At 58.6% G+C, this 113,028-nt stretch carries 103 protein-coding genes and 2 pseudogenes (1 of these 105 cut by a window edge); 70 read left to right on the top strand and 35 right to left on the bottom strand.

Translation table 11 applies throughout. The features are described 5' to 3' along the window. Positions 1-276: 276 nt before the first annotated feature. Complete coding sequence (locus AC3WQN_RS01915; RefSeq protein WP_103399147.1) at positions 277-1,671, bottom strand: class II fumarate hydratase; 1,395 nt, start codon at positions 1,669-1,671, stop codon at positions 277-279. Between the two features lie 193 nt (positions 1,672-1,864). Between AC3WQN_RS01915 and AC3WQN_RS01910 the strand changes: the two genes are divergently transcribed. The 7 genes from AC3WQN_RS01910 to AC3WQN_RS01880 all read left to right on the top strand — a co-directional run bounded on the left by AC3WQN_RS01910 (position 1,865) and on the right by AC3WQN_RS01880 (position 10,059). After that, entirely contained in the window at positions 1,865-2,386 is a 522-nt protein-coding gene (locus AC3WQN_RS01910) for a DUF2059 domain-containing protein (RefSeq protein ID WP_095078320.1), read from the top strand. 13 nt (positions 2,387-2,399) lie between these two features. Then, positions 2,400-2,699, top strand: coding sequence for a BolA family protein (locus AC3WQN_RS01905; protein WP_095078319.1), 300 nt, complete (start codon positions 2,400-2,402; stop codon positions 2,697-2,699). Between the two features lie 182 nt (positions 2,700-2,881). After that, on the top strand, positions 2,882-3,823 hold the full coding sequence (gene trhO, locus AC3WQN_RS01900; RefSeq protein WP_095143930.1) for an oxygen-dependent tRNA uridine(34) hydroxylase TrhO: 942 nt from the start codon (positions 2,882-2,884) through the stop codon (positions 3,821-3,823). Between the two features lie 36 nt (positions 3,824-3,859). Further along, positions 3,860-4,462, top strand: coding sequence for a DsbA family protein (locus AC3WQN_RS01895; protein WP_172736438.1), 603 nt, complete (start codon positions 3,860-3,862; stop codon positions 4,460-4,462). Beyond that, the gene (locus AC3WQN_RS01890; RefSeq protein WP_103399146.1) at positions 4,455-6,272 is read left to right on the top strand and encodes an ABC transporter ATP-binding protein; all 1,818 of its coding nucleotides are present in this window, start codon (positions 4,455-4,457) and stop codon (positions 6,270-6,272) included. The genes AC3WQN_RS01895 and AC3WQN_RS01890 overlap by 8 nt, the downstream gene beginning before the upstream one ends. A 487-nt stretch (positions 6,273-6,759) precedes the next feature. Beyond that, complete coding sequence (locus AC3WQN_RS01885) at positions 6,760-9,219, top strand: EAL domain-containing protein (protein ID WP_492589504.1); 2,460 nt, start codon at positions 6,760-6,762, stop codon at positions 9,217-9,219. A 45-nt stretch (positions 9,220-9,264) separates the two neighbouring features. Continuing rightward, positions 9,265-10,059: an iron-containing redox enzyme family protein gene (locus AC3WQN_RS01880; RefSeq protein WP_103399144.1), complete on the top strand. Its 795-nt coding sequence runs from the start codon at positions 9,265-9,267 to the stop codon at positions 10,057-10,059. A gap of 68 nt (positions 10,060-10,127) precedes the next feature. Here AC3WQN_RS01880 and AC3WQN_RS01875 read toward each other — a convergent pair whose 3' ends face one another. From AC3WQN_RS01875 to AC3WQN_RS01855, 5 genes are all read right to left on the bottom strand, one after another. Continuing rightward, positions 10,128-11,054, bottom strand: coding sequence for a GGDEF domain-containing protein (locus tag AC3WQN_RS01875; protein WP_103399143.1), 927 nt, complete (start codon positions 11,052-11,054; stop codon positions 10,128-10,130). Between the two features lie 360 nt (positions 11,055-11,414). Further along, positions 11,415-12,155, bottom strand: coding sequence for a YciK family oxidoreductase (locus AC3WQN_RS01870; protein WP_103399142.1), 741 nt, complete (start codon positions 12,153-12,155; stop codon positions 11,415-11,417). A 201-nt stretch (positions 12,156-12,356) separates the two neighbouring features. Continuing rightward, positions 12,357-13,028: an N-acetylmuramic acid 6-phosphate phosphatase MupP gene (gene mupP, locus AC3WQN_RS01865; protein ID WP_103399141.1), complete on the bottom strand. Its 672-nt coding sequence runs from the start codon at positions 13,026-13,028 to the stop codon at positions 12,357-12,359. Between the two features lie 4 nt (positions 13,029-13,032). After that, positions 13,033-13,731 (bottom strand): bifunctional 2-polyprenyl-6-hydroxyphenol methylase/3-demethylubiquinol 3-O-methyltransferase UbiG, encoded by a 699-nt coding sequence (ubiG, locus tag AC3WQN_RS01860; protein WP_103399140.1) that lies wholly within the window; start codon positions 13,729-13,731, stop codon positions 13,033-13,035. Between the two features lie 63 nt (positions 13,732-13,794). Then, the gene (locus AC3WQN_RS01855) at positions 13,795-15,126 is read right to left on the bottom strand and encodes a TRZ/ATZ family hydrolase (protein WP_103399139.1); all 1,332 of its coding nucleotides are present in this window, start codon (positions 15,124-15,126) and stop codon (positions 13,795-13,797) included. A 108-nt stretch (positions 15,127-15,234) separates the two neighbouring features. Here AC3WQN_RS01855 and mtnA point away from each other — a divergent pair, with 108 nt between their 5' ends. From mtnA to AC3WQN_RS01745, 22 genes are all read left to right on the top strand, one after another. Further along, entirely contained in the window at positions 15,235-16,311 is a 1,077-nt protein-coding gene (gene mtnA, locus AC3WQN_RS01850; RefSeq protein WP_103399138.1) for an S-methyl-5-thioribose-1-phosphate isomerase, read from the top strand. Between the two features lie 424 nt (positions 16,312-16,735). Continuing rightward, positions 16,736-19,405, top strand: coding sequence for a DNA gyrase subunit A (gene gyrA, locus AC3WQN_RS01845; protein WP_103399137.1), 2,670 nt, complete (start codon positions 16,736-16,738; stop codon positions 19,403-19,405). Between the two features lie 64 nt (positions 19,406-19,469). Then, on the top strand, positions 19,470-20,555 hold the full coding sequence (gene serC, locus AC3WQN_RS01840; protein WP_103399136.1) for a 3-phosphoserine/phosphohydroxythreonine transaminase: 1,086 nt from the start codon (positions 19,470-19,472) through the stop codon (positions 20,553-20,555). Beyond that, positions 20,555-21,649: a prephenate dehydratase gene (gene pheA / locus AC3WQN_RS01835; protein ID WP_007939916.1), complete on the top strand. Its 1,095-nt coding sequence runs from the start codon at positions 20,555-20,557 to the stop codon at positions 21,647-21,649. Before serC ends, pheA begins: the two co-directional genes overlap by 1 nt. An 11-nt stretch (positions 21,650-21,660) precedes the next feature. Then, positions 21,661-22,773 (top strand): histidinol-phosphate transaminase, encoded by a 1,113-nt coding sequence (gene hisC, locus AC3WQN_RS01830; RefSeq protein WP_103399135.1) that lies wholly within the window; start codon positions 21,661-21,663, stop codon positions 22,771-22,773. Positions 22,774-22,801: 28 nt separating this feature from the next. Then, positions 22,802-25,009, top strand: a complete 2,208-nt coding sequence (locus tag AC3WQN_RS01825; protein ID WP_103399158.1) for a bifunctional prephenate dehydrogenase/3-phosphoshikimate 1-carboxyvinyltransferase — start codon at positions 22,802-22,804, stop codon at positions 25,007-25,009. Beyond that, the gene (gene cmk / locus AC3WQN_RS01820) at positions 25,006-25,695 is read left to right on the top strand and encodes a (d)CMP kinase (RefSeq protein WP_095078304.1); all 690 of its coding nucleotides are present in this window, start codon (positions 25,006-25,008) and stop codon (positions 25,693-25,695) included. The genes AC3WQN_RS01825 and cmk overlap by 4 nt, the downstream gene beginning before the upstream one ends. A gap of 119 nt (positions 25,696-25,814) precedes the next feature. Then, positions 25,815-27,509 carry a 30S ribosomal protein S1 gene (gene rpsA, locus AC3WQN_RS01815; protein WP_095078303.1) on the top strand — a complete coding sequence of 565 codons (1,695 nt, stop codon included), beginning with the start codon at positions 25,815-25,817 and terminating at the stop codon, positions 27,507-27,509. A 200-nt stretch (positions 27,510-27,709) separates the two neighbouring features. Further along, positions 27,710-27,991 (top strand): hypothetical protein, encoded by a 282-nt coding sequence (locus tag AC3WQN_RS01810; protein ID WP_103399134.1) that lies wholly within the window; start codon positions 27,710-27,712, stop codon positions 27,989-27,991. A 171-nt stretch (positions 27,992-28,162) separates the two neighbouring features. Further along, positions 28,163-28,459, top strand: coding sequence for an integration host factor subunit beta (gene ihfB, locus AC3WQN_RS01805; protein WP_007899751.1), 297 nt, complete (start codon positions 28,163-28,165; stop codon positions 28,457-28,459). 24 nt (positions 28,460-28,483) lie between these two features. Further along, positions 28,484-28,714 (top strand): lipopolysaccharide assembly protein LapA domain-containing protein, encoded by a 231-nt coding sequence (locus AC3WQN_RS01800; protein ID WP_103399133.1) that lies wholly within the window; start codon positions 28,484-28,486, stop codon positions 28,712-28,714. Positions 28,715-28,942: 228 nt separating this feature from the next. After that, positions 28,943-30,019, top strand: coding sequence for a dTDP-glucose 4,6-dehydratase (gene rfbB, locus AC3WQN_RS01795; RefSeq protein WP_103399132.1), 1,077 nt, complete (start codon positions 28,943-28,945; stop codon positions 30,017-30,019). Then, the gene (gene rfbD, locus AC3WQN_RS01790) at positions 30,016-30,909 is read left to right on the top strand and encodes a dTDP-4-dehydrorhamnose reductase (protein WP_103399131.1); all 894 of its coding nucleotides are present in this window, start codon (positions 30,016-30,018) and stop codon (positions 30,907-30,909) included. Before rfbB ends, rfbD begins: the two co-directional genes overlap by 4 nt. Then, a complete protein-coding gene (gene rfbA, locus AC3WQN_RS01785) occupies positions 30,906-31,796 on the top strand; it encodes a glucose-1-phosphate thymidylyltransferase RfbA (RefSeq protein WP_103399130.1) in 891 nt (296 codons plus the stop codon). The genes rfbD and rfbA overlap by 4 nt, the downstream gene beginning before the upstream one ends. 55 nt (positions 31,797-31,851) lie before the next feature. Then, entirely contained in the window at positions 31,852-32,775 is a 924-nt protein-coding gene (locus tag AC3WQN_RS01780; RefSeq protein ID WP_103399129.1) for a glycosyltransferase, read from the top strand. Beyond that, complete coding sequence (locus AC3WQN_RS01775) at positions 32,772-33,734, top strand: UDP-glucose 4-epimerase family protein (RefSeq protein ID WP_103399128.1); 963 nt, start codon at positions 32,772-32,774, stop codon at positions 33,732-33,734. Before AC3WQN_RS01780 ends, AC3WQN_RS01775 begins: the two co-directional genes overlap by 4 nt. Then, positions 33,731-34,750: an MraY family glycosyltransferase gene (locus tag AC3WQN_RS01770; RefSeq protein WP_103399127.1), complete on the top strand. Its 1,020-nt coding sequence runs from the start codon at positions 33,731-33,733 to the stop codon at positions 34,748-34,750. Before AC3WQN_RS01775 ends, AC3WQN_RS01770 begins: the two co-directional genes overlap by 4 nt. Before the next feature lie 296 nt (positions 34,751-35,046). Next, complete coding sequence (locus AC3WQN_RS01765; protein WP_158248597.1) at positions 35,047-36,936, top strand: glycosyltransferase family 2 protein; 1,890 nt, start codon at positions 35,047-35,049, stop codon at positions 36,934-36,936. Positions 36,937-37,695: 759 nt separating this feature from the next. Further along, a complete protein-coding gene (locus tag AC3WQN_RS01760) occupies positions 37,696-38,514 on the top strand; it encodes an ABC transporter permease (RefSeq protein WP_103399125.1) in 819 nt (272 codons plus the stop codon). Further along, positions 38,504-39,859: an ABC transporter ATP-binding protein gene (locus AC3WQN_RS01755; protein WP_103399124.1), complete on the top strand. Its 1,356-nt coding sequence runs from the start codon at positions 38,504-38,506 to the stop codon at positions 39,857-39,859. Before AC3WQN_RS01760 ends, AC3WQN_RS01755 begins: the two co-directional genes overlap by 11 nt. Positions 39,860-40,024: 165 nt before the next feature. Then, entirely contained in the window at positions 40,025-45,337 is a 5,313-nt protein-coding gene (locus AC3WQN_RS01750) for a glycoside hydrolase family 99-like domain-containing protein (protein WP_103399123.1), read from the top strand. A 367-nt stretch (positions 45,338-45,704) separates the two neighbouring features. Beyond that, entirely contained in the window at positions 45,705-46,649 is a 945-nt protein-coding gene (locus AC3WQN_RS01745; protein ID WP_103399122.1) for an NAD-dependent epimerase/dehydratase family protein, read from the top strand. A gap of 183 nt (positions 46,650-46,832) precedes the next feature. On the opposite strand, the gene AC3WQN_RS01740 is transcribed toward AC3WQN_RS01745, so the two are convergent. From AC3WQN_RS01740 to cysC, 3 genes are all read right to left on the bottom strand, one after another. Then, positions 46,833-47,582, bottom strand: a complete 750-nt coding sequence (locus AC3WQN_RS01740) for an SGNH/GDSL hydrolase family protein (RefSeq protein ID WP_103399121.1) — start codon at positions 47,580-47,582, stop codon at positions 46,833-46,835. A 227-nt stretch (positions 47,583-47,809) separates the two neighbouring features. Beyond that, positions 47,810-49,192: an FAD/NAD(P)-binding protein gene (locus AC3WQN_RS01735; protein WP_103399120.1), complete on the bottom strand. Its 1,383-nt coding sequence runs from the start codon at positions 49,190-49,192 to the stop codon at positions 47,810-47,812. Next, positions 49,189-49,782, bottom strand: coding sequence for an adenylyl-sulfate kinase (gene cysC / locus AC3WQN_RS01730; protein ID WP_103399119.1), 594 nt, complete (start codon positions 49,780-49,782; stop codon positions 49,189-49,191). The genes AC3WQN_RS01735 and cysC overlap by 4 nt, the downstream gene beginning before the upstream one ends. Before the next feature lie 370 nt (positions 49,783-50,152). Here cysC and AC3WQN_RS01725 point away from each other — a divergent pair, with 370 nt between their 5' ends. From AC3WQN_RS01725 to AC3WQN_RS01715, 3 genes are all read left to right on the top strand, one after another. Continuing rightward, positions 50,153-52,147, top strand: coding sequence for a polysaccharide biosynthesis protein (locus AC3WQN_RS01725; RefSeq protein ID WP_103399118.1), 1,995 nt, complete (start codon positions 50,153-50,155; stop codon positions 52,145-52,147). Positions 52,148-52,261: 114 nt separating this feature from the next. Next, positions 52,262-52,597, top strand: a complete 336-nt coding sequence (locus tag AC3WQN_RS01720) for a ComEA family DNA-binding protein (protein WP_103399117.1) — start codon at positions 52,262-52,264, stop codon at positions 52,595-52,597. 218 nt (positions 52,598-52,815) lie between these two features. Beyond that, positions 52,816-53,610, top strand: a complete 795-nt coding sequence (locus tag AC3WQN_RS01715; RefSeq protein WP_103399116.1) for an SDR family NAD(P)-dependent oxidoreductase — start codon at positions 52,816-52,818, stop codon at positions 53,608-53,610. 9 nt (positions 53,611-53,619) lie between these two features. On the opposite strand, the gene AC3WQN_RS01710 is transcribed toward AC3WQN_RS01715, so the two are convergent. Together AC3WQN_RS01710 and AC3WQN_RS01705 are read right to left on the bottom strand one after the other, a co-directional pair. After that, complete coding sequence (locus AC3WQN_RS01710) at positions 53,620-54,177, bottom strand: TetR/AcrR family transcriptional regulator (protein WP_103399115.1); 558 nt, start codon at positions 54,175-54,177, stop codon at positions 53,620-53,622. A gap of 440 nt (positions 54,178-54,617) precedes the next feature. After that, positions 54,618-54,785: a DUF2897 family protein gene (locus AC3WQN_RS01705; protein ID WP_095078634.1), complete on the bottom strand. Its 168-nt coding sequence runs from the start codon at positions 54,783-54,785 to the stop codon at positions 54,618-54,620. Between the two features lie 283 nt (positions 54,786-55,068). Here AC3WQN_RS01705 and kdpF point away from each other — a divergent pair, with 283 nt between their 5' ends. The 6 genes from kdpF (at position 55,069) to AC3WQN_RS01675 (ending at position 63,036) form a co-directional block, all read left to right on the top strand. Then, positions 55,069-55,158 carry a K(+)-transporting ATPase subunit F gene (gene kdpF / locus AC3WQN_RS01700; RefSeq protein ID WP_019692955.1) on the top strand — a complete coding sequence of 30 codons (90 nt, stop codon included), beginning with the start codon at positions 55,069-55,071 and terminating at the stop codon, positions 55,156-55,158. Between the two features lie 8 nt (positions 55,159-55,166). After that, the gene (gene kdpA / locus AC3WQN_RS01695) at positions 55,167-56,861 is read left to right on the top strand and encodes a potassium-transporting ATPase subunit KdpA (protein WP_103399114.1); all 1,695 of its coding nucleotides are present in this window, start codon (positions 55,167-55,169) and stop codon (positions 56,859-56,861) included. Positions 56,862-56,871: 10 nt separating this feature from the next. After that, positions 56,872-58,938 carry a potassium-transporting ATPase subunit KdpB gene (gene kdpB / locus AC3WQN_RS01690; RefSeq protein WP_103399113.1) on the top strand — a complete coding sequence of 689 codons (2,067 nt, stop codon included), beginning with the start codon at positions 56,872-56,874 and terminating at the stop codon, positions 58,936-58,938. Positions 58,939-58,992: 54 nt separating this feature from the next. Then, a complete protein-coding gene (gene kdpC / locus AC3WQN_RS01685; protein ID WP_103399112.1) occupies positions 58,993-59,538 on the top strand; it encodes a potassium-transporting ATPase subunit KdpC in 546 nt (181 codons plus the stop codon). An 87-nt stretch (positions 59,539-59,625) separates the two neighbouring features. Beyond that, positions 59,626-62,277 (top strand): DUF4118 domain-containing protein, encoded by a 2,652-nt coding sequence (locus tag AC3WQN_RS01680; protein WP_103399111.1) that lies wholly within the window; start codon positions 59,626-59,628, stop codon positions 62,275-62,277. Between the two features lie 60 nt (positions 62,278-62,337). Next, a complete protein-coding gene (locus AC3WQN_RS01675; protein ID WP_095143897.1) occupies positions 62,338-63,036 on the top strand; it encodes a response regulator in 699 nt (232 codons plus the stop codon). Between the two features lie 22 nt (positions 63,037-63,058). Here AC3WQN_RS01675 and AC3WQN_RS01670 read toward each other — a convergent pair whose 3' ends face one another. After that, complete coding sequence (locus AC3WQN_RS01670; RefSeq protein ID WP_095078640.1) at positions 63,059-64,096, bottom strand: patatin-like phospholipase family protein; 1,038 nt, start codon at positions 64,094-64,096, stop codon at positions 63,059-63,061. Between the two features lie 224 nt (positions 64,097-64,320). On the opposite strand from AC3WQN_RS01670, the gene AC3WQN_RS01665 reads away from it, so the two are divergent. The 3 genes from AC3WQN_RS01665 to AC3WQN_RS01655 all read left to right on the top strand — a co-directional run bounded on the left by AC3WQN_RS01665 (position 64,321) and on the right by AC3WQN_RS01655 (position 66,381). After that, a complete protein-coding gene (locus tag AC3WQN_RS01665) occupies positions 64,321-64,599 on the top strand; it encodes a hypothetical protein (protein ID WP_095078641.1) in 279 nt (92 codons plus the stop codon). Positions 64,600-64,696: 97 nt separating this feature from the next. Next, a complete protein-coding gene (locus AC3WQN_RS01660; protein WP_103399110.1) occupies positions 64,697-65,464 on the top strand; it encodes a CHAD domain-containing protein in 768 nt (255 codons plus the stop codon). A gap of 119 nt (positions 65,465-65,583) precedes the next feature. After that, a complete protein-coding gene (locus tag AC3WQN_RS01655) occupies positions 65,584-66,381 on the top strand; it encodes an acyl-CoA thioesterase (RefSeq protein WP_103399109.1) in 798 nt (265 codons plus the stop codon). On the opposite strand, the gene AC3WQN_RS01650 is transcribed toward AC3WQN_RS01655, so the two are convergent. From AC3WQN_RS01650 to AC3WQN_RS01640, 3 genes are all read right to left on the bottom strand, one after another. Continuing rightward, complete coding sequence (locus tag AC3WQN_RS01650) at positions 66,378-66,749, bottom strand: Mpo1-like protein (RefSeq protein WP_095143893.1); 372 nt, start codon at positions 66,747-66,749, stop codon at positions 66,378-66,380. The two genes, AC3WQN_RS01655 and AC3WQN_RS01650, sit on opposite strands and share 4 nt — an antisense overlap. Before the next feature lie 121 nt (positions 66,750-66,870). Beyond that, positions 66,871-68,352, bottom strand: coding sequence for a methyl-accepting chemotaxis protein (locus AC3WQN_RS01645; RefSeq protein ID WP_103399108.1), 1,482 nt, complete (start codon positions 68,350-68,352; stop codon positions 66,871-66,873). A gap of 118 nt (positions 68,353-68,470) precedes the next feature. Further along, positions 68,471-69,277 (bottom strand): TatD family hydrolase, encoded by an 807-nt coding sequence (locus tag AC3WQN_RS01640; RefSeq protein WP_103399107.1) that lies wholly within the window; start codon positions 69,275-69,277, stop codon positions 68,471-68,473. Positions 69,278-69,508: 231 nt separating this feature from the next. Between AC3WQN_RS01640 and AC3WQN_RS01635 the strand changes: the two genes are divergently transcribed. The 3 genes from AC3WQN_RS01635 (at position 69,509) to AC3WQN_RS01625 (ending at position 72,024) form a co-directional block, all read left to right on the top strand. Then, entirely contained in the window at positions 69,509-70,930 is a 1,422-nt protein-coding gene (locus AC3WQN_RS01635; RefSeq protein WP_103399106.1) for an MltF family protein, read from the top strand. 103 nt (positions 70,931-71,033) lie between these two features. After that, positions 71,034-71,468 carry a DoxX family protein gene (locus AC3WQN_RS01630; protein WP_103399105.1) on the top strand — a complete coding sequence of 145 codons (435 nt, stop codon included), beginning with the start codon at positions 71,034-71,036 and terminating at the stop codon, positions 71,466-71,468. 247 nt (positions 71,469-71,715) lie between these two features. Further along, positions 71,716-72,024, top strand: coding sequence for a hypothetical protein (locus tag AC3WQN_RS01625; RefSeq protein ID WP_103399104.1), 309 nt, complete (start codon positions 71,716-71,718; stop codon positions 72,022-72,024). A gap of 1 nt (position 72,025) precedes the next feature. Here AC3WQN_RS01625 and greB (AC3WQN_RS01620) read toward each other — a convergent pair. Continuing rightward, positions 72,026-72,358, bottom strand: a pseudogene (greB, locus tag AC3WQN_RS01620) (transcription elongation factor GreB); the annotation flags it as partial. 206 nt (positions 72,359-72,564) lie between these two features. Here greB (AC3WQN_RS01620) and AC3WQN_RS01615 point away from each other — a divergent pair. From AC3WQN_RS01615 to greB (AC3WQN_RS01605), 3 genes are read left to right on the top strand one after another with little or no spacing between them, the layout of a single operon-like run. After that, positions 72,565-72,861 carry a helix-turn-helix domain-containing protein gene (locus AC3WQN_RS01615; protein WP_103399103.1) on the top strand — a complete coding sequence of 99 codons (297 nt, stop codon included), beginning with the start codon at positions 72,565-72,567 and terminating at the stop codon, positions 72,859-72,861. After that, on the top strand, positions 72,858-74,171 hold the full coding sequence (locus AC3WQN_RS01610; RefSeq protein WP_103399102.1) for a type II toxin-antitoxin system HipA family toxin: 1,314 nt from the start codon (positions 72,858-72,860) through the stop codon (positions 74,169-74,171). Before AC3WQN_RS01615 ends, AC3WQN_RS01610 begins: the two co-directional genes overlap by 4 nt. Beyond that, positions 74,168-74,641: a transcription elongation factor GreB gene (greB, locus tag AC3WQN_RS01605; protein WP_103399101.1), complete on the top strand. Its 474-nt coding sequence runs from the start codon at positions 74,168-74,170 to the stop codon at positions 74,639-74,641. The genes AC3WQN_RS01610 and greB (AC3WQN_RS01605) overlap by 4 nt, the downstream gene beginning before the upstream one ends. A 20-nt stretch (positions 74,642-74,661) precedes the next feature. Here greB (AC3WQN_RS01605) and AC3WQN_RS01600 read toward each other — a convergent pair. The 3 genes and pseudogenes from AC3WQN_RS01600 to AC3WQN_RS01590 all read right to left on the bottom strand — a co-directional run. Continuing rightward, positions 74,662-74,835: pseudogene (locus AC3WQN_RS01600) on the bottom strand (transcription elongation factor GreB); the annotation flags it as partial. A gap of 34 nt (positions 74,836-74,869) precedes the next feature. Continuing rightward, on the bottom strand, positions 74,870-77,374 hold the full coding sequence (locus tag AC3WQN_RS01595; RefSeq protein ID WP_103399100.1) for an ABC transporter permease: 2,505 nt from the start codon (positions 77,372-77,374) through the stop codon (positions 74,870-74,872). Next, the gene (locus tag AC3WQN_RS01590) at positions 77,374-78,057 is read right to left on the bottom strand and encodes an ABC transporter ATP-binding protein (RefSeq protein ID WP_095143885.1); all 684 of its coding nucleotides are present in this window, start codon (positions 78,055-78,057) and stop codon (positions 77,374-77,376) included. Before AC3WQN_RS01590 ends, AC3WQN_RS01595 begins: the two co-directional genes overlap by 1 nt. Before the next feature lie 10 nt (positions 78,058-78,067). Between AC3WQN_RS01590 and AC3WQN_RS01585 the strand changes: the two genes are divergently transcribed. The 3 genes from AC3WQN_RS01585 (at position 78,068) to AC3WQN_RS01575 (ending at position 80,098) form a co-directional block, all read left to right on the top strand. Next, on the top strand, positions 78,068-78,673 hold the full coding sequence (locus AC3WQN_RS01585; RefSeq protein WP_103399099.1) for an arylesterase: 606 nt from the start codon (positions 78,068-78,070) through the stop codon (positions 78,671-78,673). A 58-nt stretch (positions 78,674-78,731) separates the two neighbouring features. Continuing rightward, positions 78,732-79,025, top strand: coding sequence for a hypothetical protein (locus AC3WQN_RS01580; RefSeq protein WP_095078654.1), 294 nt, complete (start codon positions 78,732-78,734; stop codon positions 79,023-79,025). 104 nt (positions 79,026-79,129) lie between these two features. After that, positions 79,130-80,098 (top strand): L,D-transpeptidase family protein, encoded by a 969-nt coding sequence (locus AC3WQN_RS01575; protein WP_103399098.1) that lies wholly within the window; start codon positions 79,130-79,132, stop codon positions 80,096-80,098. A 124-nt stretch (positions 80,099-80,222) separates the two neighbouring features. Here AC3WQN_RS01575 and oprI read toward each other — a convergent pair whose 3' ends face one another. Further along, positions 80,223-80,474 carry an outer membrane lipoprotei OprI gene (gene oprI / locus AC3WQN_RS01570; RefSeq protein WP_003172710.1) on the bottom strand — a complete coding sequence of 84 codons (252 nt, stop codon included), beginning with the start codon at positions 80,472-80,474 and terminating at the stop codon, positions 80,223-80,225. 635 nt (positions 80,475-81,109) lie between these two features. Here oprI and AC3WQN_RS01565 point away from each other — a divergent pair. Further along, on the top strand, positions 81,110-81,391 hold the full coding sequence (locus AC3WQN_RS01565) for a GNAT family N-acetyltransferase (protein ID WP_095143882.1): 282 nt from the start codon (positions 81,110-81,112) through the stop codon (positions 81,389-81,391). Between the two features lie 61 nt (positions 81,392-81,452). On the opposite strand, the gene AC3WQN_RS01560 is transcribed toward AC3WQN_RS01565, so the two are convergent. Together AC3WQN_RS01560 and AC3WQN_RS01555 are read right to left on the bottom strand one after the other, a co-directional pair. Further along, positions 81,453-82,529, bottom strand: a complete 1,077-nt coding sequence (locus tag AC3WQN_RS01560) for a 3-deoxy-7-phosphoheptulonate synthase (protein ID WP_095078944.1) — start codon at positions 82,527-82,529, stop codon at positions 81,453-81,455. 132 nt (positions 82,530-82,661) lie between these two features. Next, positions 82,662-83,105: a PilZ domain-containing protein gene (locus tag AC3WQN_RS01555; RefSeq protein WP_103399097.1), complete on the bottom strand. Its 444-nt coding sequence runs from the start codon at positions 83,103-83,105 to the stop codon at positions 82,662-82,664. On the opposite strand from AC3WQN_RS01555, the gene AC3WQN_RS01550 reads away from it, so the two are divergent. The 5 genes from AC3WQN_RS01550 to cysB all read left to right on the top strand — a co-directional run bounded on the left by AC3WQN_RS01550 (position 83,104) and on the right by cysB (position 87,063). Beyond that, positions 83,104-83,490, top strand: a complete 387-nt coding sequence (locus AC3WQN_RS01550; RefSeq protein WP_095148823.1) for a YbbN family protein — start codon at positions 83,104-83,106, stop codon at positions 83,488-83,490. The genes AC3WQN_RS01555 and AC3WQN_RS01550 overlap by 2 nt on opposite strands. After that, entirely contained in the window at positions 83,490-84,449 is a 960-nt protein-coding gene (locus AC3WQN_RS01545) for a putative 2-dehydropantoate 2-reductase (protein WP_103399096.1), read from the top strand. Before AC3WQN_RS01550 ends, AC3WQN_RS01545 begins: the two co-directional genes overlap by 1 nt. Positions 84,450-84,474: 25 nt before the next feature. Next, positions 84,475-85,380, top strand: a complete 906-nt coding sequence (locus AC3WQN_RS01540; protein ID WP_095078660.1) for a 5'-nucleotidase — start codon at positions 84,475-84,477, stop codon at positions 85,378-85,380. Between the two features lie 94 nt (positions 85,381-85,474). After that, positions 85,475-85,975, top strand: coding sequence for a universal stress protein (locus AC3WQN_RS01535; protein ID WP_095078661.1), 501 nt, complete (start codon positions 85,475-85,477; stop codon positions 85,973-85,975). Positions 85,976-86,088: 113 nt separating this feature from the next. Further along, the gene (gene cysB / locus AC3WQN_RS01530; protein WP_103399095.1) at positions 86,089-87,063 is read left to right on the top strand and encodes an HTH-type transcriptional regulator CysB; all 975 of its coding nucleotides are present in this window, start codon (positions 86,089-86,091) and stop codon (positions 87,061-87,063) included. Here the strand turns inward: cysB and AC3WQN_RS01525 are convergent. Beyond that, positions 87,060-87,542, bottom strand: a complete 483-nt coding sequence (locus AC3WQN_RS01525) for a GreA/GreB family elongation factor (RefSeq protein WP_103399094.1) — start codon at positions 87,540-87,542, stop codon at positions 87,060-87,062. The genes cysB and AC3WQN_RS01525 overlap by 4 nt on opposite strands. 2 nt (positions 87,543-87,544) lie before the next feature. Next, positions 87,545-87,940, bottom strand: a complete 396-nt coding sequence (locus tag AC3WQN_RS01520; RefSeq protein ID WP_103399093.1) for a hypothetical protein — start codon at positions 87,938-87,940, stop codon at positions 87,545-87,547. A gap of 123 nt (positions 87,941-88,063) precedes the next feature. On the opposite strand from AC3WQN_RS01520, the gene earP reads away from it, so the two are divergent. Both earP and AC3WQN_RS01510 read left to right on the top strand, forming a co-directional pair. Next, positions 88,064-89,197, top strand: coding sequence for an elongation factor P maturation arginine rhamnosyltransferase EarP (earP, locus tag AC3WQN_RS01515; protein ID WP_103399092.1), 1,134 nt, complete (start codon positions 88,064-88,066; stop codon positions 89,195-89,197). Between the two features lie 48 nt (positions 89,198-89,245). Then, positions 89,246-89,815, top strand: coding sequence for an elongation factor P (locus AC3WQN_RS01510; protein ID WP_002554550.1), 570 nt, complete (start codon positions 89,246-89,248; stop codon positions 89,813-89,815). A gap of 76 nt (positions 89,816-89,891) precedes the next feature. On the opposite strand, the gene AC3WQN_RS01505 is transcribed toward AC3WQN_RS01510, so the two are convergent. From AC3WQN_RS01505 to AC3WQN_RS01495, 3 genes are all read right to left on the bottom strand, one after another. Next, positions 89,892-90,311: an organic hydroperoxide resistance protein gene (locus tag AC3WQN_RS01505; protein WP_103399091.1), complete on the bottom strand. Its 420-nt coding sequence runs from the start codon at positions 90,309-90,311 to the stop codon at positions 89,892-89,894. A gap of 243 nt (positions 90,312-90,554) precedes the next feature. Further along, a complete protein-coding gene (locus tag AC3WQN_RS01500; protein WP_095144067.1) occupies positions 90,555-91,016 on the bottom strand; it encodes a MarR family winged helix-turn-helix transcriptional regulator in 462 nt (153 codons plus the stop codon). Between the two features lie 69 nt (positions 91,017-91,085). Further along, a complete protein-coding gene (locus AC3WQN_RS01495; RefSeq protein ID WP_103399090.1) occupies positions 91,086-92,042 on the bottom strand; it encodes a LysR family transcriptional regulator in 957 nt (318 codons plus the stop codon). A gap of 107 nt (positions 92,043-92,149) precedes the next feature. Here AC3WQN_RS01495 and AC3WQN_RS01490 point away from each other — a divergent pair, with 107 nt between their 5' ends. Then, complete coding sequence (locus AC3WQN_RS01490) at positions 92,150-92,899, top strand: sulfite exporter TauE/SafE family protein (protein ID WP_103399089.1); 750 nt, start codon at positions 92,150-92,152, stop codon at positions 92,897-92,899. On the opposite strand, the gene AC3WQN_RS01485 is transcribed toward AC3WQN_RS01490, so the two are convergent. Further along, positions 92,889-93,767: a LysR substrate-binding domain-containing protein gene (locus tag AC3WQN_RS01485; protein ID WP_178081882.1), complete on the bottom strand. Its 879-nt coding sequence runs from the start codon at positions 93,765-93,767 to the stop codon at positions 92,889-92,891. The two genes, AC3WQN_RS01490 and AC3WQN_RS01485, sit on opposite strands and share 11 nt — an antisense overlap. Before the next feature lie 70 nt (positions 93,768-93,837). Here AC3WQN_RS01485 and AC3WQN_RS01480 point away from each other — a divergent pair, with 70 nt between their 5' ends. The 3 genes from AC3WQN_RS01480 to AC3WQN_RS01470 all read left to right on the top strand — a co-directional run bounded on the left by AC3WQN_RS01480 (position 93,838) and on the right by AC3WQN_RS01470 (position 95,763). Beyond that, the gene (locus AC3WQN_RS01480) at positions 93,838-94,065 is read left to right on the top strand and encodes a DUF1127 domain-containing protein (RefSeq protein WP_095078670.1); all 228 of its coding nucleotides are present in this window, start codon (positions 93,838-93,840) and stop codon (positions 94,063-94,065) included. A 162-nt stretch (positions 94,066-94,227) separates the two neighbouring features. Next, on the top strand, positions 94,228-94,467 hold the full coding sequence (locus AC3WQN_RS01475) for a DUF1127 domain-containing protein (protein ID WP_256587210.1): 240 nt from the start codon (positions 94,228-94,230) through the stop codon (positions 94,465-94,467). 66 nt (positions 94,468-94,533) lie between these two features. Continuing rightward, a complete protein-coding gene (locus AC3WQN_RS01470) occupies positions 94,534-95,763 on the top strand; it encodes a winged helix-turn-helix domain-containing protein (protein ID WP_103399087.1) in 1,230 nt (409 codons plus the stop codon). 42 nt (positions 95,764-95,805) lie between these two features. Here AC3WQN_RS01470 and AC3WQN_RS01465 read toward each other — a convergent pair whose 3' ends face one another. After that, entirely contained in the window at positions 95,806-97,152 is a 1,347-nt protein-coding gene (locus AC3WQN_RS01465) for a class II 3-deoxy-7-phosphoheptulonate synthase (protein WP_103399086.1), read from the bottom strand. Positions 97,153-97,307: 155 nt separating this feature from the next. Between AC3WQN_RS01465 and AC3WQN_RS01460 the strand changes: the two genes are divergently transcribed. Next, positions 97,308-98,063, top strand: coding sequence for a spermidine synthase (locus AC3WQN_RS01460; RefSeq protein WP_103399085.1), 756 nt, complete (start codon positions 97,308-97,310; stop codon positions 98,061-98,063). A 61-nt stretch (positions 98,064-98,124) separates the two neighbouring features. On the opposite strand, the gene AC3WQN_RS01455 is transcribed toward AC3WQN_RS01460, so the two are convergent. Beyond that, entirely contained in the window at positions 98,125-98,916 is a 792-nt protein-coding gene (locus tag AC3WQN_RS01455; protein ID WP_103399084.1) for a crotonase/enoyl-CoA hydratase family protein, read from the bottom strand. A gap of 423 nt (positions 98,917-99,339) precedes the next feature. On the opposite strand from AC3WQN_RS01455, the gene AC3WQN_RS01450 reads away from it, so the two are divergent. After that, on the top strand, positions 99,340-101,013 hold the full coding sequence (locus AC3WQN_RS01450; RefSeq protein ID WP_103399083.1) for a DEAD/DEAH box helicase: 1,674 nt from the start codon (positions 99,340-99,342) through the stop codon (positions 101,011-101,013). Positions 101,014-101,083: 70 nt separating this feature from the next. Here AC3WQN_RS01450 and AC3WQN_RS01445 read toward each other — a convergent pair whose 3' ends face one another. Continuing rightward, positions 101,084-101,851, bottom strand: a complete 768-nt coding sequence (locus AC3WQN_RS01445; RefSeq protein ID WP_103399082.1) for a DODA-type extradiol aromatic ring-opening family dioxygenase — start codon at positions 101,849-101,851, stop codon at positions 101,084-101,086. A 103-nt stretch (positions 101,852-101,954) separates the two neighbouring features. On the opposite strand from AC3WQN_RS01445, the gene AC3WQN_RS01440 reads away from it, so the two are divergent. Further along, on the top strand, positions 101,955-102,617 hold the full coding sequence (locus tag AC3WQN_RS01440) for a thiopurine S-methyltransferase (protein ID WP_103399081.1): 663 nt from the start codon (positions 101,955-101,957) through the stop codon (positions 102,615-102,617). A gap of 56 nt (positions 102,618-102,673) precedes the next feature. On the opposite strand, the gene htpX is transcribed toward AC3WQN_RS01440, so the two are convergent. Then, entirely contained in the window at positions 102,674-103,561 is an 888-nt protein-coding gene (gene htpX, locus AC3WQN_RS01435) for a protease HtpX (protein WP_095078679.1), read from the bottom strand. A gap of 313 nt (positions 103,562-103,874) precedes the next feature. Continuing rightward, positions 103,875-105,086 carry a pyridoxal phosphate-dependent aminotransferase gene (locus AC3WQN_RS01430; RefSeq protein ID WP_095143862.1) on the bottom strand — a complete coding sequence of 404 codons (1,212 nt, stop codon included), beginning with the start codon at positions 105,084-105,086 and terminating at the stop codon, positions 103,875-103,877. 224 nt (positions 105,087-105,310) lie between these two features. Between AC3WQN_RS01430 and msrB the strand changes: the two genes are divergently transcribed. From msrB to AC3WQN_RS01415, 3 genes are all read left to right on the top strand, one after another. Beyond that, positions 105,311-105,706, top strand: coding sequence for a peptide-methionine (R)-S-oxide reductase MsrB (gene msrB / locus AC3WQN_RS01425; protein WP_103399080.1), 396 nt, complete (start codon positions 105,311-105,313; stop codon positions 105,704-105,706). Between the two features lie 175 nt (positions 105,707-105,881). Then, positions 105,882-106,367: a glutathione peroxidase gene (locus tag AC3WQN_RS01420; RefSeq protein WP_103399079.1), complete on the top strand. Its 486-nt coding sequence runs from the start codon at positions 105,882-105,884 to the stop codon at positions 106,365-106,367. Further along, the gene (locus AC3WQN_RS01415; RefSeq protein WP_103399078.1) at positions 106,364-106,825 is read left to right on the top strand and encodes a MarR family winged helix-turn-helix transcriptional regulator; all 462 of its coding nucleotides are present in this window, start codon (positions 106,364-106,366) and stop codon (positions 106,823-106,825) included. Before AC3WQN_RS01420 ends, AC3WQN_RS01415 begins: the two co-directional genes overlap by 4 nt. Here AC3WQN_RS01415 and AC3WQN_RS01410 read toward each other — a convergent pair. Further along, positions 106,809-109,130, bottom strand: a complete 2,322-nt coding sequence (locus AC3WQN_RS01410; protein WP_103399077.1) for a hybrid sensor histidine kinase/response regulator — start codon at positions 109,128-109,130, stop codon at positions 106,809-106,811. The two genes, AC3WQN_RS01415 and AC3WQN_RS01410, sit on opposite strands and share 17 nt — an antisense overlap. A 165-nt stretch (positions 109,131-109,295) precedes the next feature. Between AC3WQN_RS01410 and AC3WQN_RS01405 the strand changes: the two genes are divergently transcribed. Together AC3WQN_RS01405 and AC3WQN_RS01400 are read left to right on the top strand one after the other, a co-directional pair. Next, positions 109,296-110,186, top strand: coding sequence for an ATP-binding protein (locus tag AC3WQN_RS01405; RefSeq protein WP_103399076.1), 891 nt, complete (start codon positions 109,296-109,298; stop codon positions 110,184-110,186). Continuing rightward, complete coding sequence (locus tag AC3WQN_RS01400) at positions 110,183-110,665, top strand: GAF domain-containing protein (RefSeq protein WP_103399075.1); 483 nt, start codon at positions 110,183-110,185, stop codon at positions 110,663-110,665. Before AC3WQN_RS01405 ends, AC3WQN_RS01400 begins: the two co-directional genes overlap by 4 nt. Here the strand turns inward: AC3WQN_RS01400 and AC3WQN_RS01395 are convergent, their stop codons facing one another. Next, on the bottom strand, positions 110,666-113,028 hold the 3' portion of the coding sequence (locus AC3WQN_RS01395; protein WP_103399074.1) for an HD domain-containing phosphohydrolase. The gene runs 586 nt beyond the window's last position; only the last 2,363 of its 2,949 coding nucleotides appear in the window; its start codon lies beyond the right edge, outside the window; the stop codon is at positions 110,666-110,668.

The raw sequence follows: 113,028 nt of genomic DNA, 5'->3' as shown, positions 1-113,028 counted from the left end.
CCGTAGACCGCATTTCAATGAGCGGACGCAGTTGAACGTGGTGCAACTGTCTTGAGCGCATGGGTTGTTCTCGCCACGCAGAGGAATACCGAACCCCGTGGCGAGCGAGCTTGCTCGCGCTGGGCTGCATGGCAGCCCCAAAGCTGGTCACCGGGTTTTATCTGAACGCCTGCAAATAGTCCTGTTGGGGGCGCTTCGCACCCCAGCGCGAGCAAGCTCGCTCGCCACGGGATGTGCGCGCATCCTGGTTGTCAGGCGCCGCTGAGCGTCAAGGCTTCATCCCTGCTGGCCCGCCTCCAGCATATTTTCCGGCCTCACCCAGGCATCGAACTGTTCATCGGTCAGGTACCCCAACTGCAACGCGGCCTCGCGCAGGGTCAGGCCTTCGCCATAGGCTTTTTTGGCAATCTCGGCGGACTTGTCGTAACCGATGTGCGGGTTCAGCGCGGTCACCAGCATCAACCCGCGCTCCAGGTGGGCCGCCATTTGCTCGGCATCCGGCGTAAGGCCCGCGATGCAATGCAGCTGGAAGTTGCTGCAGCCATCTCCTAGCAGGCGGATCGATTGCAGCAGGTTGTGAATGATCACCGGTTTGAACACGTTCAATTGCAGGTGGCCCTGACTCGCGGCAAAGCCGATCGCCACGTCGTTGCCCAGCACCTGGCAGGCCAGCATCGACAAGGCTTCGCACTGGGTCGGGTTGACCTTGCCGGGCATGATCGAGCTGCCGGGCTCGTTGGCCGGCAGCTTGACCTCGGCGAAGCCGGCGCGTGGGCCGGAGCCGAGCAGGCGCAGGTCGTTGGCGATTTTCATCAGGGCCACGGCGAGGGTCTTCAGCGCGCCGGACAAGGTGGTCAATGGTTCATGGCCGGCCAGTGCGGCAAATTTGTTGGGGGCAGTGATGAACGGCAAGCCCGAGAGGGCCGCCAGTTCCGCGGCAATGGCCTCGCCAAAGCCATGGGGCGAGTTGAGGCCGGTGCCGACCGCCGTGCCACCTTGTGCCAGTTCGCAAACCGCTGGCAGTGCGCTGCGGATCGCGCGTTCGGCGTAGTCGAGTTGGGTGACGAATGCCGATACTTCCTGGCCGAAGGTAATCGGGGTGGCATCCATCAGGTGGGTGCGACCGGTCTTCACCAGGTTCACGTGGCGGACGGCCAGTTCCGCCAGGCCGCCGGAGAGTTCGCTGATGGCCGGCAGCAGGTGCTGCTGCACGGCTTGCACGGCCGCGATGTGCATGGCGGTTGGAAAGCAGTCGTTGGAGCTTTGCGAGCGATTGACGTGATCGTTCGGGTGGACCGGGCTCTTGCCGCCGCGAGGGTTGCCGGCCAGTTCGTTGGCGCGCCCGGCGATCACTTCGTTGACGTTCATGTTGCTCTGGGTGCCACTGCCGGTTTGCCAGACCACCAGCGGGAACTGGTCGTCATGGTCGCCGGCGAGCACTTCGTCAGCCGCCTGCTCGATCAGCCGGGCAATGTCCGCCGGCAGGCCCCCATTGCGATCATTGACCCGTGCCGCAGCCTTCTTGATCAGCGCCAGCGCATGCAGGACAGCCAGTGGCATACGTTCGTTGCCGATGGCGAAGTTGATCAGCGAGCGTTGCGTCTGAGCGCCCCAGTAGGCTTCGTCCGGGACGTCAACCTGACCAAGGCTGTCGGTTTCAATTCGGCTCATGGATCAGCTTCCTCAAGGATTGATAGCCAAGTTTAGGTCGTGATCGGCGCTGCGGGTTCCATCAGTCGCTTTTTCTACCGTTCGGTTGCTCTAAATCAGGCCAGGCAAGGGCCAGGGGTTGAGCGCGCGCGTTTTTTTGGCGCAGAATGGCTCCCCTTGGGGTTTTACCTCGCCTGCTAGAATAGGAAACTCGATGACCCGTCTTCGTGCTATCTGTACCGCGGTTGCCCTGGTCTGCGCCAGCGGCCAGGCCTTCGCCGATACCGCCAGCCACAATGCCAGTGCCGAGGCTTTCCTGACCCTGGCGCACGCTGACAAGCTGGGCACTCCGGTGTACATGCAAGTGCAGCAGATGTTTGCCCAACGCTTTGCCCAGACCAAGGCGCCGGAATCGAAAAAGGCCCTGCTGGAAACCTATCAGGCCAAGGCCAACGCCGCGCTGGACCAGGCCATCGGCTGGAACAAGCTCAAGCCGGACATGGTCAAGCTCTACACCAGCAACTTCAGCGAATCCGAACTCAAGGACCTGGTGGCGTTCTACAAATCGCCACTGGGCAAGAAAGTCCTGGAAAAAATGCCGCAGCTGACTCAGCAATCGGCCCAACTGACCCAGGCCAAGCTGGAAAGCGCGGTACCTGTAGTGAACAAGCTGCTGGCGGACATGACCAACGAGCTGGATCCGAAAGCGGCTGCCGCCGCCAAGAAGAAGCCTTGAGCGGAGCCCGGGAATGATCATGCAACAACGGATCGAATCGGCACTGGGCGCCTTGAACCCTGCCCATCTGGATGTGCTGGATGAAAGCCATATGCACAGTCGCGGGTTGCAGACCCACTTCAAGGCCGTCGTCGTCAGCGACCAGTTCGCTGGACTCAACAGTGTCAAGCGGCACCAGAAGGTCTACGCCACCCTGGGCGACCTGATGGGCGAGTTCCATGCCCTGGCCCTGCATACCTACACGCCAGAGGAATGGGCGAAAGTTGGCGCTGCTCCTGCCTCGCCGACCTGCGCTGGCGGTAGCAAGCATTGATGTGAGGGTTGAGAGGTCGAGGCGCTGTTGTGGCCAGGGAGCAAGCTCCCTCGCCACAACGGTATCTGACAGTCCAAATACCCCGGCATTTTTGCTAGAATCCGCAACGCGCCGCTTAGCCGGCGCGTTTTTTTTCGCATCCGGTTCACCCTTTACGAGGGTAGCCACCTGGAGATTCACCCATGACACAACAGATTGTCGTGGCGGCACTGTATAAGTTCGTCACCCTCGAAGATTACGTCGCCCTGCGCGAGCCACTGTTGCAGGCGATGGTCGACAACGACATCAAAGGTACCTTGCTGATCGCCGAAGAAGGCATCAACGGCACGGTTTCCGGCAGCCGTGAAGGTATCGATGGCCTGCTGGCCTGGCTCAGGAATGACCCGCGCATGATCGACATCGATCATAAAGAGTCGTACTGCGATGAGCAGCCGTTCTACCGCACCAAGGTCAAGCTCAAGAAAGAGATCGTCACCCTGGGCGTCGAGGGCGTGGACCCGAATAAAAAGGTCGGCACCTACGTTGATCCGCAGAACTGGAACGCGTTGATCAGCGACCCGGAAGTGCTGTTGATCGATACCCGCAACGACTATGAAGTCTCGATCGGTACCTTCGAGGGCGCGATCGACCCGAAAACTACCAGTTTTCGCGAATTTCCCGACTACATCAAAGCCAACTTCGATCCGGCCAAACACAAGAAAGTCGCGATGTTCTGCACCGGTGGCATTCGCTGCGAAAAGGCTTCGAGCTACATGCTCAGCCAGGGGTTCGATGAGGTATTCCACCTCAAGGGCGGGATCCTCAAGTACCTCGAAGAGGTGCCGCAGGAAGAAACCAAATGGCAGGGCGACTGCTTTGTGTTCGACAACCGCGTCACCGTTCGCCACGACTTGAGCGAAGGCGACTACGATCAGTGTCATGCCTGTCGTACGCCTGTCAGTGTGGAAGACCGCGCATCCGAGCACTACGTGGCGGGCATCAGTTGCCCCCATTGCTGGGATAAGCTGAGCGAGAAAACCCGTCGCAGTGCGATCGACCGGCAGAAGCAGATCGAACTGGCCAAGGCCCGTAATCAGCCGCACCCGATTGGTTACAACTACAAGCAATCCAGCACCGAGGCCTGAACCATGTCTGCGCGCCTGCTCTATGTAATGGACCCGATGTGTTCCTGGTGCTGGGGGTTTGCCCCGGTGGCCGAGGCCCTGGTAGAGCAGGCACAGGCCGCAGGCGTAGACGTACACCTGGTGGTTGGCGGTTTGCGCACCGGTAGCGGTGCGGCGCTGGAACCCACCACCCGGCGCTATATTCTCGAACACTGGCAGGCCGTCATGCAGGCGACCGGTCAGCCGTTCACGTTTGAAGGCGCATTGCCTGACGGTTTTGTCTATGACACCGAGCCGGCCTGTCGCGCGTTGGTGACGGCGCGCAGTCTGGCGCCGGATTGTGCCTGGAAACTGCTCAAGCTCATCCAGCAGGCGTTTTATGTGCAAGGTCGCGATGTGACCCATGCCAGCGTACTGGTGGAGCTGGCCGAGCAAGCGGGTTTGCCGCGTATCGAATTCGCCGCGGCCTTCGATCGTGCCGAACAGCATGCCGCGACGGCAGCGGACTTCACCTGGGTTCAGGACCTGGGGATTGCCGGGTTCCCGACCTTGCTGGCCGAGCGCAATGGTCAATTGGCGTTGTTGACCAATGGCTACCAGGCCCTCGACGAACTGTCCCCGTTGCTCGGCCGTTGGCTGGAGCGCGCTGCCTGTGTATGACCCGCTTGACGATGTGCAGCCACCCAGGCAGGTCGACCGGCTGAGTTGGGCGGAAATCCGTCGACTGGCCCTGCGCCATAAAAAAGCCCTGTGGATTGCCAATGGTGTCGCCGTACTGGCGACCCTGTGCAGCGTGCCGATCCCTCTGCTGTTGCCGTTGCTGGTGGACGAAGTCCTGCTGGGGCATGGCGACGCGGCCTTGAAGGTGATGAACCACGCCTTGCCCGCCGCCTGGCAAAGCGCTGCTGGCTATATCGGTTTGATGCTTTTTGTCACCTTGACCCTGCGTTGTGGCGCGTTGCTGTTCAACGTCGTGCAGGCGCGCTTGTTTGCAGGCTTGGCCAAGGACATTGTGTATCGCCTGCGTCTGCGCTTGATCGAGCGCCTCAAGTGCATCTCCCTCGGCGAGTACGAGAGCTTGGGCAGTGGCACCGTGACCACGCACCTGGTCACTGACCTGGACACGATCGATAAATTCGTCGGCGAAACCCTCAGCCGCTTTCTGGTAGCGATGCTCACGCTGGTGGGCACCGCCGGCATCCTGATGTGGATGCACTGGCAGCTGGCATTGTTGATTCTGCTGTTCAATCCGCTGGTGATCTACGCCACGGTGCAGTTGGGCAAGCGGGTCAAGCACCTGAAGAAGCTGGAGAACGACAGCACCTCGCGGTTCACCCAGGCGCTGACCGAAACCCTGGAAGCCATTCAGGAAGTTCGTGCGGGCAACCGTCAGGGCTTTTTCCTCGGTCGGCTGGGCAAGCGCGCGCAGGAAGTGCGCAACTATGCCATCAACTCCCAGTGGAAAAGCGACGCCTCGAGCCGCGCCAGCGGTCTGTTGTTCCAGTTCGGCATCGACATCTTTCGCGCCGCCGCCATGCTCACGGTGTTGTTTTCAGACCTGTCCATCGGCCAGATGCTGGCGGTGTTCAGCTACCTCTGGTTCATGATCGGCCCGGTGGAGCAGTTGCTGAATCTGCAATACGCCTATTATGCGGCCGGCGGTGCGCTGAGCAGAATCAACGAGTTGCTGTCGCGTGCCGACGAACCCCAATACCCCGGTGGCGTGGACCCGTTCAAAGGTCGGGACACCGTGGGCATCGAAGTGCAGGGCCTGAGTTTCAGCTATGGCGAAGAGCCGGTGCTGGAGCAGTTGAACCTGTCCATCTCGCCCGGTGAAAAGGTGGCGATCGTGGGGGCCAGCGGTGGCGGTAAAAGCACCCTGGTGCAATTGCTGCTGGGGCTTTACACACCGCAGGCGGGCAGTATTCGATTTGGTGGGGTGACCCAGCAGGACATTGGCCTGGAAACCGTGCGCGAGCATGTCGCGGTGGTACTGCAACACCCGGCGCTGTTCAACGACACTGTCCGCTCCAACCTGACCATGGGCCGCGAGCGCAGTGACGAGGCCTGCTGGCAGGCGCTGGAAATTGCCCAGCTCGACGGGACGGTCAAGGCCTTGCCCCAAGGGCTGGACAGTGTCCTTGGGCGTTCCGGTGTGCGTTTGTCCGGTGGCCAGCGTCAACGCCTGGCCATTGCCCGCATGGTGTTGGCCGAGCCGAAGGTGGTCATCCTCGATGAAGCCACGTCGGCCCTGGATGCCGCCACCGAATACAACCTGCACCAGGCACTGGCGCGGTTCCTCAGTGGCCGTACCACCCTGATCATTGCACACCGGTTATCCGCGGTTAAACAGGCCGATCGAGTGCTGGTATTCGACGGCGGCAGCGTTGCCGAAGATGGCGACCATCAGCAATTGATTGCCGATGGTGGGCTGTACGCCAAGCTGTATGGGCATTTGCAGCAGCACTGATTGGCGGCGGGCAAGTTCAATCGCGGGTGGAATGGCTGCAAGGACTCTCGGGTTTTGTGTGCGCTGGTTAGGGGGCAGATCCTGCAATCTCTTTATGGCCTGATCAATTTTCACGATGTCTGTCGTGAAAGTAGAGCAGAGCTCCGCTCGGGGTGGGGGGCTACCGGTGATCAAACTCCAGCGGCTTCGCCGGATAGTGTAATGGCGCATGTGCCTTGGTATCGTGCGGATGAGTCAGTAGTGCACCCTAATCGTCCAATAGACCCAGATATTGCTGGTATGGCGTTGCAGAAGCATTCGTCGATTGCAGGGTAGAGGCTACTCTTGAAGGGAGCTGTCAGTTTCAAGGCCTCTAATACAATGCTGTCAGTACATATGTAGTGACGTTTGCAGTTGTGCTCGCTTGCCGGGATCGACAACCGGCCCTAGTCTAGCTGTAGCGATCTGGCCCGAACGGCAGTCGGGCAGTGTTTGCGCAAGGAATCTCATGAAGCAAAAACGGACTCTCGGAACGCCACGGTTGTTAGGTATCGTCTGGCCATTTATTGCCGTCGTGCTGTTTCAGGCCCTCCTGGGTGGGGTCAGCCTTTATGTGTTGTCGGCGGTTCGTGGCTACGTAGGCGGTGAGAGCCTGTGGTCCAAGGGCCAGAAAGACGCGATCTACTTCCTGAACCTTTACGCCGACGATCACAGTGAATCGACGTTTCTCAAATACCAGAGCGCCATGGCGGTGCCTCAAGGCGGCCATGACCTACGAGTAGCCCTGGACCAGCAGCCACCGGATCTGGAGGCAGCCCGGCGAGGTATCCTCCAGGGGGGGAATCACCCGGACGATGTGGCGCGCGTAATCTGGCTGTATTTGAATTTCCGCCATTTCAGTTACATGGAAACCGCCATTGATCGCTGGACGGTGGGCGATGAGTACCTGGTTCAGCTCGATAATGTCGCTCATGACATGCACCGGCGTATCGCAAGCAATCAAGCGACGCCAGCCGATATCCAGCACTGGAAAGCCCGGATATTTGCCATCAATGAGGCGGTAACACCCGCGGCCAAAGCGTTCAGCGATGCATTGGGCGAGGGGGCGCGGATGATCCTGCGGCTCCTGTTGCTCACTAACCTGGCGACAGCGCTTGGGTTGATTGTCCTGGCGTTGTGGCGCACCCATAAGCTTCTGGCTCAGCGCCATGCGTTTGCCGATGCCTTGCAGCTGGAAAAAGAGCGCGCGCAAATCACCTTGCAGTCGATTGGCGATGGCGTGATTACCACTGATGTGGACGGCGCCATTGCGTTCATGAATCCGGCGGCGGAGGCGTTGACTCACTGGAAGGCCGAGCAGGCGGTAGGCTTGCCCTTGGCGGCATTGTTCAATCTGCTGGATGAAAACGCCCAGGCAGATGGCTTTACCTTGATCGAGCACATCCTCAGCGGTCAGTTGAGGGGGGGCAGTGAGCATTCCAAGCTGATTCAGCGACTGGATGGCAGTACGGTCTCGGTCGCGCTGGTCGGGGCGCCCATTCACTCAGCCGGTAAAGTCAGTGGCACCGTGCTGGTGCTGCACGACATGACGCAGGAGCGGCAGTACATTGCCAACCTGTCCTGGCAGGCGACCCACGACGCCCTGACCGGGCTGGCCAACCGCAGGGAGTTCGAGTATCGCCTGGAGCAGGCGCTGCATAATCTGGCGCGCCAGCCAGCCCGGCATGCCTTGATGTTTCTCGATCTGGATCAGTTCAAACTGGTCAACGACACCTGCGGGCACGCCGCGGGTGACGAGCTGCTGCGGCATATCTGTGCGTTGCTGCAGTCGGGATTGCGCGAGGGCGACACCCTGGCCCGCCTGGGCGGCGATGAGTTCGGGATACTGCTGGAAAACTGTTCGGCGCAAGCGTCGGAAAAAATTGCCGAAAGCCTGCGCCAGACGGTGCAAAACCTGCATTTTGTCTGGAAGGGCCGGCCGTTCGTGACCACCGTCAGCCTTGGTCTGGTGCACATCGCGCACAATTCGACGACCCTGGAAGCGTTACTGCGTGCCGCTGATATGGCGTGCTACATGGCCAAGGAAAAGGGCCGCAACCGGGTCCAGGTCTATCATGCCGACGACTCGGAGCTGTCCCTGCGTTTCGGGGAAATGGCTTGGGTGCAGCGCCTGCATATTGCGCTCGAGGAGAATCGCTTCTGCCTCTACGCACAGGAAATCGCGACTCTGGGACGTGTCGAAGGGGGCGGTGGGCATATCGAGATCCTGCTGCGTTTACATGACGAAGCCGGACGGATGATTTTGCCGGACAGTTTTATTCCGGCAGCCGAGCGCTACGGACTGATGACATCGCTGGATCGCTGGGTTGTCGAGAACGTATTTAAAGTTATTGCGCAGTGTATTGCCCAGGAACGCGAAGGGCCGATGGCCATGTGTGCGATAAATCTGTCAGGTATTACCATTGGCGATGATGACTTTTTAATCTTTCTGCGCAAACAGTTCATTGCGTACGACATTCCGCCTGAAATGATTTGTTTTGAAATCACCGAAACAAGTGCGATCGCAAACTTGGCCAGTGCAATCAAATTTATTAACGAACTCAAAGGCTTAGGTTGCCATTTTTCGCTGGATGACTTTTGTGCCGGAATGTCCTCATTCGCGTATCTGAAACATTTACCTGTAGACTTCCTGAAGATCGACGGGAGTTTCGTAAAGGATATGCTGGACGACCCGATTAACCGTGCAATGGTCGAAGTGATCAACCACATCGGTCATGTCATGGGTAAGCGCACGATTGCCGAGTTTGTTGAAACACCGCAGATCGAGCAGGCACTGCTGGAGATCGGCGTGGATTATGCTCAGGGTTACATTATTGAACGCCCGCAATTGTTTACCTGCGACAGCCTGTTATGTCGGCCCGCCAGACCTCAGCCACTGTTATTCAAGGCGCCTGGCACGTTCCGCTGAAGTCTCTTGCTGATCCGTACAATCACAATCAAAAGGAGTGCGACAGTGATCGATACATTCAACAGATCCGGCCCGCTTATGGAAGCCGCAAGTTACCCTGCCTGGGCTCAGCAACTGATCCAGGATTGCAGCGAGAGCAAACGCCGGGTTGTAGGACACGAACTGTATCAACGGATGCGTGATAACAAACTCAGTGCCAGGACCATGCGCCAGTATTTGATTGGCGGCTGGCCGGTGGTTGAACAGTTTGCCTTGTACATGGCGCAAAACCTCACCAAGACCCGCTTCGCCCGCCACCCGGGCGAGGACATGGCGCGGCGCTGGCTGATGCGCAACATTCGGGTTGAGCTCAACCACGCCGACTACTGGGTGCACTGGAGCCGCGCGCATGGTGTCAGCCTGGAAGACCTGCAGGCACAACAGGTGCCCCCCGAACTCCATGCGCTGAGTCATTGGTGTTGGCATACCAGTTCGGCGGACTCTTTGATTGTGGCCATTGCCGCGACCAACTACGCCATCGAAGGGGCGACCGGGGAGTGGTCGGCGCTGGTGTGCTCCAACGGGATCTACGCCGCTGCGTTCCCGGAAGAGGATCGCAAGCGCGCCATGAAGTGGCTGAAAATGCATGCTCAGTATGACGATGCCCACCCGTGGGAGGCGCTGGAGATCATTTGCACCCTGGCAGGTCTCAACCCGAGCAAGTCGCTACAGCTCGAACTGCGTCAGGCGATCTGCAAAAGCTATGACTACATGTACCTGTTTCTGGAGCGTTGCATGCAATGGGAGCGCTCGGAAAAGGCGCCCGTAGTCCGTGAACGCAGGGTGTTGGCCGAAAGCTGATCGGTCGTCAATGAGGGGGGCGCAACGAGCGGTGTTCCCACATGGATGTTGAGTGGTGCCTGAACAGCTCAACCGGCCATCGCCAGTCGATTACGCCCCTCGCGCTTGGCCACATACAACGCACTGTCGGCGCGCCGCAACAGGCTTTGCGCGGACTCGCCCGGCAGGAGCGTTGAACATCCGAGGCTGACGGTCAGTTCGATCAGTGCCTCATCGGCCTGGTAGTCTTCGGCTTGCGCGGTATACCGAAGACGTTCCCCCACCATGGCTGCGGCCTCGCGGCTGGTGTTGGACAGCAGGATCAGAAACTCCTCGCCGCCAAAGCGAAATACCATGTCGACATTGCGCAACTGGTTCTTGATCGAGTTCGCGACGGCCTTGAGTACCTCATCGCCGGCACTGTGGCCGTGGGTGTCATTAATGCGCTTGAAGTGATCGATGTCGAGCATCAGTAGCGACAGCGGCTGCGTGTGCCTGCGGGCCATGTCGATTTCGCGCTGCAGGGTCTGATCCATGGCAATACGGTTGCCGGTACCCGTCAATGGATCGCGCAGTGCGCTTTGCGTGGCGGCACGATAGAGCAGGGCATTGCGCATCGGGAACAGCAGGGTCGACAGCAAGGACTCGAGGTTGGCCTGATCCTGTTCGCTGAAGCGCTGATTGCGCCGGAACGCCAGTTCGCCCAGATGCTGGCTTTCGTGGCTCAGGTTGTAGGTGATCGAGTGATGCCCGCGCTGACCGAACTCCAGCCGAAGGTCACTGGCCTTGTGCTGGAAACGCAGTGCATCCAGTGGGACCAGGCGCTGAACTTCACGAAAAAACAATCCCAGGATGCGCTGCGGCTCAAGGCTGGTTTGCAGTTGCAGGCCCATTTGCTGGCGTAGCTGGTCCAGGCTGGCGGGGCGCTCCAGAAGGGGGGGGATTTGACCGAAACCCAGGCGCTGCAATTTGGCGCTATCAAAGTCAATTGCGTTGGTCTGGGGCGGAAATTTCATATGGCGTGAGCCTCTAAGCAGGATGCTGTCTTACAGGCTGGGTGAGAGCGGCATTGGCTGCACGTCATACTGTTCCATCAGTCCCCTGGGACATTTGGCTCGAGTTTAGACTGCTTTGCCAGGCTGAAGCACAGGGTTTCCCGAGCACTCACACGCTGCATGTTTATGCAGGATTAGAGCGAAAGTCATGCCATTCGGTTCAGTTGGATAAAAGTCTTTGAAAATCAGTTTGTTAGTTTGCAGTGACGAACAATCGCGAAGGCATTGATGGCATTTGATTGGCGGCCATGGCGGTCCGACGGCGCTCAACAACGTGCCGCGACGGAATGCCGTCGCGGCAGAGCCCTATGGCTTAGGGCGTTACTGGGCGTCGAAGGCCTGGCCGCTGATGCCGGTGCTGTCCGGGCCCATCAGGTACAGGTAGACCGGCATGATCTCTTCCGGTGTCGGGTTGTTGACCGGGTTTTCGCCGGGATACGCTTGGGCACGCATGCTGGTGCGGGTTGCCCCGGGGTTGATGCTGTTGGCGCGAACCGGTGCGACGGTGTCGAGTTCGTCGGCCAGGGTCTGCATCAGCCCTTCGGTCGCGAACTTGGATACACCATAGGCGCCCCAGTAGGCACGGCCTTTACGCCCGACGCTGCTGGAGGTGAAGATCACCGAGGCGTCCCGGGACAGCTTGAGCAGCGGCAACAGGGTGCTGGTCAGCATGAACATGGCGTTGACGTTGACTTGCATCACGCGCATGAAGTTCTCGCCAGACAGTTGTTCCAATGGCGTGCGCGGGCCGATGATCGAGGCGTTGTGCAGCAGGCCGTCAAGGTGACCGAATTCGGTTTCGATCATGGCGGCCAGTTCGTCGTACTGGTGCGGCAGGGCGGTTTCCAGGTTGAACGGGATCACGGCGGGCTGTGGATAACCGGCTGCTTCGATGTCGTCGTAGACCTGGGTCAGATTGGCTTCGGTCTTGCCCAGCAGCAGCACGGTTGCGCCGTGAGCGGCATAGGTCTTCGCCGCGGCAGCGCCGATCCCGCGACCGGCGCCGGTGACCAGGATGACCCGGTCCTTGAGCAGTTCAGGGCGGGCGGAGTAATCAAACATAAAAAACCTCACAACAAATTCAACTAGAAGGTAAGCACCGAACCTGTGGCGAGGGAGCTTGCTCCCGTCGGCCGGTCCGCGTTCGGGCGAAGCAGTCGTAAATTCGGTTAATGCGGTGTGCTCGACAGAGTGCGGTTGCCGATTCTGGGGCCGCTTTGCGACCCAGCGGGAGCAAGCTCCCTCGCCACAACACCCCTGTGCTCAGCAGCCGCACAGCGCGCTGTCGAGCACCTTGCGCAACTCCAGCGGATGGTCCACGACCACGTCGGCACCCCAGTGCCTTGGGTTGTCGTCAGGATGAATGTAGCCGTAGGTGACCGCGGCGGTCCTGGTACCTGCATCGCGCCCCGACTCGATATCGCGCAGGTCATCGCCCACGAACAGCACATCGGCCGGGTCCAGGTCGAGCATGCGGCACGCCAGGATCAAGGGTTCCGGGTCGGGCTTGCTGTTCTTCACGTGATCGGGGCAGATCAGCAGGGCAGAGCGCTCGGCCAGCCCCAACTGCTGCATGATCGGCTCGGCGAAACGTAGCGGCTTGTTGGTGACCACGCCCCAGATCAGATTGGCCTTCTCGATATCGGCCAGCAGCTCGGCCATGCCGTCGAACAGTCGGCTGTGCACCGCGCAGCCTGCGACATAGCGCTCCAGGAACTCCAGGCGCAACGCCTCGAAGCCTGGCGATTCGGGGTCCATCATGAAGGTCGCGGCAACCATGGCTTTTGCCCCGCCGGAAATCTCGTCGCGGATGCGGTTGTCCGGGATTGCCGGCAAGCCGCGGTCGGCAAGCATGCCCTGGCAAATGGCGATGAAGTCCGGAGCGGTGTCGAGCAGGGTGCCGTCCATGTCGAAAAGAACTGCTCTGATTGCCATGGGCTTACTCCTCGCGCAAGGTCTGGATCATGTAGTTGACGTCAACGTCGCTGGCCAGCTTGTAGTGCTTGGTCAGCGGGTTGTACGTCAGGCCGATGATGTCCTTGACGGTCAGGCCGGCCGAGCGGCTCCAGGCGCCGAGTTCGGAAGGGCGGATGAATTTCTTGAAGTCGTGAGTGCCACGAGGCAGCAGCTTCATGATGTATTCCGCGCCGACGATGGCAAACAGATACGCCTTCGGGTTGCGGTTGATGGTCGAGAAGAACACCTGGCCACCCGGCTTGACCATGCGATAGCACGCACGAATCACTGACGAGGGATCCGGTACGTGCTCGAGCATTTCCAGGCAGGTGACCACGTCGAACTGCTCGGGCATTTCCTCGGCCAGGGCTTCGGCGGTGATCTGCCGGTACTCTACGTTTACGCCGGATTCGAGCTGGTGCAGTTGGGCAACGGCCAGTGGTGCTTCACCCATGTCGATGCCCATCACGGTGGCGCCGCGCTGGGCCATGGATTCGCTGAGGATGCCACCACCACAACCGACGTCCAGGACCTTCTTGCCGGCCAGGTTGACGCGTTCGTCAATCCAGTTGACCCGCAGCGGGTTGATGTCGTGCAGTGGCTTGAACTCGCTTTCGCGATCCCACCAGCGATGGGCCAGGGCCTCGAATTTGGCGATTTCAGCGTGGTCGACGTTGCTCATGGGTAATCCTCTGAATCTGAAAAATGCTGCTGTCAGCCTTGAGGTTCAACTCAAGGGATCGTTCTATTCGCTATGGCCGCTGATGCGCTTGCCCCAGGTGGTGGCGGTAGCGCACAGCTGTTGTTCATCAAGGCGCGTCAGGCGCCGGTCATCGAGCAGTTGCTTGCCGGCGACCCACAGGTGTTTCACGCAGTCCCGGCCGGTGGCATAGATCAGCTGCGAAACCGGGTCGTAGACCGGTTGCTGGGCCAGGCCGGACAAGTCGAAGGCCACCAGGTCCGCGGCCTTGCCGACTTCCAGCGAGCCCGTTTCGGTTTCCAGCCCCAGTGCGCGGGCACCGTTGAGGGTGGCCATGCGCAAGGCACGGTGGGCGTCCAGCGCCGTGGCCGAGCCGGCAACGGCTTTGGCGAGCAGGGCAGCGGTGCGGGTTTCGCCCAGCAAGTCCAGGTCATTGTTGCTGGCCGCGCCATCGGTGCCGACGGCGACGTTGACACCGGCCTGCCACAGGCGCTCCACCGGGCAGAAGCCACTGGCCAGTTTGAGGTTCGATTCCGGGCAATGGATGACGCTGCTGTTGCTTTCTACCAGCAATGCCAGGTCGTCTTCGCTGATTTGCGTCATGTGAACGGCCTGGAAGCGTGGCCCGAGCAGGCCCAGGCGCGCCAGGCGGGCCAATGGTCGTTCGCCGCGCTGTTCGGTCGACTGCTGTACCTCGAACGCGGTTTCATGAACGTGCATGTGAATCGCGGCGTCCAGTTCCTCGGCGATCACCCGGATTTTCTCAAGGTTTTCGTCACCAACGGTGTAGGGTGCATGAGGGCCGAAGGCAATGTTGATGCGCGGGTGATGCTTGAGGTCGCTGAACAGCTCGACACCCTGGCGGATGGCCTCGTCGGCGTCGCTGGCACCGGGAATCGGAAAGTCGAGGATCGGAATGGCGATCTGGGCGCGAATGCCGCTGTTGTGTACGCGCTCGCTGGCAACTTTCGGGAAGAAGTACATGTCCGAGAAACAGGTGATGCCACCTTTGATTTGCTCGGCAATGGCCAGGTCGGTGCCGTCGCGCACGAATGCTTCGTCGACCCATTTGCCCTCGGCCGGCCAGATGTGCTGTTCCAGCCAGGTCATCAGGGGCAAATCATCGGCCAGGCCACGGAACAGGGTCATCGCCGCATGCCCGTGGGCATTGATCAGGCCGGGGCTGAGCAACGTGCCCGGCAGTTCTCGGACTTCGGTTGCCTGTAGCTTCAGGGCTTCATTGCGCGGACCGATGAAGGCAATTCGCCCGTCACGGATACCCAGGCCATGCTCCTTGAGCACCACGCCAGCAGGTTCGACAGGGACTAACCAGGTCGGCAGCAAGAGTAGGTCGAGCGCGGCGGCAGGGTTCGGCATCGGGGGTTTGGTCCAGTGCTTTTATAAAGGATGGCGAAGTATACCCGAGCGTCTTCGCCGGGGGATCGCTATAATCGACGGCTTTTGTTCATGAGTGCGGGGTGTGGGATGCGCGATCGACTGTTGGCAGCCGAGAAAGTGAAAGCCATCGATTGGCGGGACGGCGCCCTGTACCTGCTGGATCAGCGCATTCTGCCATTCGAGGAGCGCTGGATCGCCTATACCAGTGCGGCAGGCGTGGCCGAGGCCATTCGCGCCATGGTGGTGCGTGGTGCGCCGGCCATCGGCATCAGTGCCGCCTATGGCGTGGTGTTGGCGGCGCGTGCGCGCTTTGCTGAAGGTGGCGACTGGCAGGTAGCGCTGGAGGAGGATTTCGCGCTGCTGGCCGATTCGCGACCGACCGCGGTCAATCTGTTCTGGGCGCTGGGCCGCATGCGCGAGCGTCTGGAGCGACTCAAGGGGCACGCCGACCCATTGGCCGCCCTCGAGGCCGAGGCGCTGGCAATCCACGAAAGCGATCGTGAGGCCAACCTGACCATGGCACAGTTGGGCGTGGACCTGATCCGCAAGCATCAGGGCAATGCCCAGGCCATTCTGACGCACTGCAACACCGGCGCGCTGGCCACGGGTGGCTTTGGCACGGCGCTGGGAGTGATTCGCGGGGCGTTCATCGAGGGGATGGTCGAGCGGGTGTATGCCGATGAAACCCGGCCATGGCTGCAAGGCTCGCGCCTGACCGCATGGGAGTTGGCTAACGAAGGCATTCCGGTGACCCTCAACGCCGACTCCGCCGCCGCCCACATCATGAAGACCAAGGGCATTACCTGGGTGATCGTCGGTGCGGACCGCATTACCGCCAATGGTGATGTGGCGAACAAGATCGGCACCTACCAGCTTGCGGTCAATGCCATGCACCATGGCGTGCGCTTCATGGTCGTGGCACCGAGTTCGACGATTGACATGAATCTGGCCAGTGGCGAAGACATCCCCATCGAAGAGCGTGACGGCAGTGAACTGCTGGATGTGGGTGGCAAGCGGGTGGGGGCGGATGTCGAGGCCTTCAATCCGGTGTTCGATGTCACCCCGGCGGACCTGATCGATGTGATCGTCACTGAAAAAGGCATCGTGGAGCGGCCCGATGCCGCGAAAATGGCGCAACTGATGTGTCGTAAGCGCCTGCATTGAGGGCTTTGGCGCCTGCCAGGTCGCCTTCGCGGGCAGGCGCGTTTCCACAGGTTGTGTGATTGTCACCGGCCGATGAGGGAGCGGGCTTGCCCACGAAGAGGCCCGAAAGCCAATGATCCAGCCTGAATCAGGCCCTGATTCTTCATTCAAAGCAGCTCTAAGCCCCTCTGACCCCCTTCAAGCCTGTCACCGGTCAACTAACTATGCTCCATGCGCATCAGGGGGATAGGTGCGTGGCGGCTCTTGTGATAACATCCGGCGGTTTCCAAGGCAGCCTCTCGGGCTTGCCTTTACTGCGCAGATCCATGGTTTAACTCGTTGATTTGTCGTAAGTCGGTGTATGGCACTCAGCCTGCAGCGGCGAGCTTCGTTCGTCCCATATGGATGTGACGAAGTTTCACCAGAAAAAGGAATCAGGCTTCTCATGGGCGAACTGGCCAAAGAAATCCTCCCGGTCAATATCGAAGACGAGCTGAAACAGTCCTACCTCGACTACGCGATGAGCGTAATTGTCGGGCGGGCACTGCCTGATGCGCGCGATGGCTTGAAGCCCGTGCATCGGCGTGTGCTGTTCGCAATGAGCGAGCTGGGTAACGATTTCAACAAGCCGTACAAGAAATCTGCCCGTGTTGTCGGTGACGTGATCGGTAAGTATCACCCGCATGGTGATACCGCGGTGTACGACACCATCGTTCGTATGGCGCAGCCATTCTCGCTGCGTTACCTGCTGGTAGACGGTCAGGGCAACTTCGGTTCGGTCGACGGCGACAACGCCGCGGCGATGCGATACACCGAAGTGCGCATGACCAAGCTGGCGCACGAGCTGCTGGCTGACCTGCACAAGGAAACCGTGGACTGGGTGCCGAACTACGACGGCACCGAGATGATCCCCGCGGTCATGCCGACCCGTATTCCCAACCTGCTGGTCAACGGCTCCAGCGGTATCGCCGTGGGCATGGCGACCAACATTCCGCCGCACAACCTCGGTGAAGTCATCGACGGTTGCCTGGCCCTCATCGACAATCCCGAGCTGACTGTCGACGAGCTGATGCAATACATCCCGGGTCCGGACTTCCCGACCGCCGCGATCATCAATGGTCGTGCCGGCATCATCGAAGCCTACCGTACCGGTCGCGGCCGCATTTACATGCGCGCCCGCTCGATGATCGAAGACATCGACAAGGTCGGTGGCCGTCAGCAGATCGTCATCACCGAACTGCCTTACCAGTTGAACAAGGCGCGTCTGATCGAGAAGATCGCCGAACTGGTCAAAGAGAAGAAGCTTGAAGGCATCACCGAACTGCGCGACGAGTCCGACAAGGACGGTATGCGTGTCGTGATCGAGCTGCGTCGCGGCGAAGTGCCTGAGGTGATCCTCAACAACCTCTACGCCCAGACCCAGCTGCAAGCGGTATTCGGTATCAACATCGTCGCGCTGATCGACGGCCGTCCGCGGATCCTGAACCTCAAGGACCTGCTGGAAGCCTTCGTTCGTCACCGTCGCGAAGTCGTTACCCGTCGTACCGTGTTCGAGCTGCGTAAAGCGCGTGAGCGCGGTCATATCCTCGAAGGCCAGGCGGTTGCCCTGTCGAACATCGATCCGGTCATTGCCCTGATCAAGGCCTCGCCAACCCCGTCGGAAGCCAAGGAAGCGCTGGTCAGCACGCCTTGGGAGTCGTCCGCCGTGGTGGCGATGGTGGAGCGTGCCGGTGCGGATTCCTGCCGTCCGGAAAACCTCGACCCGCAATACGGTCTGCGCGAAGGCAAGTACTTCCTGTCGCCAGAGCAGGCGCAAGCCATTCTGGAGCTGCGTCTGCACCGCCTGACCGGCCTGGAACACGAAAAACTGCTGGCTGAGTATCAAGAGATCCTCAACCAGATCGGCGAGCTGATCCGCATCCTCAACAGCGCCACGCGCCTGATGGAAGTGATCCGCGAAGAGCTGGAAGTGATCCGTGCCGAATACGGCGATGTGCGCCGCACCGAAATTCTGGATGCGCGCCTGGACCTGACCCTGGGTGACATGATCCCGGAAGAAGAGCGCGTCGTGACCATTTCCCACGGTGGCTATGCCAAGACCCAGCCATTGGCTGCGTACCAGGCCCAGCGTCGTGGCGGTAAAGGCAAGTCGGCAACTGGCGTCAAGGATGAGGACTACATTGCTCACCTGCTGGTCGCCAACAGCCACACCACGCTGTTGCTGTTCTCCAGCAAGGGCAAGGTGTACTGGCTGAAAACCTACGAAATTCCGGAAGCCTCCCGCGCCGCCCGTGGTCGTCCGCTGGTCAACCTGCTGCCGCTGGATGATGGTGAGTACATCACCACCATGCTGCCGGTCGAGGAATACACCGAAGGTCACTACATCTTCATGGCGACCGCCAATGGCACCGTGAAGAAGACCCCGCTGGAATCCTTCAGTCGTCAGCGCAGCGTTGGCTTGATCGCGCTGGAGCTGGATGAAGGCGACGTATTGATCAGCGCTGCCATTACCGATGGCGAGCGTGAAGTCATGCTGTTCTCCGACGGCGGCAAGGTCACTCGCTTCAAAGAGTCCGACGTCCGTGCCATGGGTCGTACCGCTCGTGGTGTGCGTGGCATGCGCCTGCCGGAAGGTCAGAAACTGATTTCCATGCTGATCCCGGAAGAAGGCAGCCAGATCCTCACGGCTTCCGAGCGTGGTTTCGGCAAGCGTACCGCCATCACCGAGTTCCCTGAGTACAAGCGTGGCGGCCAGGGCGTTATCGCCATGGTCAGCAACGACCGTAACGGCCGTCTGGTCGGTGCAGTCCAGGTGCTCGACGGTGAGGAAATCATGCTGATTTCCGACCAGGGGACCCTGGTGCGTACCCGGGTTGACGAAGTGTCGAGCCTGGGTCGTAACACCCAGGGCGTGACCCTGATCAAGCTGGCCGGCGATGAAACGCTGGTAGGCCTGGAGCGGGTTCAGGAACCGTCGGAAGTCGAAGGCGAAGAGCTGGAAGGCGAAGAGGGTGCTGAGCTTGACGGTGTCGTCCTCGATGCCGGTGCCGAGCCGGATGACGGTGTGGAAAGCCAGCAAGCCGACGCAGCTGACGAAGAAGAGCCGCAAGACTAACCAAATCGTAGCAGGGCAGAGTGTTTGCTCTGTCCGCTACCGTGATTGCATAGCGAGAGTGGATGTGAGCAAACGAGCCTATAACTTCTGCGCAGGTCCCGCTGCGCTGCCTGAAGCTGTCCTGTTGCGTGCCCAGTCCGAGTTGCTCGACTGGCATGGTAAAGGCCTCTCGGTCATGGAAATGAGCCATCGCAGCGATGAGTTCGTGTCCATTGCCACCAAGGCCGAGCAGGATCTGCGTGATCTGCTGAATATCCCCTCGAACTATAAAGTGCTGTTTCTGCAAGGCGGCGCCAGCCAGCAATTCGCTCAGATCCCTCTGAACCTGTTGCCGGAAAACGGCTCGGCCGACTATATCGATACCGGTATCTGGTCGCAGAAAGCTATCGAAGAAGCCTCGCGTTTTGGCCGCGTCAACGTTGCCGCTACCGCCAAGCCTTACGACTATTTCGCAATTCCCGCTCAGAACGAATGGAAGCTGTCGCAAGACGCGGCCTACGTGCACTACGCGCCGAACGAAACCATCGGCGGTCTGGAGTTCCAATGGGTCCCGGAAACCGGTGACGTGCCGCTGGTGGCCGACATGTCTTCGGACATTCTGTCGCGTCCGATCGATGTGTCGCGTTTCGGCATGATCTACGCCGGTGCGCAGAAAAACATCGGTCCGAGCGGTATCGTCGTCAATATCGTGCGTGAAGACCTGCTGGGCCACGCCCGTTCGCTGTGTCCGACCATGCTTGACTACAAGGTCGCGGCTGACAACGGCTCGATGTACAACACCCCGCCAACCCTGGCCTGGTACTTGTCCGGTCTGGTATTCGAGTGGTTGAAGGAGCAAGGTGGTGTAGAGGCCATCGGCAAGCTCAACGACGTCAAGCAGCGCACTCTGTACGACTTCATTGATGCCAGCGGCCTGTACAGCAACCCGATCAACAAGGCTGACCGCTCGTGGATGAACGTGCCGTTCCGTCTGGCTGACGATCGTCTCGACAAGCCGTTCCTGGTGGGTGCCGAGGCTCGCGGCTTGTTGAACCTAAAGGGTCACCGTTCGGTAGGCGGCATGCGTGCCTCTATCTACAACGCCGTCGATATCAACGCCGTCAACGCGCTGGTTTCGTACATGGCAGAGTTCGAGAAGGAACATGGCTAATGTCTGAGCAAGAACTCAAGGCACTGCGCCTGCGCATTGATGCTCTGGACGAGAAGGTCCTGGAGCTGATCAGTGAGCGTGCACGCTGCGCCCAGGAAGTCGCGCGAGTAAAGATGGCCTCGCTGGCCGAAGGCGAAGTGCCGGTGTTCTATCGTCCTGAGCGTGAGGCTCAGGTGCTCAAGCGCGTCATGGAGCGCAATCAGGGGCCGCTGGGTAACGAAGAGATGGCGCGGTTGTTCCGCGAGATCATGTCCTCGTGCCTGGCGCTCGAGCAGCCGCTGAAAGTGGCGTACCTCGGCCCCGAGGGGACCTTCACCCAGGCGGCGGCCATGAAGCACTTCGGTCACGCGGTGATCAGCAAGCCGATGGCGGCGATCGACGAAGTGTTCCGTGAAGTGGCGGCCGGTGCGGTGAACTTTGGTGTGGTGCCGGTGGAAAACTCCACCGAGGGTGCGGTCAACCACACCCTCGACAGCTTCCTCGAGCACGACATGGTCATCTGTGGCGAAGTCGAGTTGCGTATTCACCACCATTTGCTGGTCGGTGAAAACACCAAGACCGACAGCATCAGCCGTATCTACTCCCACGCCCAGTCCCTGGCGCAGTGCCGTAAATGGCTGGATGCCCATTACCCGAACGTCGAGCGCGTGGCGGTATCGAGCAATGCCGAAGCGGCAAAACGGGTCAAGGGCGAGTGGAACTCGGCAGCGATTGCCGGTGACATGGCCGCGGGCTTGTACGGCCTGACCCGCCTGGCCGAGAAAATAGAGGATCGCCCGGATAACTCCACGCGATTCTTGATGATCGGTAACCAGGAAGTGCCACCGACCGGCGACGACAAGACGTCGATCATCGTGTCGATGAGCAACAAGCCGGGCGCGCTTCACGAATTGCTGGTGCCATTCCATGACAACGGCATCGACCTGACGCGCATCGAGACCCGTCCCTCGCGCAGTGGCAAGTGGACCTACGTGTTCTTCATCGACTTCGTCGGCCACCACCGCGATCCGCTGGTAAAAGGTGTGCTGGAGAAAATCAGTCAGGAAGCAGTGGCACTTAAAGTGTTGGGTTCCTACCCCAAAGCAGTTCTCTAAGGGCGTTAACAATGAGTGGCGACTTCCTCGCTCTGGCACAGCCGGGCGTGCAACAACTTTCGCCTTACGTTCCGGGCAAGCCCGTGGACGAACTGGCTCGTGAGCTGGGCATCGATCCGGCCGGCATCGTCAAGCTGGCGAGCAACGAAAACCCGCTGGGGGCCAGTCCCAAGGCGCTGGCGGCGATTCGCGACGAGCTGGCCGAGCTGACCCGTTATCCGGATGGCAACGGCTTTGCCCTCAAGACCCTGCTGGCTGAACAGTGCCGGGTCGAGCTCGATCAGGTGACGCTGGGCAATGGCTCCAACGACATTCTGGAGCTGGTTGCACGTGCCTACCTGGCGCCTGGCCTCAATGCAGTGTTCAGTGAGCATGCATTTGCGGTCTATCCGATCGTTACCCAGGCGGTGGGCGCTGATGCGCGAGTGATTCCGGCCAGGGACTGGGGGCATGACCTGCCTGCCATGCTGGAGGCTATCGATAGCAACACCCGCGTGGTGTTTATCGCCAACCCGAACAACCCGACCGGGACCTGGTTCAGTGCCGAGGCGCTGGATGAGTTCCTGCAGGACGTGCCTGAGCGTGTGCTGGTGGTGCTGGACGAGGCCTACATCGAGTACGCCGAAGGCAGTGATCTGCCCGATGGCCTGGACTTCCTCGCGGCCTACCCGAACCTGCTGGTGTCCCGCACCTTCTCCAAGGCCTACGGCCTGGCGGCGTTGCGCGTGGGTTACGGTTTGTCGACCGCGGTGGTTGCCGATGTATTGAATCGCGTTCGTCAGCCATTCAACGTGAACAGCCTGGCGCTGGCCGCGGCCTGTGCGGCATTGAAAGACGAAGAGTACCTGGCCGAAAGCCGTCGCCTGAACGAATCCGGCATGCAGCAGCTTGAAGCGGGTTTCCGTGAGTTGGGCCTGGGCTGGATTCCTTCCCGGGGCAACTTCATTTGCGTGGACCTGGCGCAGGTCGCTGCGCCGATCTTCCAGGGGTTGCTGCGTGAAGGTGTGATCGTGCGCCCGGTGGCCAACTACGGGATGCCGAATCACTTGCGCATCACCATTGGCCTGCCAGCGGAAAACAAGCGCTTCCTAGAGGCGCTGAGCAAGGTCCTGGCTCGTGGTTGATGTGATTGCCGTGCAACCTGCTGTACCTGTGATCGGTCGCCTGGTGGTGGTCGGTCTCGGGTTGATTGGTGGATCCTTTGCCAAGGGCCTGCGTGAAAGCGGGCTGTGCCGTGAAGTGGTGGGGGTCGATCTTGATCCGCAATCGCGAAAGCTGGCGGTCGAGTTGGGGGTGGTGGATCGTTGTGAGGACGATCTCGCTGCCGCCTGTGTCGGCGCCGATGTGATTCAGTTGGCGGTACCGATCCTGGCCATGGAAAAACTGCTGGCGTTGCTGGCGGGCATGGAGCTGGGCGGGGCGATCCTGACGGACGTCGGCAGCGCCAAGGGCAATGTGGTGCGCGCCGCGACCGAAGCGTTTGGCGGCATGCCGGCACGCTTCGTTCCCGGGCACCCGATTGCCGGGTCCGAGCAGAGCGGGGTAGAAGCCTCCAATGCCCAGCTGTTTCGTCGACACAAAGTGATTCTCACGCCACTGGAGCAGACCGATCCGGCTGCCCTGGCAGTGGTCGACCGGCTGTGGCGTGAATTGGGCGCCGATGTCGAGCATATGCAGGTCGAGCGTCATGACGAAGTGCTGGCGGCAACCAGCCATCTGCCGCATCTGCTTGCGTTCGGCCTGGTCGACTCGTTGGCCAAGCGCAATGAAAATCTTGAGATCTTCCGTTACGCTGCGGGCGGTTTCCGCGATTTCACAAGAATCGCCGGTAGCGACCCGGTCATGTGGCACGACATCTTCCTCGCTAACCGCGAGGCTGTCCTGCGCACACTCGATACATTTCGCAGCGATCTCGACGCCTTGCGCGACGCGGTCGATGCAGGGGATGGGCATCAATTGCTGGGCGTATTCACTCGCGCCCGGGTTGCCCGCGAGCATTTCAGTAAAATCCTGGCCCGTCGGGCCTATGTGGACGCTATGAATTCCAACGACCTGATTTTCCTGGCACAACCTGGTGGCCGCCTGACTGGGCGGATTCGTGTACCGGGCGATAAATCGATTTCCCACCGTTCGATCATGCTCGGCTCCCTGGCTGAAGGCGTGACCGAAGTCGAAGGTTTTCTCGAGGGCGAAGACGCCCTGGCAACCTTGCAGGCTTTCCGCGACATGGGTGTGGTGATCGAAGGCCCGCACCATGGCCGTGTGACCATTCACGGGGTTGGCCTGCATGGCCTGAAACCGGCGCCTGGTCCGATCTACCTGGGTAACTCCGGCACCTCGATGCGTCTGCTGTCTGGCCTGTTGGCTGCGCAGAGCTTCGACAGCACCCTGACTGGTGACCCATCGCTGTCCAAGCGCCCGATGAATCGCGTCGCCAACCCGCTGCGTGAAATGGGCGCCGTGATCGAAACCGCTGCTGAAGGTCGTCCGCCGATGATCATTCGCGGTGGCCACAAGCTCAAGGGGCTGACCTACACCATGCCGATGGCCAGTGCCCAGGTGAAGTCCTGCCTGTTGCTGGCGGGGCTGTATGCCGATGGCAAGACCACGGTGACCGAGCCGGCGCCGACCCGCGACCATACCGAGCGCATGCTGCGCGGCTTCGGTTATCCGGTCAGCGTTGACGGGGCAACCGCTTCGGTCGAGTCCGGCAACAAGTTGACCGCGACTCACATCGAAGTGCCGGGGGATATTTCCTCGTCCGCCTTCTTCCTGGTGGCGGCCTCGATTGCCGAGGGTTCGGAACTGGTGCTGGAGCATGTCGGCATCAACCCGACCCGTACCGGTGTGATTGATATCCTGCGCCTGATGGGGGCAGACATTACCCTGGAAAACCAGCGTGAAGTCGGCGGCGAACCTGTAGCCGACCTGCGCGTGCGAGCGGCTAGACTCAAGGGTATCGAGATTCCGGAAGCGCTGGTTCCATTGGCGATCGACGAGTTCCCGGTACTGTTCGTTGCCGCGGCTTGCGCTGAGGGTCGGACCATTCTGCGTGGCGCTGAAGAGTTGCGGGTCAAGGAGTCGGATCGTATCCAGGTGATGGCGGATGGCCTGTTGGCACTGGGCGTCAAGTGCGAGCCCACGCCGGATGGCATCATCATCGATGGCGGCCAGATCGGCGGTGGTGAAGTGCATGGTCACGGCGATCACCGGATTGCCATGGCGTTCAGTGTTGCGTCCTTGCGCGCCAATGCGCCGATTCGCATCCATGACTGCGCCAACGTCGCGACGTCCTTCCCGAACTTCCTGGCGCTGTGTGCCCAGGTTGGAATCCGCGTTGCCCAAGAGGCTCAGTCGTGATCAATATTGCTCCTGTCATCACCATCGACGGACCTAGCGGTTCCGGCAAGGGCACCATCGCCGGGATGCTGGCCAGGCGCCTGAACTGGAATCTGCTGGATTCCGGTGCGCTGTACCGTTTGCTGGCGTTCGCGGCGCGTAATCATGGTGTCGACCTGACCAATGAAGAGTTGCTCAAGAAACTGGCCGCTCATCTGGATGTGCAGTTCATCGCGGCGACGGACGGTCAGTTGCAGCGAATCATTCTGGAAGGCGATGAAGTCAGCGACGCCATCCGTACCGAAACCGCCGGTGCCGGTGCCTCCCAGGTTGCCGCGTTGCCCGCGGTCCGCGAGGCGCTGCTGCAGCGTCAGCGCGCTTTTCAGGAAGCGCCGGGCCTGGTAGCCGACGGTCGGGACATGGGCACGGTGGTGTTTCCCGATGCGCCGTTGAAGATTTTTCTGACCGCCAGCGCCGAGGAACGTGCGCGCCGTCGATATTTGCAGTTGAAGGGCAAAGTCGAGGGTGTTAGTCTGTCGAGTCTGCTAGATGAGATCCGTGTGCGCGATGAGCGCGACACCCAGCGAGCGGTAGCCCCGCTCAAGCCGGCGGTCGACGCGATTCAGCTGGATTCCACGGAGTTGTCCATCGATCAGGTGTTGGAACGCATCATGAGCGAAATCGCCCTTCGCGATATCGCCGGGTGACCAAGAAGGCCGTAGGGGACCAGTCATAGTCCTGTGGTGCTTCTTTTAAATGAAACTAACCCACACCGTCTGGGGTGTGGAGATGGGCGTATTCTTCGCCCTTATCGACAGGAATTAAAATGAGCGAAAGCTTTGCGGAACTCTTTGAAGAAAGCCTAAAAACCCTGAACCTTCAGGCAGGCTCCATCATCACCGGTGTTATCGTTGATATCGATTACCAAGCTCGCTGGGTAACCGTTCACGCTGGCCTGAAGTCTGAAGCACTCATCCCGCTTGAGCAGTTCTACAACGACGCTGGCGAACTGAACATCAACGTCGGTGACGAAGTTCACGTTGCTCTGGACTCGGTTGAAGACGGCTTTGGTGAAACCAAGCTGTCCCGTGAAAAAGCCAAGCGCGCTGAATGCTGGATTGTTCTGGAAGCAGCCTTCGCAGCCGAAGAAGTGGTCAAGGGCGTTATCAACGGTAAGGTTAAAGGCGGCTTCACTGTCGACGTTAACGGCATCCGTGCGTTCCTGCCAGGTTCTCTGGTTGACGTCCGTCCAGTGCGCGACACCACGCACCTGGAAGGCAAAGAGCTGGAATTCAAGGTCATCAAGCTGGACCAGAAGCGCAACAACGTTGTCGTTTCCCGTCGCAGTGTCCTGGAAGCCGAGAACTCCGCCGAGCGTGAAGCTCTGCTGGAATCCCTGCAGGAAGGCCAACAAGTCAAAGGTATCGTCAAGAACCTCACCGATTACGGCGCATTCGTCGATCTGGGTGGCGTCGATGGCCTGCTGCACATTACCGACATGGCTTGGAAGCGTATCAAGCATCCTTCCGAAATCGTCAACGTTGGCGACGAGATCGATGTCAAGGTTCTGAAGTACGATCGCGAGCGCAATCGTGTTTCCCTGGGCCTCAAGCAACTGGGCGAAGATCCATGGGTTGCTATCAAAGCCCGTTACCCAGAAAGCACTCGCGTTACCGCTCGTGTAACCAACCTGACCGACTACGGCTGCTTCGCTGAGCTGGAAGAAGGCGTTGAAGGCCTGGTACACGTTTCCGAAATGGACTGGACCAACAAGAACATCCACCCTTCGAAAGTCGTACAAGTCGGCGACGAAGTGGAAGTCATGGTTCTGGACATCGACGAAGAGCGTCGTCGTATCTCCCTGGGCATCAAGCAGTGCAAATCTAACCCATGGGAAGATTTCTCTGGCCAGTTCAACAAGGGCGATAAAATCTCCGGCACCATCAAGTCGATCACCGATTTCGGTATCTTCATTGGTCTGGACGGCGGCATCGACGGTCTGGTTCACCTGTCCGACATCTCCTGGAACGAAGTGGGCGAAGAAGCCGTACGTCGTTTCAAGAAGGGCGACGAGCTGGACACCGTTATCCTGTCGGTTGACCCAGAGCGCGAGCGTATCTCCCTGGGTATCAAGCAACTGGAAAGCGATCCGTTCTCCGAGTACGTTCAAGAGAACGACAAAGGCGCAATCGTTAAGGGCATCGTGAAAGAAGTTGACGCTAAAGGCGCCATCATCACTCTGGCCGACGATATCGAAGCGACTCTGAAAGCCTCCGAAATCAGCCGTGACCGCATCGAAGATGCACGTAACGTTCTGAAAGAAGGCGAAGAAGTAGAAGCCAAGATCATCAGCGTTGATCGCAAGAGCCGTGTAATCCAGCTCTCGATCAAGTCGAAAGACGTTGAAGACGAGAAAGAAGCCATCCAGAGCCTGCGCGACAAGCCAGTAGCTTCGGATGCTCCAGTAGCCACCACCCTGGGTGACCTGCTGCGTGCTGCACAAGCGGAAAAACAGAACTAAGTTCTGACTTTCTGTAAAAAAAGGGCGACTTCGGTCGCCCTTTTTTGTGCCTGCGATTTGTGGTCTTGGGTGTGTGGATGACATTCATTGAAACCAACTCCTTGAAATGCTGTCTTTTCTTTGGCGGAGCATCCCTCTATTTGGGCTAGGCTTACCTGAGGCCAACGGCAATCGGGCGGCTGCCCGGTCTAAGGATGTGAATGAACAAGTTCGTTGTCGTACTTGTTGTGCTGGCTGTGACAGGGTGCACCACCAACGTGAAAACCCATGCGGTACGTGGTGTCAGCGGCATCGAGATCGATTGTTCTGGGTTGGGCTCGGGGTGGGACAAGTGCTACAGGCGAGCCGAGAAGGAGTGCAAGGAGGAGGGGTATAAGGTCGTTGTCAGGTCCAGTGATGCCAAGGAGGAGGATGAGGACTATCCGTTTGGCTGGAATCCCGCGGGATACCTGACACGGACACTGGTGGTTATCTGCAGGTGATTATGTGGCGCGTGTCGCATGCGTCGGCTTGGTCCTGTGCTCGAATCGTGTCCGTTTTCTGGTGGATGAGCGGTAGCGCAGATAAGTCAATGCCTGGGCTGTTCAAATTCCTTCGGGCATGCTAAAACCTTTGAAGCGCTGATCTAGCTGCTTGAAAAAGAAGGGAAAAATATGACGAAGTCGGAGTTGATCGAACGAATTGTCACCCATCAAGGGCTGCTTTCATCCAAGGATGTAGAGTTGGCCATCAAGACTATGCTTGAACAAATGTCCCAGTGCCTGGCTACCGGTGATCGTATCGAGATCCGTGGTTTTGGCAGTTTCTCCCTGCACTACCGCGCGCCGCGCGTAGGTCGCAATCCAAAGACCGGGCAGTCCGTCAGCCTGGACGGCAAGTTCGTCCCTCACTTCAAACCGGGCAAGGAATTGCGTGACCGTGTGAATGAAGAAGAGGAGGAGGGGCTTTGATCCTCGCCGCTCAAGGAGTGAACCATGCGTAACCTCAAAAACGTGCTCCTTGTAGCTTTGATCCTGTTGCTGGTTTTGGCGGTGATGGCATTCGTGCTGGAAAATCAGCAGTCGGTTTCCTTGTTGTTCTTTGGTTGGGCGGGGCCACAACTGCCGATATCAATCGTGGTGGTTCTGGCGTTGCTGCTGGGAATGCTGATGGGGCCGATTCTTGGTTGGTTTATCGGTCCGGCCTTACGCAAGCGCCGCGCCTGACGACAACAAAGGTAAACGGCTATTGGATGGATGCGACAGCTTGTCTATATCCATTAGCAAAACCTCGATTAAGCTGTAAAATGCGGCGCCTGTCCGAAAGAGGGTATGTTTGCCTTTTGGCCAAGGCTGGTTCCGTCGGAAGTCGCTGTTGACTCGACGGCTTTTACATTCATGGATTAGACGGTGCGCGGTTGGTGGCCCTGTCGTAACTCAAGGGTATGGTTTCGCGTGAAAATTCTAGTTACCGGCGGCGCCGGGTTTATCGGTTCGGCAGTCATCCGTCATATCATCGCTAACACATCCGACTCTGTCGTCAACGTCGATAAGCTGACTTACGCCGGTAACCTTGAGTCGTTAGCTGCGGTCAGCCAGAACTCGCGTTATGCATTCGAGCGTGTCGATATTTGCGATCGTGATCAGATCGACCGAGTCCTGCGTGAACATCAACCGGATGCAATCATGCATCTGGCCGCAGAGTCCCACGTCGACCGCTCGATTTCCGGTCCGTCCGAGTTCATCCAGACCAATATCATTGGTACTTACACCTTGCTGGAAGCGGCGCGCCATTATTGGGCGGCCATGGATGACTCCCGCAAAGCCGGTTTCCGCTTTCACCATATTTCGACTGATGAAGTGTATGGTGATCTTGAGGGGCCGGAAGACCTCTTCACCGAAACCACGCCGTATCAACCAAGCTCGCCGTACTCGGCCAGCAAGGCCAGCTCCGATCACCTGGTTCGCGCCTGGAGTCGTACCTACGGCCTGCCGACGCTGGTGACCAATTGCTCGAACAACTATGGGCCGTGTCACTTCCCTGAGAAGTTGATCCCGCTGATCATTCTTAATGCGCTGGAAGGCAAGCCGCTGCCGGTTTATGGCAGGGGCAACCAGGTCCGTGACTGGCTCTACGTCGAAGATCACGCTCGTGCGTTGTACAAAGTCGTGACCGAAGGTGTCATTGGCGAGACTTACAATATTGGTGGTCACAACGAAAAGCAAAACATCGACGTCGTGCATACCCTATGCGCGTTGCTCGACGAACTGCGTCCGGACTCCGCGCATCGTCCCCACGCCAGTCTGATCACCTACGTTCAGGATCGCCCGGGGCACGACCAGCGCTACGCGATCGACGCCAGCAAAATCCAGCGCGAGCTGGGCTGGACGCCAGAGGAAACTTTCGAGACCGGTATCCGCAAGACGGTCGAGTGGTATTTGAACAATACTGAATGGGTCGCTCATGTGAAAAGTGGCAGCTATCAACAGTGGATCGACCAGAACTACGCGGATCGTTCGGACAAGGCATGAAGATCCTTCTGCTGGGAAAAAGTGGCCAAGTGGGTTGGGAGTTGCAACGCTCCCTGGCGCCGCTGGGTGAATTGATTGCGCTGGACCGTCATGCGGTAGACGGTTTAAGCGGCGACTTGTCCGACCTCGATGCGTTGCGTGCGACGATCCGTCAGGTCGAGCCGGATATCATCGTCAATGCCGCAGCCTACACCGCTGTCGATAAGGCTGAGTCCGAGACCGAGTTGGCCAATCGCGTAAATGGGTTGGCTTGCGGAGTCATGGCTCAAGAGGCAGCGTCATTGGGAGCCTGGTTGATTCACTACTCGACTGATTATGTCTTCAGTGGCCTGGGTTCTACACCATGGCGCGAGACCGATACTGTCGCGCCGGTGAATCACTACGGCTCCAGCAAGTTGGCCGGTGAGCAGGCGATTGCAGCATCCGGTTGCAAGCATCTGATTTTTCGCACAAGTTGGGTCTACGGTGCTCGCGGCAATAACTTTGCCAAGACCATGTTGCGTCTGGCCAAGGAGCGAGAGACCTTGAGCGTCATCGCCGACCAGATCGGGGCTCCGACGGGGGCGGACTTGATTGCCGACGTGACCGCGTTAGCCATTTTACAAGTCATGCAGAACCCAGGGCTGGCAGGCCTGTATCATTTAGCGGCAGGAGGCGAAGTATCCTGGCACGGCTATGCTAATCATGTAATTGGTTTTGCTCGATCCAATGGCGAAGATTTGGCAGTCACGGCGATCAACCCCATTGGAACCTCCGAGTATCCAACGCCTGCACGCCGCCCTCTGAACTCGCGATTGAGCACTCAGAAGTTGCGTGACAGTTTTTCTCTACACTTGCCGGACTGGCAAAGTGGTGTAACCCGAATGCTTATGGAAGTCCTTAATAAATGACCACGACCAATCGTAAAGGCATCATCCTCGCCGGTGGCTCGGGCACTCGTCTGCACCCGTTGACCCTTGGTGTGTCCAAGCAGATGTTGCCGATCTACGACAAACCGATGATCTTTTATCCGCTATCGGTACTGATGCTCGCGGGCATGCGTGAGATCCTGATCATCTCCACTCCGGAAGACTTGCCGTGCTTTCGCAAGCTTCTGGGCGACGGCAGCCTGTATGGCATCAAATTGACATATGCCGAGCAACCAAGCCCCGATGGTCTAGCGCAAGCATTCATCATCGGTGAAGAGTTCATCGGCAAGGATCCTTGCTGCCTGATCTTGGGCGACAATATCTTTTATGGTCAGCACTTCTCGGACAACTTGCGCTCCGCCAGCACTCAAGAGAGCGGCGCTACGGTGTTCGGTTATCACGTATCAGACCCTGAGCGTTTTGGTGTGGTTGAGTTCGACGTTTCTGGTCGTGCCTTGAGCATCGAAGAAAAGCCGCTTAAACCAAAATCCAATTATGCGGTTACCGGTCTGTATTTCTACGATAACCAGGTTGTTGAAATCGCCAAAAACATCAAGCCATCCGATCGGGGCGAGCTCGAGATTACTGATGTTAACCGCGCTTACCTCGAACAGAAGACCTTGAATGTCGAAATGCTGGGCCGTGGTTTTGCCTGGCTGGATACCGGGACTCATGATTCGTTGCTGGAGGCCAGTCACTTTGTTCATACGATTGAACAACGTCAGGGGTTGAAAGTGGCTTGCCTGGAGGAGATTGCTTACCACAATGGCTGGATCACCTCCGAGCAGCTTGGGGCCCAGGCCGACGCTCTCAAAAAAACTGGTTATGGCCAGTACCTGCAAAAGCTGCTGGACTCGTCTCCCCAATAAGGCGAGCGTGTAACTTTCTGAGCGGTAACGTTCGACCCGTTTGAGCAGGAATGGCATGCCCGTAAGACGTCCCAAGGTTGCAGTTTTGCTGGCTGCCTTTAATGGTATGCAGTGGATCGAGAGGCAATTGGTCTCGATCCACGATCAGTCAGAGGTCGATGTAACCGTTTATATCAGCATTGATCCCTCTACGGATGGTACTGAGGCTTGGTGCGCTGAATATGCTCTGCATCATCATGATGTTGTCCTGTTGCCGTATGCCGGTAGCTACGGCGGCGCATCGCGTAATTTCTTCAGGCTTATCCGTGACGTTAACGTTGAAGGTTATGACCTCGTCGCTTTTGCCGATCAGGATGATATCTGGCATGTCGATAAGCTAAAGCGAGCGAGTGAAGCCATTCAAACCCGCCATGTCGAGGCTTATTCCAGCAACGTTACGGCTTTTTGGTCAAGCGGTGAAACCCATCTGGTGGATAAGGCGCAACCACAGGTGGCCTGGGATTTTCTTTTCGAGGCGGCCGGTCCTGGCTGTACCTACGTACTGACCACAAAACTGGCCATGCAACTCAAACTCTCGGTACTTGCCCGTTGGTCAGAGTTGCAGGACGTCAGCTTGCATGATTGGTATTGTTATGCGTTTGCTCGCAGCCATGGTCACGAGTGGTTTATCGACCCGGAACCTACCATGCAATACCGTCAGCACGAAAATAACCAAGTGGGAGCGAATGTCGGGATAGGCTCATTACTAGTGCGCTATAAAACCATTCATGACGGTTGGTGGTTTTCTCAGGTGCGACTCATCACTGCGCTCGTCGGTAAGGAAAATGATCCATTTGTTCGGTGTTGGTTTCCACTCGGGCGCAGGCAGCTTATAAAACTTTCGTTCAGTGCGTGGCAGTGCCGGCGGCGTTTACGTGACAAAGTATTCTTTTTTCTGATTTGTTGGGCGACCGCAATTATCGGGAAAAGTACCAGATGAATGGACCAAAAGTTCTAGTGACCGGGGCGTCGGGGTTCGTGGGCGAGGCGGTGGTTTTTCGCTTGCTGCTGGACGGGAAGTTCACGCCGGTGGCTGCTGTTCGGAACTTTTCACGGCTTGTTGAGCATTGTCAGGTCGTGCCGTTCTCGCTGGGTGAGGATGTGCTTTTGCCTCCGCTGAACGATATTCAGGTGATCATTCATTGTGCTGCGCGCGTGCATGTGATGCATGAGGTCGGGGTTGATGCCTTGGCTGAGTTTCGCAAGGTGAATGTAGATGGCACGGTGCAACTTGCTCGCAAGGCTGCAGAGGCAGGCGTGAAGCGTTTCATCTACATAAGCTCGATCAAGGTAAACGGCGAGAGTAGCGTCCAGGGTTCGCCCTTCAGATTCGATGATATTCCTGCACCAATCGATCCGTATGGTATTTCCAAGCGAGAAGCGGAAATTGCTCTCCAGCAGGTCAGCCTGGATACCGGGATGGAGGTCGTGATCATCCGTCCACCATTGGTTTATGGCCCCGGGGTTGGAGCCAATTTTTTGAGTATGATGGTTTGGCTGAACAAAGGTGTGCCACTTCCTTTGGGAGCCATCAATAATCGAAGAAGTTTTGTCGCTGTGGATAATCTGGCGGATCTGATTGTCAAATGTGTCGACCATCCTGAGGCTGCCAATAATACATTCCTGGTCAGTGATGGCGATGATCTGTCCACGACTCAGTTGTTGAAGCGCATTGGCGCGGCATTCGAAAGGCCAGCGTTGCTGATTCCAGTTCCCGTTCGGGTGCTGAAGTTTTTTTTGTGTGTCGTCGGAAAAAAAGTCATAGCCCAGCGCTTACTTGAATCTCTCGAGGTTGATATTGTCAGGACTCAAACGCTCTTGGATTGGAATCCACCTGTCGGAGTGGATTTCGCGTTACGTCAGACAGTTGATCACTACCTGGATGCTCAAAAAAAATGATGTTTTGTTGGTTGTTAATTGCTGTATTCGTTAGTTCACTATTGTTGACTTATGTATTACGGTGTTATGCGCTCGCAAATAGTTTGATCGATATTCCCAATTTACGTAGCTCCCATGCTGCTCCTACTCCACGGGGCGGCGGGGTGGCGATCGTCGTTTCATTTCTGTTGGCATTACCTGTATTGCATTACCTCGATTTAATTGATCTATCCACAGTGATCGGACTGTTTGGTGCAGGGGTGCTGGTCGCATCTTTGGGATTTGCCGATGATCATGGGCACATTGCGGCAAAATGGCGCCTTGTCGGTCATTTCGTAGCGGCCGGTTGGGCGTTGTTCTGGCTGGGTGGGGGGGCTCAGATCTCTATCTTTGGTCTGCTTCTAGACCTGAGAGGGTTTATGGTCGTTCTTTTCGCTGTCTTTTTGGTCTGGATGCTTAATCTCTATAATTTCATGGATGGTATCGATGGGTTGGCCAGCATCGAGGCGATCACTGTTTGTTTGTCTGGGTGCCTGGTGTATTGGTTGAGTGGCTATCAGGAACTGATCTGGGTGGTCTTGATACTGGCGGCCTCTGTTGCGGGCTTCCTGTGCTGGAATTTTCCACCTGCTCGAATTTTCATGGGGGATGCCGGTAGTGGTTTTCTCGGGCTGATCATCGGTTTGCTGGCGATTATCGCCGCTGCTAAAGAGCCAGAGTTGCTTTGGTGTTGGCTGATAGTGTTAGGGGTGTTCATTGTTGATGCCACCTGGACGCTCATGCGGCGCCTCCTGCGTGGGGACAAGGTTTATGAGGCCCATCGCAGTCATGCTTATCAGTATGCATCTCGAAAGTATGGAAGTCATAAAGCAGTTGTTTATGCGGTGCTGGCAATAAATTTGTTATGGCTTGCGCCACTTTCGGTGGCTGTCGGGGTCGGGCTTATTCCTGGTGTTGCAGCGTTGATCATAGCGTACATTCCATTGGTGGTAATTGCGTGTAAATTCAAGGCTGGAGTGCTGGAGTCGGTGAGTTAATGCTGGCTTCTGAAAAATTATATTTCTTGGGTTTTTCTTGCGATTTTCGGAAGTCTCTCGCATCTCTCCCGCTGGCGGTCGTGTTCTGAGTGGCGCAGTTCCTCGGCGTGAGTGTTGCGACTCATGGCCCAGTATCAAGGTGGCGATGAGGGCTCTGCCGCGGATGAAACGCGGGTTTCGGGCTGCAGCGATAGGGGAGTAGCCTAAAGGTGCGCAGTTTGATAACCATGAAAAGAATAGCTCGTATTTAAAGGATGAAATTATTCAGTATGAGGACTTCAAAAGAGTCATTTTTAATGCGCTATTTAGCGAAGTTGCGCCGACTCGTGTCGAGTCCGAAAGCGGTCCTTCGGCCGTTATATCAAAAATTTCCTGTTCTGGCGAAAGTTCGTATTCGCATAGGTCTCTGTTTAAAAGCGGTTCGTGTAAAGCTTTTTTCGATAGTCAACTCCAATGATAATGCTAAGGCGATACAGGTCATTACGGATCGCCGCTTTTCTTATGCGTTATCCAGCCCGCTAGTGGCTTCGTGGCCGATTATTGATGTGTCAGTTGTTACCTATAACAGTGAAAAGTGGGTTGATGGTTTTTTTGAATCGCTAAAACATCAGAGTTATCCACTTGGGAAGTTGAATCTCTATTTTGTGGATAATGGTTCCAGTGATGATACAGTCGAAGCCTTGGAGCGTTGGCAGGCGAAACTGGGTGCGCAGTTAGCCGGCTTTCAGGTGTTACAGGGTGATAACGTAGGTTTTGGGGCCGGTCACGACCGTGCGATCAAGCTTGGGAAGGCGGATTATTTCCTTGTCAGTAATATTGATATTGTTTTTGCCGAGGACTCCATCGACAAGATAGTGTCTTGTGCGTTATCGGGTAGTCAGGAGGACGTTGCATCCTGGGAGTTGCGGCAAGCGCCTTATGAACATCCGAAGTATTATGATCCGGTGACGCTGGAAACCAATTGGTCTTCACATGCGTGCGTCTTGATCAGAAGATCTGCCTATGTTGAGGTCGGTGGGTATGAAGATCAAATATTCATGTACGGTGAGGATGTAGAGCTTTCTTATCGATTCAGGTCCTATGGCTTCAGATTGAGATATTGCCCTTCAGCCGTCGTTTATCACTATACCTATGAGTATGAGCAGCATGTTAAGCCGATTCAGTATATCGGTAGTACACTGGCCAATGCTTACATTAGGTTGCGTTACGGTCGGCTCACCGACAAGATCGGTGCGGGTGTTTTGCAGTTGCTATTATTGTTGCGGTCGCAAGCTTATCCGGGTTCTCGTCGGGATCTGCTACGCAATATCGCTAAAATTATAAATAAGACGTCGTATTTTCTGAACGGTAAAGGTCCCGGCAAGGATGCATTTTTTCCTTTTAGGGGGTTTGATTATGAAATGATCCGGGACGGTGCTTTTTGGCCTGTCGGTGACCCGTTTGTAGAACAGCCTCTAGTCACTATCGTGACTCGTACCTATCAGAAAAGGGACGAGTTCCTGCGGCAGTCCATTATGACGGTGTTCAATCAGACCTACCGCAATATCGAGTTGATTGTGGTCGAGGACGGCGGTTCGACGATGAGCTCTCTCGTTTCTGAGTTGCGGCCTCCAGAGGGGCGAAGTGTTAGATTCTACGGTTTGGAGAAAGTAGGGCGCTCGGTGACAGGCAACTATGGTCTTGAGATGGCCAAGGGTAAGTACTGCATGTTCCTTGATGACGATGATTTGCTTTTCTCGGATCATGTAGAGGTGCTTGTCTCGGAGCTGTTGAAAAATGAAGAAGCTGTTGCAGCGTATTCACTGGCGATGGAAGTCGGTACGGTCAACGATGGCAGCGCTGGGCGATATAAGGAGGTCAGTTATGAGACTCATAGCTCCTTCAAGCATGAATATGATTACGATGTGTTGCTTGATCATAACTTCATTCCCATTCAGTCGCTTTTGTTCAAAAGAGAGTTGTATTTGACGCGAGGAGGGTTTGAAGTCGATATGAGTAATCTTGAGGACTGGAATCTCTGGTTGCGGTATGGGTATAAAAATAGATTCTGTTATGTGCCAAAAACGACATCGTTGTTCAGGACGCCTGCGGACCCAAAAGTCAGGCTAAGCAGGCACAAACAACTGCATGAAGCCTACTTTGTTGCTAAAAGCCGTGCGTTGAAGGCTTGTGAAAGTTACGGCTAATTTTTACTGGCTAACAGTGCAGTAATTAAAGAGCTGCCTGTTCAGGCAGCTTTTAGGTTTTTTTGAGGGGGGAGTGAACTCTCCTGCGCCATTGAAGTCATTTCACGGCGCTTGAAGCGCAGCTAATTGCCGTCCGGTGTAACGCATTTTCGATCATGCCGAAGGTCTGTTTTTCAGGGGGGAGGCAATGGAGGGGTCGAGGGAATTTTCGTGTTCTGTGTGGGTTTGAATGTTATCATTCGACAGCATGTGGACCGCAGCGTTACGGCATTCGAAGCCTTGGATTACCGCTATATTTCAGCTGGGTTGGCTTTGGTTTGACGGAAGTCGACGACTCTTGGCGCTGTTGAGTTTAGGCTTCAATCCTTACCTTTTTCGCCATTAGGCGCTGTGGTTAGGCCTTTGCCATCCGTCGCACAGAGCTTTGACGGACTCGCCTCAGGTGGTTTTTCATGTTTGATTTAGCACTTTTTTCAGTAGGGCTTTCCATCCGCTCCATAGGTGAGCCGGGTAACCTGGCGGCATGCCGGGGATCAACAGTTTCGGGCAATACATGCTTTGCGCTTGAGGAAATACTGCTCCGATGAATGGATTTTCCCTTGCTGTGCCCAGCGTCATGCCAATCTGCCCCGAACCTAGTGCTGGTGAGTGCGGCATCTCCCTTGAAGGCTCCAGCCACACACCATTGAGTATTGTCCCATCGCTTGCGGTCAATAATGCACGCAGCCATGCACCATTTTCTGCTGAGGTTTTTGCTTGATGCGCCAGTTTTCTGCCAATCCTTTGGAAATGTTCGCCAGCCTATGGCGCAATACAGCCTTGATCAAGGCGTCGACTATACGAGAGGTGCTCGGCCGGTACCGTGGATCGGCAATGGGCTTGCTCTGGTCGTTTTTCAACCCGCTGCTGATGCTTGCGGTGTACACCTTCGTGTTCAGTGCAGTACTCCGGGCTCGGTGGAGCGTAGACAGTGATTCGAAAACTGAATTTGCACTGATTCTGTTTGCCGGCTTGATCATCTTCAACCTGTTTTCCGAGTGCATTAATCGGGCTCCAGGACTGATTCTTGGCAAGGTCAACTTCGTCAAGAAAGTGGTTTATCCGCTGGAAATTCTCCCTGTCGTGGTGTTGGGGTCCGCATTGTTCCATGGGGCCATCAGCCTCGCCGTCTGGCTTGTTGCTTATGGGATATTCTTTGGCGTACCGCATGCTACGGCATTCTACCTGCCGTTGATCATCATCCCGTTTGTGATGTTCATCATGGGGGTCAGTTGGGCGTTGGCCTCACTGGGGGTGTACTTGCGGGACGTGTCGCAATTTATTGGTATCCTGACAACTGTCCTGATGTTCTTGAGTCCAATCTTTTATCCTGCGACGGCACTCCCTGAAGCCTATCGCCATCTGCTTTATCTGAATCCGCTGACGCCCGCGATAGAGATGACGCGTGATGTTCTCTTCTGGGGGAAGCTGCCGGACTTTGAAATATTGGGAATCTATTGGGTAGCCACCACCTGCATCGCCTGGTTGGGTTTTGCCTGGTTCCAGAAAACACGTAAGGGATTTGCTGATGTCCTCTGAAGTCGCTATCAAGGTTGAGAACCTTAGCAAGTGCTACGAAATCTATGACCAGCCACGTGACCGGCTCAAGCAGTTTATCTTGCCCCGTTTTCAAGGGGTCTTACGCCTGCAGCCCCGTCGATACTTTCGCGAGTTCTGGGCTTTGAAAGATGTATCTTTCGAAGTGAAGAAAGGTGAAACGGTAGGGATTATCGGGTGTAACGGCAGCGGAAAGTCCACCCTGTTGCAGATGATTTGCGGTACGTTGAATCCCACTACGGGTAGCGTACAAACCAACGGTCGTATCGCAGCCTTGCTGGAGCTGGGCTCCGGGTTCGATCCAGAGTTTACCGGGCGTGACAATGTCTATATGAACGCTGCGGTGCTCGGTTTGGCGAAGGAGGAAATCGACCAGCGCTTTGATGAAATTGCTGCCTTTGCGGACATCGGTGCCTTTATCGAACAACCGGTAAAAAGTTATTCAAGTGGTATGGTCGTTCGCTTGGCGTTTGCTGTTCAGGCAATGATTGATCCGGATATTTTTATTGTTGATGAAGCGCTCGCAGTTGGTGATGAAAAGTTCCAGCGCAAGTGTTTTGCGCGTATGGAAGAGTTGAAAAGCAATGGCACTTCGATTCTCTTTGTATCGCATTCTGCGTCCAGCATCATTGAGTTATGCGATAGAACCTTGCTGCTCGATCACGGTGTCCGGCTTATGTATGGTGCCGCTCCCCAAGCCGTGCGCGCCTACCAGAAGTTGATCTATGCGCCTGAGGCTGAGTACAAGCGACTTGTTGAGCAGTACACTGCAGCAGATAGGTCGGGAGAGGCAGTAGATACCGATAAGGTGGCATTGCTGTCGGTCGAGACAAAACCTCTTCCCAGTGAAACATTTGACTCCGGACTGGTTCCGGAAACCACCGCGATCTACCCAACTCAAGGCGCCGAGATCAAGGCGATCTCGATTCTGGATGCAGAAGGCCATGTCGTAAACGTGCTGGAGGCGGGTAAAACTTATCAGATCGAAGTGTCGGGTCATTTCATGGAAGATTTTGCCGGCACTTACTGGGGTATACACATCCGTAACGTTTCCGGAGCCGTTATCACGGGGCAGCGTTTTCCAGAAGAGGGCACTTATTTTGAGCGAGCTAGTGCCGGACACTCCTTCAGTGTGAAGTTTTCATTCAAAATGCATTTGCTGCCAGGCGTCTATTTTGTCGGTGGTGGCGTATGGTCGACTCAGGAACCGAGCTGTGCCCACCGGATTATGGACGCGATCATGTTCCGAGTTATTCCGGGTGAAAAGTTGAATTCATTTGGCTATGTGGACTTGATGTCGAGCGCACCTCAGTCGGAAATCGGCTGAAAGGCGAGGCTTTAGGGTGTCAGGGTTCAGGTTGCCCTGACAGCTTTGACTCGATGGATATGACGTCGCTCGGAGCAGGCACAAGGTCAGTGACTTGTGCAGTTAATTTATTCGCTTGGAAGTTTGTTGCTTTAAATAGCGCATTCATAGGATCTTCAGACGTATATGCTAAATATTAGTGATTGGCCACCAGCTGACGAAAAGAAAGTATTCAACTACCTGCAGTGGAGTAGCTACCGTTCGGAGCAGTACAAGCTCTTTTACGTCAGCACACCAAAAGTTGCATGCACATCTCTCAAATGGTGGATTGCTTCGCTGGAAGGCTGCACGAAAGCGCTGAGCGGTATCACTGATAGTGCAGAAAGTAATCCGGACCAAGTTGTTCATGAGTTGCACAAAGTGGCGCCACACATTACCGGGCTCTCTTCGCAGGAGCTTGTTGAGGCGTTGACTTCAGACTCGTACTTCCGATTTGCTGTTGTCAGAAATCCTTACAAGCGAATTTTTTCGGCTTGGCAATCAAAGTTATTGCTGCAGGAGCCGCAGCAAGTCGGGCCTTATCTTCAGCGCGACTTTTTTCATCAGCCGCTAAGAAATGCAAATGACATTGCGTTAGCCTTTGAAGGTTTTCTCGAACATCTCGCCAGTATGGAGGCTCCCTCCTATTGGGATCAGCACTGGACTCCACAAGCAGTTTTGCTTCGTCCTGACTTGATCAATTACTCCAAGCTGGTAAAGATCGAAGAGTCGTCACAGCTTAGTAAGGCGCTGTCGGAGCGCCTTGGTGAATATGTTCCCGATCCATTTGCAGAGCGTCGAGCGAATGAGAGTCTTATTCCTTACTTGCCGGAGTTTGTGACAGAGCGCAGTGCAAATTTGATTCGCACTCTGTATGCGGAAGACTTCAGTGTGTTTGGATATGATACAGAGTTGCCGGAAGTAAAAGAGCGATTTTCCGAGCAGGAGTTGGAGTTAGCTCTGCGGGCGATCAAGCTGATTCGAGGGCGCCATCAGCGCCTGGGTGAGCGCACGCTACAGATTTCCGCGTTGACACAGGCCGCTGCGGCACTAGAGGGGCAAATCGCGAGTCTCAATGCCATCACGAGTGAGCGTGACGCGCAGATTACCAATTTCAATCACCTCATTGTCGAGCGTGACAGCGAGATTGTTCAACTTAACCATCGTGTAGTTGATCTGGAGGGGCAGGTAGACTATCTGAATCTCAATGCCAGTGCCGTAGAGTATGACGAGAAAATTGCGAACCTGAGTCGTACTCTTATTGAACGCGATGGACAGATTGCTGCTCTTACACAAAGTGTCGTTGAGCGAGAAGGGCAGATTTCCAGCCTTCAGCATTCTGTCGTAGCGCTAGAAGCTCAGTTGCTTGGCTTTAACCGTGCAGTCATCGAACACGAAGGCGCAATTAACGGTCATGCCCAGAATGTCGATATTCTCAGTCGTGCCTTAACAGATCGCGATGGGCAGATTTCCCACCTCAATCGTGTTGTTGGCGAACGTGATGGTCATATCACTCACCTCAAGCATGCCATCATCGAGCGTGAAGAAGAGATCGGTCACCTGAAGGACGAAATCGTTCGCATCGTTCAGGAGAAAGAGGTCGTAGTTCATTCATTGACGCAAGAAGTCGAGCAGTTTCTGGGTTCGCGCTCTTGGCGCGTCACTTCGCCTTTGCGCGCGGCCGGCTCCGTGGCTCGTCGGGTAAAGCGTCTGATCAGGACTCCTTCATTTGGTAAAATTATTGAAGTTCTGAGAGTCCGGCGTGACTTTTTTAACAAAGCAACAGTCCGCCAACTCCGTGATAGTTCGCTCTTCGATGCGGATTATTATCTGGGTCGGTACCCTGATGTGCGTGAACAGGGTATAGATCCGCTCAAGCATTACATGCTTCACGGCTGGAGAGAGGGTCGTGATCCTTCTGCTCTTTTCAGCACCTTGAAATATCTTTCCGAGAATCCGGATGTTGCTGCTGCGCGAGTGAATCCGCTGATCCACTTTCTCAAGTGCGGTCAACTGGAGGGGCGTTCGATCACCTCTCACACTGTTTCCAAAGCAGTTTCCTCAAGTTCTCCTCGTGTGCAAGTTACTGCGGCAGCTCAACCCGCGGCAGTTGAGCTGCCTGTACGCTTACCTGTTCCCAAGGCTGTAGTGGATGCGCAGGTTGATGCAATCAGAAAGTCCGGGCTTTTCGATGAAGCGTTCTATTTTGCGATGTATACCGGACTCGATGCTGCAATCGACCCGATCAAGCACTATTGTGAGGAAGGATGGTTCGACGGCCTGAATCCTTCTCCCGACTTCGATACCCTTTCATACTTGGGCGCCTACAAGGATATCCGCAGTGCCGGAGTCAACCCCTTCTGGCACTATGTTGTTGCCGGCGCCTCGGAACAGAGGATTGCAGTTCCCAGTTCGGTCGCACGTCACGAAGACGACATTCAATTTGGCGAAGTGATCAGCGATATTAAACTAATAGCGTTTTACACGTCCCCTGAGTGGGATGCGTTGCGTCGTGAAAAGTCGGCCTCTAGGGGCAGTTCACAGCTACTGGTTCCTGGCGAGGCGTTTGGTTTCTACGACTCAACGGACTGGAGGGTTCTGGAAAAACAGGCGCAGCTTGCAAGGCGTCACGGTGTGCATGGCTTCTGCTTCAAGCTGAACCTGGATTCCCGCGCTGCTAAAACAGCCCAGCCGCTGGATGTGTTCATTGCGCATCCGAGCATCAATTTCACGTTCTGCTCACAGACAGATCTGAATCCTGAAGGTCTTGAAGGGAGTCTGGCCGCAGCCCTGATGCCTGCTTTGTCCGATAAGCGGTGCATGCGAATCGACGGCCGCCCGGTGGTGGTGATCGGGATGTCTGGCGATGTTGAGCGCGATACAGATGCGCTTCGTCAGCTGCGCAGCCAACTGGCCGAGCTGGGTGTGAGTGTCTATCTGATCGGCCATTTGTCGCAGGCCAGTGGACGCGAACTGGACAGTGCCTTGGTGAGTCTGTGTGATGCGGTTCTTGATCTTCCCGCAGCTCCAGTCCCAGGGGAAACAGGCGTCTTTGCGCCACAGGACAAGAATGGGATCGCGACCGTTCCATATTCCGTCGTTGCGTCGCAAGGCGCAGCAAGGGCGCAACGTGCTCTGCTTCAACCCTTTCCGGTCTATCACGCGATTACGCTTGGGCGAGATGAATCGGCGTTCAAGCCTGTTTCTCCTCTGGTTTATACGCGCTTCAACACCGGCGAGTATCGTCGCTGGCTCGATGCGGCGATTGCCGCTGCAAGGGCTGCCCACGCGGAAGATCGTCGTCTCGTGTTCGTGAATGCCTGGAATGACTGGACGCAGGGCTTATTCCTCGAACCTGATCGTCTGGGGGGCTTTGGTCGTGTGAATGAAACGACCCGTGCACTCCTGGATATCAAGTCGAATACGTTAATGCCGAAAGTATCGGTCATTGTACCGAACTACAATCACGAGCGTTTCCTGCGTCGCCGACTGGATAGTATCTATGGGCAGACGTACAAGAATATTGAAGTCATTTTGATGGATGATTGCTCGTCCGATCAAAGTCGCGCGGTACTGAACCAATACGCTGCCAACTTCCCTGACGTGACGGTGAAGTTGTTCAATGAGACCAACTCCGGTGGTGTTTTCCGTCAATGGGCCAAGGGCATCAAGACGGCAACGGGAGATCTGATCTGGGTCGCTGAAAGCGACGACTATTGTGATGAGACCTTTCTGGAGGCACTTGTCCGTTGCTTCGATGATGAAGCTGTGATGCTGGCTTATGCAAAATGCGAGTTCGTCAGCAGTGATGAAGTCATCATGGAAGATGAGTTTCATAAGTACGTTAACGATCTGGAAGGCGCAGAAAAGTGGAGAAGTTCCTACGTAGAGACCGCTCACAACGAAGTGCGCACCGCACTGGGTATCAAGAACACGATTCCTAACGCCAGCGGCACGATTTTCAAGCGTCCTACCGATCTGCCACTGCTGGAAGACGAATCCTGGTTGTCGATGCGTGTTGCAGGCGACTGGGTTTTCTACCTTCACATTCTTCGTGGCGGCAAGATTGCCTATTCCACCGAGGGTACAAACTTCTTCCGCCGTTACGAAGGCAGTGCTGCCGAGAGCACTTACAGGAAAGAGGTTTTCTACCGTGAGCTCGGGATTTCTAGTCGGACGGTGCAGGCGCTATATAACGTGCCACTTTCTGTGCTTGAGCGCTGTGAAGAGGGCAGCAAAAGGCTTTATGACCACTACGTAGGGCACTCGAACGAAGAGTTTCTACGCTGGTACGACAAGGATGCGATCCTTCAGGCTCGGGCGAATCGAAAGCCAAATGTCATGGTGTCGACGATTGGTTTCTATCCGGGTGGAGCCGAGATCCTTCCTATCCGGTTGGCCAACGAGTTCAAGCGTCAAGGGCTGTCCGTATTCTTGCTGAGCGCTGGGTTGACCGTGCGAGAGGATGGTATCCGCAAGATGCTCAGGACCGACGTTCCGCTTGTAGAGACCTCGGATGTCGATGCGGTCAAGACGATCATCCGTGAATTCGGTGTCGAAGCACATAACTCTCATCAGTGGCATATTCAGAGGTACCCGACCCATGTGCCAGATGTTTTCTCGGACTTGGGGGCTCATGTTGCGTCCCTTCACGGGATGATTGAGCATGAAGATGCCTTTGGCGTCACCGAGGAGCAGCTACGTACTGCGGATAACAGTGTGAGCACCTGGGTCTATACCGCTGAGAAGAATCTCGTGCCGTTCTCGAACTTTTCGCTATACGACAACTCGTCCGATCGGTTCGTCAAAGTACCCAACGGGTTGCAACCACCAAAGGTTGTCGCTATTCCACGCGCTCAGCTGGGTGTACCTGAAGACGCCTTCGTTTTGTGCTGTGTTAGCCGCGCGATACCCGACAAGGGCTGGGATGAAACGATTGAGTCTGTCGAATTGGCGCGATCCATCTCGGGTCGAGACATTCGTCTGATACTGGTCGGGAACGGCCCGGTCTATGAGACGTACTGTCAAACCGGAGTGCCCGAGTTTGTCTATTTGGCAGGTTTCAGCGAAAACGCCGTGGGTTACTATGCGGCGGCGGACATGGGCATTATGCTGACCAAATTCAAGTCGGAAAGCTTTCCCCTGACCATTGTCGATTGTCTGTTTGCTGGTAAACCGTATATCGCCTCCGATGTGGGCGACATTAGAAATATGCTTAGCATATGGGATGAGGTGGCGGGCGAGGTGTTGTGTCTGGAAGATTGGGAGATTCCGATCGAGAAAGCAGCTCGGATTATTGCTGATTTTGCTAGCGACAAAGAAAAGCATCAGCATGCCTTGGCATTGGTGAAAGAGGTTTCAAGTCGCTATCGGATTGACGCCGTGGCGGCTCAATATGTGCGTCTGTTCGAGCGAGATATCGAAGCAAAGCATGCGAAATCGGTAGTGCCAGGCATTTAAACGAGCGAGGGCATCCTCTCAACACGATCAGCTCAGCTGTTAGTATTTACCCGGTGTATGAGGGTGTTGAGGGGAGCGTCATGCAAGATCGTGAAGTGGCATGCAGAAGCTGTCGAGGCGTAAGCGTGTCAATTTTGAATGCGACCGGTGTACAGCGCCTTGTGATACGGGTGGTTTGACCTTCTCGTACTTTGGAGCTTGTTGGGGCGCTACTTATCGTATTTCCATTTGTAGTATTTGCTAGGGTAATCAGGTCAAAGGCAGCGACAGAGCGCCTTGGCTACTGCGGCGTGAAGCGGCAGATCGAATCGTGCAGCATGGGAGGCAAACGTTGAAAAATTTCGGGAACAGTTCGACTGATAGAGTCATGCGTTCGTTGGTATTGGGTGGACGAGGCTTCATTGGTGCGCATCTCGTCGATGCATTGCTTGGTCAGGGGCACGCTGTGCGTTGTTTTGATCGGCCAAATGTTGTCGACCTCGGAGGTAATCACTCAAGTCATCCTCGGTTCGAGCTGTTTGAAGGCGATTTCACCAGTGAAGCCGATATAAGCGGAGCATTGCAAGACTGCGATGTTTGTTACCATTTGGTATCAACCACGCTACCGAAGTCGTCTAATGCGGATCCTGTTTTCGACGTGGAAAGTAATTTGGTCGGAACGATTCGTATGTTGACGCTGGCGCTTGAGGCCGGGGTCAAGAAGGTCATTTTCGTTTCGTCAGGGGGGACCGTTTACGGCGAGCCCACCCAAGTACCAATCCCTGAAACGCACGCAACAGATCCGGTGTGTTCCTATGGTATTGCGAAACTGGCAATCGAAAAGTACTTGGCACTTTTTCATCACCTGCACGGCTTGGACTATACGGTTTTACGCTTGGCAAACCCCTTTGGCGAGGGGCAGCGCACGCATGCGAGTCAAGGTGCAATAGCTGTTTTTCTTGGTAAAGTGTTGCGAGATGAGCCCATAGAAATCTGGGGTGATGGCTCTGTCGTACGTGACTACATTCACGTCGCCGATGTTGTACAAGCTCTGCTGGCGGCTCTTGAGCCATCAACGCAAGAGCATGTATTTAATATCGGTTCAGGTCGCGGGCATAGTTTGAATGAAGTGCTTGATACGATTGAGAAGATCACCGGGCGCGTTGCGATTCGTAAGTACTTGCCGGGGCGAGGTTTTGATGTGCCGCTGAGTGTTTTAAATATAGACCGTGCAAAAAACGTGTTGGGGTGGGCTCCAGCCGTAGGCTTCGAAGAGGGCGTGGAGCGGTTTGTGAAGTGGATGCAGGATGGCCAGGGTTCGAGAGTTGTCTGAAGAGGTTGTTTTATTGTGAGTGCGGTGCGCGGATCAAGTAATTGGCGCGCTGCACTACAAAACCGAAAGCGAGAGGCTGGAATGTATCGTAAGTCCGCACTTGACTGCTGATAAACATAGTCAGTGACTTTCTGCGTAGAGCAACAATGTGACACCTATCCGAAATCGCCAGTGTGCGATTTTTTATTGCCTGGAGAATAGTGAGTCCCAGAGCTTACGAAGCGTGGAGCGCTTTTCGGATGCGGCCTTATCCATGGAGTTGTTTCGTTCTGGGTGGGTGTCTTGCTTGAGTAGCGGCCTGAGTAGAGGCTCGATCATCAGCGCGTGAGCAGATGGGTCATAGTGGTGATCGCTGGGGTCGAGGTTCTGAAGAGATACTTTGAGGGTGCCAGTTTCATCCGTGGAGAGGCTATCAAAGTTCAGGTAGCTTATACCCTCGCGAGTGCAAAAGGCTTCCATGAGCGTATTGAACTTAATGGTAAGTTGTGTTCGGTCGGAGAGTGAGGCTTTTACTTCTTTCCGTAAGTTAGCTACCTCGCCCCACTCCATGTCGTCTCGAATTGTCGGGAGGGGGGTGCTGATGCAGATAACGTAAAATTCTCTCGCCACATCTTGCAAAAGCTTCTGGTAATTTTCCAGAGCCTGCTGAAGCATTTGTTCTACCGAGCTGCCATGTTTTTGAGCGCGGTACCAAATAACAAACCCGGTGTCGACCTCCCCAAGCATCACGATCACCGTGTCGGCTGTGGTAGTTTCCATTGCTGAGATGTATTGCGGCATGGCTTGGGTGACGGCGTTGGGGTTTTTCAATCCGGAAACGGTGGCACCGCCGACGGACGTCACTTCAAATGAATATTCAGGAAACAAGGCTTTCATTTTTTCAGAGCTGAAAACCAAAGCGTGAGAGTCGCCGAGTACAAGCACAGGGTTCATTGTTTGATGGGCTCCTGATTCAGTTCTTCAAGGTGACGTTTCGGCTCATGGTTCCAACGCTTATCGAGTTGGAGCATTGTGCATGTTTGCCGTTTGTGGGCATCTGTCAGTGTGGGGCAAGAAGAGACATAGGCTCAGGTCGCAGTCCTGGCACATGTCATCCTGTGGCCTGCGCCACGAAGCAGGCCGGTTGTGGTCGCGCTGGTTTGGTCGTTCAAGGGTTGATTTTATATGCGGCTGAATTTTTCCGATATTTTTCGGGCCAGCATTGATGCGTAGAGACGCAGTTCCGGCACAGCGGTCGCCTCCCAGAAGTTGGCCTTCAGCATAGGGCCGACATAACTCAGCCACTCGGATGGAGTGCCGTCTTTGCTTTTGACAGCCAGGCTGTTATCAACGAGTAGCCCAAGGCCCAAACTGTCGATAGCAATCAGGTCGTCACGTATCATCTGTTGCATCAACGGCTCCTCAATCAAGCCTGGGTTCGAGTTGGGGCCGGTGCAGTTTATGATGCGATCAACGTGCAGCTTTTTTACGTCGTGTATGCCGCGGGACTGAATGGTAACGAGTGCCTTGTCATTGTTGAGCTCAATGGATTTGATTCGCCCGGCCAGAGGGATGATTTTTTTGAGCTGCAGCGCTTCATCGAAAGATTGGTAGGTTTCCGGCGCTACCCGGTGGCGATGAACGTCCCAGTAAGGTTGGACGTGACGTAAAAACCTGCTTCGTTCATGTTCTGAAAGTTTCAACCAAAGGCGGGATGTAATCGGCCGCACGGCCGCGATGATGTCTCGCCAGTTGATGCCGGACGCTGCGCTGGACTTGATCTGTGCCTTGATCGTTCTCAAGTAACTTCGTGCGGTCGGTGTTGTGTTCAGTAGTTCGTCATGAAGCGAGGTCGGCGGGTGTGAGGTGCTTTTGGCTGTGCGGTGCGCCAGCGGCAATAGCCCGCGACGGGACAGCATGTAAATCGGCCCGGTATTGGTTGCTTGTATCAAGCTGGAAATTACATCGAGAGCAGTGAGCCCTCCACCGATCAGCAAAATCGACGCATCTGGCTTCTCGGGCAAAGATATTGGACCGCTCCACGGATTTGCCATATAGCATGCGGAGTCCAGCACACCGTCAAGTACGGCAGGGGTGCGTGGCGGGAAATGACCAAATGCCAAAATAACGTGATCGGCAAAAATCGTGTCGCCTGAGCACAGCTCGACATTTGCCCCCTTTTCATGAGGGCTGAGGCTCTTGACTTCGGCCGTTATACGCTCGACATCGATATGGTTTTTGGCATCGTGTTCGGCTTTATCCAGTAGTTCGGCCAGGTAGTTTCCGTACTGTTTCCTTGATACGAAAGAGCTCGAAGTGGTACCCGGCAAGCAGGATTGGCAATATCGCAGGAATGAATCGGGATCGTCGACCAATGCGCTCATATTGCCAGCGGGCACGTTAAGTAGATGTTTGGAGCTGCTGGTGCCATAGGCCAAGCCACGCGCAACAGCGCCGGACCTGTTGATGATGATGAGCTTGGCACCGTGAGGAGCGGAACGTAAAAACTCTATGGCGGCAACGGTCCCACTGAAACCCGCGCCAATGATCATCAAGGTTTTCATTTTTGCGACTGCTTGCCAATAAAATCGACAATGCGCTGTGCAGCTGTCTCCAGATCGTCTTCTAACGTATTGATCCTGACTTGTGGGTTCAACGGAGCTTCATAGGCAGAGTCTATGCCGGTGAAGTTCTTGATCAGGCCCTCTCGTGCTTTTTTGTAGAGGCCCTTTGGGTCTCTACGCTCGCATTCGCTCAGAGGTGTATCGATGAAAACTTCTACAAAATTCCCTTCGCCAATCACCTCACGGGCCAGGGCGCGGTCGCGTAAAAAAGGTGAAATGAACGCAGTGATCACGATCAGTCCCGCATCCATGAACAATTTCGCGACCTCAGAGATGCGTCGTATGTTTTCAACGCGATCGGCGTCGCTGAATCCCAGGTCATTACACAGCCCCAGCCGAATATTATCACCGTCAAGCAAATACGTATGACGCCCGGCATTGCACAGCGCTAGCTCCAAAACGTTAGCAATGGATGACTTCCCTGCACCGCTCAGCCCCGTTAGCCAAATCACAATAGGGCGCTGGCCTTTTGTAGCGCTGCGGCGCTCGGCGTCCACGGTTTGCAAGTGAGCTACAAGATTTTTGGGCATGTGTTCTCGTTATAAACTAAAAATTGTACAAAAATTGACATCTGTCGGATCAACCGTGCCTGGGCGTAGGAGCAGGGCGGCGTTCACTGCTCTGGCTGGCTGAATGTGTCTGTCGCGACATGAGTTGTCGGATGCAAATAGGCGACCTTCGTCGTCAATTCCATGATTGTTTTGCTTTATTGCAGTCTAGGAATTGTAGCTATGCTGTCAGCAAAATGCTCGTGTTGAATCGTCAGGGCCCGTTACCACGCCAGGCGTAGCCGCTTGGTCCTGGAGCATCCGACAAGTATTCAGCTGATAGTTTGTGCGTTGAGGTTACAATGCGGATCGTCGATTGTGTAAGGAGGGGGCCACGTGCTCGAGCCGGTGAATGGATAAAGTGCGGACTGTTCTGCTTGGTTTACCTCGCAAGCAAAAGCGACTGATACAGGTTGCTACCGACATTGTTTTGGTTTGGGTCGCTTTGTGGTTGTCCTTCATCGTGCGTTTGGGGATCGACGATATGTACAACCCCTTCAAGGCCCACGTATGGCTCTTTGTTTGCGCTCCGATCATCGCTATTCCACTATTCATTCGCTTTGGAATGTACCGTGCGGTGATGCGCTATTTTGGCAACGACGCTCTGATCGCGATTGTAAAAGCTGTCAGTTTATCTTCTTTGATTCTGGCTGTTGTCGTTTATTGGTACAGTAACCATGAGGCAGTGGTTCCGAGATCAATCATTTTTAACTATTGGTGGCTGAGTATGGTCATCATTGGTGGCTTGCGGCTGTGCATGCGCCAATACTTCATGGGTGACTGGTTCACAGCCGCTCAACACGTGCCGTTTGCCAGCCGCGATGATGGCCTGACCAAGGTCGCCATTTATGGGGCAGGTGTTGCCGGCAACCAGCTTGTGGCAGCGCTTCGCATGGGGCGTGTGATGCGACCAGTGGCATTTATCGATGATGATCCTAGTATTGCAGATCGATCCATATCGGGCCTTCACGTTTACAAGCCCAAACACATCCCGCAGATGATCGACGTCACCGGTGCTCAGGAAATTCTTCTGGCGCTACCGTCATCCACCCGGGCACGTCGCAGGGAAATTCTCAATCTGCTGGAAGGCTATCCGCTTCACATTCGCAGTGTTCCCAATTTCACCGATCTGGCCAGTGGCCGGGTGAAGGTCGATGATATTCAGGAGGTGGACATTGCTGACTTGCTGGGACGGGATTCGGTGCCAGCCCAACCCGATCTGTTGGCACACTGCATCAAGGGCAAGACAGTGATGGTCACCGGGGCGGGTGGCTCAATCGGTTCGGAGTTGTGTCGGCAGATTTTCTCCATTGGTCCGACCACGCTTTTGCTGTTCGAGCACAGTGAGTTCAACCTTTACAACATTCTTTCCGAGCTCGAGCGGCGTGCTGCCCGGGAGTCTTCTTCTGTCCGGTTGCTGCCGATCCTGGGGTCCATTCGTCATCCCCATAAACTGCTGGATGTCATGAAAACCTGGAGCGTGGACACCGTCTATCACGCCGCCGCGTACAAGCACGTTCCAATGGTCGAGCACAATATCGCCGAAGGCGTGCTGAACAATGTGATGGGTACGCTTAATACTGCGCAAGCCGCACTGCAGTCGGGTGTCGCCAATTTCGTGCTGATTTCGACCGACAAGGCGGTACGCCCCACCAATGTGATGGGCAGTACCAAGCGGCTTGCCGAGATGACCCTTCAGGCGTTGAGTCGGGAGATTGCGCCGGTGTTGCTGGGGGAAAAGGCCAACGTTTCTCGCGTCAACAAGACCCGGTTCACCATGGTGCGCTTCGGCAATGTACTGGGTTCGTCCGGTTCGGTGATTCCGCTGTTTCATAGTCAGATCAAGTCGGGAGGACCGCTGACGGTCACTCACCCTAAAATCACCCGTTACTTCATGACCATTCCCGAAGCTGCCCAGTTGGTGATTCAGGCCGGTTCAATGGGGCAGGGCGGGGACGTGTTCGTCCTGGATATGGGTGAACCGGTGAAAATCGTCGAGCTGGCGGAGAAGATGATTCACCTGTCAGGTTTGAGTGTACGTTCGGACAAGAACCCTCAAGGTGATATAGAGATCGAGTTCACGGGGCTTCGTCCGGGTGAGAAGTTGTACGAAGAGTTGCTGATCGGCGACAACGTCGCGGCCACTCAGCACCCGATGATCATGACGGCCAATGAAGACCATCTGGCGTGGGATGTGCTCAAGGGGCGTTTGAAGGAGTTGCTCAGCGCTGTTGAGCATGACGACTACACCCGGGTTCGCCAGCTTCTGCGCGAGACCGTCAGCGGCTACACCCCCGACGGAGAAATCGTTGACTGGATCTACCAGCAGCGTCGCCTCGAACCCTGATTGTTACACACTCTGCAACGGACACATTTTTGACAGAACCGCTCCATGACCTAGGTTTGGGAGGCAGCCTCGTAAAGGCTGCTTCTTCCCTAACGATGTCATGGAGTGTCACTTATGCGTACAGGTTACTTCCTCTCTCTGGTTTTCATCCTGATGACCAGCCTGTCCACTACCGCACTGGCAGCGCCAGCGGCGAAGACTGAGGCGGGTGCTGCGCCGGTGACGGTGCCGGCAGTATCGTCGGTCGGGTCCGCAAAGGTTGATTTGAACAAGGCGGATGCCGTGACCTTGCAACGTGATCTCCTGGGAATTGGTGAGGCCAAAGCCAAGGCGATTGTTGCGCATCGTGAAAGTAATGGTCCATTTGCATCGGTGGACGAGTTACTGGAGGTCAAGGGCATTGGCAAGGCAATCCTGGACAAGAATCGTGACAGGCTTGCCGTGAACTGATGCGTAGATGGGGTGCAAGGGCCGGTCATTGATCGGCCTTTTTTGTGCGTGACGGTTGAGTCTCTGTGCGCTGGCGTCACGTCGCCATTTGTCCGAAAATAAATATTACGACTGTAATATTGTCGTTGGATTATGCCTATAATCAATCCGCCAGCCCATTCGGCATTCCGCGAGCGGGGGCATCCAGGTTCCCTACGGCATCTTCCAGGAGTACGGCTATGAATTCTGTCCAGTCCAAAGGTACAGCGCTGGTTACCGGGGCTTCTTCCGGCATAGGCGCTATCTACGCCGAGCGCTTGGCGGCTCGTGGTTTCGACTTGCTGTTGGTGGCTCGCGATGAACAACGGCTGCAACATGCCGCAATGCGCTTGCGGGCTGAGCATGGCGTGCAGGTGGAGGTGTTGAAGGCGGACCTCACGCTCAAGGCGGATGTGATCACCGTCGAGCAGCGCCTGCGCAGCGATGCGAGTATCAGTTTGCTGCTGAACAACGCTGGTGTTGCGGCTGATGGAACCTTGGCGGACGCAGACCTGGATCAACTGGAGCGGATGATTCAGCTCAATGTGGTGGCGGTGACGCGTTTGGCCTCGGCGGCCGCGGCAAGTTTTTCACAGGCCGGCAGAGGGGCCATTATTAACATTGCCTCGGTGGTTGCCCTGTTCCCGGAGCGTTTCAACGCGACCTACAGTGCGAGCAAGGCTTACGTGCTGAGCCTGACGCAGTCACTCGACGCGGAACTCAGTGGTTCGGGGGTTCAGGTGCAGGCTGTTTTGCCAGGTGTGACGCGTACCGAAATCTGGGAGCGTTCAGGAATCGACGCCAGTGCCATACCGGCGGAGATGGTCATGGAGGCCGGGGAGATGGTCGATGCGGCGTTGTCCGGGTTCGACCTGGGGGAACTGGTCACCATTCCTTCGCTACCCGATGCCGCGGACTGGGATGCTTTTGTTGCCGCGCGCCACGTGTTGGGGCCGAACCTGTCCAGGAATACGGCGGCTGCGCGCTACAAGTAAGGCGGCTCTTTACTCGACCTGTTTTTTAAGGTGTTCGCGGGTGACGTCGAGGAGCCGCCGGGCCAGCTCCGGGTTTTCGACACTGCGTGACAACAGCAATGCGCCGACCAGGGTCGACATGATGATCAGGCTTTGGTCGGCGGCATTCTCGCCACCCAGCGCGTGCTCGACCTGTTCGAGTCGCGCATTGAGTACCGCGTCGCTGGTGGGACTGGCCTGGCCACGCAAGCCCAGTTCCGACGACATGGTGGGCAATGGGCAACCCTCGTGAGGAGAGGACTTGTGCCATTCGGACAAGTAGGCGTCGACGAAGGCTTCCAGGGGGCGGTTCTCGGCAAAAAGCTGCGCGCAACGGACACTGACTTCTTCACCGGCCGCTTGCAGGGCTTTCTCCACCAACTCGTCCTTGGACTTGAAGTGAGAGTAGAAGCCACCGTGGGTCAGGCCCAGGGCTTTCATCAAAGGTTGCAGGCCAGTGGCGCCGATACCGTCGCGGCGAAAGCGTGCAGCGGCTTCCTTGATAATGCGCTGATGGGTCTGGGCTTTATGGTCCTGCGAGTAGCGCATCTGAAAATCTCCACGGCGATGGGCCATCTTAACCAAGGTAAATAAGATGGTGACTGTACTTTTACTGCCATAAAGCATGCAGATGCGTCCAACGTGTCAGTAACGCGCGTAAACAGGTGACACGAATACGGATTAATCAGTGACTGGCGATTGTTCAACAAGGGCGAGTTGATGAGGGTGAGTGGCGGACTTCCCTGGCTGACCACACCACACTGGAGCTGCATGCCGACAGCATTGGTGGCCGTTTGCTCCCGGGCAAGGCGCTGGCGGCCCCGGATCTGGCCTGCGACTACTGCCCCATGGCTTGACGGACCTCGAGGTGCATGACGTGCTGAATATTTTCCAATGCACGGGCGCGCACGGCTGCATATCGCCAAGGCGGATTGGCAGGTGCAGTGAGTGCCGTGGCGAGGGGGCAATTCCCTCGCCACGTTTTTCAATCAGCGATCCTGAGCGTCCTTGGCGTCCATTTCTGCGTTGCGCTCGGCCACGCGTTTACGCTGTTCATCGGTCAGCTCAACCTTGTTTGCGGTGTCGCGCAGCAGCATCAGGCCACCGACGATCGAGCCGATTGCAAGTATCAGAATCAACCAGCCATACCAGGGCATAGGGCTCTCCTTAAGTGCAGGCGTCAACGCCGTGCTTATCCATTTTGAGTCACTGCGTTTCTCAGTGGTTCCATTCTAGGCCTGTTCTGCACGTTTGACGTCATTTACGCCGCAGGCCAACGCATTGCTCGCGATGGCCTGGTTCAATCCGCCGTAACAAAGCCATAAAGCCACTCTTTACGCTTTCTTTATGTCGCGCCCACCCCCTCGATCTCGTTCTTTTACGGCCTGGCTGCGGACAATGCCTCCACACGCGGCAATCGCCGTATGACGGAGAAATTCCATGAGCGTTCTGGACGGGGTGTCCCTGCTATTGGCGGTTGGACTGTTCATCTATCTATTGGTCGCGCTATTACGCGCGGATCAGCACTAGGAGCGGCTATGCACAGTTATGACTATTGGCTGATCCTTGCCTTCTTCGCCGTGGTGCTGGTGCCGGCACCGTTTCTGGGGCGCTTCTACTACAAGGTGATGGAAGGCCAGCGCACCTGGCTGACGCCGGTTCTGGGGCCGGTGGAGCGCGGCTGTTATCGCGTGGCCGGGGTCGACCCGAAGCGTGAGCAGAGTTGGCAGATGTATGCCCTGGCGTTGCTCGCGTTCAACCTCGCGGGCTTTTTGCTGTTGTTTACGATCCTGCTGTTCCAGAACTACCTGCCGCTCAACCCGCAGCATTTGCCGGGCCAGGAGTGGACCCAGGCCTTCAACACGGCGGTCAGTTTCATGACCAACACCAACTGGCAGTCCTACAGCGGTGAGGCCACCCTGAGCTACTTGAGCCAGATGGTTGGCCTGACTGTGCAGAACTTCGTCAGTGCGGCCACCGGCCTGGCGGTACTGGTAGCGTTGTGCCGTGGTATCAGTCGCAAATCGGCGCAAACCCTCGGTAACTTCTGGGTCGACATGACCCGCGCCACGCTCTATGGCTTGTTGCCGCTGTGCTTGCTGCTGGCGTTGTTCCTGGTCTGGCAGGGGGTGCCACAAACCTTCGCGCAGTATGTGAATGCGCTGACCGTGCAGGGCGTTGACCAGGTGATTCCACTGGGGCCTGCGGCCAGCCAGATTGCAATCAAGCAACTGGGTACCAACGGTGGTGGCTTCTTCGGTGTCAACTCGGCGCATCCATTCGAGAACCCCACGGCCTGGAGCAACCTGTTCGAGGTCTCCTCGATCATTCTGATTCCCGCAGCGCTGGTGTTCACCTTCGGCCATTACGTCAAGGATCTGCGTCAGAGCCGGGCCATTATCGGCTGCATGCTCGCGCTGTTCCTGATCGGTGGTGCGGTGTCGCTGTGGGCTGAAAACCAGCCGAACCCGAGCCTGAGCAATGCAGCAGTCGAGCAAACCGCACCGCTGGAAGGCAAGGAAGCACGCTTCGGGACCACCGCGACCGTGCTGTGGTCGGTGACCACTACGGCGGCTTCCAACGGCTCGGTCAACGGCATGCACGACAGCCTCAACCCACTGAGCGGCATGGTTGCACTGGTCAACATGATGGTCGGCGAGGTGATTTTCGGCGGTGTCGGCGCGGGCCTCTACGGCATGTTGCTCAACGTCCTGATCGCAGTGTTCCTCGCCGGCCTGATGATCGGGCGCACACCGGAATACCTGGGCAAGAAATTGCAGGCCAGGGAAGTCCAGTTGCTGGTGGTGACCTTGCTGGTGATGCCGGTTGGCGTGCTGGTGCTCGGTGCCCTGGCGGCGAGCCTGCCTGGCCCGGCGGCCACCATCAGTAACCCCGGCCCTCACGGCTTCAGCCAGTTGCTGTACGCCTACACCTCGGCCAGCGCCAACAATGGCTCCGCCTTTGCCGGCCTGGGTGCCAACACGCCGTTCCACAACCTGATGCTGGGGCTGGGCATGTTGATCGGGCGCTTCGGTTACATCCTCCCGGTCCTGGCGCTTGCCGGCAGCCTGGCGATGAAGAAAAGCGCGCCGGTCGGCCAGAACAGCTTCCCGACTCATGGTCCGCTGTTCGTCACCTTGCTGACTGTGACTATTTTGCTGGTGGGTGGCTTGACCTTCCTGCCGACCCTGGCGCTGGGTCCTATCGCTGATCACTTGAGCATGGGCTTCTAAGGAATCCAACATGAATATGCACGTTCCTGCCTCAAAACAAGCCGCCCCCGCCCAATTGGCCGAGGCGCCGAAAACCTCGATTTCGGCCCTGTGGCGACCGGCGCTGGTGCAAGCGTTCGTCAAGCTCGACCCGCGACAGCTCAAGCGTTCGCCGGTGATGCTGGTGGTCGAGCTGACGGCCATCCTCACCACGGTGTTGTGCTTTATCCCGGACACGGCGGTGCCGTCCTTTGTCGCGGCGCAAATTGCCCTGTGGCTGTGGTTCACCGTGTTGTTCGCCAACTTCGCGGAAGCCCTGGCCGAAGGTCGTGGCAAGGCGCGCGCGGACAGTCTCAAGGCCGGCAGCGAAGGCCTGAGTGCTCGGCGCAAACAAGCCGACGGCCGCTTTCAGGTCGTGCCGGCGAGTTCATTGCGCAAGGGTGATGTGATACGGGTTGAGGCCGGGGAGATGATTCCCGGTGACGGTGAAGTGATCGAAGGCATCGCGGCGGTCAACGAAGCGGCGATTACCGGCGAATCCGCACCGGTGATTCGTGAGTCCGGCGGTGATCGTTCGGCAGTCACCGGCAATACCCGGTTGGTCTCCGACTGGTTGCTGGTGCGCATCACCGCCAACCCGGGTGAGTCGACCCTGGACCGCATGATCGCGCTGGTGGAAGGTGCCAAGCGGCAGAAAACGCCGAACGAAGTGGCGCTGGATATTCTGCTGATCGGCCTGACCATGATCTTCCTGGTGGTGGTCGTGACCCTGCAGCCGTTCGCCCACTTCGCCAATGGCAACCTGCCGCTGGTGTTTCTGGTGGCATTGCTGGTGACGCTGATACCTACCACCATCGGTGGCTTGCTGTCGGCCATCGGTATTGCCGGCATGGACCGCTTAGTGCGCTTGAACGTCATCGCCAAATCCGGTCGTGCGGTGGAGGCCGCCGGTGACGTACACGTGCTGCTGCTGGACAAGACCGGCACCATCACCTTCGGTAACCGTCGTTGCAGCGCTATTTACGCAGCGCCTGGCGTCAGCTCCAAGGAGCTGGCCGAAGGGGCGCTGTTCGCCTCGCTGGCCGATGACACGGCCGAGGGCAAGTCGATTGTCGAGTACCTGCGCGGCCTTTATCCACAGGCCGAGCCGTCCGCCGAGGCGCTGACCGCCGTGCCATTCAGCGCCGAGACCCGCTTGTCCGGTGTTGACTATCAAGGCCGCGTCTATCGCAAGGGGGCCGTGGATTCGGTGCTGGCGTTTGTTGGCCTGACGCGTGCCGACATGCTGCCGCCGATGTCCCGGGAAATCGACAAGATCGCCCAGAGCGGTGGTACGCCGTTGCTGGTGTGTGCCGAGGGCAAGCTGCTCGGCGCGATCCACCTCAAGGACGTGGTCAAGCCGGGTATCCGTGAGCGTTTCGCCGAGCTGCGCAAGCTGGGGATTCGCACTGTCATGGTCACTGGCGACAACCCGCTGACCGCCGCCGCGATTGCCGCTGAAGCCGGCGTGGATGACGTGTTGGCCGAGGCCACTCCCGAGAAAAAACTCGCCCGCATTCGTCACGAGCAAAACGACGGTCGTCTGGTGGCCATGTGTGGCGACGGCGCCAACGATGCACCGGCACTGGCTCAAGCGGATGTCGGGATGGCGATGAACGACGGCACGCAGGCCGCTCGCGAAGCGGCGAACATGGTCGATCTCGACAGCGATCCGACCAAGCTGCTGGACGTGGTGCAGATCGGCAAGGAGTTGCTGGTCACCCGTGGTGCGCTGACGACGTTCTCCATCGCCAACGACGTCGCCAAGTACTTTGCGATCCTGCCGGCCTTGTTCGCCTCGATTTATCCACAGCTGGGCGTGCTGAACATCATGCACTTGAGCAGTCCCCAGAGCGCGATTCTGTCCGCCATCGTCTTCAACGCCCTGATCATCGTTGGATTGATCCCGCTGGCGTTGCGCGGGGTACGTGTGCAGGCCGCGAGTGCGGCGCATCTGCTGCGTCGTAACCTGCTGATCTACGGCGTGGGCGGCCTCGTGGTGCCGTTCGTGGGCATCAAGCTGATCGACATGCTGCTGACGGCGCTGCACCTGGTGTAACTGCTGCGCGCCGTGCCCCGGGCGCGGCGTTCACCCTGAATGGAGATTTTTGACATGTCCACAATGATTCGTCCGGCCTTGAGCCTGCTTGTCCTGATGACGCTGGTCACGGGCGTCGCTTATCCACTGGTGGTGACCGGTATCGCCCAGGTCGCGTTCCCCGATCAGGCCAATGGCAGTCTGGTGTGTGATGCCGATGGCAAGGTTCGTGGCTCTTCCCTGATCGCCCAGGATTTCGTCGGTGACGCCTGGTTCCACCCACGGCCATCGGCCGGTGCGTTTGCCACGGTTTCCAGCGGCGCCAGCAACCTGGCACCGAGCAATCCGGCCTTGGCGACGCGGGTGATCGACGACGCCACCAAGCAGCTGGTCCCAGGCCAGGGGCCGGTTCCCCTGGCGTTGCTGACCACGTCCGGCAGTGGCCTCGATCCACACTTGCCACCTGCCGCGATTACCTATCAACTGGCGCGGGTGGCAGCGGCACGTGATGTGCCGATTGCCACCTTGCAACAGTTGCTCGACGCCCACATCGAACGGCCATGGGTGGGGCCACCGGTGGTCAATGTGCTGGAGTTGAACCGGGCACTGGACGCGTTGTAGACACGTGATTGGCCGGGACGCCGAACGTCCCGGTCTGTATTCCCGAGCCAGGCCCGGGAGCGAACAACCTGAAAGAAAGAGACCCCGATGAGTGACTCCGGCCGCGCCGATGCACTGCTAGCTGAACTGCCCCGCGACGGTCGCGGTCGACTCAAGGTTTTTCTGGGTGCCGCCCCCGGTGTCGGCAAGACCTACGCCATGCTGCAGGCCGCCCACACCCAGTTGCGTCAGGGCGTGAAAGTCATCGCCGGGGTGGTGGAAACCCATGGTCGTGCAGAAACCGAAGCGCTGCTCGCCGGCTTGGCGCAGCAACCCTTGGTGCGCTCCGAATACCGCGGCGTGATGCTGGAGGAAATGGACCTCGACGGCCTGCTCAAGGCCAGGCCGAAACTGGTGCTGGTGGATGAGCTGGCACACAGCAACGCCCCCGGCAGCCGGCATGCCAAGCGCTGGCAGGACATCCAGGAGCTGCTCGCGGCGGGGATCGACGTGTACACCACCGTCAACGTCCAGCACCTTGAAAGTCTCAACGATCAGGTGCGCGGTATCACCGGCGTTCAGGTGCGTGAAACCTTGCCCGACTGGGTGCTGCAGGAAGCCTACGAGCTATTGCTGATCGACTTGCCACCGCGAGAGCTGCTGGAGCGCCTGCGTGACGGCAAGGTCTACGTGCCCGAACAGGCGCGGGCGGCTATCGATGCCTTCTTCACCCAGACCAACCTCACCGCGCTGCGTGAGCTGGCCATGCAAACGGCGGCGGCCCAGGTCGATGATGACCTCAGTCGTGGCTATCGACAGCTGGGGCAGGCGGCCCCCGCGGTACGTGGTCGCTTGCTGGTGGGGGTGGACGGCGATGCCCAGGCTGAGCGCCTGGTGCGTCACGCCAGTCGGGTCGCGCAGCGCCGGCATTTGCCCTGGAGCCTGGTGCACGTGGATAACGGCCGCGTGGGCGATGAACAGTCGCGCCTGCGGTTGCAAAATGCCCAGCAATTGGCGGAACGGCTGGGCGGGGAGGTGGTACTGCTGCGCGCCGGTGAAGTGGCGAAAACCCTGATCCAGCACGCCGCCGAGCGGCGTGCCAGCCTGCTGTTGGTTGGTCAGTCACGCCCGCGCCTGCGTCGTCGAGTGTTGGGTGGCGGGTTGGCGTCGCGCTTGTTGCGCAATGCCCGAGGTCTGGAAATCAACGTTCTGGACAGCGACGAGCAACAGTTCCAGCCACGTCAGCGTTCGGTGCAGTCGCTGGCCTGGTTCGACTATGCGCTGGCGCTGCTGGCAACGGTGCTGGCCACCGGTATTGCGTGGGCGGTGTCGAGCCTGCTGCCGTTGCCGAACATTTCGCTGGTGTTCCTTGCGGCGGTGTTGCTGGTGGCGGTGCGCAGCAGCCTGGGACCGGCGCTGGCGTGCGCGGCGTTGTCCTTTCTGACCTACGACTTTCTGTTTATCCCACCGAATTTTTCCTTCGCGATCCAGCGTGAAGAGGACGTGCTGACGCTGCTGTTTTTCCTGTTGATGGCGGCGCTCACCGGCAACCTGGCGGCGCGCCAGCGGCGACAATTGCAAGCATTGCGCGACACCCAGGAAGAAACCAGCGAGTTGCTCGACCTGTCGCGCAAACTCACTGCGGCCACTGACCGGCAGGCCGTGGTCAGCGCGGCCGCGCAGCACCTGGTGGGCTGGAGCGATATGCAACTGTGCCTGGTCAATCGTGACGGGCAGGCGGGCTGGAAGGTCGAAACCGGTGGTCCGATACAGTTTTCCGACGCCGAGCGCGCGGCGGCCGACTGGGCCTGGCAGCACGATCAACCGGCCGGCATGGGCACCGGCACCTTGCCGTTCGGCCGCTGGTGGTGGTGGCCGTTGTCAATCGACGATGGGCCGTTGGGCCTGCTCGGTGTTTGCCCGAAGGAGGGGCAGCCGCTCAGTGGCCAGCGCCGGCGTTTGCTGACCGCGTTGAGCCAACCGCTGGCGCAAGCGTTGGCCCGCGCTCAGTTGGCCGAAGACCTTGAAGCAGCGCGCCTGCACGGTGAAACCGAACAATTGCGCAGCGCTCTGCTGGCTTCGGTATCCCACGATCTGCGCACGCCGCTGACCTCCATGCGCGGCAGTATCGACAGCCTGCTGGCACTGGGTGAGGCGATTCCGTTGGCGGATCGTCGCGAGTTGCTCGAGGGTACCCGGGATGAAGCCGAGCGCCTGGATCGCTACATCCAGAACCTGCTGGACATGACGCGCCTGGGGCACGGCGCATTGAAACTGGCGCGGGACTGGGTGTCGCCTGCCGATATCGTCGGCAGCTCGCTCAACCGCTTGCGCGCGGTGCTGGCGCCCTTGCAGGTGAGCGTCGAGGCCCCGGGCGAGTTGCCGCTGCTCTTCGTGCATGCGGCATTGATCGAGCAGGCGCTGGTCAACATACTGGAAAACGCCGCACGCTTTTCACCGGTCCATGGCCGCTTGCAACTGAGTGCCGGTGTCGCCGACAGCGAACTGTTTTTTGCCGTGAGTGATGAGGGACCGGGTATTCCCGAGGCGGAGCGGGCGAAGATCTTCGACATGTTCTACACCGCCGCCCGAGGCGATAGAGGGGGGCAGGGGACGGGTTTGGGCCTGGCGATCTGTCAGGGCATGGTCGGTGCGCACGGTGGGCGAATCAGCGTGGCCGCCGGCATTGACGGGCGCGGCACCTGCATCACCATTCACCTGCCGTTGCAGGAGCAGCCGGGGATGGACAGTGAAGCTTGATGCGACCTGCGCTACGCTTGCGGCTCTTTGTTTGCCACTTTCTCTTATTGATGTGAATCCATGAGCCAGACCGCGACCATCCTGGTCATTGACGATGAACCGCAGATCCGTAAATTCCTGCGTATCAGCCTGGCCTCCCAGGGTTATAAAGTGCTTGAAGCCGGCACCGGCAACGAAGGCCTGGCACAGGCCGCGTTGAACAAGCCGGACCTGCTGGTGCTCGACCTCGGCCTGCCTGACATGGACGGCCAGCAAGTGCTGCGCGAGTTTCGCGAATGGTCGACGGCGCCGGTGCTGGTGCTGTCGGTACGTGCCAGCGAAGGGCAGAAAGTCGAGGCCCTGGACGGTGGCGCCAACGACTATGTGACCAAGCCGTTCGGCATCCAGGAGTTTCTGGCGCGGGTCCGTGCGCTGTTGCGTCAGGCACCCGCGGGCGAAGCCCGGGAAGCGGCGTTGTCCTTCGGGCCGTTGACCGTGGACCTGGCGTACCGACGGGTGCTGCTCGATGGCGCCGAGGTGGCGTTGACCCGCAAGGAGTACGCCGTGCTGGCGCAATTGGCGCGCCATGCCGGGCGGGTCATCACCCAGCAGCAACTGCTCAAGGATATCTGGGGCCCGACCCATGTCGAGGACAGTCATTACCTGCGGATCGTGGTCGGGCACCTGCGGCAGAAGCTGGCAGACGACCCGACCCGACCCCGGTTCATCCTGACCGAGGCGGGGGTGGGGTATCGGTTGTTGAGCGAGGGGAGCCAATGATCCCGCCCGGGATGCGAGCTCCTCAGTCGCGCTCGTTCTCGTAGCGATCCAGGGTGTCGCGGGCAATTTCCCGTCCCAGGGCGATCAGTTCCGGCGCCTTGTAGAACTCGAAGAACCGGCAGACCCGTTTCGGTACGTTGATCAGGATGTCCGGTGGGTAACCGGCGATCTTGTATTGCGCCAAGGAGGTTTGCATCACCTCGAAGCTCTGGTTGATCAAGTCCAGCAGCGAGGCCGGACCGACGTTGTCGATGATGAACGACCCCGTGGCGGATTTCGGAGCGCCTTCGTTTTCCGGGCCCGCGGCGGGTTGCTGGGCTTCAGGGGCAGGGGACTCAATCCACGGATTGATCTCGGCGGCCTCACTGCGCAGTGCTTCCTGTTCCAGCAGCAGCAATTGTTCGGCTTGCTTACGGCGAAACGGCAGGTGCGAACCCACGGAGTTGATCAGGCTGTCGAACCGGCTTTTGAACGCGGCGGGTCGCTGGATCACCGGCAGTTGGTAATGCTTCTGGTTGGTGGAGTTGAGGTTGACCGCGATGATCAGGTCACAATGGCTCGACACCACCGGCACGATCGGCAGCGGGTTGAGCAGGCCGCCGTCCACCAGCATGCGGTTGCCTTGCATGACGGGAGTGAACAGGCTCGGAATGGCCGCCGAGGCACGCATGGCCTGGTGCAGGCAACCTTCCTGGAACCAGATTTCCTGCTGGTTGGTCAGGTCCGTGGCCACCGCCGTGTAGGGGATGCGCAACTGTTCGATATTGATCTCGCCGACGATCTTGCGGATCTGCCCGAAGACTTTCTCGCCGCGAATGGCGCCCAGGCGAAAACTCACGTCCACCAGGCGCAGCACATCGAGGTAGTCCAGGCTTTCGATCCAGTCGCGGTAATCGTTGAGTTTGCCGGCGGCATAAATGCCACCGACCACCGCGCCCATGGAGCAGCCGGCAACACAGGCAATGTCGTAGCCACGGCGTTCAATTTCTTCGATGACCCCGATATGGGCATAGCCCCGGGCGCCACCTGAGCCCAGCACCAGTGCGACACGCTTTTTCATGTACTCGTCCTTACGTCAAACAGGCCTCAACAATGCACCCATCGAGGGGCGTGCTTCAATCATGTTGATCGGGTGTGCATGATACGCGTCGTTTTTTCGACATTCGATGACGGCACATGAGTCCTCTGGCGGACGCTATAGTTTCCAGCGACGCTGCAAGGCACTTTTGGCCGCGCTGACCGTCTTACCCAGCATGATTGTTTTTTTACCTTGAGGTGTCATTGATGAAAGCCTGGATCTGTCTGCCATTGATTGCGTTGGTACTTGCCGGTTGCGCGGGTAAAACCGCCTACCGTGACAGTTGTGGTAGCCAGCTGGATGCGGCCTGGAAAGAGCTGGACCTGGCCAAGGCCGAAGGGTTTGCCGGTACCGTGAGTTACTCCAAGGCATTGTCGCTGTTGACCGGGGCCAAGACCCAGCAGCAGTTCGAGGCCTTCGAAGGTTGCGCCAACAAGGCCCAGAAGGCACGCTTCTATATCCGTGAGTCCCGTGCGGGTCGTTGAACCGTCCATGACCTGGCGCACTACGGGCGCCAGGTAGCCGATCCAGTATGGGCCTATGCTTGTGCTCTGATGTGGATGCCTGACCTGGGAGAAGACGATGTCTGCGTTGGTTGATCGGTTGGTGTCCCGAGTCCTGGGGCTGGAAGTGCGTTTGCTGGCCTGTCAGGCCCGGCTGAGTGCGAGCACCGACGCCGAAGCGCTGCATGACTTGCGTACCTCGGTTCGCCGTTTGCGCAGCCTGTTGCGACCCTTGCGGGGGCTGCCCGGGGTTGAGCAACTGGAGGCGGCCGCGGCGGCGCTCGGCACCCTCACGACCCCCCTGCGCGACCGTGAAGTACTGGCTGCCTATCTGCTCCAGCATGGGCAGCGGCAAGCGGCCGAGCATCGCATGCTGCAGATGAGCCAGGCGTATCCGGCGGTGGCGGCCAGCCCGCAGCTGGCGCAGTTGATGATGATCCTCGACGCGTTTCCGCGCTTTCTACGCGCCTGTGAGCGCCAGGGGTTGCTCAAAGGCTTGCGCAGGCGTATCGAGAAGCGTCTGGCCAAGCAGTGGAAAACCCTGGATGACACCCTGCACGATCCCGCCCACGACCGCCACCGCCTGCGTCTGCTGATCAAGCGGGTGCGCTATGCCATCGAAGCCTATCCCGAACTGGATCGCCTGCCTGGAGCCGCCATGCCACGGCTCAAGGCGGCACAAGGCGCCCTGGGGGATTGGCATGATTGCTGGCAATGGCTGGCGCGGGCCGAACATGAGCCCGACTTGTCGCCCTGCGTGGAGGGCTGGAAAGTGACCATGGCCACGGCCGAAAGCCGCGCCGATCGGGTGCTCGACAAACTCAGTGCGGCCTGTTTCAAGCCTTGAGCACGTGCGATTGCTCGAGCATCCGTCCTATCTGTCCGTTTCTTTGGCCGGAATAGGCGCTGTACCGGAGGCGAAGGCTGGTTAAGATCCGTCAGTCTTTTCCTAGCCTTGAGGTTTTCATGCGCTTTTCAGAATTACTCGACGCCGTGCGCAACTCGCCTGATGAGCTGGTGATACCGGCGCAGTGGGGGCAGGGCCGCGCCAGTTTCGGTGGTCTGGTGGCCGCGCTGCAGTACGAAGCCATGCGTGCGAAAGTCCCGGCTGATCGCCCGGTGCGCTCGTTGGCGATTACCTTTGTCGGTCCGGCCGAGCCCGGTGTTCCCATCCGCTTCGAAGTGGAAGTCCTGCGTGAAGGCAAGGCGGTCAGCCAGGTGCTGGGCCGAGCGCTGCAAAATGGCCAGGTGGTGACTGTGGTGCAGGGCAGCTTTGGTGCCTCGCGTCCCTCCGAAGTCGCGGTGACGGCCTTGCCGGCACCCGAGATGATGCACTGGGACGATTGCCAGGAGCTTCCCTACATCGATGGCGTCATGCCTGAATTCATGCGCCATCTGGCGATGCGCTGGGGTGTCGGTGGCATGCCGTTCACCGGCAACAAGTCCCGGGACATGGGCGGCTGGGTTCGCTTGCGCGGCGACGTGAAGGATGAGCCGGTGAGCGAGGCGCACATTCTGGCGCTGGTGGACGCCTGGCCACCGGCCTTGTTGCCGCATCTGGCGAAGCCCGCGGCAGGCAGTACCCTGACCTGGACCATCGAATTCGTACAGCCCTTGCTGGCCGTGAGCACGCTGGACTGGTGCAAGTACCATGTGGAAATCGAGCATGCCCGTGATGGATACGGGCATGCCGCCGCCGCGTTATGGAACCCCGAGGGGCAGTTGATTGCCCTCAGCCGGCAGACCGTGACGATTTTCGCTTAACGATCTTTATGCCGGTGGCGTTCGCACCAGGCGCGCCACCAGCGACCACTGAAGAGAAAGCGCGGGAACGTCAGGAACTGCTCAACCAGCAAGCGCGACACCGCATCCTTGCGATCACTGAATGGCTCGGAGGCCTGCGCCTCCAGGCGGTGACCATGACGCTGCAAGCCCAGGGCTGCCAGCAGGCCGACGATGCCGATGGCGACGTTCCCAAGGTTCAGGCTGAACACCCCGGAAACGATCAGCAAAAATGCCAGGATGAACAGCGGCACGGCAATCAGGTGCAACACCAGGTTGGTCGGATGCTGGTGATTGTTCGGGTACGCCCGCCATTGCCAGGCGGGGAGGTTGGGGTGACGTTTGCCCATCGTGGTAGTCCTCGATCCGTGAAACTCATACCTGAAGAATAGGCGGGGTAGAGGTCAACGGCGAATCAAGGTTGGCTATCGGAGTGATAGGCGGTCATGGCCAATGATGAGGGGGGCCGGTTTAGAGCTTCAATTGCCCGATGGCCTTGCTCAACTCGCCCGCCAGTGTTGCCAGCTCATTGCTGGTGGTGGCCGAGTCCACGGTCTGCTGCACGGTTGACTCGGTGACGTCACGAATACTCACCACGGCGCGGTTCATTTCTTCGGCGACCTGGCTCTGCTGCTCGGCGGCCACCGCAATCTGGGTATTGCTTTCACGCATCTGTGCCACGGCACTGGTGATCTGCGCGAGTGCGGCTCTCGCCTCCTGGGCCTGTTGCATGCAGTCGTCGGCCTTGTAAGAGCTCTCCTGCATGAAGTCCACGGCGTCCCGGGTACCGGTCTGCAAAGTCGACACCATGCGAGTGATTTCGTCGGTAGAGGCCTGCACGCGCTTGGCCAGGTTGCGCACCTCGTCGGCAACCACAGCGAAGCCTCGACCCATTTCCCCGGCCCGCGCCGCTTCAATGGCGGCGTTCAGGGCCAGCAGGTTGGTTTGCTCGGCGATGCTATGGATCACGCTGACCACGCCATTAATTTTCTGACTGTCCTCGGCCAGGCGTTGAATCATCTCGGCGGTTTGTTGCACGCCGGTGGACAGCCCGGCAATCGATGTTTGCACCCGACCCACCACCTCCTGACCACTGCCGGCGAGGGTGTCGGCGGTTTTCGACAGGTCACGCGTGGCGCCGGCATGCTGGGCGATGTGATACACCGTGGCCGACATCTCATTGATGGCGGTGGCGGCCTGATCGGTTTCGCTCTGCTGGCCGAGCATGCCCTGGCGTACGTCGTTCATGCTGCTGGCCAGGCGAGCCGCGCCGACATCCAGTTGGCGCGCCGTGTGGGCCACGGTGCTGACCACCCGTTGATAGCCGGCCTGCATGGCGTTGAAGGCGCTGGCCATCTGCCCGACCTCATCGGTGCAGGACAGCGGCACGCGTGCCGACAGGTCGCCGGTTTTTTCCACATGCAGCATGACGTCCTTGAGGGTGTTGAGTTGGCTCAGCAGGAAGCGGATCAACAGCTGCGAGGCACAGAGCATCGCCAGCATGAGGATGAACACGGCCATTGCATAGTTGGCAAAACGGTCGCTGAACACCTGGCTCAGGCTCGGGCCATAGGCCAGGACGGCGGTGTATTGGCCATTGCCCCGCGACACCACGTCGGCGCCAATCAACAGGGTCTCCCCGAACAGCGGCATGGGGTTGATGTCGACCCAGCCGTTGGCGTCGATCAATTGGGGCAGTGGCTGATCATTGAGCCTTGGTGTCTGGCCCTTGCTGAAGTTCAGCAAGGTATCGGCCTGGGGCAGTGCCTGACCGGCGGGCCACGCCGTGATCAACCGTGCCTGAGCGCTGGCCGCCTGCTGTGAAGCCTGGCTGCGCGCCTGTTGTTCCAACTGCACGGCATACAGCACCAACAGCAATGTGGTGACGAAAGCGACGGCGTTGACCGCCCAGAATTTGTATTTCAGCGAGATATTGCTAAGCCAGGCACCCATGGAAGGTCTTCTCTGATAGCGGAAACAGTATTGGCAAGGTGCCAGCATTGTGCCGCTACTCAGGAGAAAAATTTTTGATGTGGATCAAGTCCACAGGGCGGCGCAGAGGCGCACCGACTCAATCAATCGCGGGCAATGCAAAAAACGCCCGTGCACAGGCGGTGCTGTGTGCCGCCAGATCTTCCAGCGACTCGCTACGGTGCAGCGCGACTTCACGCAGTACTTCCGTCAGGTACGCCGGCTCATTGCGACCGTTCTTCGGCTTGGGGCGCAAGCTGCGGGGCAACAGATAGGGCGCATCGCTTTCAAGCATCAAGCGTCCACGGGCAATCTCGCGCACCAACGGGTGCAAGTGCGTGCCCCGGCGTTCATCGCAGATCCAGCCGGTGATACCGATGTGCAGGTCCAGATCGAGGTAACTGAACAGCGCCTTCTTTTCACCGGTGAAGCAATGCACCACGGCCGCCGGTAACTGGTCTCGGTAATCGCGCAGGATTTCCAGCAGGCGCTGGCTGGCGTCACGCTCATGCAGGAATACCGGCAATTGCAGGTCGACGGCCATTGCTAGGTGCTCTTCGAGTACCTTTTCCTGTTGCGGGCGCGGCGAAAAATCGCGATTGAAATCCAGCCCGCATTCCCCCACCGCCCGCACGTTCGGCTCTTTGAGCAAACGGTGTAAACGCTGAGCGCTGTCGGCATTCCAGTCGCTGGCGGAGTGTGGATGAATGCCGGCGGTGGTGAACAACCGCTGCCCGGTTTCGTCCAGTTGCTGGCACAGCTCCAGGGCCTGCTCGCTGCCCTCGACACTGGTGCCGGTCAGCACCAGTTGGCAGACGCCAGCGGCATAGGCACGGTCCAGTACAGCCTGGTGTTTGTCGGCGAAACTGGGGTTGGTCAGGTTGACGCCGATATCGATGAGTTGCATGGTGCTACCCTAGGCCAATGGCCGGAAAGCATACCAGAGCTGTAGATTTATAAGAAAAGCCAAGAACTACAACGAGTTATAGCTGTCTTTTGATGCCGAAAATGCACTTCGGCGGTTTTTCCGTCGCCGATTGACGCTTTCGCACCCTTGCCAGCGCTCCAGGCGCTCTGTTTCTGTCGACCTGCTGCAGCCCTTCTTGTGCAGCGGGACAGTATTCTTTCCGGAGAACGGATGACGCGACTCCAGGTTTTGCTACTGCTGTGCTTGTCGATGCTGCTGCCGATGCCGGCGGTGGCCCGGTTGGCAGGCCCCGTGGAAGCCGTTCAGCCAGGCAAGGTCCGGGATCTGGAGCAGATCCGCAGCAGCCGTGTGTTGCGGGTGCTGGTCAACCAGAGTCGCAACAGTTCCGGTGAAGTCCAGGGCCAGAGCATTGGCGTTGAGTACCATCGCTTGCGCGCCTTCGAGCAGTACCTCAACGGTCGCGCCCGTGACGGCCAGGAAATTTCCCTCAAGATCATTCCCAAGGCCAAGGACCAACTGCTCGGCGCGTTGCAGCGCGGAGAAGGTGACCTGGTGGCACCCGGGGAATTGCTTGATCTGCAAAGCGCTCGTGGCGTGACGACCAGCGAACCGATTGTCAGCAATGTGCCGCTGCTGCTGGTGGGGATCAAGGGCGAGCGCCGCTACACCCGGCTTGAGCAATTGTCCGGTAAAACCCTGGCCTTGCCTGCCGGCAGCGCCGCCGGTGAAGCCATCAATCAGATCAACCAGAAGCTGGCGCTGCACAAGCTGCCGCCGGTCAAGATCGAATGGGTCGACCCGAGCCTGGCGGTCGAAGATGTTCTGGAGATGGTGCAGGGCGGGATTTTTCACCTGACCATTGTCGAGCAACCGATCGCCGAGCGTTGGGGCAAGATCCTGCCCAAACTGCGTTTTGACCGGCAAGTGGTGATCAGTGAGCCGGGCGAGGAGTTCTGGTTCGTGCGTCGCGATGCATCGATGTTGCGGGCCAGCATTGACCGCTTCCTGGGTAGCTACAAGACACCGTCCGACCAGGATGTGGCATTCCTGCGCATCTATCGGCGCTTGTACCAGGTGCGCAACCCTCTGGCCCGGGCCGATCGCCAGCGTCTGGAGAAGGTGCGCACGGTCTTGCAGAAACATGCCCGCGAGCAGGGCATGGACTGGCTGAATCTGGCCGCGCTGGCCTTCAAGGAGTCGGCGCTGGAACCCACCGCCCAGAGCGGCAGCGGCCCGACCGGGCTGATGCAGATCACCCCGTCGGCGGCGCAACGGGTCGGGGTCAATAATATCCAGTCCCTGGACAGCAATGTCCAGGCCGGGGCCAAGTACCTGGCCCTGATCCGTCGCAAGTTTTTCGCCAGCCCCAAGCTCAATGAACGCGAGCGCATGGCCTTTGTCCTGGCCGGCTACAACATCGGCCCGGAACGGGTCCAGGCCATGCGGGCCGAAGCCCGGCGGCGTGGCCTGAATCCCAATCAATGGTTCTTCCAGGTCGAGCGTGTTGCGTTGGAGCAGGTGGGGATGGGACCTGTCAGCTATGTTAACAGTGTGAACAAGTACTACTTGGCCTATGACCGGGAACGGGAGTCGCTGGAGGCCCAGGGGCAGAAAGTTGTCTCACGTAAATGATCAACTAAACTGATTGGTATGGCGGATTTTTTGCGCTTTTAACATGAGTTTTACTGATTAATATAGCGACCAACCCACACACACTCGCAATGGATGACAGAGCATGAGCACATTGATCAACAAGGTACTTTCAACTCGCGCTGGCTACGGCCTGACCGTTTTGCGGATTTTCGTCGGCATCATCTTCGCTGCCCACGGTTCGCAGAAACTCTTTGGCATGTTCGGTGGCTATGGCATTGCCGGGACCGGGCAGTACATGGAAAGCCTGGGCCTGGCACCGGGCCAGTTGATGGCGATGCTGGCCGGTGGTACGGAATTTTTCGGCGGCCTGGCATTGATCGTTGGGCTGCTGGTGCGTCCGGCGGCATTGGGCCTGGCCTTCCTTTCGCTGGTGGCGATCTTCTCGGTGCACATCGGCAACGGCCTGTTCATGGCCAACAACGGTTATGAATTTGCCCTGGCATTGCTCGGCGGCAGTTTCGCCGTACTGATCGAAGGTGCCGGCAAGCTTTCATTGGATCGCGCCATCGCGGACTGACCGCTCTGGCTCAACGAAAAGGCCCGCATTGCGCGGGCCTTTTTTGTTGCCCGGGATTCTTGACACTGTCCCGTCGGCTTCTCTAGGATGTTGCCATGCGCCGATTTAAACAGCTACTTGCGGGGCGCCAGGTGACTCATTCAGTTGCCGATAGAAGCTTGAAACAGGCTTCGAAATACCGCTAAAGCGCTGGTTCGGTGTTGCCTCTCACCTGCCATGCAGACTTTTGAGGCAGAGACACGACATCATGAATGCACTTCGCCCTCCCGTACGTCCCGCGCCGATCACGGCTCACCTGACCCAACGCAACCCGAAAATCCTCCTTGGCGGTCGTCATCAGCCCACGCTCTTGCGTTATCTGGACGGCTGGCCGCGTCGCAATGGCGGCCCGGCGGCGTTCCTGATCCAGTTTGTCGAGGACGGTGAATCGCTGGCGCGTTTTGCCAGCGACAGCTTCGACCTGGCGGTGATTCAGTCGCCCAGCGCCGAAGAGGCGGTCGAAGTGATCAGGCAACTGACGCGCGTTGCCCGCCAGGGGCTGATTGCCCGCCGCTGACTCAGGGGTAGTCGATGGCGACGATGTACACGAACTGTTCGCCAGTAGGCGTCTGGACCCGGACTTCGGCGTCCAGGGCCTTGCCGATCAGGGCACGCGCCAGGGGCGAGTCGATGCTGATCAAGCCTTGCTTGAGGTCCAGCTCGTCCGGGCCGACGATCCGGTAGCGTGACTGCTTGCCGTCTTCATCCTCGATGGTCACCCAGGCGCCAAAGTACACCTTGTTCGGATCGCTGGGTCTTTCGCTGACCACTTTGAGCGCTTCCAGCCGTTTGGTGAGAAAACGCACGCGGCTGTCAATTTCGCGCAGCATCTTCTTGCCGTAGGTGTATTTTTCAAACGTGTGCGACCAATATTTTTACCTTATTGGTCGTATTTGACCTTTATCTATTAATATTTTGATTTAATTGGTCGAATATGACCATTAATAATAAAGTGTTTCTGTCTTATTGTTAGTGTTATTGGTCAAATTTGACCATTTATTGTGCGTTATACGTTATAATTGGTCGCTTATGACCAATAGCGTATTTGGAGAAAGCTATGTCGCTTATGCATTTTCTGTACTCTCCAGCGGAAATCGCACGCGAACTGGGGAAAAATGCCGAATCGTTACGCTTGTCCAAGAACCTTTCTCGCAAAACCTTAGCTGAGCAATCCGGAGTGTCTGAGTCCTCCATCAAGCGGTTCGAGTACACGGGGTCGATCACCCTTGAGTCCATGATTCTCCTGGCCACGGCGCTCGATGAGCTGACGCCGGTGATGAGTCTTTTCAAGCCCTCGCACCCAAGCTCAATCGACGAGCTAAAAAATCTCAAGCGTAAACGAGGCACCAAATGAGCTCGCCTACCCCCAGGTTCAAGCCCACCGAATCGCTCACCGTCACCGCCAATGGCAAAATGGTTGGCGAATTGAGCCGTGTCGAGGGGAGAGGCATCTACTTTGTGTACGACAAAGAATGGCTGGTCAAGGGGTTCGACCTTTCTCCCCTGACAATGACATTCGATGACAAGCCGCAGCTCGCTCGTGAAAGTCGTTTGTTCAAGGGGCTGCATGGCCCATTTGCAGATTCCTTGCCGGACGGCTGGGGGCTCCTGCTGATGGATCGATTCTTCGACGCGACCTTCGGAGCAGGAACCTCGCTGACGCTCAGTCCGCTAGATCGACTGGCCTATCTGGGGGATCGGGCTATGGGCATCTTTGAGTACCATCCCAAAACAGAAAAGGTCTGCGCCGAGCCAGTGAATCTTGCTCGCCTGTTTGAGGCATCTGTCGAGGTACAGCAAGGAAGCACCGCTGGTGTGCTCAAGGGGTTACGCTTGGCAGGTGGCTCTCCAGGTGGTGCTCGCCCCAAAGCAATCGCGGCACTGTCACACGATCTTGCGACTGCTACTTCCGCGTTTGGCCAACTTCAACCTGGATACGATCACTGGCTTGTGAAGTTCAGGGCTCTGAATGAGCCTTTGGAAACTGGCGGGATCGAGCAGGCATATGCGGTGATGGCCAGAAAGGCTGGTGTGAATATGGCCCATACGGAACTGCTAGAGGTGCAGATGCGTCAGGGCGGGCTTGAGCGCTTCTTCGCAGCCAAGCGCTTCGATCGTGATGGCAATCGCAAGATTCATATGATTACCGTCTCAGCCTTGGTTTATGCAGACTTCCGGGCGCCGACGATGGATTACAACCAGATACTCAAGCTGACAAGCGCGCTGACCAAAAGCGCTGCCGAAGTTGAGAAAATGGTGAGACTCATGATCTTCAATGCGGTGTTCCACAACTACGACGATCACACCAAAAACTTTGCGTTCCTGTATCACGAACCTCAGGACAAAAAAAGCGAGGGAGCCTGGGCGCTGTCTCCAGCGTACGACCTTACTTTCTCCGATGGGATGGGCGAGCACTCCACTGCATTTTCAGGTCATGGAAAACCGACACGAAAGGTCATCAGGGATCTGTGCAAGGATTACAAATACCTTAAGCCTGATGAATACATCGACCAAACCCTCGCGGCGCTTGATGACTGGGATCGTGTGCTCAGGGCACTGAAAATCCCTAAGTCTGCGGGGGTTGGCATTCACCGGGTTCTCAGTGATGCAAGGGGGCGATTCAGCCTTATTGAAGATAAATCGTTAGTGAGAAATCCGTCTTGAGTACGAACATCATCACAAAGGAAGGTCATGAGGCCCTGAAGAAGGAGCTCGACTACCTTTGGCGGGTAAAGCGTCCTGACACCACGCGCAAGGTCACCTGGGCGGCATCGCTCGGCGATCGCAGCGAAAACGCTGACTACCAATACAACAAAAAACTGCTTCGGGAAATTGACCGGCGTGTTCGGTACCTTCGCAAACGCCTTGAGGATGTGCGCGTCGTCGTGTACTCACCTGAGCAGGAAGGCAGGGTCTTTTTTGGGGCTTGGGTCGAGATCGAAAACGAGGCAGGGGACGTCAAGAAATTCAGGGTTGTGGGGTATGACGAAATCTACGGTCGCAACGATTACATCTCGATCGACTCACCAATGGCGCGTGCGCTTTTGAAGAAAGAGGTAGGCGACGAGGCCCTTGTGCAGACACCGGGTGGAGAAATGTTGTGGTGGATCAACGAGATTGTGTACTGCCAATAGTATGAAATGTGGGGTTCTTGAACCCGCTCGGCATTTTCAGAGCGATCACCCTGGGCAGCGGCTTCGCTGACCGATTGGGTGACCTGGGGGCGGCGCACATGCCAGAGCTCGTGGAACTCGGCACGCATCCGGGCCTCGCCCTCGGGCGTGATGAGGGCGGTGCCGGCTGGACGGGGAGGGCGATAGCGGCTCATTGCGATCTCTTTTGATGAGAAGGCCTCGAGTCTATCAACCCTCGCGCAAGACTGTCAGTGGGCTGGCATTCAACGCGCGTCGTGTGCCGAACACTCCGGCGCCACCGACCAGCAAAGCACCGATCACCGGCAATAGCAGCAACCAGGGATGGGGGTGCCAGGCCAGATCAAAGGCATAACGGTAAAGCACCAGGCTCACCAGCTCCGAACCGAGCGCGGCGAGCAGTCCGCTGACGGCGCCCAGCAAGCCAAACTCGATGCGCCGTGCCTTGACCAGCAGTTGTCGTTCGGCACCCAGGGCGCGTAACAGCGCGCCTTGGCGAATGCGCTCATCGAGGGTTGCCTGCAAGCCGGAAAACAGCACCGCCATGCCCGCCGCGAGGACGAACAGCAGCACGTATTCCACCGCCAGCGTGACTTGCTCAAGGATGCTGCGCAGTTGGGCGAGCAAGGCTTCGACCTGCAAGATGGTCACCGCCGGAAAGGCCCGTGACAGCTCGACAATCTGCGCGTCGTGGCCGGGCGCCAGGTAGAAGCTGGTGAGGTAGGTCGCCGGCAGGTCTTTCAGGGTGCCGGGCTGGAAGATCATGAAGAAGTTCGGCTGGAAGTTGTCCCAGTTGATGTTGCGCAGGCTGGTGACCCGCGCTTCGCGATTGACCCCGCCGACGGTGAAGACCATGTGGTCGCCGAGTTTGAGTTTCAGGCTCTCGGCCACTTTGCCCTCGACCGACACCCCGGGGATGTCCTGCTCAGGCTGCGCTGGCCACCAGTTGCCTGCGGTAATGCTGTTGCCCGCCGGCAATTCGGCGGCCCAGGTCAGGCTCAGGTCGCGCTGGATCGCCCGGTCACCCTGGGAGTCCTTGCTGACGATGCCTTGCACCGGCTCGCCATTGATGCTGATCAGCCGTCCCGGTACCACCGGGTACAGCGGTGCCGATTGAGCGGAGAGGTCGATCAGGCGATCGGTGAAAGCCTGTTTGTCGGCAGGCAGGATGTTGAGCGCGAAGTAGTTGGGGGCGTTCTTCGGCAGCTGGTTTTGCCAGGTGTCCAGCAGCTCGCCACGCAGCAGGGCGATGAGCGCCATCGACAACAGGATCAATCCGAAGGCCAGGGACTGGCCTGCCGCCGCCAGCGGGTGGCGCAGCAACTGACCCAGGCCCAGGCGCCAGGGCAGCGGTGCGCCGGCCAGCAGGCGACGCAGGCTTTTGAGCACCAGCAGCAACAGGCCACCGAGCACCAGGGCGGCGATGATACCGCCCCCCAGCAGGGCGAACGTCAGCAACAGGTCCAGGCTCAAGCGCCACATGATCAGTGCCAGGGCCGCCAAGGCGGCGCCATAGACCATCCAGGTGCTGGAAGGAATCGGCAGCATGTCGCGGCGCAGGACGCGAAGCGGCGGAACGCGACCGAGGGCGGCCAACGGCGGCAGGGCAAAACCGGCGAGCGCGACCAGGCCGGTGCCTATCCCGGCAATGGCCGGCAGCAACCCTCCTGGTGGTACATCGGTGGGCAGCAGGTCATGCAGCAGCGCGAACAAGCCAAGCTGGGCCAGCCAACCGAGAAGGGCGCCGCTGATGCTGGCCAGCAGGCCGAGCACCGCCAGTTGCAGGCTGAACAGCAGCAAGGTTTCCCTGCGCGACAAGCCAAGGCAGCGTAACAGGGCGCTGGCGTCGAAGCGGCGAGTGGCGAAGCGGGTGGCCGAGAGCGCGACGGCGACACCCGACAACAGCACCGCCACCAGGCTGGCCATGTTCAAGTAGCGCTCGGCCTTGCCCAGGGCACCACCGATTTGCCGGTTGCCGTCGCGGGCGTCCTGCAGGCGCTGGTTGGCCGCCAGCCCCGGCTTGATCCCCTGTCGATAGGCTTCCAGTGCCGAGGCTTCGCCGCGCCACAGTTCGCGGTAGCTGACCCGGCTGCCGGGCTGCACCACGCCGGTCGCGTCCAGGTCGGCGAGGTTGATCATTACCCGGGGCGTGAGGCTGTAGAAGTTGCCGGCCCGATCCGGTTCGTAGGTCAGGACGCGGCTCAGGCGCAGGGTTTTCATGCCGACGTCGATGCTGTCGCCGATCTTCAGGTCCAGCGCCGTCAACAAGCGCGCCTCGACCCAGGCTTCGCCCGGTTCTGGACCGCCGCCCACTTCCTCGGGGGCAAACGGGGCGGGCGCGCTTTTCAGCTGGCCCCGGAGCGGGTAGACCTCATCGGCGGCCTTGATGCTCGACAGCTGAATGCCCTTGTCGGTGGCGATGACGCTGGAAAACTCCACCACCCGGGCGTGTTGCAAGCCCAACGCCTTACCGCTCTGAATCTGCTCCGCTCGGGCCGGTGAACTGCCTTCGAGCAGTAGGTCGGCGCCGAGGAACTCGGTGGCGCGCAGCAGCATCGCGCTATTGAGGCGTGCACCGAAGTAACCGATGGCGGTGCTTGCCGCGACGGCTACCAGCAGGGCGAAGAACAACACCCGCAGTTCTCCGGCGCGGGCATCGCGCAACAATTGGCGAATGGCGAGGCTGAACAGGCGCAACAGCGGCAAGCGTGCCATCAAGGCTCCAGGGGGGCGACCAACAGGCCGGCTTCAAGACGGATCAGGCGGTGACAGCGATGGGCCAGGCGTTCGTCGTGGGTGACCAGCACCAAGGTCGTGCCGCTTTCTTTATTGAGGTCGAACAGCAGGTTGCTGATGTGCTCGCCGGTGTGGGTGTCGAGGTTGCCGGTGGGCTCGTCGGCAAACAGCACGTCAGGCTCGGCGGCAAAGGCCCGGGCAATCGCCACGCGCTGTTGCTCGCCACCGGAGAGCTGGCGCGGCGAATGGCTCAGGCGCTGGCCGAGGCCGACGCGACGCAGCAGTTCAGTGGCGCGCTCGCGGGCATCCTTGCGGCCGTCCAGCTCCAGCGGCAGCATGACGTTTTCCAGGGCGTTGAGGCTGTCGAGCAACTGGAAGGACTGGAACACGAAGCCGACATGCTCGGCGCGGATGCGCGCGCGCTGGTCCTCGTCCAGGTTACCCAGGGCCTGGCCCGCCAGGGTGACCTCGCCGCTGCTGGGCAGGTCGAGGCCGGCCAACAGCCCCAGCAGCGTGGATTTGCCGGAACCGGAGCTGCCGACAATGGCCAGGCTGTCGCCCTTGTTCAGTTCCAGGCTGAGTTGATGCAGGATGGTCAGTTCACCTTCCGCGCTGGGAACCACTTTGCTAAGGTTCCGCGCAGTGAGAATGCTTGCGCCCATGGAGAGTCCGATGCGTGTGTGGTTTTTGAGTGCTGGCCTGGCCTTGATGTGCATGGCCCAGAACGCAGCGGCGGGTACAGTCCTGATCGTTGGCGATAGTATCAGCGCCGCTTTCGGCCTGGATACCCGGCAGGGGTGGGTGTCGTTGCTTGAGCAGCGGCTGCGGCAAGAGGGTTTCAGCGATAAGGTGGTCAACGCCTCCATCAGTGGCGATACCAGTGCGGGGGGCCAGGCGCGGCTGCCGGCGCTGCTTGCAGAGCATAAGCCGGAGTTGGTCGTGCTGGAGTTGGGGGGCAATGACGGCCTGCGCGGACAGTCGCCCACACAATTGCAACAAAATCTTGCGTCGATGATCGACAGCGCCAGGGCCAGTGGTGCCAAGGTGCTGTTGCTGGGCATGCAACTGCCGCCTAATTATGGGGTGCGCTACACCGAGGCTTTCGCGAAGGTCTACAGCAACCTGGCGGAACAGAAAAACGTCCCGCTGGTGCCGTTTTTCCTGCAGGGAGTCGGCGGTAATCCCGAGCTGATGCAGGCCGATGGCATCCACCCGGCGGTCGCGGCGCAGGACAAGTTGCTGGAAAATGTCTGGCCTACGCTAAAACCGCTGCTGTGACGCTTTTCTAGCGGCAGTCTTTCGGCTAATGTTGCGCCCCCCTGATTTGGAGCCCCCGATGCCGCGTTCTGCCTGGTCCCTGTTTGCCTACCAACTGATCGAGCCCGACGAGCAGCTGGATCTGTTCGCCTGCCAGGAAGTCCGGGTGCATCTGGTGACGCGTCAACTGGAGTTGGGCGGCTCGGCCGACCGTACCTTGTGCGGCAGCTTGTTGCCGGCGCAACCGCGCTGGTCGAGCGTCGACCGCACGGTGTTCCAGGACCAGCGTCTGTGCTCGCTGTGCCGGGCGATCCTCGAGTCGCAAAAGCGCGGCACCTCGCCGATCTGGCCCGAGTTGCGTTTCGAGCTGTAACACTCCAGCGGGGGCGGGCCGTCGGCCCGGCTCCCCGATTCTCCGGGTGTCAGTGTACAATCGGCCTTTTATACCCTCTGTTGACCATGCAAAGGATTTTCCGGATGTTGCCGCGCTTTCCTGCCGTCGCCCGCTGCCTGTCTCTTGCCGCCTTGTGCGTGGCAGGTCCCGTTGCAGCGTTGGAGCTGCCTTTACCGCCACCGGGCGAAGATATCGTCGGTCAGGTGCAGGTGGTCAAGGCCAAATACGAAGATACCTTCGCTGATCTGGGCACCACCTATGACCTGGGTTATTCGGAAATGGTCGCGGCCAACCCGGGTGTCGACCCATGGTTGCCTGGAGCGGGTACCGAAATCATTCTGCCGACGCGCTTCATTCTGCCGCCTGGCCCGCGCGAAGGCATCGTGATCAACCTGGCCGAGTATCGCCTGTACTACTACCCCAAGGGGCGGAACGTGGTCTACACCTTCCCGCTGGGTATTGGTCGTGAAGGCTGGGGCTCGCCGATTGCCCACACCAGCATCGTCGCCAAGACACCGAACCCGACCTGGACCCCTCCAGCCTCGATCAAGGCTGAGCACGCGGCCGATGGCGACCCTCTGCCAAACGTCGTGCCGGCCGGCCCGGACAACCCGCTGGGGCCCTTCAAGTTCACCCTGGGCACGCCTGGCTACCTGATCCATGGCTCGAACAAGAAGTTTGGCATCGGCATGCGCACCAGTCACGGCTGCTTCCGCATGTTCAACAACAACGTCCTGGAAATGGCCAGCATGGTGCCGGTGGGCACTTCCGTGCGCATCCTCAACGACCCTTACAAGCTGGGCGTGAGTGGTGGCAAGGTCTATCTGGAGGCGCATACGCCGATCGACGACAAGGGCAACCCGTCGGTGGTCGACAAGCACACCTCGGTGATCAACGCCATGCTCAAGCGTGAAGACATCACTGGCAACATGCGCATGAACTGGGACGTGGTGCGCGACGTAGTCGCTGCCGAAGATGGCCTGCCGGTAGAGATTGCAGTGCCGAACGCCACGGCGCCGATGGTTACCAGCGCACCGCTCGAACTGCAGTAAGCGCTTCAAACAACCCGCCGGGGCGACATCGCTTCGGCGGGTTTTTTATGGCCTCAAGAAACCGCAGGCCATAAAAAAGCCGACCCAGAAACTGGGTCGGCTTGATAACAATCCCGAGGGATTATTACTTGCGGCTAGCTTTTTCCAGCATGCGCAGAGCACGCTCGTTAGCTTCGTCAGCAGTCTGTTGTGCTTTTTGAGCAGCAGCCAGAGCTTCATCAGCTTTACGGTAAGCTTCGTCTGCACGAGCCTGGGAGCGAGCTGCTGCGTCTTCAGTAGCAGTCAGACGTGCTTCGGTTTCTTTCGATACGCTGCTGCAACCGGTAGCCAGAACTGCGGCCAGAGCCAGAGCAGAGAATTTCAGAACGTTGTTCATCGTGTTCCCCTTCAAGGACTTTCTATTAAATAGCTATCACCTCAGAGTGAGGAAACAGCCGGCGTACATACTACCCATTACTTTTAGTAAGTAAACTGACGTAGCGCAAGAAGCAAAAAAAATTGTAGGCGCTGATTCTTTTTCGAGCAACTTTTAATCGCACTGTATAAAAAGTATGCAGCCGGGATGCCCGCCCTGAGCGACCTGCTTGAAACGCGCAACCTGCCCAGGTGCCTGTTTCGCAGTATGGGGCTAAAGTCGGTCTTTATTGATTCGTCTACACTTTTGTTGACGATTTGCGGAGCGCCTCACGCGAGTTTGCATGTTAGAGGTGACTTTAACTACCGACGCTCGTCTCAAGTCTCAATATCCGGCAATGTTCAGGCGCCCGCCCCGGGAGAATCTTCGGCCGAGCCCCTCGACGTGACCCGTGCCGATCCAGTGCACACGCGGTCATGACGAGTGCGCCTTGAGCATTTGTGCCATTGGTGCCTACTATTTGATACGTGCAAGACTGCGCGAGATCGGTACGGCCTTTTCTCGGTGTCCAGACAGGCACGGGGTGGCGCAGAGGTTCCTTCGCCGGAAAAACATCGGTAAGGTAGGGGTCAATTCAAGACCCGCGAGGAGCAGTGATGAGCGAGGCGTTGTCCATCCACCATGACCAGGCTGGTCATCAGTTCGAGACCATTGTGGACGGTCATCGTGCCTACCTGACCTATATGGACTTGGGTAAGCAGACCCTGGATATCTATCGCACGTTCGTGCCCAACGCGCTGCGTGGCCGAGGCATTGCCGCCGCGTTGACCGAGCAGGCGCTCGAGTATGCGGAACAAATGGGTTACACCGTCATCCCTTCGTGTTCCTACGTGGAGCGCTACATGGAGCGTCATCAGCGCCATGCTGCCAAGCTCTGATCAGGGGCACTCATGAAAACGCCGGGCTAAGCCCGGCGTTTTTGTGTGCGGCCTATGCCGATCAGGTGCGTTCACGCTTGGGCAGCACGTCCTTGAGCTTGGCATGCATGCTGCGCAAGGTGTTTTCGGTCGCGGACCAGTCGATGCACGCATCGGTAATCGACACGCCGTACTGCAGCTCGGCGAGGTCCTTGGGAATCGCCTGGCAACCCCAGTTCAAATGGCTTTCGACCATCAGGCCGATGATCGACTGGTTGCCTTCCAGGATCTGGTTGGCCACGTTCTCCATCACCAGGGGTTGCAGTGCCGGGTCCTTGTTGGAGTTGGCGTGGCTGCAGTCGACCATGATGTTCGGTTTGATCCCGGCTTTGTTCAGCGCTTGCTCGCAGAGCGCGACGCTGACCGAGTCGTAGTTCGGCTTGCCGTTGCCGCCGCGCAGTACCACGTGGCCGTAGGCATTGCCTTTGGTGGTCACGATCGACACGCCACCTTCCTGGTTGATCCCCAGGAAACGGTGCGGGCTGGAAACCGATTGCAGGGCGTTGATGGCTACGGTCAGGCCGCCATCGGTACCGTTCTTGAAGCCGACGGCCGAAGACAGGCCCGAGGCCATTTCACGGTGAGTCTGGGATTCGGTGGTGCGCGCGCCAATGGCCGACCAACTGATCAGGTCCTGCAGGTACTGCGGGGAGATCGGGTCAAGGGCTTCGGTCGCTGTTGGCAGGCCCATTTCGGCCAGGTCCAGCAGCAACTGACGACCGATGTGCAGACCGTCCTGAATCTTGAAGGAGTCGTCCAGGTACGGGTCGTTGATCAGGCCTTTCCAGCCGACGGTGGTACGTGGCTTTTCGAAATAGACCCGCATGACCAGGTACAGGGTATCGGACACTTCAGCGGCGAGCACCTTGAGGCGCTCGGCATATTCGTGTGCGGCCTTGATGTCGTGGATCGAGCAGGGCCCGATGACGACGAACAGTCGGTGGTCGGTGCCATCCAGGATGTTGCGAATCACTTCGCGACCCTTGGTCACGGTGCGCAGGGCGGCATCGCTCAAAGGGATATCACGCTTGAGCTGGTCAGGGGTGATCAGCGTCTCGTTGGAGGCGACGTTTAGGTCATTGATCGGTAAATCAGCCATCGTGTTACTCGTCAGGTCACGGGTGCCGGCCGCCAGCGATCCCCGCGCGGCGGAGCACAGCATGATTTAAGCGCAGCGGGGAGCCGAACCTTAGCGCGTTACGCTGTTGCTCGACAATGGGCAGGCGCGGGTTTAATCCAGTGCTGGCTGCACAAAAGCCTGGTGAACGGTCTCCTGGGAGTACTCCGTGGCATGCTGGTCGACCCATTCGAGGGCCAGGGCCTGGATGCCTTGCTGTTCGCGCAGTCGTTCCTGTTGCCGATAATAACGCTCGATCTGGCAGACCTGCTCGCCCATCCGCGCCTTGAACAGGGTTTGCTCGTCGATGAAGGCGATCCCCACCAGATAGCCATGCTTTCGTCGCAGGCACCAGGCCACATAGCCCAGGTAGCAGACATTTTCACTCAAGGTCGGCATTCGCACTTCCAGTGCCGTTCCCTTGCGCCAGGCGCGGTGGTAATTGCAGGCCACGCCTCCGAGACTGATAGAGTGCAACTCTTGCCGAGAAATACACTGGTGCTTGCGCAACGTTAACTCGACGGGCACGTCATCAGGATGAGGAATGAAACGCCCCATGAACACGGACTCCAAGTGTCGGTCATTCGACAGCGTTCTCCCCAGTATAGTGGTCGAATGGGAACTGACCGATTTCGATGCCGACCAGCGGTTGTTGGCGATGAAGGGCATTTCCCTGGTGATTTTCACCAGCGTGGGCTGCTCCGGTTGTCGCTGGGCTCGTCAGCAATTACCCCGCCAGGCGCTGGATATCGATCAACTGTGCTGGATCGATGCCGGCGATAACGGTGGGGTGGTGGAGCGTTATCAGGTCTTTCATTTGCCGTCGCTGTTTGTGGTGCGCGACGGTGAGTTTTATGGGGCGCTACAGTCGCGCTTGACCCGCACCGAATTGAACACGGCGGTGGGGCTGGCGCTGAGTCGGGATCCAGAGGAGTTACCGTGATGAGTGCAACGATTCAAAAGCCGAAAATCGGCATTATCGGTACCGGGGCGATTGGTGGCTTCTACGGCGTGATGCTGGCGAAAGCCGGGTTCGACGTGCATTTTCTACTGCGCAGCGAATTTTCGGCGGTGGCTGAACACGGCCTGCAACTCAACAGTGCGCCGTACGGTGCCGTGACCCTGAACCCGGTCCAGGCTTATTCCTCGGCTGAGGACATGCCGCCCTGTGACTGGTTGCTGGTCGGTACCAAGACCACCGGCAATGCCGCGTTGGCACCGACGATCATCAAGGCCGCCGCAGCCGATGCCAAGGTGCTGTTGCTGCAAAACGGCCTGGATGTCGAAGACAGTCTGCGCGATGCGCTGCCGGACAGCCTGCACCTGTTGGGCGGCCTGTGTTTCATCTGTGTGCATCGCTCAGGTCCCGGGGTGATCGAGCACCAGGCGCTGGGTGCCGTACACCTGGGTTACCACAGTGGCCCGGCGCAGGCGGACGAGCCTGCGCGTCAGCAGATTGTGGAACAGGGCGCCGGCTTGTTCCGTGCCGCCGGTCTTGATTCCCAGGCCATGGCCAATCTTGTGCAGGCGCGTTGGCAGAAACTGGTCTGGAATGTCCCATACAACGGTTTGTCGGTATTGCTCGGTGCGAGCACCACGCCATTGATGGCGGATGAAAACAGCCGCCAGCTGATCCAGGCATTGATGGCTGAAGTGGTGCAGGGGGCGCAGGCGTGTGGCTACAGCATGCCAGCGGGGTACGCCGAGCATTTGTTCAAGGTCACCGAGCACATGCCCGATTACTGGCCGAGCATGTACCACGATTACCTGAGTAAACGACCGCTGGAACTGGCCGCCATCTATGAAAGGCCCTTGGCGGCGGCCAGGGCTGTCGGTTGTTCGCTACCGAAAATCGAAGCCTTGTATCAGGCCCTGAGCTTTATCGACGGGCGTAACGGCTGAGTCTTTCACCCTGGGGGGAGTACGCATGGCAAACGGGATAGACAACAGACTGGTGCTGGCGATTTCTTCGCGAGCGCTGTTCGACCTGAGTGACAGCCATCAGGTCTATCTGGCCAGTGGCGTCGAGGCGTACCGGCAATATCAGATCGAACACGAAGACGAAATCCTCGAGCCGGGCGATGCTTTCCCCTTGGTGCAAAAGCTGCTCAACCTCAATGCCAGCCTGGGTAAGGCACGGGTCGAAGTGGTGCTGGTGTCGCGCAACAGTGCCGACACCGGTCTGCGCGTGTTCAATTCGATCCACCATTACGGGCTGGCGATTTCCCGGGCGGCGTTTGTCGGTGGGCGAAGCCCGTACCCGTATCTCAAGGCGTTCGGCTGCGACCTGTTTCTCTCCACGCATGCCGACGATGTGCGCAGTGCACTGGACGCGGGGTTTGCCGCGGCGACCATTCTGTCCGGTGGTGCCAGCCGTGCCGCCAGCGAGGAATTGCGCATCGCCTTCGATGGTGACGCGGTGCTGTTTTCCGATGAGTCGGAGCGGGTCTATCAGGCCGGTGGCCTGGAAGCCTTTCAGGCCAGTGAACGTCAGGCTGCACGAGAGCCGTTGCGCGGTGGTCCGTTCAAGGGGTTTCTGGCCGCACTCAATGCCTTGCAGCGCGAGTTTCCCGAAGACCGTTGCCCGATCCGCACGGCCTTGGTGACAGCCCGTTCGGCGCCGGCCCATGAGCGAGTGATTCGTACGCTGCGCGAGTGGGATATCCGACTCGATGAATCGCTGTTTCTCGGCGGCCTGACCAAGTCGGCCTTTCTCGAAGCCTTTGCCGCCGATGTGTTTTTCGACGATCAGGCGGGTCATTGCGAGCTGGCACGCGAAGTGGTGGCCACCGGTCATGTGCCCCATGGCATCAGCAATGAACTGAAGGTTTAAGTCTGTTGTTCAACGCTTTACCCGGAATGTCGTACTCGCTGTGGCACTGCTAAGCTGAATCAAGCTCCGCCATCTTGGCATTCGAGGAGGCCACATGATTCATTCGATTCTGTATGCCACTGACCTCGGCCTATACGCTCCCTTTGTGATGCAACATGCACTGGCGCTGGCTCGGACATTCAGAGCCGATCTGTATGTAGTGCACGCCGTTGAACCCATGGGTCTGTTTGCCGAATCGGTGTTGCAGAGCTATCTGGATGAGCAGGCCCTGAACGAATTTCACAGCCAGGGCTTGAGTACGGTGATGGCCAATATCGAGCAGCGCGTACTCGACAGTTTTCGCGAAGAGTTGGGGGAGGGGCAGCAGGACCTGGCGCTGATTCAATCGGTCAGAGTGTTTCAGGGCGACCCGTCGCAGGTCATTCTCGAGCAGGCACAGAAGCTCTCGGTGGACTTGTTGATCCTGGGTAGCCACAGCCATGGGGCTGGGGGGGAGACGCCGTTGGGGCGCACTGCCGCGCGGGTCTTGCAACTGTCCCAGGTCCCGGTTTACCTGGTGCCCTTGTCGCAACGCCGGCGCCACGGAGATATTTGAGGCGAGAACGCTGGCCTTTTGATGAAAAAGTTCTAGATTTATTCTTCAGGCCATTCATATAGTTATATATCGTCGCTGATGCCCGTGGCGTCTATCTGCTTTGAGGGATTCATATGAAGCTTCAACAATTGCGCTACATCTGGGAAGTGGCGCACCACGACCTCAACGTTTCCGCTACCGCTCAAAGCCTGTACACCTCGCAGCCGGGCATCAGCAAGCAGATCCGTCTGCTGGAAGACGAATTGGGCGTCGAGGTCTTCGCACGCAGCGGCAAGCACCTGACCCGAGTGACCCCGGCCGGTGAGCGCATCATCACCACCGCTGGCGAGATACTGCGCAAGGTCGAAAGCATCAAGCAGATTGCCCAGGAGTTCTCCAACGAGAAGAAAGGCACCCTGTCGATCGCCACCACCCACACCCAGGCACGTTATGCGCTGCCGCCGGTCATCAGTAATTTCATCAAGCAATACCCTGACGTTGCCCTGCACATGCACCAGGGCTCGCCGATGCAGATCGCCGAAATGGCCGCCGACGGCACCGTGGATTTTGCCATCGCCACCGAAGCCCTGGAGCTGTTCGGGGACCTGGTGATGATGCCGTGCTACCGCTGGAACCGTTGCGTGGTCGTGCCTCAGGGGCACCCGTTGACCAAGCTGCCGAAGCTGAGCCTCGAAGCCTTGGCCGAATACCCGATCGTGACGTACGTGTTCGGTTTCACCGGCCGTTCGAAGCTCGACGAAGCGTTCAGTCACCGTGGACTGACCCCGAAAGTGGTGTTCACCGCGGCCGACGCCGACGTGATCAAGACCTATGTCCGCCTGGGCCTGGGCGTGGGTATCGTGGCCAAGATGGCGGTCGACACCAAGCTCGACAACGACCTGGTGGTGCTCGATGCCAGCGAACTGTTCGAATCCAGCGTGACCAAGATCGGTTTCCGTCGTGGGACATTCCTGCGTGGGTTCATGTGCGACTTCATCGAGAAGTTCGCCCCGCACCTGACCCGTGACGTCATGGCCAAAGCCATCCAGTGCCACAACAAACAGGAACTGGAAGAGCTGTTCGCCGGCGTTGAGCTACCGGTTCACTAAAGCACCTCGGTGACAGTGAATTGTTGCCGAGTGCCCGCCACTACAATCTCTACCTCATCGTCCTCGAACTTGCCCAACAGGCTTTTGCCCAGCGGTGAGCGCGGGGTGATGACGGTAATCGGCTGCCCCACCAGGCAGACCTTCAAACCCGCCCCATCGGGCGCCAGAAACAGCCATTGCTGGCGACCGTTTTCGTCCTCAAGACCGAGCAGGGTGCCGACCTGGATGCCTTTTTGTGCGTCATGGGGCCCCAGGTTCATGTTCTGGCAAAGCGCCAGCGCCTGGCGAATTTCCTCCACGCGCCTGGCCTGGCCTGCCGCCAGATAGGACGCCTCCAGGCCCAGGGTGTCGTACTTGTTTTCGGCTATGTTTTCTTCATGGGTGGCGGTTTCGTAAGCGGTTTGTGCCGCGCGCCGGGCACTCTCGAGGTCGGCTGAGAGCTTTTCCAGAATCAGTTGGTGAACCGTTTGTTTATTCATGATCAATCGCAGAATTGCAGGACGTTGGCGCGGCTTTTTTCGCTGGGGGCCGTCTGGTCTTGTTGCAGCCAGAACTGGCACTTGGGGTTGGACAGGTTGCGGGTGTTGTTGCGTGCCTGATCGAGCGACTGCTGCTGCGTCTGTTTGCGCAGGTTTTCCTGGTACTGCTCGAACAGTGCGGGCGCCGGTTCGACCATCGACGGTTTGGGCTGCGTCAGTTGCCGGGTCGCTTCGGCCAGGGGAGCCAGTTGCTCGCCGGGCAAGACCATCGACAATAGCCAGCAGGTCAATGCGATGGCCAGGAATCCCAGCCACAGACCCAACGCGATGCTGACAATCAATTGCCGTGGATCGAATGTGATGGCCAGCGTGCGGCGAGCGGGTGGACGGTAGGGCATGGCGGCCTCCTGGCGAGGGTGTCGGGCAATCGGTGATTGTCGCATGAAGATTAATCGACCTTGGCACTTCTGCGCGCGACGATTTATGCGGACAATTGAGGTCTTTGCCCCACGGAGCCCGGAATGAAAGTCGACTGGGATATTTTTTGCACGGTTGTCGACAACTATGGCGACATCGGCGTGACCTGGCGCCTGGCCCGACAGCTGGTGGCCGAGCATCATTGTTCGGTGCGCCTCTGGGTCGACGACTTGTGCGCGTTCGAACGCTTGTGTCCGGAGCTGGACGTCAACGCGACGCGGCAATGGCAGCAGGGCGTCGAAGTGTGTCATTGGCCGGCGCACTGGCAGCCGACGGATGCCGCCGACGTGGTGATCGCGGCATTTGCCTGTCAGTTGCCCGGTGCTTATATGGAGGCAATGGCGACCCGTGAAACCACCCCGCTGTGGATGAACCTGGATTACCTGAGTGCCGAGGACTGGATCGTCGGTTGCCATGGCTTGCCGTCGGTGAAGCACAAGCATGTGCAAAAGTACTTTTTCTTCCCGGGCTTCCAGGCAGGTACTGGAGGCCTGCTGCGCGAGCGCGATCTACTGCTGCGCCGCGAGCAATTCCAGGCCGACCCGCACGCCCGGCAGGCGTTCTTGCAAGGGCTGGGTGTCGAGCGTGCCGAAGGCGCAGAGCTGATCTCGCTCTTTGCATATGAGAACGCTGGCCTGGCCGATTGGCTGGATGTCATGGCGGCCGGTGCAAAAGCCACTCATCTGCTGGTGCCCGAAGGACGAATCCTCGGCGATGTGTCGCGCTGGCTGGGTGTCGAGGGATTGTCGGTCGGGGCCCGGGAGGTACGGGGTGCCCTGACCGTGCAAGTGCTGCCGTTCGTCCGGCAGGATCAGTATGACCTGCTGCTGTGGAGCTGTGATTTCAACGCCGTGCGTGGAGAGGACTCGTTCATCCGGGCGCAGTGGGCCGCTCGTCCGATGTTGTGGCATATTTATCAGCAGGAAGAAGACATCCACCTCGACAAGCTTGAAGCTTTTCTGGCGCTCTATACCCAACGCCTGTCGCCCGCGGCGCGCACGGCGCTAGAGGGGTTATGGCGAGCGTGGAACACGGGTGAAGGAATGGCCCCGGCATGGGTTGCGGCACGGGAACACTGGCCAGAACTGCAAAATCACGCCCAGGCATGGTGTCTGGAACAGGCTTTGCAGGCCGATCTTGCTGCGGCGCTGGTGCAGTTTTACCTAAATTGGATATGATACGCGGCCTAGATTTTTGTAAATCCCATCCAAATTCGGATATTCGCAATGAAAACTGGTAAAGAACTGAAACCCGGTACGGTGATCCGTCTCGAAAACGACCCTTGGCTGGTTCAGAAAGCTGAATTCACCAAGTCCGGTCGTAACAGCGCGATCATGAAGACCAAGCTGAAAAACCTGCTGACCGGTTACAAGACCGAGATCGTTTACAGCGCTGACGACAAACTGGACGACGTGATCCTCGACCGCAAAGAAGCGACCCTGTCCTTCATCAGCGGCGACACCTACACGTTCATGGACACCACTGACTACACCATGTACGAGCTGAACGCCGAAGACATCGAAAGCGTTCTGCCATTCGTGGAAGAAGGCATGACCGACGTTTGCGAAGCCGTATTCTTCGAAGACCGTCTGGTTTCCGTAGAGCTGCCGACCACTATCGTGCGTCAGGTTGACTACACCGAAGGTTCCGCTCGCGGTGACACTTCCGGCAAGGTGATGAAGCCTGCCAAACTGAAGAACGGTACCGAGCTGTCGGTTGCTGACTTCATCGAAATCGGCGACATGATCGAGATCGATACCCGCGAAGGCGGTTCTTACAAAGGCCGCGCTAAATAAGCGCAGTTCTTGTAGGCAAGAAAAAGCCCGACCATTGAGTCGGGCTTTTTTGTGCGCGTCTGATCGGTGCGAGCACTCAGACGGTGACGTGCAGGCGAACGTCGACGTTGCCGCGAGTGGCATTGGAGTAAGGGCAGACCTGGTGCGCGGCATCGACCAGGTTTTGGGCATCGGTCTGCTCCAGGCCTGGCAGGCTGACATGCAGGTCGATGTCCAGGCCGAAGCCACCAGGAATCTGACCGATGCCGACATGGGCAGTGATCGAGGAGTCATCGGGAATCTTGCGCTTGGTCTGGCTGGCGACGAACTTCAGTGCGCCGATGAAGCACGCCGAATAACCGGCAGCGAACAGTTGCTCAGGGTTGGTCGCAGCACCGCCGGCTCCGCCCAGTTCTTTCGGGGTGGCGAGTTTGACGTCGAGGATGTTGTCACTGGAAACGGCGCGGCCATCACGGCCGCCGGTAGCGGTTGCAACAGCGGTATAGAGCGTTTGCATGGTATGAGCCTCTTCGGAGTTTACGTTTTTGCGCTAAATGTTTGCGCGCTAAATAATTGCCAAATAAATGTATCGCTCAAATATTTTGTGCGCAATATATTTTTTCGATTGACTCGATCGAAATGGTATCTACCGATCTGCGCGGTTTTTTGGGGGGGAGGCTGGTTTGGCAGTACAGGCGGTGTATCAGGAGCACCGCATGACTGTGTTCGCCTGCTAGACCGCTGCCAGGCAGCGGGGGTGTCAGAGGCTGTCTTGCAGATGGCTGCGCAGGTTCTGCAGATCGGCCTGCAGCTTGCGCATTTGCTCCAGGGTCTGGCCGCTGGCGCCGAGAATGCAGGGCGGAATGTCACGGGCTTGGTCTCGCAACGCCCGGCCTTGTTCGGTGAGTTCGACGATGACCACCCGCTCATCTTCACGACTGCGAGTGCGGCTCAGCAGGCCCTCTGCTTCCAGGCGCTTGAGCAAGGGCGTCAGCGAACCGGGGTCGGTCAGCAGGCGGTGACTGATTTCGCCGACGGTCAGCCCGTCCCGTTCCCACAACACCATCATTGCCAGGTATTGCGGATAGGTCAGGCCAAGCGCTTGCAGCAGGGGTTTGTAGACCTTGGTCATCAGCAGCGAAGTGGAGTGCAGGGCAAAGCACAGCTGGTTATCCAGCAGCAGGTTGTCGCAGTTGTCCGGGGTGTTGCGTGGAGGGGTCATGTCTTGGCCTTGATCGGTGATCGTCATGAATCTAGCGGGCGAGTGTTTAATGCGCCAGATAATTTTCAGCTAGAGCCGGCCGAAGTCCCGTTGCAGTGCCAGATCCCAGGGGGGCACTGGGCTGAAGCGGCTCTTGAGGTATTCCAGCAACAAGCGACTGCGCGAACTGGCCTGCTGCTCGAGGCGTAAAGCGTAGATGCCGGTGTTTTCCGGTTTCGGCAAACCGCCTTCGCAAAACAGCGGCAGCAACTCACCGCGCAACAGGTATTCGCTGCACAACCAGGTGGGTAGGTGGGCGATGCCCAGGCCGGCAAGGGCGCCGTAGAGCAGTGCTTCGGCATTGTTGGCGCTCAGGCGAATGCGTGGCGGGCGATGCAATTGCAACTGCCCGTCCAGTTCGAAGCGCCAGGCGAAGGGCGGCGCCAGGCCTGCCCAGTCGAGGCCATCGTGGTCATTCAGCTCCCCTGGATGGCGGGGTGTACCGCGACGTTTGAGGTAGGCCGGGCTGGCGCAGGCAATCCGTACCATGCAGGCCAGCGGGGTGGCGACCATGCGTGTGTCTGCCATTTGCCCGGCGCGCAGTACCAGATCGACCTTGCCCAGGTTCGAGCCGTGCATGTCGACGAAGCTGTCGATCAAATGCAACTGAACGTCCAGTCCGGGGTACAGCCCCAGGAAATCGGCGATCACCGGTGCCAGATGGCGTCGCCCGAAGGCTGCGGGCGCGTCGACCCGGATCAGGCCTTCCGGCGCGCTGCTCAAGGACACGGCCTCGGCGCGGGCCAGGCGCAACTCGCTGACGATCCGCCGTGCCCGCTCGGCAAACGCCAGCCCGGCGGGCGTGGCGCGTACAGCGTGGGTGCTGCGCACGAACAACTGGCTGCCGAGGGCGTTCTCCAGGCTGTCTATGCGCCTGGCCACGGCCGAAGGTGTCAGCGGGTGTCGGCGAGAAGCGGCGGAAAAGCTGCCGGTTTCCAGTACGTCGAGAAAAAGACCCAGCTGATCGGTGAGTGCATTCGGATTCATGGCGCTGTGCTTGTGCGAAGTTGGCATAGCCATTGTGCGTTGCTGTGCGTTTCCCCGCCAGTGCTGACTGCGTAGCATGTATCGCCTGATGCGAGAGGAAATCGCCCGTGATTGAATTAATGATCTATCTGGTACTGGGGGCCGCCCTTGGCACCGTGGGTGGCTTGTTCGGGATTGGCGGTGGCTTGATCGCCATTCCGGCGCTCGGTGTGCTGTTCGGGCTGAACCAGCAGCTGGCGCAAGGTACCGCGCTGGTGATGGTGGTGCCGAATGTCATGCTGGCGCTGTGGCGCTATCACCAACGCAACCGTATCGAACTGCGCCATGCGGTGCCGCTGGCCTCGATGGGCTTCTGCTTTGCCTGGCTCGGCTCGATCTGGGCGGTCGGGATTGATGCCCAGGTGATGCGCATCGGATTTGTCGCCTTTCTGGTGGCCTTGTCGGTGTACAACCTGCTGCGCATGTTCATGGCCAGTGCACCGGCCACTGGGCAGATGCGTTACGGCTGGCCGTGGCTGAGCGTGCTGGGCGCAGCTTCGGGAGCCATGGGCGGGTTGTTCGGCGTGGGTGGTGCGGTAGTGGCGACACCAGTGCTCACCAGCCTGTTCGGTACTACCCAGGTGGTCGCGCAAGGGTTGTCGCTGGCGTTGGCCTTGCCCAGTACCGGCGTGACCCTGGTGACCTATGCGGTTCACCAGCAAGTGAACTGGAGCATCGCACTGCCGATGGCGCTCGGTGGTTTGCTGAGCATCAGCTGGGGCGTGAGGATCGCCCATGCCCTGCCGGAGCGATGGCTGCGCGGGCTGTTTTGCGGTTTTCTCGTGCTGTGTGCGGTGATGCTCGCCTTTAAAGTTTGAAGCCCTCGACAATGTGTTCCGCCAGGCACTCGGTGATCGGCGAAGGGTGATGCAGGTTGCGCACCAGCATGATGCTGGCCTCGGGTAGCAGGGGCAGCCCTTGCGCTTCGCCGAGGATGCGCATGTCTTGAGGAATGAGGCTCTCCAGTTGCGCGGTGATCGCCAGACCCGCGCTGACCACCGCCATGATCGCCGACAGGCTCGAGCTGTTGTAGGCGATCCGGTACTCGCGGCCGGAAGCGTCCAACGCATTACAGGCCCAGAGACGGCAGAAGCAATCACTGTTGAACATCGCCAGCGGCAAGGGGGTTTGTTCGATGGGGTTGTAGCACTGCGCCTGGGCCCAGACGAAGCGCTCCGTGCGCAGCAATTGGCCAATCTCGCTGCCGGGTTCGCGGGTCACGATCGACAGATCGAGGTCCTGGCGCAGCAGGAGCTGTTTGGACGACTCGCAATGCACTTCGATCTGGATCAGTGGGTAGGACTGGGCAAAGCGAGAAAGAATGCCGGGCAAAAACCGCATCACATAGTCATCAGGCGTGCCGATGCGCACGGTGCCGACCATGTGCGGCTCGCGCAAGGTATTGAACACTTCGCTGTGCAGTTTCAGGATGCGCCGGGCGTATCCCAGTAGCACCTGGCCCTCGGCGGTCAGTTTCACTTGGCGGCCGTCTCGCTGAAACAGCTGGCGCTGCAATACGTCTTCTTCCAGGCGCTTCATCTGCATGCTCACCGCCGATTGCGTGCGGTTGACCAGCTCGCCGGCACGGGTGAACCCGCCTTGGTCGGCGATGGCAACGAAGGTGCGCAGGACGTCGGTATCGATACTGGGGTAGGCCAATTGATCAATCTCCGAGATGTGTTTCATTAGAAACATTCGTTGGATTGATCTTAGTCCTGGCGCGAGACTTGAGCCATCCACAACTGAGGGCAAGACGATGAAAGGTCAAAAAGGCTACGTGCAGCTGGACCATTTTTCACACCATGGCTTCTCCCTGCACCACCTGCTGGACAAACTCACCCGTTGGCATCAGCTCTACCGTGAGCGCACGCTGTTGGCCAGCCTGAGCGATGAGGCCCTGAAGGATATCGGCTTGAGCCGGGCGGATGTCGAACAGGAATCCGAACGGCACTTCTGGGAAGACCCCATGGGTCTGGGTAAATAACCGCAAGCGTCTGTTGATATGTTCGGTCACAGCTTCATCGCACCGTGCGAAAGCCCTTGCGGTGGGGCTTGTGGCGATCGGGAAACAGACGGTCATAGACATTCGCTAGGCCCGTTTCGGCAACTGTACAAGACTGCGCCCTCAATTTTGAGGAGCACCGTCATGGAACGACAGCGCAAATTAATGAGTGTGGGAGCCTGGGCACTGCGATCGACGCTGGATGCCTCCAGTCAACGCCTGTGCAAGGCAGTGGCGCAGTTGAGTCGCTGGCGACAGCTGAGCCAGGATCGTGCCGAGCTGGCTCGCTTGAGTGATGGCCAGCTGCGGGACATAGGCCTGAGCCGGGTGGACGTGCTCAAGGAGTATGCTCGTCCTTTCTGGGATGATCCGTTGAAACGATGACCGGGTTCATTGGCATTTTGTCATCCTGGCACTAAGGTGGAGGGAGCCTTCATCACGAGTTATCGAATGACAGGTTCCCTCTGCTTTTCCTTGAGTCAGGCCCGGCGCCTGGCGCTGACTGCCCAAGGGTTCTCCGGGCGCCAGCCATCGGCGGCGCTCAAGTCGACCCCGCTGAATCGGTTGATCGAGCGACTGGGTGTGTTGCAGATCGATTCGGTCAACGCCCTGGTGCGCTCGCACTACCTTCCCTTGTTCTCTCGCCTGGGCCATTACCCAACCGACTTGCTTGACCAGGCCGCCTGGGGTCAGGGGCGGCGCCGGACGTTGTTCGAGTATTGGGGGCATGAGGCATCCTTGCTGCCGTTATCGATGTATCCCCTGATGCGCTGGCGCATGCAACGGGCAGCGCAAGGGCAGGGCATTTATCAGCAACTGGCGGTCTTTGGCCGGGAGCAACAGGCGACCATTCGTAGAGTGCTGGCCCTGGTTGAGGAGCGCGGGGCGCTCGGTGCAGGCAGTCTGTCCACTCGTCAGGAACGAGCTGGCCCCTGGTGGGACTGGAGTGCCGAGAAGCACGCGCTGGAATGGTTGTTCGCCGCCGGTGAGGTGACAGTGGCGGGGCGCCGGGGGTTTGAGCGTCTTTATGATTTACCGGAGCGGGTCATTCCCGCGCAGATCCTGCAACACCCCTTGCTCGAGGAAGCTGAAGCCCAGAAGGGGCTGTTGTTGCGCGCAGCCAGCGCCTTGGGTGTCAGTACGGAAAAGGACTTGCGCGACTATTTTCGCCTGGAGTTGGCGCCGTGTCGGCATGCGCTGGCTGAACTGGTCGAGAATGGCCAGTTGCAGGTGTGCCAGGTGCAGGGCTGGAAGCAACCGGCCTATTGCCTGCCCGATCCTTCGGTGCCGCGCACTGTGGTTGCCAGCGCATTGCTGTCGCCGTTTGATTCGTTGATCTGGGAGCGCAGTCGAACCGAGCGGTTGTTCGATTTTCGCTATCGGCTGGAAATCTACACGCCGCCAGCCAAGCGAGTTTATGGCTATTACGTGCTGCCGTTCCTGCATCGTGAGCGGATTGCCGCGCGGGTTGATCTTCGGGCAGAGCGGGCATTCGGCTGCCTGGCGGTGCATGGGGTCCATGAAGAGCAGCAAGGACTGGACGAGGAGGGGATGCAGGCGTTGGCACTGCACCTGAGGCAGCTGGCGAATTGGCTGGGGCTGGCGCGGATTCAGCTCAGTTGCCCGCGCGCCAGTGCGGCGCGGTTGCGGGTGGCGTTGGCAGGAATGGGCGATGACTGATCCGGCGCTCGCGGCGAATCAGTCACCCCGGGATCGCCTGACTCAGCGCCGAACCTGCTTCAGGGTTTCAGCAATCAGGAACGCCAACTCCAGCGACTGATCGGCATTCATCCGTGGATCGCAGTGGGTGTGGTAGCGATCCGACAAACCATCTTCGGTGATCGGTCGTGCGCCGCCGATGCATTCGGTGACGTTCTGCCCGGTCATCTCGATGTGAATGCCACCGGCGTAGGTGCCTTCTGCTTCGTGAACCTGGAAGAACTGTTTCACCTCGCCGAGGATCTGCGCAAAGTCCCGAGTCTTGTAACCGCTGCTGGCCTTGATGGTGTTGCCGTGCATCGGGTCGCAGCTCCAGAGCACTTTCTTGCCCTCGCGCTCCACGGCGCGGATCAACGACGGGAGATGGTCGCCGACCTTGTTCGCGCCCATGCGGGCGATCAGGTTCAGGCGACCCGGGTCGTTGTCCGGGTTAAGCACATCGATCAGGCGAATCAGATCGTCGGTGTTCATGCTTGGGCCGACCTTGACCCCGATCGGGTTGTTCACCCCGCGCAGGAATTCGACATGGGCACCGTCGAGCTGGCGGGTGCGGTCGCCGATCCACAACATGTGGGCCGAACAGTCGTAATAGTCGTTGGTCAGGCTGTCACGGCGTACAAAGGCTTCTTCGTAGTTGAGCAACAACGCTTCATGAGCGGTGAAAAAACTGGTTTCGCGCAATTGCGGCGAGCTGTCCATGCCGCAGGCGCGCATGAAGGCCAGGGTTTCATCGATGCGGTCGGCCAAGTGACTGTATTTCTCGGCCAACGCTGAGTTGGCGATGAAGTCCAGGTTCCATTTGTGCACTTGATGCAGGTCGGCAAAGCCGCCCTGGGCAAAGGCGCGCAGCAGGTTCAGGGTGGCGGTGGACTGGTGGTAGGACTGCAACAGGCGTTCCGGGTCCGGCACGCGGCTCTTTGCGTCGAAGCCGATGCCATTGACGATGTCGCCACGGTAGGCCGGCAGGGTAATGCCGTTGATGGTTTCGTCATTGGCCGAGCGCGGCTTGGCGAATTGTCCGGCCATGCGCCCGACCTTGACCACTGGGCAACCGGCGGCGAAGGTCATGACGATCGCCATTTGCAGCAAGACCTTGAAGGTGTCGCGGATCTTCGCTGCCGAAAACTCGGCAAAGCTCTCCGCACAATCACCGCCCTGCAACAAGAATGCCCGCCCTTGGGTGACTTCGGCGAACTGACGACGCAACTCCCGGGCCTCACCGGCAAACACCAAGGGCGGATAACTGGCCAGGCTTTGCTCGACGGCCTGCAAATGCGCCGCGTCAGGGTAGTGGGGTTGTTGCTGGATCGGCAGGGCGCGCCAGCTGTCAGGACTCCAGGGTTGGCTCATCACGGTCTCTAGTGTTTACGCTCGGGACCTCATGTTATCAGTAATTAGTGCGTGACCTGTTCCCGAAGCTTGGCGGACAATCGCGCCTTTGCCGCGCTGAGCGCAATGAATGATTGCGTTGCCGGGGATCCGTCCGATAACGACCAGGAGATGAAATGACTGAGGAGCGCGTCGAGCATCTGCTCGCCGAGGTGCATGATGAATTCGGCATGATCCGGGTGCTGGAAGTGGCGGATTATCGTTTTCTCGAATTTGGCGATGCGATCGAGCAGAGCTGCGTGTTCACGGCTGATCCAAGCTGGCTCGAATATGATTACACCCGCGCCATGCTGATTGGTGCCCTGTGCCATGAGCAGCCGGAAAGCGCGCTGTTTCTTGGGTTGGGGGCCGGTACGCTGACCCAGGCGTGCCTGAAGTTCCTGCCGCTGGAAGACGTCGAGGCCATTGAGCTGCGCCCGGACGTGCCGCGCCTGGCGATCGAATACCTGGGGCTGGATGACGATCCCCGTCTGTACATTCGTATCGGCGATGCGCTTGAGCTGCTGGAAACGGCCGAGTCGGCCGACCTGATTTTTGTCGACCTCTACACCGATGTCGGGCCGGGTGTCGGGCACCTGGCCTGGGGCTTTCTGGAAAACTGCCAGAAGCGCCTCAATCCGGGCGGCTGGCTGGTGATCAACCAGTGGGCCACCGATGACGGCAAGCCCTTGGGCGCTGCGCTGCTGCGCGGGCTTTATCACCGGCATTACTGGGAATTGCCAGTGAAGGAGGGCAACGTGATCCTGCTCGTGCCGTCCGACCTTGACCAGGCACTGGACATGCAAGGGCTGACGGCCCGCGCCGAAGTCCTGGCGCCGCGCCTGGGTTACTCGTTGCAGTCGTTGATCAAATGTATTCGCCCGGCGACCTGAGTGGCTTGTGAGTGCTGTCGCGAGCAAGCGTGCGACAGCACTCTGACTGGCAACTGCCACGCTAAACCCCTTTGAAGTTACCGGGGCGCTTCTCGACCAGCGATCGTATGCCTTCCTTTGCGTCTTCACTGTTCAGTAGCTTCCTGGCCAGCGCCGGCAGGCTGAGCGCCGCCGCCGCTTCACCTTCCTGGTGGGCCTGGCGCGCCGACTGCAAGGTGGCCTGGACGCCCAGCGGTGCCTGGCGGGCAATGCGCTCTGCCAGCTCAATGGCGCGGGGCAACAGGTCTTCGCTGGCCATGACCTCTTGCACCAGCCCTAGGCGCAGCGCTTCGTGGGCATCGAATTCGTCGCCCGTCAGCAACCAGCGCATGGCGTTGCCCCATCCGGCCACCCGATGCAGGCGCAAGGTGGCACCGCCAAAGGGGAAGATGCCGCGCTGCACTTCCATCTGCGCAAAGCGCGTATTGCTGGCGCACAGGTTGATATCGGCCGCCAGCATCAGTTCGATACCGATGGTCAGGCAATAACCCTGCGCCGCAACAATCACCGGCTTGCTGACCCTGGGCCCGATGAAAATACCCCAGGGATCGCAACCGCCGGTCGGAACTTTCCAGCTTCCGGTCAATGTGGCGCTGGCACTCATCAGGTCCAGTCCGGCCGTAAAGTGCTCGCCGTGGGCAAACACCACCGCGACCCGCGCCTCGCTGTCGGCCTCGAATTCACCATAGGCCAGGCTCAGGGCGTTCAGCAGTTCAAGGTCGAACGCGTTGCGCTTGGCCACCCGGTCCAGCCCTATCAACAGGACATGACCGCGCCGCTCACGGCTGACACGACTGCAATCAGGTTGATTCATGGAGTACGTCCTCGGGCGGGAAAGGGGGGGATCAGGCGGTAGGCTGCAGCCTGAAAGATGAACCGTTTAAGCGTCGTGACCAGCAGGGCCGGGCCTTTGAAAAATAGACCGTGACGCGATTATCCGCAAAACCTGTGACACTCCTGCGTTCATGGGGCTTTTGCGATAAAAAAAGCTCCCTTTTTTAGCAAATTCCGGTATAGTGCGCGCCGGCCTTTAGCCGGGCCGCGTTTAGGTAGCGCAATTCCCCGAAGTCAGCTTCGGCTGCACGTCCGCACAGCGGACTCTTCCTTGACGATTCTTTTCATTCATTCGTTTTCGCAAATCCCCGCCGACAAAGCTGCCAGGGCGACTCTTGAGTCTCAACACGGCACGCGCAGCTTTGGAGCATGGGTCTTTGCGGATGCACTTAGAGGCAGACCCATGACCCAGGAAACCGGCGGCTTCGCCGCTTTTAATCTTAATCCGAATATTCTTGCAGCCGTCATCGCGACCGGCTACGAAGAGCCTTCGGCTATTCAGCAGCAATCGATCCCGATCATCATGGCCGGTCACGACATGATTGGTCAGGCGCAAACCGGTACGGGTAAAACCGCTGCGTTCGCCCTGCCGATCCTGCATCGCATCGATCCTGCAAAGCGCGAACCGCAAGCCCTGATCCTGGCGCCAACCCGTGAGTTGGCGCTGCAAGTAGCAACCGCTTTCGAAACCTACGCCAAGCAAATGCCGGGCGTTACCGTTGTGGCCGTTTACGGCGGCGCGCCGATGGGCCCGCAACTGAAAGCAATCCGTAATGGCGCACAGATCGTTGTCGCCACTCCGGGTCGTCTGTGCGACCACCTGCGTCGTGACGAAAAAGTCCTGGCTACCGTGAACCACCTGGTTCTCGACGAAGCGGACGAAATGCTTAAACTGGGTTTCATGGACGACCTCGAAGTTATCTTCAAGGCCTTGCCTGCAACCCGTCAGACCGTGTTGTTCTCGGCTACCCTGCCGCAGTCGATCCGTGCTATCGCCGAGCGCCATTTGCGCGATCCGCAGCACGTGAAGATCCAGACCAAGACTCAGACCGTTACCGCGATCGAACAGGCTCACCTGTTGGTTCACGCTGACCAGAAGACCTCGGCTGTATTGAGCCTGCTGGAAGTCGAAGACTTCGACGCACTGATCATGTTCGTGCGTACCAAGCAAGCGACCCTGGACCTGGCCAGCGCCCTGGAAGCCAAAGGCTACAAAGCCGCTGCGCTGAACGGTGACATTGCCCAGAACCAGCGTGAGCGTGTGATCGACTCCCTCAAGGATGGCCGTCTGGACATCGTTGTGGCGACCGACGTTGCCGCTCGTGGCCTGGACGTACCGCGCATCACTCACGTGTTCAACGTTGACATGCCGTACGACCCGGAATCCTACGTTCACCGTATCGGCCGTACTGGCCGTGCCGGTCGCGAAGGTCGTGCGCTGCTGCTGGTGACTCCTCGTGAGCGCCGCATGCTGCAAGTGATCGAGCGTGTAACCGGTCAGAAAGTTGCTGAAGTTCGCCTGCCGGACGCTCAAGCTGTTCTGGATGCGCGCATCAAGAAACTGACCAACAGCCTGTCGCCGCTGGTGGCTGATGCTGAGTCGACTCACGGTGATCTGCTGGATCGTCTGACTGCCGACATCGGTTGCACCCCGCGTGCCCTGGCCGCAGCCCTGCTGCGCAAGGCAACCAACGCTCAAGCGCTGACCCTGGCCGCGATCGAGAAAGAACGTCCACTGGTGCCGAACAACGCACCGCGTGGCGATCGTCCAGAGCGTACCGGTGATCGTCCGGACCGTGGTGATCGTGAGCGTCGTGCTCCGGTTCCATTGGCCGAAGGTCGTGCTCGTTGCCGTACCGCGCTGGGTGCGCGTGATGGTATCGCTGCCAAGAACCTGCTGGGCGCTATCCTCAATGAGGGTGGTCTGGCTCGCGAAGCAATCGGTCGCATCCAGGTGCGTGACAGCTTCAGCCTCGTTGAGCTGCCGGAAGATGGTCTGGAGCGTCTGCTGACCAAGCTGAAGGACACTCGCGTTGCCGGTAAGCAGTTGAAGCTGCGTCGCTATCGCGAAGATTGATCCGCTCTCGAGCTGATTGATCCTTCATGAAAAAATCCCCGACTGGTTCGGGGATTTTTTTTGCCTGCCGTTAGCCGAAGCGGTAAATGTCCATGCCGAGGGCGCCCAGGGTGAATCCCTGGTGGGCGATGCTGAAGTCGCCGCCGGCGCCACGGGCAAAGTACAGCGGCAACAAGTGTTCGTCGCTGGGATGGCTGCGGACTGCGTGCGGTGCTTGTTGGCGATAGTCGTGCAGCGCGGCTTCGTCGTTGGCGGCGAGCTTTTCGATCATCCAGTCCCTGAATACCTTGGCCCAGGGTTCGACGCTCTCGGGGCCGGCATGCCAATCCAGTTCCTGCAGGTTGTGGGTGATGCTGCCGGAACCGATCAGCAGCACGCCTTGTTCGCGCAGACTCGACAACACCTGGCCGACGCGGGTTTGCAGGGCTGGGCCAAGGCGGCTGGGAAGCGAGACTTGCACCACGGGAATGTCGGCGCGGGGGTACATCAGTGACAGAGGCACCCAGACGCCGTGGTCGAACGGGCGTTTGCTGTCGAGTTGCGCGGGCAGGCCATCGGCCTTGAGTCGGTCGGCAACCTGTGCCGCGAGCGCTGGCTGGCCAGGTGCGGGGTATTGCACCGCGAACAGCGCAGCGGGAAAACCGCCGAAATCGTGCCAGGTGCGCGGGTGTTCGCCACTGCTGACGCGCAGGTCCTGGCTTTCCCAGTGCGCGGAAACGATCACGATGGCGCTGGGTGTCGGTAGCTCGGCTGCCAGGCGGGCCAATGCCGGGCCGCTGGCACCCGGCTCCAGTGCCAGCATGGGGGAGCCGTGGGAGATAAACAGGCTGGGGAGCATGAAGAGTGTCCTGGGCGTTAAGATGGCCTCATCTTCAGTCAGATCAATGATCTAAATCTAATATAAGTTTTAGCGCAAATTGATCGAATTTTCAGGGTGATTTATGCAGCCGGAGTTTTGGCAAAAGCGCTGGGCGCTCAATCAGATTGGTTTCCACCAGGCTGATGTGAATCCTTATCTGCAGCGCTACTGGCCGCAGCTGGACCTTAAGGACGAGGCGCGGGTGCTGGTGCCGCTTTGTGGGAAAAGTCTGGACCTTGTGTGGTTGGCAGGGCAGGGCTATCGGGTGTTGGGCGTCGAGCTGTCGGAAAAGGCAGTGGAGGACTTCTTCGCGGAGCAACAACTGACGCCGCGGATTACCGAGCACGGCGTGTTCAAGGTCTATGAGGCGGGGCCGATCGCGTTGTGGTGTGGTGATTTTTTCGCGCTGACAGCAGCCGATGTGGCGGATTGCGCGGCGCTTTATGACCGGGCGGCATTGATTGCCTTGCCACCCTCGATGCGTGAGCAGTACGTCGCCCACTTGATGCGGATAGTGCCTGCTGGCGGTGAGGGGCTGCTGATTACCCTGGACTATGACCAGGCGCAGTTAGCGGGTCCACCCTTTGCGGTAAAGGATGATGAGGTCCAGGCGTTGTTCAGTGATCGCTGGCGGCTCGAAGTTCTTGAGGTGCGGGATATCCTGGGTGAGAGCTGGAAGTTCCTTCAGGGCGGTGTCACGCGCCTTGATGAGCGAGTTTACCGCCTGGTCACGGCAGGCGCCTGAAGCGGGCGGGCACAAAAAAGGGCGACCGTGGTCGCCCTTTTTCACTGCCGTGACACTTAGCCGCGACGACGCAGTGCGTCAATGCGCTCTTCCAGCGGCGGGTGGCTCATGAACATGCGAGCCAGCCCCTGTTTGATGCCACCGTTGATGCCAAAGGCGTTCAAGGTGTCCGGCATGTGCACCGGCAGGCCTTGTTCCGAACGCAGGCGTTGCAGGGCACCGATCATTGCGCTGGTGCCGGCCAGACGGGCACCGGCCTCGTCTGCCCGGAATTCGCGCTTGCGCGAGAACCACATGACGATGGAGCTGGCCAGGATGCCCAGTACCAGTTCGGCGAAGATGGTCGCCACGTAGTAGGCGATACCCTGGCCTTCTTCGTTCTTGAAGATCACCTTGTCGACAAAGTTGCCGATGATCCGCGCGAAGAACATCACGAAGGTGTTCACGACCCCTTGGATCAGGGCCAGTGTCACCATGTCGCCATTGGCGACGTGACCGATTTCGTGCGCCAGAACCGCTTTCACTTCATCGGGCGAGAAACGCTCGAGCAAACCCTGGCTGACCGCGACCAGTGCGTCGTTCTTGTTCCAGCCGGTGGCGAAGGCATTTGCCTCGTAGGCCGGGAAAATCCCGACTTCGGGCATCTTGATACCGGCTTCGCGGGACAGTTCTTCAACGGTTTGCAGCAGCCATTGTTCATGGCGAGTGCGCGGCTGGCTGATGATTTGAGTGCTGGTGCTCATCTTCGCCATCCACTTGGAGATGAACAGCGAGAACAGCGAGCCGGCGAAACCAAAGACCGCACAGAAGATCAGCAGCTGATTGAGGTTGAGATCAACCCCGTTGGCCGCCATGAACCCGTTGAAGCCGAAAAGGCTCAGGGTGATGCTGGCAATCAGCACGACCGCCAGGTTAGTGGCCAAAAACAGCAGAATGCGCATCATGGTTGTAGAAATCTCCTCATGCTAAAGATGTAGCGTACTGCGGGGTATATAAGGTGATGCACCGGGCTATTCAACCGGGTGACTATTTCAAACTGTGTCCTACAGCCAGATTCCAGTTCGTCGCAGGGCAATTCTGATTTCATTCGACCCCCTATCCGGCGGCTAATGACTATCGCAAGTACCGCCATCATTGGGTGTAACGCGCGCTCAGGCGTCTGCGCGAGCAATCGAGGCGCGGTCGCGATGAAGAATATTTAATCTGTTGCTGAGTTGATCGCCGAGGGCACTGGAATGACCCTCGGCGTTGCAGGGCTTATTGACGATAGGACTTCAGGAAGTTGCCGATTCGGCCGATGGCCATGTCCAGGTCATCCACCCGTGGCAGGGTCACGACACGGAAGTGATCTGGCCATGGCCAGTTGAACGCCGTGCCCTGGACCACCAGCAGTTTTTCCGAGAGCAGCAGGTCGAGCACGAATTTTTCGTCGTTGTGGATCGGGCAGACTTTCGGGTCGATCCGCGGGAAGGCGTAGAGCGCACCCATCGGCTTGACGCAACTGACGCCCGGAATGTCGTTGAGCAGTTCCCAGGTGCGGTTGCGTTGTTCCAGCAGGCGGCCAGGCGGCAGTACCAGGTCATTGATGCTCTGGTAGCCGCCCAGGGCGGTCTGGATCGCGTGCTGGCTCGGCACGTTGGCACACAGGCGCATGTTGGCCAGCATGTCGATGCCCTCGATGTAGCTCTGGGCGTGGTGCTTGGGGCCGGAAATGGCGATCCAGCCGGAGCGGAAGCCCGCCACCCGGTAGGATTTGGACAGGCCGTTGAACGTCAGGCACAGCAGGTCCGGTGCGAGCGAGGCGGTGCAGATGTGCACGGCGTCGTCGTACAGGATCTTGTCGTAGATCTCGTCGGAGAACACCACCAGGTTGTGCTGGCGTGCCAGTTCCAGCATACCCAGCAGGACTTCACGGGAATACACCGCGCCAGTCGGGTTGTTCGGGTTGATGATGACCAGCGCTTTGGTATTGGGGGTGATCTTGGCCTTGATGTCGGCCAGGTCCGGGAACCAGTTGGCTTGCTCGTCGCACAGGTAATGCACCGGGTTGCCGCCCGACAGGCTGACGGCGGCGGTCCACAGCGGATAGTCCGGTGCCGGGACCAGCACTTCGTCACCGTTGTTGAGCAGGGCCTGCATCGACATCACGATCAGCTCGGAAACGCCGTTGCCCAGGTAGATGTCTTCGATGCCGACACCTTCCACCTGCTTTTGCTGGTAGTACTGCATGACGGCCTTGCGCGCACTGAACAGGCCTTTGGAGTCGCTGTAGCCCTGGGCGGTCGGCAGGTTGCGGATCACGTCCTGGAGGATTTCATCGGGTGCTTCGAAACCAAAGGGTGCCGGGTTGCCGATGTTCAGCTTGAGGATGCGATGGCCTTCCTCTTCCAGGCGTTTGGCGTGCTTGAGCACTGGGCCGCGAATGTCATAACAGACGTTGGCGAGCTTGTTCGATTTGCTGACCTGCATGGCGATGTGTTCCCGAAAATGAACGATCCAGACGTCGTATGAACTACCGTACTGGGAATCCTGCGTTCTCACACCAGCCTGGCCCCCGGGTTGCGCGCAGCAAAATCCGTTTGAGTGCGTGTAACGCGGCTGCCAGACTGGCGTCAAATGAGGCGCAATCATACGTGCCACCCGATCCGTGGAAAAGGTACAGATCGGGCTTTTTCAAATGCCGAGGTGTAACGATGGAAAAGCTGGAAAAAACCCTGGACGAATGGCGTGCGATGCTCGACCCGGACCAGTACAACGTTTGCCGTCTGAAGGGCACCGAACGACCGTTCTCGGGCAAGTACAACGGCACTAAAATCGACGGTGTTTACCACTGCATCTGTTGCAGCGAGCCGTTGTTCGACGCGAAGGCCAAGTTCGACTCCGGTTGCGGCTGGCCGAGTTTTTATCAGCCGATCGGCGCAAGCGCCATGGTCGAGATCCGCGATGTCAGCCATGGCATGATCCGCACCGAAGTAGTGTGCGCCAAATGTGATGCGCACCTGGGGCACGTGTTCCCGGATGGCCCGCCGCCGACCGGCTTGCGCTACTGCATCAATTCAGTGTGCCTGGACCTGGTCCCTCGCCAGTAGCATGGGAGGGGCCGGGCGACGATCCATTGTCGACGAAGGCGATGTCACGCATGCCTTCGTTGGCGCGCCCGACCCCGGTGCAGTTGGTCGGTATCCAGGTAATTAAATTGCGTGCAATCTAATTGCTCGCTATGTTTGTCTCTTGTCCAACCTTTGGATCAAGGAGCACCGCGCCATGAGCGACAACCTGCTGAACATTCCATGCACCACCATTAAAGGTGAGCAAAAGACCTTGGCCGACTACGCCGGCAAAGCGGTGCTGGTGGTCAATACCGCCAGTGAGTGCGGTTTCACCCCGCAATACAAAGGTCTGGAGGCGTTGTGGAAGACCTATAAGGACCAGGGGCTGGTGGTGCTCGGTTTTCCGTGCAATCAGTTCGGCAAGCAGGAGCCGGGCGATGAGAGCGCCATTTCCGAGTTCTGTGAGTTGAACTTTGGTGTGAGTTTCCCGCTGTTCAAAAAGATCGACGTCAACGGCAGTGATGCTCATCCGTTGTTTGTCCAGCTGAAGAAGCGCGCACCGGGTGTGCTGGGCTCTCAGGGGATCAAATGGAACTTCACCAAGTTCCTGATCGGTCAGGACGGCAAGCTGGTCAAGCGTTTCGCCCCCGCGACCAAGCCGCAGGATCTGACCCGCGAGATTGAAGCCCTGCTTAAATGAACGACCTGTCAGCCGATTCGCTGGAGCTCGACAGCCAGCTCTGCTTCAAACTGTACGCCGCGTCGCGGGCGGTGATCCGTGGCTACAAGCCGATGCTCGATCAACTGGGGCTGACTTACCCGCAATACCTGGTGATGCTGGTGTTGTGGGAGTGGCAGCAGTGCGCCCCCGAACAGCCGACCGTCAAGGCCCTGGGCGAACGTTTGTCGCTGGACTCCGGGACGCTGACGCCGTTGCTCAAGCGACTGGAGCAGATGCAGTTGGTCCAGCGCCAGCGCTCGGCGCGCGATGAGCGCGAGGTGCACTTGAGTCTGTCGCAGGCCGGTGTTTCCCTGCGTGAGCAGGTCGGGCCACTCAAGGCGCGGCTGTTGTGCGACAGCGGCGTCGACCTGCAACGCTTGAGTGAGTTGCGGGCAGGCCTTGATCAGTTGCTGGGGCAGATCAAGGCACTTTCGTAGCGGGTGCCCACAGGTCCAGCAGGGCGGCCAGTTCTTCACGACGAAAGGGCTTGGCCAGGTAGTCGTTCATGCCTGCCGCCCGACAGCGTTCACGTTCCTCGGGCATGGCATTGGCGGTCAGGGCGACGATCGGCAGGTCCGGCCAGCGACCGCTGCGACGGATGTGCCGGCTGGCTTCATAGCCGTCCATCACCGGCATGTTGCAGTCCATGAGCACCAGGTCGAAGCGGTTCAGTTCCAGCTGATCGAGGGCCTCGGCCCCGTGGGCGGCGACCGTCACGTCGCTGCCCAGCTTGCTGAGCATGCCTTTGGCCACGAGCTGATTGACCGGGTTGTCCTCCACCAACAGGATTCGCGCTCGCTGCCGGGGTGAAAGGCCTTGTGTCGGCGTGTCGCTGACCAAGGACATGTCAGCTCGCAAGGCGCGGCGCAGTGTGTGGTAGAGCGCTTTGCGGGCCAGGGGGCGAGCGAGTTGTTGCAGGGGAGCCAGGGAGTCGGTTTCCTCGCCTGGCATGAAATTGCCGTAGGCGGTGACCAGCAGGATGGGAGCATCGAACGCCGGTCGGAAGCGAAACAGGCACTCGGGGCAATCGGTGATCAACAGGTCGGGATTGTAGCGGGTCAATGGATCGTCAATCGTGCGCTGTTCATAGGCAAGCCCCCAGCCGGGAAGCAGGTTGCGCAGCAATTCGGCCAGGCCGCTGCCGGCCGATGTAATGGCCAGGACCTTGCCTGTCAGTGGGGCGTGAGGGGTGGCGGGAGCGTGTGTGGGGAGCGGAAGGTCGGCACAGAACTGGCTGCCGAACCCGGATTCCGAGCTGATGCTCAGACGACCCTGCATGGCATTGCAGAGGTTGAAAGTCAGGGCCAATCCCAGCCCGGTGCCACCGAACTGACGGGTGATACCGGCACCGGCCTGGGTAAAGGGTTGGAAAATCTTGACCTGGGCCTCTTGCGCGATGCCGATGCCGGTATCGCACACTTCGATTCGCACGCCATCGTCAAGGGTGCTCAAGCGCACATCCACCCGTCCGAAGCGTGTGAACTTGAGGGCGTTCGACAGCAGGTTGCTGACGATCTGGCGAACCCGCGTCGGATCACCCAGCACCAGGGAGGGAAACTGCGGATCAATCAGGCATGTCAGTTCGACGCTGGGTGCCGCATTCTGTGACAACAGGTTGGCCGTGTCTTCGATCAGTGAGCCGAGGTCGAAGGGAATATGCTCGAGTTCAAGTTGTCCGGCGTCGAATTTCGACAAGTCCAGGATATCGTTCAGCAGTTCCACCAGTACTTTGCCGGAGTCATGGGCAATCGACAGTTGCTGGCGCTGTTCGGCATTCAATGGGCTGTCCAGTGACAGCGCGATCATTCCCAGCAGGCCATTGAGCGGTGTGCGGATTTCATGGCTCATGTTGGCGAGAAAATCCGAGCGTGCCTGAGCCATGTCCAGTGCGGTCTGTCGCGCGACTTCCAGTTCCCCATTGGTTGACGTCAGGCGGGTGTTGATGGCTTTCAGCTCGGAGGTACGCGAGGAGACGATATGCTCCAGCTGGCCGAGGTAGTCGGTCAGGCGGTTTTCCGCGGCGCGTCGCTGCTGGATTTCAATGGCCATGGTCTCGATGTGTTGGTTGGCGACCTTGACCAGTACGCCGATTTCGTCATTTTCATGGTCTGCGGGACAGTCCAGCGGCGGCTGGTCCGCGCTGCGTGGATCTCGCCGGCTCAGCTCGCGAATGACCCGGACCAGCGGCTGGGTGAGCATGACGTAGAACAATGCCAAGAGAATCCCGCTGAGTATCAGGCTACGGAAAAAACCGTTGAGCAAGGTGACTCCAGCTCGATTCAGAAAGCGGGTGCCGAAGGTGTAAGTGTCGACCTCCAGTAGCAGGGTGCCCAGGGATTCGTTGGGCAAGTGTTCGAGGAACAGGCGTTCCTTGAATTGGCGATTGGCGCCAAACAGGAAGTCACTGATCACCCGGTAGGCGTTTTGTGAGCGCGGTCGCTCTACGTTGGCCAGCACAGTATTGTTGTTGTCTATCAGTTGCGCACCGATCACGGCCGGCGAACGCAACAGGCCGAGCGTCAGCTCCTGAGCCAGTTCGGCATCGATGTTGTAGGCGATCCGTGAGGCGGGGCTATGGCTGATTTCCAGCAGCGACAGGATTTCCCGATTGATGGAGGCGTCTTCACTGGCATAATCGATGCCTATTTGCAGCAGGCTCAGCAGCATGCCGAGAACGAAACCAACCAGCACGGTAAGCCTGGCTTGTTTGTAAGACAGGCGGTTGGTGAATTTGATATCCATGGGGTGCTGAACCACTTTCGTTTCCCTTCTGGGCGAAGCATAGCTGATCATTGCCGGGTTTCGGGCGGTCTGTCGGGTGCGCCATTATCCCGAATGCTCCGGCATAGCGCGCTGTTTTTACTTTTCTGTCCCCATCATTACTGTGAACGAGCCTGAGGAGAAGTCGTGGACTCTCGATTGAATGCCTTTCTTGAACGCGCCGATGCGGTTCTGGCTCGTATCGAGCCTCTACTGCCTGCGCAGCGCACCGCCATCGACTGGACGCACTGCCTGGCCGCGCGTTGGCAACGTGAAGGGCGCAGCGGTTTTCTATTGCCGCTCGAGGTCAGCCTGGACATGCGTTTGTCCGACCTGATCGGCGTGGACAAACAGCTGGAGCAGTTGAACCGCAACACCCGGCAATTTCTCGATGGCATGCCTGCCAACCATGCATTGCTCTGGGGTTCGCGAGGTACCGGCAAGTCGTCGCTGGTGCGGGCGTTGTTGGCCGAGCACGCCAAAGGCGGTCTGCGCCTGATCGAGATCGAGCGCGATCACCTGGCGGACCTGCCCCGGGTGGTCGAACAGATTGCCCGGCTGCCTCAGCGCTTCGTGCTGTTTTGCGATGACCTGTCGTTCGAGGCGGGCGAGGGCGATTACCGGGTACTCAAAAGCGTACTCGACGGCTCGTTGGAGCAGGCGCCGGATAACGTGCTGCTCTATGCCACCTCCAATCGCCGCCACCTGGTGCCGGAAAAAGAGAGCGATAACGAAAACTGGAAAAGGGTCGACGGTGAACTGCACCCCAATGAGGCGGTGGAGGACAAGATCGCGCTGTCGGACCGATTTGGCTTGTGGTTGTCGTTTTATCCCTTTACCCAGGAACACTTTCTCGATGTGGTCGAGCATTGGGTAGGGCAACTCGCAGCCAAGGCCGGCCTTGAGTGGCAGCGTGATGAACAGCTCGACATCCTCGCGGTGCGCTGGGCCACGGGGCGCGGTAATCGCAACGGCCGTTGCGCGTATCAGTTTGCCCGGTACTGGGTAGGACTCAAATTGTTGGAGCACAAGGCATGATCGATTTGCAAGGCACTGGCGCGGGCCTGGAGGGCTATGGCCTGCTGTGTGCGCAACTGGAATCGTTGCTGGCCGATGAGCGTGACTTTATCGCCAATGCCGCGCAGTTTTCGGCGTTTCTGTTCAACCAGCTCGATGATCTGAATTGGGCCGGGTTCTACCTCAACCGCAATGAAGAGTTGGTCCTGGGGCCGTTCCAGGGGCAGATCGCCTGTGTGCGCATTCCGTTTGGTCGTGGTGTTTGCGGTGCGGCAGCGGCCACCCTGACAACGCAAAGGGTCGAAGATGTACACGCGTTCGCCGGGCATATCGCCTGCGACAGCGCCTCGAACAGCGAATTGGTGGTGCCGCTGGTCAAGGACGGTCGCCTGATCGGCGTGCTGGACCTGGACAGCCCGTCCCTTGCCCGCTTCAGCGTCGATGACCAGGCTGGCATTGAACAGCTGGCGGCCATCTTCCTGCGCTTGACCGACTGCTGATCAACTGGCCAGCCCTGCCTTGGCGAGCAGGTTTTCCGAGTCCACGGCATCGATTTGCTGGGGCTCGAGGAATTCTTCGGCGTATTGCTGGTAGATCCTTTCGTTGACGAACAGCGCAAACAGCTGCGGATCGATATGCGCATCACGGCACATGAAGGCCATGATGGCCAGGGCCTCACTCAGGGTCTTGGCCTTCTTGTAGGGACGGTCCGCTGCGGTCAGCGCCTCGAAGATGTCGGCAATCGCCATCATTCGCGCGGGCAGGCTCATCTCCTCACGCTTGAATTTTCGCGGATAGCCGGTGCCATCCATTTTTTCGTGGTGCCCACCGGCTATTTCCACCACGTTACTCAGGTGCCCGGGAAAGGGCAGGTGGCTGAGCATCAGGATCGTCTGCACGATGTGATGATTGATGATGTAGCGTTCTTCGCGGGTCAGGGTGCCTTTGGAGATGCTCAGGTTGTACAGCTCACCGCGATTGTATTTGTACGGTGGTACGTCGAGCTTGAACCCCCAGGGGTTGTCTGCCGGTATCAGTTCGGCGTCGTTGCGTTCGAACAGATGCTCGGGTCTATCCGCCAGCAGCGACTCGCTGACGGGGAGTTCAGGAGCCGGGGTGCATGCCTGGCGGCGGTTCTCCTCCCAGGAAACACCCAGTCGGTCATCCAGTGTCCGGGTCCAGGTTCGTTGGGCGATGCGGTGCAGTCGTTGCAGGTCTGCATCGGCCATGGTTTCTCCCCCCAGGTTGCAGCGGGCGATGAAGGCGAAATCGTCATCGAGGGCGGCCAGCCTGGTATCACGTACTTCACTCAGGTGCGGCTCGTGCCCGCCCAGGGCAAGCGCATGCCAGTAGTCGATCCAGGCATCGCGCTTGAGGACTTCGAAGCGCGTGCGGATCTCATGGATACGGTCGTTGAGGGTTTCCAGCTTGGTGGCTTTGTCGACCACGTATTCGGGGGTGGTGACTTTGCCGCAGTCGTGTAGCCAGGCGGCGATATGCAGGGTTTCCCATTCGTCATCGGTAGGCTGGTAGGCCATGAACTCCGGGGCCTGGCTCGCGGCGGCGGCCTTGGCGAGCATCAACGTCAGTGCCGGGACGCGTTGGCAGTGGCCGCCGGTATAGGGGCTCTTGGCGTCAATCGCGCCGGCCAGCAGCTTGATGAAGGCGTCCAGCAGCTGTTGTTGCCTGGCCTGCAAGCGCTGGCTTTCGATACTGATGGCAGCGGCGCCCGAGACCGCCTGGATGAATGCAATCCGGTCTGGTCGAAGCTTCTCCAGGTCCGCGTGCGCGCCCGTGTCGGTGAGCAGCAGGACCAGTGCGCCGACGGTTTCGTTATGACGATTGTGCAGGCGAATGCCAATCAGGTGAGCGCTCGGGCAATTCATGGCGAGCAACACCGCTTGCAGGTCGGCGGCCTGTTCGAACCCGAGCACGGTGACCAGTGAGTCCTGGCTCAGCAGTTGCCGGAACCAGGCAGGGTGCTGGGTGTCGTCAGGGTCATAGCCACTGATGTTGAAGGCCGAGAGTGCCTGGGGCTGATCCTCGATGATCAGCCCGTGGGGCTCGAGCCGGTTTCCATCGTGCTCACGCAGATAGATCAGGCCGGCTTGCGCCTGGCCGATCTTCACTGTTTCGAAGAGCACCCGTTGCAGGAGGGGTTCGAAGCGGGTTTCCGCAGACAGGCTGTCGGTGATTTCGAAAAAGCTGGCCAGCGTGTCTTTCATGCGTGCCATCGATACGCTGAGCTGGTCGACCTCCAGCACGGGGGAGCGCCGAGTGACCGGGTAGTTGAAGTCGAAGCTGCGGATGGCATCGGCTTCCTGTACCAGTGCGCGCAAGGGTTTGACCAGTATTCTGGAGGTCAGCCAGCCCAGCGGTACGCAGAGCAGCAAGGTGGCCAGGGTAATCAACGCGCCTTGCCAGCGCATTCGATAGGCGTCCACCAGCAACTCGTCTTCGGGAACCATCAGGGCCAGTTGCAAGCCTCGCGGGCCACCTTCGGCAATGCTACTGCGGGCAAAGATCCATTCACGGCTGGCTACCTCCAGCCGTTGACCGCTGCTGGTGTTCTTGAACAGGGCGTCCAGCGCCGGGCTCAGGTCCTTGACCTTGGCCAGGTGCGCCTTCTGATCGTTGATGATCAGTTTATTGCTGTCAGGGTAGGCGACGGCATTGCCATCACCATCAAACAGGACGATTTCGGTGCTGGGTGTGACTTGGTGCCTGGCCAGGGTCGCAGACAGCTGGGCCAGTGTCAGGTCGGCACCTATCACGGCGTTGGCGCTGCTACGTCGGGCCAGGGTCGTACCGATATTGTGGGTCGAAAAGAAAATGTATGGCTCGGTGGTGATTTGCTCCTGGG

Source organism: Pseudomonas sp. FW300-N1A1, assembly GCF_058789115.1.
Note: the sequence above shows the minus strand (reverse complement) of the source record. Positions and strands in the feature narration are given on the sequence as shown.

Bases quoted from the DNA above. Each gene is read 5' to 3' on its own strand.
- AC3WQN_RS01915 (WP_103399147.1), bottom strand. From the start codon at position 1,671: ATGAGCCGAATTGAAACCGACAGCCTTGGTCAGGTTGACGTCCCGGAC.
- AC3WQN_RS01910 (WP_095078320.1), top strand. From the start codon at position 1,865: ATGACCCGTCTTCGTGCTATCTGTACCGCGGTTGCCCTGGTCTGCGCC.
- AC3WQN_RS01905 (WP_095078319.1), top strand. From the start codon at position 2,400: ATGATCATGCAACAACGGATCGAATCGGCACTGGGCGCCTTGAACCCT.
- trhO (WP_095143930.1), top strand. From the start codon at position 2,882: ATGACACAACAGATTGTCGTGGCGGCACTGTATAAGTTCGTCACCCTC.
- AC3WQN_RS01895 (WP_172736438.1), top strand. From the start codon at position 3,860: ATGTGTTCCTGGTGCTGGGGGTTTGCCCCGGTGGCCGAGGCCCTGGTA.
- AC3WQN_RS01885 (WP_492589504.1), top strand. From the start codon at position 6,760: ATGAAGCAAAAACGGACTCTCGGAACGCCACGGTTGTTAGGTATCGTC.
- AC3WQN_RS01875 (WP_103399143.1), bottom strand. From the start codon at position 11,054: ATGAAATTTCCGCCCCAGACCAACGCAATTGACTTTGATAGCGCCAAA.
- AC3WQN_RS01870 (WP_103399142.1), bottom strand. From the start codon at position 12,155: ATGTTTGATTACTCCGCCCGCCCTGAACTGCTCAAGGACCGGGTCATC.
- mupP (WP_103399141.1), bottom strand. From the start codon at position 13,028: ATGGCAATCAGAGCAGTTCTTTTCGACATGGACGGCACCCTGCTCGAC.
- ubiG (WP_103399140.1), bottom strand. From the start codon at position 13,731: ATGAGCAACGTCGACCACGCTGAAATCGCCAAATTCGAGGCCCTGGCC.
- AC3WQN_RS01855 (WP_103399139.1), bottom strand. From the start codon at position 15,126: ATGCCGAACCCTGCCGCCGCGCTCGACCTACTCTTGCTGCCGACCTGG.
- mtnA (WP_103399138.1), top strand. From the start codon at position 15,235: ATGCGCGATCGACTGTTGGCAGCCGAGAAAGTGAAAGCCATCGATTGG.
- gyrA (WP_103399137.1), top strand. From the start codon at position 16,736: ATGGGCGAACTGGCCAAAGAAATCCTCCCGGTCAATATCGAAGACGAG.
- pheA (WP_007939916.1), top strand. From the start codon at position 20,555: ATGTCTGAGCAAGAACTCAAGGCACTGCGCCTGCGCATTGATGCTCTG.
- hisC (WP_103399135.1), top strand. From the start codon at position 21,661: ATGAGTGGCGACTTCCTCGCTCTGGCACAGCCGGGCGTGCAACAACTT.
- rpsA (WP_095078303.1), top strand. From the start codon at position 25,815: ATGAGCGAAAGCTTTGCGGAACTCTTTGAAGAAAGCCTAAAAACCCTG.
- AC3WQN_RS01810 (WP_103399134.1), top strand. From the start codon at position 27,710: ATGAACAAGTTCGTTGTCGTACTTGTTGTGCTGGCTGTGACAGGGTGC.
- ihfB (WP_007899751.1), top strand. From the start codon at position 28,163: ATGACGAAGTCGGAGTTGATCGAACGAATTGTCACCCATCAAGGGCTG.
- AC3WQN_RS01800 (WP_103399133.1), top strand. From the start codon at position 28,484: ATGCGTAACCTCAAAAACGTGCTCCTTGTAGCTTTGATCCTGTTGCTG.
- rfbD (WP_103399131.1), top strand. From the start codon at position 30,016: ATGAAGATCCTTCTGCTGGGAAAAAGTGGCCAAGTGGGTTGGGAGTTG.
- rfbA (WP_103399130.1), top strand. From the start codon at position 30,906: ATGACCACGACCAATCGTAAAGGCATCATCCTCGCCGGTGGCTCGGGC.
- AC3WQN_RS01780 (WP_103399129.1), top strand. From the start codon at position 31,852: ATGCCCGTAAGACGTCCCAAGGTTGCAGTTTTGCTGGCTGCCTTTAAT.
- AC3WQN_RS01775 (WP_103399128.1), top strand. From the start codon at position 32,772: ATGAATGGACCAAAAGTTCTAGTGACCGGGGCGTCGGGGTTCGTGGGC.
- AC3WQN_RS01770 (WP_103399127.1), top strand. From the start codon at position 33,731: ATGATGTTTTGTTGGTTGTTAATTGCTGTATTCGTTAGTTCACTATTG.
- AC3WQN_RS01765 (WP_158248597.1), top strand. From the start codon at position 35,047: ATGCGCTATTTAGCGAAGTTGCGCCGACTCGTGTCGAGTCCGAAAGCG.
- AC3WQN_RS01760 (WP_103399125.1), top strand. From the start codon at position 37,696: ATGCGCCAGTTTTCTGCCAATCCTTTGGAAATGTTCGCCAGCCTATGG.
- AC3WQN_RS01755 (WP_103399124.1), top strand. From the start codon at position 38,504: ATGTCCTCTGAAGTCGCTATCAAGGTTGAGAACCTTAGCAAGTGCTAC.
- AC3WQN_RS01750 (WP_103399123.1), top strand. From the start codon at position 40,025: ATGCTAAATATTAGTGATTGGCCACCAGCTGACGAAAAGAAAGTATTC.
- AC3WQN_RS01745 (WP_103399122.1), top strand. From the start codon at position 45,705: ATGCGTTCGTTGGTATTGGGTGGACGAGGCTTCATTGGTGCGCATCTC.
- AC3WQN_RS01740 (WP_103399121.1), bottom strand. From the start codon at position 47,582: ATGAACCCTGTGCTTGTACTCGGCGACTCTCACGCTTTGGTTTTCAGC.
- AC3WQN_RS01735 (WP_103399120.1), bottom strand. From the start codon at position 49,192: ATGAAAACCTTGATGATCATTGGCGCGGGTTTCAGTGGGACCGTTGCC.
- cysC (WP_103399119.1), bottom strand. From the start codon at position 49,782: ATGCCCAAAAATCTTGTAGCTCACTTGCAAACCGTGGACGCCGAGCGC.
- AC3WQN_RS01725 (WP_103399118.1), top strand. From the start codon at position 50,153: ATGGATAAAGTGCGGACTGTTCTGCTTGGTTTACCTCGCAAGCAAAAG.
- AC3WQN_RS01720 (WP_103399117.1), top strand. From the start codon at position 52,262: ATGCGTACAGGTTACTTCCTCTCTCTGGTTTTCATCCTGATGACCAGC.
- AC3WQN_RS01715 (WP_103399116.1), top strand. From the start codon at position 52,816: ATGAATTCTGTCCAGTCCAAAGGTACAGCGCTGGTTACCGGGGCTTCT.
- AC3WQN_RS01710 (WP_103399115.1), bottom strand. From the start codon at position 54,177: ATGCGCTACTCGCAGGACCATAAAGCCCAGACCCATCAGCGCATTATC.
- AC3WQN_RS01705 (WP_095078634.1), bottom strand. From the start codon at position 54,785: ATGCCCTGGTATGGCTGGTTGATTCTGATACTTGCAATCGGCTCGATC.
- kdpF (WP_019692955.1), top strand. From the start codon at position 55,069: ATGAGCGTTCTGGACGGGGTGTCCCTGCTATTGGCGGTTGGACTGTTC.
- kdpA (WP_103399114.1), top strand. From the start codon at position 55,167: ATGCACAGTTATGACTATTGGCTGATCCTTGCCTTCTTCGCCGTGGTG.
- kdpB (WP_103399113.1), top strand. From the start codon at position 56,872: ATGAATATGCACGTTCCTGCCTCAAAACAAGCCGCCCCCGCCCAATTG.
- kdpC (WP_103399112.1), top strand. From the start codon at position 58,993: ATGTCCACAATGATTCGTCCGGCCTTGAGCCTGCTTGTCCTGATGACG.
- AC3WQN_RS01680 (WP_103399111.1), top strand. From the start codon at position 59,626: ATGAGTGACTCCGGCCGCGCCGATGCACTGCTAGCTGAACTGCCCCGC.
- AC3WQN_RS01675 (WP_095143897.1), top strand. From the start codon at position 62,338: ATGAGCCAGACCGCGACCATCCTGGTCATTGACGATGAACCGCAGATC.
- AC3WQN_RS01670 (WP_095078640.1), bottom strand. From the start codon at position 64,096: ATGAAAAAGCGTGTCGCACTGGTGCTGGGCTCAGGTGGCGCCCGGGGC.
- AC3WQN_RS01665 (WP_095078641.1), top strand. From the start codon at position 64,321: ATGAAAGCCTGGATCTGTCTGCCATTGATTGCGTTGGTACTTGCCGGT.
- AC3WQN_RS01660 (WP_103399110.1), top strand. From the start codon at position 64,697: ATGTCTGCGTTGGTTGATCGGTTGGTGTCCCGAGTCCTGGGGCTGGAA.
- AC3WQN_RS01655 (WP_103399109.1), top strand. From the start codon at position 65,584: ATGCGCTTTTCAGAATTACTCGACGCCGTGCGCAACTCGCCTGATGAG.
- AC3WQN_RS01650 (WP_095143893.1), bottom strand. From the start codon at position 66,749: ATGGGCAAACGTCACCCCAACCTCCCCGCCTGGCAATGGCGGGCGTAC.
- AC3WQN_RS01645 (WP_103399108.1), bottom strand. From the start codon at position 68,352: ATGGGTGCCTGGCTTAGCAATATCTCGCTGAAATACAAATTCTGGGCG.
- AC3WQN_RS01640 (WP_103399107.1), bottom strand. From the start codon at position 69,277: ATGCAACTCATCGATATCGGCGTCAACCTGACCAACCCCAGTTTCGCC.
- AC3WQN_RS01635 (WP_103399106.1), top strand. From the start codon at position 69,509: ATGACGCGACTCCAGGTTTTGCTACTGCTGTGCTTGTCGATGCTGCTG.
- AC3WQN_RS01630 (WP_103399105.1), top strand. From the start codon at position 71,034: ATGAGCACATTGATCAACAAGGTACTTTCAACTCGCGCTGGCTACGGC.
- AC3WQN_RS01625 (WP_103399104.1), top strand. From the start codon at position 71,716: ATGAATGCACTTCGCCCTCCCGTACGTCCCGCGCCGATCACGGCTCAC.
- AC3WQN_RS01615 (WP_103399103.1), top strand. From the start codon at position 72,565: ATGTCGCTTATGCATTTTCTGTACTCTCCAGCGGAAATCGCACGCGAA.
- AC3WQN_RS01610 (WP_103399102.1), top strand. From the start codon at position 72,858: ATGAGCTCGCCTACCCCCAGGTTCAAGCCCACCGAATCGCTCACCGTC.
- AC3WQN_RS01595 (WP_103399100.1), bottom strand. From the start codon at position 77,374: ATGGCACGCTTGCCGCTGTTGCGCCTGTTCAGCCTCGCCATTCGCCAA.
- AC3WQN_RS01590 (WP_095143885.1), bottom strand. From the start codon at position 78,057: ATGGGCGCAAGCATTCTCACTGCGCGGAACCTTAGCAAAGTGGTTCCC.
- AC3WQN_RS01585 (WP_103399099.1), top strand. From the start codon at position 78,068: ATGCGTGTGTGGTTTTTGAGTGCTGGCCTGGCCTTGATGTGCATGGCC.
- AC3WQN_RS01580 (WP_095078654.1), top strand. From the start codon at position 78,732: ATGCCGCGTTCTGCCTGGTCCCTGTTTGCCTACCAACTGATCGAGCCC.
- AC3WQN_RS01575 (WP_103399098.1), top strand. From the start codon at position 79,130: ATGTTGCCGCGCTTTCCTGCCGTCGCCCGCTGCCTGTCTCTTGCCGCC.
- oprI (WP_003172710.1), bottom strand. From the start codon at position 80,474: ATGAACAACGTTCTGAAATTCTCTGCTCTGGCTCTGGCCGCAGTTCTG.
- AC3WQN_RS01565 (WP_095143882.1), top strand. From the start codon at position 81,110: ATGAGCGAGGCGTTGTCCATCCACCATGACCAGGCTGGTCATCAGTTC.
- AC3WQN_RS01560 (WP_095078944.1), bottom strand. From the start codon at position 82,529: ATGGCTGATTTACCGATCAATGACCTAAACGTCGCCTCCAACGAGACG.
- AC3WQN_RS01550 (WP_095148823.1), top strand. From the start codon at position 83,104: ATGAACACGGACTCCAAGTGTCGGTCATTCGACAGCGTTCTCCCCAGT.
- AC3WQN_RS01555 (WP_103399097.1), bottom strand. From the start codon at position 83,105: ATGGGGCGTTTCATTCCTCATCCTGATGACGTGCCCGTCGAGTTAACG.
- AC3WQN_RS01545 (WP_103399096.1), top strand. From the start codon at position 83,490: ATGAGTGCAACGATTCAAAAGCCGAAAATCGGCATTATCGGTACCGGG.
- AC3WQN_RS01540 (WP_095078660.1), top strand. From the start codon at position 84,475: ATGGCAAACGGGATAGACAACAGACTGGTGCTGGCGATTTCTTCGCGA.
- AC3WQN_RS01535 (WP_095078661.1), top strand. From the start codon at position 85,475: ATGATTCATTCGATTCTGTATGCCACTGACCTCGGCCTATACGCTCCC.
- cysB (WP_103399095.1), top strand. From the start codon at position 86,089: ATGAAGCTTCAACAATTGCGCTACATCTGGGAAGTGGCGCACCACGAC.
- AC3WQN_RS01525 (WP_103399094.1), bottom strand. From the start codon at position 87,542: ATGAATAAACAAACGGTTCACCAACTGATTCTGGAAAAGCTCTCAGCC.
- AC3WQN_RS01520 (WP_103399093.1), bottom strand. From the start codon at position 87,940: ATGCCCTACCGTCCACCCGCTCGCCGCACGCTGGCCATCACATTCGAT.
- earP (WP_103399092.1), top strand. From the start codon at position 88,064: ATGAAAGTCGACTGGGATATTTTTTGCACGGTTGTCGACAACTATGGC.
- AC3WQN_RS01510 (WP_002554550.1), top strand. From the start codon at position 89,246: ATGAAAACTGGTAAAGAACTGAAACCCGGTACGGTGATCCGTCTCGAA.
- AC3WQN_RS01505 (WP_103399091.1), bottom strand. From the start codon at position 90,311: ATGCAAACGCTCTATACCGCTGTTGCAACCGCTACCGGCGGCCGTGAT.
- AC3WQN_RS01500 (WP_095144067.1), bottom strand. From the start codon at position 91,016: ATGACCCCTCCACGCAACACCCCGGACAACTGCGACAACCTGCTGCTG.
- AC3WQN_RS01495 (WP_103399090.1), bottom strand. From the start codon at position 92,042: ATGAATCCGAATGCACTCACCGATCAGCTGGGTCTTTTTCTCGACGTA.
- AC3WQN_RS01485 (WP_178081882.1), bottom strand. From the start codon at position 93,767: ATGAAACACATCTCGGAGATTGATCAATTGGCCTACCCCAGTATCGAT.
- AC3WQN_RS01480 (WP_095078670.1), top strand. From the start codon at position 93,838: ATGAAAGGTCAAAAAGGCTACGTGCAGCTGGACCATTTTTCACACCAT.
- AC3WQN_RS01475 (WP_256587210.1), top strand. From the start codon at position 94,228: ATGGAACGACAGCGCAAATTAATGAGTGTGGGAGCCTGGGCACTGCGA.
- AC3WQN_RS01470 (WP_103399087.1), top strand. From the start codon at position 94,534: ATGACAGGTTCCCTCTGCTTTTCCTTGAGTCAGGCCCGGCGCCTGGCG.
- AC3WQN_RS01465 (WP_103399086.1), bottom strand. From the start codon at position 97,152: ATGAGCCAACCCTGGAGTCCTGACAGCTGGCGCGCCCTGCCGATCCAG.
- AC3WQN_RS01460 (WP_103399085.1), top strand. From the start codon at position 97,308: ATGACTGAGGAGCGCGTCGAGCATCTGCTCGCCGAGGTGCATGATGAA.
- AC3WQN_RS01455 (WP_103399084.1), bottom strand. From the start codon at position 98,916: ATGAATCAACCTGATTGCAGTCGTGTCAGCCGTGAGCGGCGCGGTCAT.
- AC3WQN_RS01450 (WP_103399083.1), top strand. From the start codon at position 99,340: ATGACCCAGGAAACCGGCGGCTTCGCCGCTTTTAATCTTAATCCGAAT.
- AC3WQN_RS01445 (WP_103399082.1), bottom strand. From the start codon at position 101,851: ATGCTCCCCAGCCTGTTTATCTCCCACGGCTCCCCCATGCTGGCACTG.
- AC3WQN_RS01440 (WP_103399081.1), top strand. From the start codon at position 101,955: ATGCAGCCGGAGTTTTGGCAAAAGCGCTGGGCGCTCAATCAGATTGGT.
- htpX (WP_095078679.1), bottom strand. From the start codon at position 103,561: ATGATGCGCATTCTGCTGTTTTTGGCCACTAACCTGGCGGTCGTGCTG.
- AC3WQN_RS01430 (WP_095143862.1), bottom strand. From the start codon at position 105,086: ATGCAGGTCAGCAAATCGAACAAGCTCGCCAACGTCTGTTATGACATT.
- msrB (WP_103399080.1), top strand. From the start codon at position 105,311: ATGGAAAAGCTGGAAAAAACCCTGGACGAATGGCGTGCGATGCTCGAC.
- AC3WQN_RS01420 (WP_103399079.1), top strand. From the start codon at position 105,882: ATGAGCGACAACCTGCTGAACATTCCATGCACCACCATTAAAGGTGAG.
- AC3WQN_RS01415 (WP_103399078.1), top strand. From the start codon at position 106,364: ATGAACGACCTGTCAGCCGATTCGCTGGAGCTCGACAGCCAGCTCTGC.
- AC3WQN_RS01410 (WP_103399077.1), bottom strand. From the start codon at position 109,130: ATGGATATCAAATTCACCAACCGCCTGTCTTACAAACAAGCCAGGCTT.
- AC3WQN_RS01400 (WP_103399075.1), top strand. From the start codon at position 110,183: ATGATCGATTTGCAAGGCACTGGCGCGGGCCTGGAGGGCTATGGCCTG.